At 71.3% G+C, this 111,287-nt stretch carries 103 protein-coding genes, 1 tRNA gene and 6 pseudogenes; 57 read left to right on the top strand and 53 right to left on the bottom strand.

Features of this window, described 5'->3' with window-relative positions; all coding sequences use genetic code 11:
- Positions 1–559 precede the first annotated feature (559 nt).
- Positions 560–1,564, top strand: a complete 1,005-nt coding sequence (locus ACTMTB_RS28950; RefSeq protein ID WP_441149327.1) for an NAD-dependent epimerase/dehydratase family protein — start codon at positions 560–562, stop codon at positions 1,562–1,564.
- Positions 1,565–1,658: 94 nt separating this feature from the next.
- On the opposite strand, the gene ACTMTB_RS28945 is transcribed toward ACTMTB_RS28950, so the two are convergent.
- Positions 1,659–2,633 carry an Acg family FMN-binding oxidoreductase gene (locus ACTMTB_RS28945; protein WP_441149326.1) on the bottom strand — a complete coding sequence of 325 codons (975 nt, stop codon included), beginning with the start codon at positions 2,631–2,633 and terminating at the stop codon, positions 1,659–1,661.
- A gap of 180 nt (positions 2,634–2,813) precedes the next feature.
- Between ACTMTB_RS28945 and ACTMTB_RS28940 the strand changes: the two genes are divergently transcribed.
- Positions 2,814–3,452, top strand: coding sequence for a response regulator (locus ACTMTB_RS28940; protein ID WP_154942955.1), 639 nt, complete (start codon positions 2,814–2,816; stop codon positions 3,450–3,452).
- 60 nt (positions 3,453–3,512) lie between these two features.
- Here the strand turns inward: ACTMTB_RS28940 and ACTMTB_RS28935 are convergent, their stop codons facing one another.
- From ACTMTB_RS28935 to ACTMTB_RS28900, 8 genes are all read right to left on the bottom strand, one after another.
- Positions 3,513–5,186, bottom strand: a complete 1,674-nt coding sequence (locus ACTMTB_RS28935; protein ID WP_441149333.1) for a GAF domain-containing protein — start codon at positions 5,184–5,186, stop codon at positions 3,513–3,515.
- Between the two features lie 96 nt (positions 5,187–5,282).
- Complete coding sequence (locus ACTMTB_RS28930) at positions 5,283–6,293, bottom strand: Acg family FMN-binding oxidoreductase (protein ID WP_441149325.1); 1,011 nt, start codon at positions 6,291–6,293, stop codon at positions 5,283–5,285.
- Between the two features lie 253 nt (positions 6,294–6,546).
- Positions 6,547–7,410, bottom strand: a complete 864-nt coding sequence (locus ACTMTB_RS28925; RefSeq protein ID WP_441149324.1) for a universal stress protein — start codon at positions 7,408–7,410, stop codon at positions 6,547–6,549.
- 31 nt (positions 7,411–7,441) lie between these two features.
- On the bottom strand, positions 7,442–9,844 hold the full coding sequence (locus ACTMTB_RS28920) for a phosphoketolase family protein (protein ID WP_441149323.1): 2,403 nt from the start codon (positions 9,842–9,844) through the stop codon (positions 7,442–7,444).
- 126 nt (positions 9,845–9,970) lie between these two features.
- Complete coding sequence (locus ACTMTB_RS28915) at positions 9,971–10,801, bottom strand: universal stress protein (RefSeq protein ID WP_357617628.1); 831 nt, start codon at positions 10,799–10,801, stop codon at positions 9,971–9,973.
- A 164-nt stretch (positions 10,802–10,965) separates the two neighbouring features.
- Positions 10,966–11,793 carry an oxidoreductase gene (locus ACTMTB_RS28910; RefSeq protein WP_441149322.1) on the bottom strand — a complete coding sequence of 276 codons (828 nt, stop codon included), beginning with the start codon at positions 11,791–11,793 and terminating at the stop codon, positions 10,966–10,968.
- Positions 11,790–12,353, bottom strand: coding sequence for a TetR/AcrR family transcriptional regulator (locus ACTMTB_RS28905; RefSeq protein ID WP_441149321.1), 564 nt, complete (start codon positions 12,351–12,353; stop codon positions 11,790–11,792). Before ACTMTB_RS28905 ends, ACTMTB_RS28910 begins: the two co-directional genes overlap by 4 nt.
- Positions 12,354–12,384: 31 nt before the next feature.
- On the bottom strand, positions 12,385–13,191 hold the full coding sequence (locus ACTMTB_RS28900) for a PP2C family protein-serine/threonine phosphatase (RefSeq protein ID WP_441149320.1): 807 nt from the start codon (positions 13,189–13,191) through the stop codon (positions 12,385–12,387).
- A 137-nt stretch (positions 13,192–13,328) separates the two neighbouring features.
- Here ACTMTB_RS28900 and ACTMTB_RS28895 point away from each other — a divergent pair, with 137 nt between their 5' ends.
- The 10 genes and pseudogenes from ACTMTB_RS28895 to ACTMTB_RS28850 all read left to right on the top strand — a co-directional run bounded on the left by ACTMTB_RS28895 (position 13,329) and on the right by ACTMTB_RS28850 (position 21,595).
- Entirely contained in the window at positions 13,329–13,565 is a 237-nt protein-coding gene (locus tag ACTMTB_RS28895) for a helix-turn-helix domain-containing protein (protein ID WP_441149319.1), read from the top strand.
- Positions 13,565–13,750 (top strand): annotated as a pseudogene (locus ACTMTB_RS28890) (Clp protease N-terminal domain-containing protein); the annotation flags it as partial. The gene ACTMTB_RS28895 and the pseudogene ACTMTB_RS28890, both read left to right, overlap by 1 nt.
- Before the next feature lie 189 nt (positions 13,751–13,939).
- Positions 13,940–14,116: pseudogene (locus ACTMTB_RS28885) on the top strand (Clp protease N-terminal domain-containing protein); the annotation flags it as partial.
- A 240-nt stretch (positions 14,117–14,356) separates the two neighbouring features.
- Positions 14,357–15,364 (top strand): diacylglycerol/lipid kinase family protein, encoded by a 1,008-nt coding sequence (locus ACTMTB_RS28880; RefSeq protein WP_441149318.1) that lies wholly within the window; start codon positions 14,357–14,359, stop codon positions 15,362–15,364.
- Complete coding sequence (locus ACTMTB_RS28875; protein ID WP_441149317.1) at positions 15,357–16,358, top strand: YihY/virulence factor BrkB family protein; 1,002 nt, start codon at positions 15,357–15,359, stop codon at positions 16,356–16,358. The genes ACTMTB_RS28880 and ACTMTB_RS28875 overlap by 8 nt, the downstream gene beginning before the upstream one ends.
- Positions 16,359–16,438: 80 nt before the next feature.
- A complete protein-coding gene (locus ACTMTB_RS28870) occupies positions 16,439–17,929 on the top strand; it encodes a phosphatase PAP2 family protein (protein WP_441149316.1) in 1,491 nt (496 codons plus the stop codon).
- An 11-nt stretch (positions 17,930–17,940) separates the two neighbouring features.
- On the top strand, positions 17,941–18,750 hold the full coding sequence (locus ACTMTB_RS28865; protein ID WP_441149315.1) for an endonuclease/exonuclease/phosphatase family protein: 810 nt from the start codon (positions 17,941–17,943) through the stop codon (positions 18,748–18,750).
- Between the two features lie 234 nt (positions 18,751–18,984).
- Entirely contained in the window at positions 18,985–19,764 is a 780-nt protein-coding gene (locus ACTMTB_RS28860) for a hypothetical protein (RefSeq protein WP_441149314.1), read from the top strand.
- 74 nt (positions 19,765–19,838) lie between these two features.
- Entirely contained in the window at positions 19,839–20,360 is a 522-nt protein-coding gene (locus ACTMTB_RS28855) for a SigE family RNA polymerase sigma factor (RefSeq protein WP_154942969.1), read from the top strand.
- On the top strand, positions 20,357–21,595 hold the full coding sequence (locus ACTMTB_RS28850; protein WP_441149313.1) for a hypothetical protein: 1,239 nt from the start codon (positions 20,357–20,359) through the stop codon (positions 21,593–21,595). The genes ACTMTB_RS28855 and ACTMTB_RS28850 overlap by 4 nt, the downstream gene beginning before the upstream one ends.
- Before the next feature lie 106 nt (positions 21,596–21,701).
- On the opposite strand, the gene ACTMTB_RS28845 is transcribed toward ACTMTB_RS28850, so the two are convergent.
- Complete coding sequence (locus tag ACTMTB_RS28845) at positions 21,702–22,601, bottom strand: alpha/beta fold hydrolase (RefSeq protein WP_441149312.1); 900 nt, start codon at positions 22,599–22,601, stop codon at positions 21,702–21,704.
- Complete coding sequence (locus ACTMTB_RS28840) at positions 22,598–23,560, bottom strand: TIGR03557 family F420-dependent LLM class oxidoreductase (protein ID WP_280836281.1); 963 nt, start codon at positions 23,558–23,560, stop codon at positions 22,598–22,600. The genes ACTMTB_RS28845 and ACTMTB_RS28840 overlap by 4 nt, the downstream gene beginning before the upstream one ends.
- Positions 23,561–24,005: 445 nt before the next feature.
- On the opposite strand from ACTMTB_RS28840, the gene ACTMTB_RS28835 reads away from it, so the two are divergent.
- Positions 24,006–25,352, top strand: a complete 1,347-nt coding sequence (locus tag ACTMTB_RS28835; RefSeq protein WP_441149311.1) for a cellulase family glycosylhydrolase — start codon at positions 24,006–24,008, stop codon at positions 25,350–25,352.
- A 321-nt stretch (positions 25,353–25,673) separates the two neighbouring features.
- On the opposite strand, the gene ACTMTB_RS28830 is transcribed toward ACTMTB_RS28835, so the two are convergent.
- The 9 genes and pseudogenes from ACTMTB_RS28830 to ACTMTB_RS28790 all read right to left on the bottom strand — a co-directional run bounded on the left by ACTMTB_RS28830 (position 25,674) and on the right by ACTMTB_RS28790 (position 35,280).
- The gene (locus ACTMTB_RS28830) at positions 25,674–26,888 is read right to left on the bottom strand and encodes an RNA polymerase sigma factor (protein WP_441149310.1); all 1,215 of its coding nucleotides are present in this window, start codon (positions 26,886–26,888) and stop codon (positions 25,674–25,676) included.
- Positions 26,889–27,027: 139 nt separating this feature from the next.
- Positions 27,028–27,228: pseudogene (locus tag ACTMTB_RS28825) on the bottom strand (YciI family protein); the annotation flags it as partial.
- Positions 27,229–27,417: 189 nt separating this feature from the next.
- Positions 27,418–27,885: an SAM-dependent methyltransferase gene (locus ACTMTB_RS28820; RefSeq protein ID WP_441149309.1), complete on the bottom strand. Its 468-nt coding sequence runs from the start codon at positions 27,883–27,885 to the stop codon at positions 27,418–27,420.
- A 28-nt stretch (positions 27,886–27,913) separates the two neighbouring features.
- Positions 27,914–29,167 carry an RNA polymerase sigma factor gene (locus ACTMTB_RS28815; RefSeq protein WP_441149332.1) on the bottom strand — a complete coding sequence of 418 codons (1,254 nt, stop codon included), beginning with the start codon at positions 29,165–29,167 and terminating at the stop codon, positions 27,914–27,916.
- 3 nt (positions 29,168–29,170) lie between these two features.
- Entirely contained in the window at positions 29,171–29,563 is a 393-nt protein-coding gene (locus ACTMTB_RS28810) for a YciI family protein (RefSeq protein WP_441149331.1), read from the bottom strand.
- A gap of 113 nt (positions 29,564–29,676) precedes the next feature.
- Complete coding sequence (locus tag ACTMTB_RS28805) at positions 29,677–31,893, bottom strand: alpha-galactosidase (protein WP_441149308.1); 2,217 nt, start codon at positions 31,891–31,893, stop codon at positions 29,677–29,679.
- A 172-nt stretch (positions 31,894–32,065) separates the two neighbouring features.
- Positions 32,066–32,977, bottom strand: coding sequence for a carbohydrate ABC transporter permease (locus ACTMTB_RS28800; protein ID WP_280836275.1), 912 nt, complete (start codon positions 32,975–32,977; stop codon positions 32,066–32,068).
- The gene (locus ACTMTB_RS28795; RefSeq protein ID WP_441149307.1) at positions 32,974–33,933 is read right to left on the bottom strand and encodes a carbohydrate ABC transporter permease; all 960 of its coding nucleotides are present in this window, start codon (positions 33,931–33,933) and stop codon (positions 32,974–32,976) included. Before ACTMTB_RS28795 ends, ACTMTB_RS28800 begins: the two co-directional genes overlap by 4 nt.
- A 21-nt stretch (positions 33,934–33,954) precedes the next feature.
- Positions 33,955–35,280 carry an ABC transporter substrate-binding protein gene (locus ACTMTB_RS28790; RefSeq protein WP_280836273.1) on the bottom strand — a complete coding sequence of 442 codons (1,326 nt, stop codon included), beginning with the start codon at positions 35,278–35,280 and terminating at the stop codon, positions 33,955–33,957.
- Between the two features lie 277 nt (positions 35,281–35,557).
- Here ACTMTB_RS28790 and ACTMTB_RS28785 point away from each other — a divergent pair, with 277 nt between their 5' ends.
- From ACTMTB_RS28785 to ACTMTB_RS28775, 3 genes are all read left to right on the top strand, one after another.
- Entirely contained in the window at positions 35,558–37,594 is a 2,037-nt protein-coding gene (locus tag ACTMTB_RS28785; RefSeq protein WP_441149306.1) for a beta-galactosidase, read from the top strand.
- 40 nt (positions 37,595–37,634) lie between these two features.
- Positions 37,635–38,411 (top strand): DeoR/GlpR family DNA-binding transcription regulator, encoded by a 777-nt coding sequence (locus tag ACTMTB_RS28780; protein ID WP_441149305.1) that lies wholly within the window; start codon positions 37,635–37,637, stop codon positions 38,409–38,411.
- Between the two features lie 157 nt (positions 38,412–38,568).
- On the top strand, positions 38,569–39,525 hold the full coding sequence (locus ACTMTB_RS28775) for a sporulation protein (RefSeq protein ID WP_441149304.1): 957 nt from the start codon (positions 38,569–38,571) through the stop codon (positions 39,523–39,525).
- Between the two features lie 68 nt (positions 39,526–39,593).
- Here ACTMTB_RS28775 and ACTMTB_RS28770 read toward each other — a convergent pair whose 3' ends face one another.
- Positions 39,594–39,974, bottom strand: coding sequence for a hypothetical protein (locus ACTMTB_RS28770; protein WP_334574741.1), 381 nt, complete (start codon positions 39,972–39,974; stop codon positions 39,594–39,596).
- Between the two features lie 194 nt (positions 39,975–40,168).
- Positions 40,169–42,202, bottom strand: a complete 2,034-nt coding sequence (locus ACTMTB_RS28765; protein ID WP_441149330.1) for a glycerophosphodiester phosphodiesterase family protein — start codon at positions 42,200–42,202, stop codon at positions 40,169–40,171.
- Between the two features lie 183 nt (positions 42,203–42,385).
- On the opposite strand from ACTMTB_RS28765, the gene ACTMTB_RS28760 reads away from it, so the two are divergent.
- Positions 42,386–42,808, top strand: coding sequence for a hypothetical protein (locus ACTMTB_RS28760; protein ID WP_441149303.1), 423 nt, complete (start codon positions 42,386–42,388; stop codon positions 42,806–42,808).
- Positions 42,809–42,915: 107 nt separating this feature from the next.
- Here the strand turns inward: ACTMTB_RS28760 and ACTMTB_RS28755 are convergent, their stop codons facing one another.
- The 3 genes from ACTMTB_RS28755 to ACTMTB_RS28745 form a co-directional block, all read right to left on the bottom strand.
- On the bottom strand, positions 42,916–45,210 hold the full coding sequence (locus ACTMTB_RS28755) for a HelD family protein (protein WP_441149302.1): 2,295 nt from the start codon (positions 45,208–45,210) through the stop codon (positions 42,916–42,918).
- Positions 45,211–45,645: 435 nt separating this feature from the next.
- The gene (locus tag ACTMTB_RS28750; protein WP_441149301.1) at positions 45,646–47,190 is read right to left on the bottom strand and encodes a tetratricopeptide repeat protein; all 1,545 of its coding nucleotides are present in this window, start codon (positions 47,188–47,190) and stop codon (positions 45,646–45,648) included.
- Between the two features lie 57 nt (positions 47,191–47,247).
- Positions 47,248–47,706 (bottom strand): MarR family winged helix-turn-helix transcriptional regulator, encoded by a 459-nt coding sequence (locus ACTMTB_RS28745; RefSeq protein WP_441149329.1) that lies wholly within the window; start codon positions 47,704–47,706, stop codon positions 47,248–47,250.
- A gap of 50 nt (positions 47,707–47,756) precedes the next feature.
- On the opposite strand from ACTMTB_RS28745, the gene ACTMTB_RS28740 reads away from it, so the two are divergent.
- Together ACTMTB_RS28740 and ACTMTB_RS28735 are read left to right on the top strand one after the other, a co-directional pair.
- Complete coding sequence (locus tag ACTMTB_RS28740; protein ID WP_441149300.1) at positions 47,757–48,278, top strand: VOC family protein; 522 nt, start codon at positions 47,757–47,759, stop codon at positions 48,276–48,278.
- Positions 48,279–48,298: 20 nt separating this feature from the next.
- Positions 48,299–49,201 (top strand): hypothetical protein, encoded by a 903-nt coding sequence (locus ACTMTB_RS28735; protein ID WP_441149299.1) that lies wholly within the window; start codon positions 48,299–48,301, stop codon positions 49,199–49,201.
- Between the two features lie 267 nt (positions 49,202–49,468).
- Here the strand turns inward: ACTMTB_RS28735 and ACTMTB_RS28730 are convergent, their stop codons facing one another.
- Positions 49,469–49,648: a DUF4236 domain-containing protein gene (locus ACTMTB_RS28730; protein WP_334574726.1), complete on the bottom strand. Its 180-nt coding sequence runs from the start codon at positions 49,646–49,648 to the stop codon at positions 49,469–49,471.
- Positions 49,649–49,892: 244 nt separating this feature from the next.
- On the opposite strand from ACTMTB_RS28730, the gene ACTMTB_RS28725 reads away from it, so the two are divergent.
- From ACTMTB_RS28725 to ACTMTB_RS28695, 7 genes are all read left to right on the top strand, one after another.
- Positions 49,893–49,970 carry a putative leader peptide gene (locus ACTMTB_RS28725; RefSeq protein WP_349881247.1) on the top strand — a complete coding sequence of 26 codons (78 nt, stop codon included), beginning with the start codon at positions 49,893–49,895 and terminating at the stop codon, positions 49,968–49,970.
- Between the two features lie 138 nt (positions 49,971–50,108).
- Positions 50,109–51,128, top strand: coding sequence for an ABC transporter substrate-binding protein (locus ACTMTB_RS28720; protein ID WP_441149298.1), 1,020 nt, complete (start codon positions 50,109–50,111; stop codon positions 51,126–51,128).
- Positions 51,125–52,069, top strand: coding sequence for an ABC transporter ATP-binding protein (locus tag ACTMTB_RS28715; protein WP_441149297.1), 945 nt, complete (start codon positions 51,125–51,127; stop codon positions 52,067–52,069). The genes ACTMTB_RS28720 and ACTMTB_RS28715 overlap by 4 nt, the downstream gene beginning before the upstream one ends.
- Positions 52,062–52,925, top strand: coding sequence for an ABC transporter permease (locus ACTMTB_RS28710; protein ID WP_441149296.1), 864 nt, complete (start codon positions 52,062–52,064; stop codon positions 52,923–52,925). Before ACTMTB_RS28715 ends, ACTMTB_RS28710 begins: the two co-directional genes overlap by 8 nt.
- 11 nt (positions 52,926–52,936) lie before the next feature.
- The gene (locus tag ACTMTB_RS28705; protein ID WP_441149295.1) at positions 52,937–54,271 is read left to right on the top strand and encodes an LLM class flavin-dependent oxidoreductase; all 1,335 of its coding nucleotides are present in this window, start codon (positions 52,937–52,939) and stop codon (positions 54,269–54,271) included.
- 55 nt (positions 54,272–54,326) lie between these two features.
- A complete protein-coding gene (locus ACTMTB_RS28700; RefSeq protein ID WP_441149294.1) occupies positions 54,327–54,869 on the top strand; it encodes a flavin reductase family protein in 543 nt (180 codons plus the stop codon).
- On the top strand, positions 54,866–55,480 hold the full coding sequence (locus ACTMTB_RS28695; protein ID WP_441149293.1) for a malonic semialdehyde reductase: 615 nt from the start codon (positions 54,866–54,868) through the stop codon (positions 55,478–55,480). Before ACTMTB_RS28700 ends, ACTMTB_RS28695 begins: the two co-directional genes overlap by 4 nt.
- Before the next feature lie 26 nt (positions 55,481–55,506).
- Here the strand turns inward: ACTMTB_RS28695 and ACTMTB_RS28690 are convergent, their stop codons facing one another.
- The 3 genes from ACTMTB_RS28690 to ACTMTB_RS28680 are packed head-to-tail and all read right to left on the bottom strand — an operon-like array spanning position 55,507 to position 57,393.
- Positions 55,507–56,025, bottom strand: a complete 519-nt coding sequence (locus tag ACTMTB_RS28690; RefSeq protein WP_441149292.1) for a GNAT family N-acetyltransferase — start codon at positions 56,023–56,025, stop codon at positions 55,507–55,509.
- The gene (locus ACTMTB_RS28685; protein WP_154943001.1) at positions 56,025–56,480 is read right to left on the bottom strand and encodes an RrF2 family transcriptional regulator; all 456 of its coding nucleotides are present in this window, start codon (positions 56,478–56,480) and stop codon (positions 56,025–56,027) included. Before ACTMTB_RS28685 ends, ACTMTB_RS28690 begins: the two co-directional genes overlap by 1 nt.
- Positions 56,481–56,502: 22 nt before the next feature.
- Positions 56,503–57,393, bottom strand: a complete 891-nt coding sequence (locus ACTMTB_RS28680; protein ID WP_441149291.1) for a helix-turn-helix transcriptional regulator — start codon at positions 57,391–57,393, stop codon at positions 56,503–56,505.
- A gap of 138 nt (positions 57,394–57,531) precedes the next feature.
- Between ACTMTB_RS28680 and ACTMTB_RS28675 the strand changes: the two genes are divergently transcribed.
- The gene (locus ACTMTB_RS28675; RefSeq protein ID WP_441149290.1) at positions 57,532–58,311 is read left to right on the top strand and encodes an SDR family oxidoreductase; all 780 of its coding nucleotides are present in this window, start codon (positions 57,532–57,534) and stop codon (positions 58,309–58,311) included.
- A 69-nt stretch (positions 58,312–58,380) separates the two neighbouring features.
- On the opposite strand, the gene ACTMTB_RS28670 is transcribed toward ACTMTB_RS28675, so the two are convergent.
- Positions 58,381–58,812 (bottom strand): SsgA family sporulation/cell division regulator, encoded by a 432-nt coding sequence (locus ACTMTB_RS28670; protein WP_007457244.1) that lies wholly within the window; start codon positions 58,810–58,812, stop codon positions 58,381–58,383.
- Between the two features lie 293 nt (positions 58,813–59,105).
- On the opposite strand from ACTMTB_RS28670, the gene ACTMTB_RS28665 reads away from it, so the two are divergent.
- Together ACTMTB_RS28665 and ACTMTB_RS28660 are read left to right on the top strand one after the other, a co-directional pair.
- Positions 59,106–59,741, top strand: coding sequence for a TIGR02611 family protein (locus tag ACTMTB_RS28665; RefSeq protein ID WP_441149289.1), 636 nt, complete (start codon positions 59,106–59,108; stop codon positions 59,739–59,741).
- A gap of 106 nt (positions 59,742–59,847) precedes the next feature.
- A tRNA-Val gene (locus ACTMTB_RS28660) sits at positions 59,848–59,922 on the top strand.
- 57 nt (positions 59,923–59,979) lie between these two features.
- Here ACTMTB_RS28660 and ACTMTB_RS28655 read toward each other — a convergent pair.
- From ACTMTB_RS28655 to ACTMTB_RS28610, 10 genes are all read right to left on the bottom strand, one after another.
- Positions 59,980–61,197, bottom strand: coding sequence for a tyrosine-type recombinase/integrase (locus ACTMTB_RS28655; protein WP_441149288.1), 1,218 nt, complete (start codon positions 61,195–61,197; stop codon positions 59,980–59,982).
- The gene (locus tag ACTMTB_RS28650; RefSeq protein WP_441149287.1) at positions 61,197–61,472 is read right to left on the bottom strand and encodes a helix-turn-helix domain-containing protein; all 276 of its coding nucleotides are present in this window, start codon (positions 61,470–61,472) and stop codon (positions 61,197–61,199) included. The genes ACTMTB_RS28655 and ACTMTB_RS28650 overlap by 1 nt, the downstream gene beginning before the upstream one ends.
- An 11-nt stretch (positions 61,473–61,483) precedes the next feature.
- Positions 61,484–63,220: a replication initiator gene (locus tag ACTMTB_RS28645; protein ID WP_441149286.1), complete on the bottom strand. Its 1,737-nt coding sequence runs from the start codon at positions 63,218–63,220 to the stop codon at positions 61,484–61,486.
- A gap of 226 nt (positions 63,221–63,446) precedes the next feature.
- Positions 63,447–63,887 (bottom strand): hypothetical protein, encoded by a 441-nt coding sequence (locus tag ACTMTB_RS28640; RefSeq protein ID WP_441149285.1) that lies wholly within the window; start codon positions 63,885–63,887, stop codon positions 63,447–63,449.
- A complete protein-coding gene (locus tag ACTMTB_RS28635; protein ID WP_441149284.1) occupies positions 63,884–64,504 on the bottom strand; it encodes a hypothetical protein in 621 nt (206 codons plus the stop codon). Before ACTMTB_RS28635 ends, ACTMTB_RS28640 begins: the two co-directional genes overlap by 4 nt.
- The gene (locus ACTMTB_RS28630; RefSeq protein WP_441149283.1) at positions 64,501–64,689 is read right to left on the bottom strand and encodes a hypothetical protein; all 189 of its coding nucleotides are present in this window, start codon (positions 64,687–64,689) and stop codon (positions 64,501–64,503) included. Before ACTMTB_RS28630 ends, ACTMTB_RS28635 begins: the two co-directional genes overlap by 4 nt.
- 32 nt (positions 64,690–64,721) lie before the next feature.
- Positions 64,722–65,030 carry a spread protein gene (locus ACTMTB_RS28625; protein WP_441149282.1) on the bottom strand — a complete coding sequence of 103 codons (309 nt, stop codon included), beginning with the start codon at positions 65,028–65,030 and terminating at the stop codon, positions 64,722–64,724.
- Positions 65,027–66,673: an FtsK/SpoIIIE domain-containing protein gene (locus ACTMTB_RS28620; protein WP_441149281.1), complete on the bottom strand. Its 1,647-nt coding sequence runs from the start codon at positions 66,671–66,673 to the stop codon at positions 65,027–65,029. The genes ACTMTB_RS28625 and ACTMTB_RS28620 overlap by 4 nt, the downstream gene beginning before the upstream one ends.
- The gene (locus tag ACTMTB_RS28615; RefSeq protein ID WP_441149280.1) at positions 66,673–66,837 is read right to left on the bottom strand and encodes a hypothetical protein; all 165 of its coding nucleotides are present in this window, start codon (positions 66,835–66,837) and stop codon (positions 66,673–66,675) included. The genes ACTMTB_RS28620 and ACTMTB_RS28615 overlap by 1 nt, the downstream gene beginning before the upstream one ends.
- A gap of 93 nt (positions 66,838–66,930) precedes the next feature.
- A complete protein-coding gene (locus ACTMTB_RS28610; protein ID WP_441149279.1) occupies positions 66,931–67,329 on the bottom strand; it encodes a transcriptional regulator in 399 nt (132 codons plus the stop codon).
- Positions 67,330–67,473: 144 nt separating this feature from the next.
- Between ACTMTB_RS28610 and ACTMTB_RS28605 the strand changes: the two genes are divergently transcribed.
- Both ACTMTB_RS28605 and ACTMTB_RS28600 read left to right on the top strand, forming a co-directional pair.
- Entirely contained in the window at positions 67,474–67,839 is a 366-nt protein-coding gene (locus ACTMTB_RS28605) for a GntR family transcriptional regulator (protein WP_441149278.1), read from the top strand.
- Between the two features lie 116 nt (positions 67,840–67,955).
- Positions 67,956–69,464: a peptide deformylase gene (locus ACTMTB_RS28600; protein WP_441149277.1), complete on the top strand. Its 1,509-nt coding sequence runs from the start codon at positions 67,956–67,958 to the stop codon at positions 69,462–69,464.
- 875 nt (positions 69,465–70,339) lie between these two features.
- Here the strand turns inward: ACTMTB_RS28600 and ACTMTB_RS28595 are convergent.
- Complete coding sequence (locus ACTMTB_RS28595; RefSeq protein ID WP_441149276.1) at positions 70,340–72,787, bottom strand: hypothetical protein; 2,448 nt, start codon at positions 72,785–72,787, stop codon at positions 70,340–70,342.
- Positions 72,788–73,796: 1,009 nt separating this feature from the next.
- On the opposite strand from ACTMTB_RS28595, the gene ACTMTB_RS28590 reads away from it, so the two are divergent.
- Complete coding sequence (locus ACTMTB_RS28590; protein WP_441149275.1) at positions 73,797–74,960, top strand: hypothetical protein; 1,164 nt, start codon at positions 73,797–73,799, stop codon at positions 74,958–74,960.
- 22 nt (positions 74,961–74,982) lie between these two features.
- On the opposite strand, the gene ACTMTB_RS28585 is transcribed toward ACTMTB_RS28590, so the two are convergent.
- The 4 genes from ACTMTB_RS28585 to ACTMTB_RS28570 all read right to left on the bottom strand — a co-directional run bounded on the left by ACTMTB_RS28585 (position 74,983) and on the right by ACTMTB_RS28570 (position 79,795).
- Positions 74,983–76,203: a tyrosine-type recombinase/integrase gene (locus tag ACTMTB_RS28585; protein ID WP_441149274.1), complete on the bottom strand. Its 1,221-nt coding sequence runs from the start codon at positions 76,201–76,203 to the stop codon at positions 74,983–74,985.
- The gene (locus tag ACTMTB_RS28580; protein ID WP_346117437.1) at positions 76,203–76,400 is read right to left on the bottom strand and encodes an excisionase family DNA-binding protein; all 198 of its coding nucleotides are present in this window, start codon (positions 76,398–76,400) and stop codon (positions 76,203–76,205) included. Before ACTMTB_RS28580 ends, ACTMTB_RS28585 begins: the two co-directional genes overlap by 1 nt.
- A complete protein-coding gene (locus tag ACTMTB_RS28575; RefSeq protein ID WP_441149273.1) occupies positions 76,397–77,965 on the bottom strand; it encodes a replication initiator in 1,569 nt (522 codons plus the stop codon). The genes ACTMTB_RS28580 and ACTMTB_RS28575 overlap by 4 nt, the downstream gene beginning before the upstream one ends.
- A 1,071-nt stretch (positions 77,966–79,036) precedes the next feature.
- Positions 79,037–79,795 (bottom strand): hypothetical protein, encoded by a 759-nt coding sequence (locus ACTMTB_RS28570; RefSeq protein ID WP_441149272.1) that lies wholly within the window; start codon positions 79,793–79,795, stop codon positions 79,037–79,039.
- Between the two features lie 271 nt (positions 79,796–80,066).
- Here ACTMTB_RS28570 and ACTMTB_RS28565 point away from each other — a divergent pair, with 271 nt between their 5' ends.
- The 8 genes from ACTMTB_RS28565 to ACTMTB_RS28530 all read left to right on the top strand — a co-directional run bounded on the left by ACTMTB_RS28565 (position 80,067) and on the right by ACTMTB_RS28530 (position 85,043).
- Positions 80,067–80,321, top strand: a complete 255-nt coding sequence (locus ACTMTB_RS28565; RefSeq protein ID WP_441149271.1) for a hypothetical protein — start codon at positions 80,067–80,069, stop codon at positions 80,319–80,321.
- Positions 80,322–80,510: 189 nt separating this feature from the next.
- Positions 80,511–80,855: a hypothetical protein gene (locus ACTMTB_RS28560; protein ID WP_441149270.1), complete on the top strand. Its 345-nt coding sequence runs from the start codon at positions 80,511–80,513 to the stop codon at positions 80,853–80,855.
- A 234-nt stretch (positions 80,856–81,089) separates the two neighbouring features.
- Positions 81,090–81,350 carry a hypothetical protein gene (locus ACTMTB_RS28555; RefSeq protein ID WP_441149269.1) on the top strand — a complete coding sequence of 87 codons (261 nt, stop codon included), beginning with the start codon at positions 81,090–81,092 and terminating at the stop codon, positions 81,348–81,350.
- Between the two features lie 215 nt (positions 81,351–81,565).
- On the top strand, positions 81,566–82,150 hold the full coding sequence (locus ACTMTB_RS28550) for a hypothetical protein (protein ID WP_441149268.1): 585 nt from the start codon (positions 81,566–81,568) through the stop codon (positions 82,148–82,150).
- A gap of 412 nt (positions 82,151–82,562) precedes the next feature.
- The gene (locus tag ACTMTB_RS28545; protein WP_441149267.1) at positions 82,563–83,174 is read left to right on the top strand and encodes a hypothetical protein; all 612 of its coding nucleotides are present in this window, start codon (positions 82,563–82,565) and stop codon (positions 83,172–83,174) included.
- Between the two features lie 232 nt (positions 83,175–83,406).
- Positions 83,407–83,802: a hypothetical protein gene (locus ACTMTB_RS28540; RefSeq protein WP_441149266.1), complete on the top strand. Its 396-nt coding sequence runs from the start codon at positions 83,407–83,409 to the stop codon at positions 83,800–83,802.
- Between the two features lie 197 nt (positions 83,803–83,999).
- Positions 84,000–84,428, top strand: a complete 429-nt coding sequence (locus ACTMTB_RS28535; protein WP_441149265.1) for a hypothetical protein — start codon at positions 84,000–84,002, stop codon at positions 84,426–84,428.
- A 327-nt stretch (positions 84,429–84,755) separates the two neighbouring features.
- Positions 84,756–85,043, top strand: a complete 288-nt coding sequence (locus ACTMTB_RS28530) for a hypothetical protein (RefSeq protein ID WP_441149264.1) — start codon at positions 84,756–84,758, stop codon at positions 85,041–85,043.
- Between the two features lie 171 nt (positions 85,044–85,214).
- Here ACTMTB_RS28530 and ACTMTB_RS28525 read toward each other — a convergent pair whose 3' ends face one another.
- Positions 85,215–85,616, bottom strand: a complete 402-nt coding sequence (locus ACTMTB_RS28525; protein ID WP_441149263.1) for a GntR family transcriptional regulator — start codon at positions 85,614–85,616, stop codon at positions 85,215–85,217.
- A 322-nt stretch (positions 85,617–85,938) separates the two neighbouring features.
- Between ACTMTB_RS28525 and ACTMTB_RS28520 the strand changes: the two genes are divergently transcribed.
- Both ACTMTB_RS28520 and ACTMTB_RS28515 read left to right on the top strand, forming a co-directional pair.
- Positions 85,939–86,157 carry a flavin reductase gene (locus ACTMTB_RS28520; protein ID WP_441149262.1) on the top strand — a complete coding sequence of 73 codons (219 nt, stop codon included), beginning with the start codon at positions 85,939–85,941 and terminating at the stop codon, positions 86,155–86,157.
- Entirely contained in the window at positions 86,154–86,327 is a 174-nt protein-coding gene (locus ACTMTB_RS28515) for a hypothetical protein (RefSeq protein WP_441149261.1), read from the top strand. Before ACTMTB_RS28520 ends, ACTMTB_RS28515 begins: the two co-directional genes overlap by 4 nt.
- A 326-nt stretch (positions 86,328–86,653) precedes the next feature.
- Here ACTMTB_RS28515 and ACTMTB_RS28510 read toward each other — a convergent pair whose 3' ends face one another.
- Both ACTMTB_RS28510 and ACTMTB_RS28505 read right to left on the bottom strand, forming a co-directional pair.
- Entirely contained in the window at positions 86,654–87,565 is a 912-nt protein-coding gene (locus ACTMTB_RS28510; protein WP_441149328.1) for an NADP-dependent oxidoreductase, read from the bottom strand.
- Between the two features lie 108 nt (positions 87,566–87,673).
- Positions 87,674–88,648, bottom strand: a pseudogene (locus tag ACTMTB_RS28505) (alkene reductase); the annotation flags it as partial.
- A gap of 125 nt (positions 88,649–88,773) precedes the next feature.
- Here ACTMTB_RS28505 and ACTMTB_RS28500 point away from each other — a divergent pair.
- Positions 88,774–89,280, top strand: a complete 507-nt coding sequence (locus ACTMTB_RS28500; RefSeq protein WP_441149260.1) for a MarR family winged helix-turn-helix transcriptional regulator — start codon at positions 88,774–88,776, stop codon at positions 89,278–89,280.
- Between the two features lie 203 nt (positions 89,281–89,483).
- Here the strand turns inward: ACTMTB_RS28500 and ACTMTB_RS28495 are convergent.
- Positions 89,484–89,771 (bottom strand): annotated as a pseudogene (locus ACTMTB_RS28495) (hypothetical protein); the annotation flags it as partial.
- 57 nt (positions 89,772–89,828) lie between these two features.
- On the opposite strand from ACTMTB_RS28495, the gene ACTMTB_RS28490 reads away from it, so the two are divergent.
- The 4 genes from ACTMTB_RS28490 (at position 89,829) to ACTMTB_RS28475 (ending at position 93,458) form a co-directional block, all read left to right on the top strand.
- Positions 89,829–90,566 carry a phosphotransferase family protein gene (locus ACTMTB_RS28490; protein WP_441149259.1) on the top strand — a complete coding sequence of 246 codons (738 nt, stop codon included), beginning with the start codon at positions 89,829–89,831 and terminating at the stop codon, positions 90,564–90,566.
- Positions 90,464–92,200: an SMI1/KNR4 family protein gene (locus tag ACTMTB_RS28485; RefSeq protein WP_441149258.1), complete on the top strand. Its 1,737-nt coding sequence runs from the start codon at positions 90,464–90,466 to the stop codon at positions 92,198–92,200. The genes ACTMTB_RS28490 and ACTMTB_RS28485 overlap by 103 nt, the downstream gene beginning before the upstream one ends.
- A 204-nt stretch (positions 92,201–92,404) precedes the next feature.
- A complete protein-coding gene (locus tag ACTMTB_RS28480) occupies positions 92,405–92,917 on the top strand; it encodes a tyrosine-type recombinase/integrase (RefSeq protein ID WP_441149257.1) in 513 nt (170 codons plus the stop codon).
- A gap of 109 nt (positions 92,918–93,026) precedes the next feature.
- A complete protein-coding gene (locus ACTMTB_RS28475; RefSeq protein WP_357615585.1) occupies positions 93,027–93,458 on the top strand; it encodes a RidA family protein in 432 nt (143 codons plus the stop codon).
- A 221-nt stretch (positions 93,459–93,679) separates the two neighbouring features.
- Here ACTMTB_RS28475 and ACTMTB_RS28470 read toward each other — a convergent pair whose 3' ends face one another.
- The 3 genes from ACTMTB_RS28470 to ACTMTB_RS28460 all read right to left on the bottom strand — a co-directional run bounded on the left by ACTMTB_RS28470 (position 93,680) and on the right by ACTMTB_RS28460 (position 95,826).
- The gene (locus ACTMTB_RS28470; RefSeq protein ID WP_441149256.1) at positions 93,680–94,114 is read right to left on the bottom strand and encodes an NUDIX domain-containing protein; all 435 of its coding nucleotides are present in this window, start codon (positions 94,112–94,114) and stop codon (positions 93,680–93,682) included.
- 267 nt (positions 94,115–94,381) lie between these two features.
- Positions 94,382–95,353 (bottom strand): SDR family oxidoreductase, encoded by a 972-nt coding sequence (locus ACTMTB_RS28465; RefSeq protein ID WP_441149255.1) that lies wholly within the window; start codon positions 95,351–95,353, stop codon positions 94,382–94,384.
- Between the two features lie 161 nt (positions 95,354–95,514).
- On the bottom strand, positions 95,515–95,826 hold the full coding sequence (locus tag ACTMTB_RS28460) for a hypothetical protein (protein ID WP_441149254.1): 312 nt from the start codon (positions 95,824–95,826) through the stop codon (positions 95,515–95,517).
- 442 nt (positions 95,827–96,268) lie between these two features.
- On the opposite strand from ACTMTB_RS28460, the gene ACTMTB_RS28455 reads away from it, so the two are divergent.
- From ACTMTB_RS28455 to ACTMTB_RS28445, 3 genes are read left to right on the top strand one after another with little or no spacing between them, the layout of a single operon-like run.
- Positions 96,269–97,111, top strand: coding sequence for a HalD/BesD family halogenase (locus tag ACTMTB_RS28455; RefSeq protein WP_441149253.1), 843 nt, complete (start codon positions 96,269–96,271; stop codon positions 97,109–97,111).
- 20 nt (positions 97,112–97,131) lie between these two features.
- Entirely contained in the window at positions 97,132–97,983 is an 852-nt protein-coding gene (locus tag ACTMTB_RS28450) for a hypothetical protein (protein ID WP_441149252.1), read from the top strand.
- A gap of 22 nt (positions 97,984–98,005) precedes the next feature.
- Positions 98,006–99,811: a choline/carnitine O-acyltransferase gene (locus tag ACTMTB_RS28445; RefSeq protein ID WP_441149251.1), complete on the top strand. Its 1,806-nt coding sequence runs from the start codon at positions 98,006–98,008 to the stop codon at positions 99,809–99,811.
- A gap of 6 nt (positions 99,812–99,817) precedes the next feature.
- Here the strand turns inward: ACTMTB_RS28445 and ACTMTB_RS28440 are convergent, their stop codons facing one another.
- A complete protein-coding gene (locus ACTMTB_RS28440; RefSeq protein ID WP_441149250.1) occupies positions 99,818–100,228 on the bottom strand; it encodes an aminoglycoside adenylyltransferase domain-containing protein in 411 nt (136 codons plus the stop codon).
- On the opposite strand from ACTMTB_RS28440, the pseudogene ACTMTB_RS28435 reads away from it, so the two are divergent.
- The 7 genes and pseudogenes from ACTMTB_RS28435 to ACTMTB_RS28405 all read left to right on the top strand — a co-directional run.
- Positions 100,149–100,463: pseudogene (locus ACTMTB_RS28435) on the top strand (transposase); the annotation flags it as partial. The gene ACTMTB_RS28440 and the pseudogene ACTMTB_RS28435 overlap by 80 nt on opposite strands.
- A 413-nt stretch (positions 100,464–100,876) precedes the next feature.
- On the top strand, positions 100,877–101,971 hold the full coding sequence (locus ACTMTB_RS28430; protein ID WP_441149249.1) for a ThiF family adenylyltransferase: 1,095 nt from the start codon (positions 100,877–100,879) through the stop codon (positions 101,969–101,971).
- Positions 101,972–102,000: 29 nt separating this feature from the next.
- Positions 102,001–103,302 carry a hypothetical protein gene (locus ACTMTB_RS28425; RefSeq protein WP_441149248.1) on the top strand — a complete coding sequence of 434 codons (1,302 nt, stop codon included), beginning with the start codon at positions 102,001–102,003 and terminating at the stop codon, positions 103,300–103,302.
- Positions 103,303–103,459: 157 nt separating this feature from the next.
- Complete coding sequence (locus tag ACTMTB_RS28420) at positions 103,460–106,624, top strand: AfsR/SARP family transcriptional regulator (protein ID WP_441149247.1); 3,165 nt, start codon at positions 103,460–103,462, stop codon at positions 106,622–106,624.
- Between the two features lie 688 nt (positions 106,625–107,312).
- The gene (locus tag ACTMTB_RS28415; protein ID WP_441149246.1) at positions 107,313–108,518 is read left to right on the top strand and encodes a cytochrome P450; all 1,206 of its coding nucleotides are present in this window, start codon (positions 107,313–107,315) and stop codon (positions 108,516–108,518) included.
- Between the two features lie 2 nt (positions 108,519–108,520).
- The gene (locus tag ACTMTB_RS28410) at positions 108,521–109,471 is read left to right on the top strand and encodes an alpha/beta fold hydrolase (RefSeq protein ID WP_441149245.1); all 951 of its coding nucleotides are present in this window, start codon (positions 108,521–108,523) and stop codon (positions 109,469–109,471) included.
- 440 nt (positions 109,472–109,911) lie between these two features.
- Complete coding sequence (locus ACTMTB_RS28405; protein WP_441149244.1) at positions 109,912–110,964, top strand: FAD-dependent oxidoreductase; 1,053 nt, start codon at positions 109,912–109,914, stop codon at positions 110,962–110,964.
- The last annotated feature ends 323 nt before the right edge of the window (positions 110,965–111,287 follow it).

Genomic DNA, 111,287 nt, shown 5'->3' with positions numbered 1-111,287 from the left:
GCGGCCCCATGTATCGGGCCGGGCCAGCGGGCTTGCTGCTGCGATCGTCCAGGTGATGTAACGACACCGGCCCGGCCACCATTCCACCGCCAGGGTGCCGCCAGTCACGGGACGACCCGCCACTGGCTGGCCCAGACCCGGACATCCGGGCGCATCCAACCGGACCCGGTAACCGGACATCCGGCGCGCCAAGGCCAACCCGCCGCGCAACATCCGGGCACGCCGATTCGCCCGGGCCGGAGGGCTTCGTCGCCGTCGCGGTTTGCGGTGTGTCGCGGTGACCCGGGCGCCGGAACGCGCGACACGCCGCAAACGGGGCGCGGCCGGACGCCGGGCCGAAGCGCACGGGCGCGGGGCGGCAGCTCCGCTGTCGGGCAGACCTTGGCGGATCGTGGCGACCCACGCGCCGGCACACGTCGCGCGGAGCCGGGCGGCGACCGTCGGAAGGAGCCGATCGCCCAGCGGGTCGGCGGCGGCGGGGCGGGATTCTGCCGTTGGCAGATCCGCTAGCGGTGAACGGGGGGTCGGTCGGGGGCCGGGACCGGACAGGCTGGGACGCATGAGACTGCTGGTGCTGGGTGGAACAGGCTTCGTCGGCGGCGCGACCGTGGCCGAGGCGGTACGCAGAGGCTGGTCGGTGACCGTCTTCAACCGCCGGGTGCACGGTGCGGTGCCGCCGGGCGTACACCGGTTGCGGGGTGACCGGACGGCGCCGGACGGCCTGGCGGCGCTCGCGGGCGGCGAGTGGGACCTGGTGGTGGACACCTGGGACGGTGCGCCGCGGGCGGTGGGGGACGCGGCCCGGGCGTTGGTCGGGTCGGTGCCGCACTACGTCTACGTCTCCAGCGGTTCGGTCTACGCCCACCCGCTGCCTCCGGGGGCCGGGGAGGAGGCGCCCGTGGTGGACGCCGAACCGGACGCGGGTGACGGGGACTACGCGCACAACAAGGCGGGTGGGGAGCGGGCCGTACTGGAGGTGTTCGGGGACGCGGCGTTGCTCGTCCGGGCCGGGCTGATCCTGGGGCCCGGGGAGGACATCGGTCGGCTGCCCTGGTGGTTGGAGCGGGTCGCCCGGGGCGGGGACGTGCTGGCGCCGGGTCCGGAGGACCTGCCGATCCAGTACGTGGACGTGCGGGACCTAGCGGCCTGGATGCTGGACCGGGGCGCGGAGCACGTCGGCGGGGCGTACAACGTGATCAGCCGCAGCGGGCACGCGACGATGGGGGAGCTGTTGGCGGCGGCCGTCGCGGCGACCGGGTCGGACGCGCGGCTGCGCTGGACGGATCCGGAGCGGATCCTCGCGGCCGGGGTGGTGCCCTGGAACGACCTGCCGGTCTGGGTGCCGCGCGGTCACGAGTTCCGCTGGTTGCAGGAGCGGGGCGTGGAGCAGGCGTACGCGTCGGGGCTGACCTGCCGCCCGGTGGCCGAGACGGTCGCCGACACCTGGCGGTGGCTGCGGCAGGTGGGGTCCGTGCCGGCGCGGGCCGGGCGGCCGGCGCGCGCGGCGGTGGGGCTGGACCCGGAGCGGGAGGCGGCCCTGCTCGGCAGTCCCCGCCCAGCCTGACACCGACGCACCCCGGTAGGAGCGACCACGCTGCCGGCCCCGGCGACGGGGGCGGGGCCGGCAGCGACGGGCGGCACGGGTGGCGGGGTACGGCTCAGGCCGACACCACGGGCAGGTCGAGCACGTCGTCCACGCTGCGCCGGGGGGTGGCTGACCCGGGCTGGCCGTAGCCGATCCGCATCACCATCTGGGGCGTGCCGAACCGGCCCAGCGACAACCGCAGCGCCTCGCGCGCCCCCTGCACCTCGATCGGCTGGGACAGCAGGGAGACGCTCAGCCCGGCGTCGGTCGCGGTGAGCAGCACCCGTTGCAGGGCCTGCCCGGCCAGGATCTGGTCGGCGGACGTGTTGCCCGCAGAGCCGAGGACGGCGACCAGCGGCTCCGGTTCGAAGTCCCGGCCGGGAGCCCGGTTGCGGCCGCCGAAGCCGCGCATCGGCAGCAGGTCCTGCGGTTCGCTCTGCGGGCCGCCGGCGGCGGCGGGCACCCCGTCGGGCGCGGGCTCGCGGCGGATCCACTCCGTCCGCTCCCGCCGGTAGTCGGGGTCGCGTTCCAGCACCCGGTGGGCGCTGCGGGCGACCTCGGCGAGGGCGTTGACCGCGCTGGTGCCGATGACCAGTTCCAGCCAGCACTGCTCGGCGCGGGCCGCCTCGCCGAGGCGCCACCGGGCGTCGGCCGGCACCGGGTCCGGCCAGAACGGCGCGCGGTTGCTGAACCGGCGCGGGATCGCCCCTCGCAGGCTGCGGTCGGCGGGGGTGGCGGGCCGGGGCGCGTCCGGGACCAGCCGGGCCAGCACGTCCGGTTCGGTCGGGTACGGCCGCAGCCGCACCGTGGCCGGGGTGCCGGCGACGGCGAGGGCGAGCCGCAGGTTGAACAGGGCCGCTCCGCAGGAGATCCGGGCACCCCAGCCGCTCGGGTCGGTGGCGGGCAGCCGGCGGGCCGGGTCGACCGACAGTTCGATGCCGCCGTCGCGCAGCCGGAACCGCCAGGGCTGGGTGTTGTGCAGGGAAGGTGCCCGGACGGCGTCCGCGGCGGCCGCCCGCAGTTGCGCGACCGTGAAGCCGGTGTCCATGGTGATGCTCCTTCCGTGGCAGGTGGGGCCCCGCTGGTTCACCTCCACGGTGCGTCAGCGGTCGGGAAGCCGGGCAGGGCCGGATGTCCCGTCCGCCCGGGTCCCCCTTCCCGCCGTGCCGCGGCAGGTAGGGGACCTTCGGCCCGTGCGGGGCGCGGCCGGGGCGGGTAGAAACGAGGGATGATCCGGGTGTTCCTCCTCGACGACCACGAGGTCGTCCGTCGTGGCCTTGCCGACCTGCTGCAGAGCAGCGGCGACATCGAAGTGGTCGGTGAGTCCGGCTCCGCGCAGGAGGCGGCCCGCCGCATTCCGGCCCTCCGGCCGGACGTGGCGATCCTCGACGCCCGGCTGCCCGACGGCAACGGCATCGACGTGTGCCGGGACATCCGGGCCGTGGATTCCTCGATCAAGGGTCTGATCCTCACCTCGTACGAGGACGACGAGGCGCTCTTCGCCGCGATCATGGCGGGGGCGGCCGGCTACGTGCTCAAGCAGATTCGCGGCACCGACCTGGTGGACGCGGTGCACCGGGTGGCGGCCGGCCAGTCCCTGCTCGACCCGGCGATCACCACCCGGGTGCTGGAGCGCATCCGCAGCGGCGTCGAGCAGCCCCGCGAGCTCAAGACGCTCACCGAGCAGGAGCGCCGCATCCTGGAGTACGTGGCCGAGGGGCTGACCAACCGGGAGATCGCCGGCAAGATGTTCCTGGCCGAGAAGACGGTGAAGAACTACGTCTCCAGCGTGCTGGCGAAGCTCGGTCTGGAGCGGCGGACCCAGGCGGCGGTGCTCGCCACCCGCCTGCTCGGCAAGACCCACTGAGCGCCCACGCCGCGCCGGGAACGCCTGGCGCTGGGCGCCGTCGCGCCAGGAACGCCCGGGTCAGTCCCGCAGCGGGACGCACCAGAACAGCTCGGTGCCGTGCGGCTGCGCCGGGCGTACCTGGAACTCGCCGCCGTGCCGCTCGGCGCGCTCGCGCAGGTTGACCAGGCCGCCGCGGGCGGCGGCGGGGTCGCAGCCGACGCCGTCGTCGGTGACGGTGAGCGCGACCCGCCCGGCGTCGACCCGGATGGCGACGGCGACCCGGGTGGCCTCGGCGTGCCGGACGGCGTTGGACAGCGCCTCGCGGAGCACGGCCGTGAGGTCGGGGCGGACCGATTCCGGTACGGCGCTGTCGATCGGCCCGGCCAGCTCCACGGCCGGGCGGAAGCCGAGCGACTCGGTGGCCAGGTCGATGGCCTCCCGGATCTCGGTGCGTAGCGCCGCGCTCATCGGGGTGCGCAGCTCGAAGATGGTCCGCCGGATGTCGCGGATGGTGGCGTCGAGGTCGTCGACGGCCGCGTTGATCCGCTTGGCGACCTCCGGCCGGGCGTTCATCGGGGCGGCGCTCTGCAGTTGCAGGCCGGTGGCGAAGAGCCGTTGGATCACCACGTCGTGCAGGTCGCGGGCGATCCGTTCGCGGTCCTCCAGGACCACCAGCAGCTCCCGTTCCTCCTGGCCGCGGGCCCGCTCCATGGCGAGCGCGGCCTGGCCGGCGAAGCTGCTCAGCAGCCGCACGTCGTCGTCGACGGTCCGCGCGGAGTCCGGTCGGTGCGCGATCACCAGCACGCCGTGCAGGGTGTCCGCCGCGGCGAGCGGGGACACCACGGCGGGGCCGGCGACCACCGGCGCCGGCCAGGGCGCGGCCTGGGCGAGGTTGTCCACCAGCTCGTGCCGGTGCTCGGTGACCGGGCCGGCGAAGCTGGTCTCGGCGGCCGGCAGCACCGCGCCGACCAGTTGCCGGTCGGCCCCGTCGGCCGAGTCGACCACCTCGACGGTGAACTGGCCGGCGTCCTCGTCGTAGAGCAGCACCAGGGCCAGCTCCGCCTCGGCGACCTCCCGGGCCCGCCGGGCGACCAGGGCCAGCGCGTCGGTGCGGCGGACCTCGCCGAGCAGCACCGAGGTGATCTCGGCGGTGGCGGCCAGCCAGCGTTCCCGCCGGTGGGCCAGCGCGTAGAGGCGGGCGTTCTCGATCGCGACGCCGGCCGCGGCGGCCAGCGCGACCACGATCTCCTCGTCGTCCTCGGTGAACTCCGACGCGCCCTGCTTCTCGGCCAGGTAGAGGTTGCCGAAGACCTGGTCGCGGATGCGGACCGGCACGCCGAGGAAGCTGTGCATCGGCGGGTGGTGCGGCGGGAAGCCGTACGACTTCGGGTGCTGGGTGATGTCCGGCATCCGGACCGGGCGTGGTTCGTCGATCAGCAGGCCGAGCACGCCGCGCCCGTGCGGCAGGTCGCCGATCTTGGCGTGCAGCTCGTCGCTGATGCCATGGATGATGAAGTCGTGCAGCAGCCGGTCCGGCCCGATCACGCCGAGCGCGCCGTAGCGGGCGCCGACCAGCTCGCAGGCCGACTGCACGATCCGTTGCAGGGTGCTGCGCAGGTCGAGGTCGGAGCCGATGCCCACCACCGCGTCCAGCAGGGCGCGCAGCCGCTCCCGGCTGGTGACCACCTCGCCGACCCGGTCGAGCATCTCCTGGAGCAGCTCGTCGAGGCGTACCCGGGACAGCGGGCTCAGCCCCAGCGAGGGGGCGAGCGGCTCGTTGCGGGGCGTCGGTGTGCTGGCGGCCACGCAGGCGATGCTATCGCCCGCGTCACCGGCGGCACGAGATCGTCAGGTGCGCTGGTCGCGGACCGCCGAGGTGTCGACCACCTGCTCGGTGGGGAGCCGCGGGGTGTGCGGCGGCCCCGCGTGCGCCGGGTCCGCGATCCCCAGCCGCACCACGAGGTACGGGAAGCCGAGCCCGCTGAGCAGCTGGCGCAGCGTCTGCCGGGTGCCGGGCACCTCCACCACGCCGGAGAGCGGCACCACGGACACGCCGAGGCGGGTGGCGGTCAGCCAGAGCGCGGAGAGCGCCTCGCCGGCGCGCAGCCAGCTGTCCGGCTCGTCCTCGTCGCCGTTGAGCAGGCCGTACACGGCGGCCTTGTCGTGGCCGGGGCCGATCGGCAGGGTGCCGGCGCGGCCGAAGTCGCGGCCGGGGACGGTGGTCTGCGGCTGCTGCTCGGGCAGCACCTCCGGCGGTAGTCCCGTGCCGCCGTCAGCCCGGCTGGTCCAGTAGTCCAGTTCCTCGCGCAGCTGCGGGTCCTTCGCCTCGACCGTGCCGGCGTGCGAGGCGGCGGCGGCCAGCTCCATCACCTGGTCGGAGTCGAGGATCTGCAGGTTGGCGCCCTCGGCGGCGACCGCCCGGCTGATCTCACCGATCGCGGCGGTCGGGACCGGCTCGTCGCTGACCGGTCGCCGGTCGGTGTGCCGGATCTGCATGCACTGCACCATGCGCATGGCGTCCGCGTCCGCGCCGGACCGGTCCAGCCCGGTCAGTCGGGCCAGCAGGTCCGGCTGCGCCGGGTCGGGCAGCCGCTCCACCACGGCCGTCCAACCCTCGGCGGCCAGCGCGAGCCGGGCGTGGTGCAGCGCGGCGCCGCAGCTGATCGCCAGCAGGCGTCCCTCCGGGTCGGTGGCGGTCAGCTGACGGTCCCGGACGATCCGTAGTTCCAGGGCGCCGGGTAGCACCAGCCAGCGCCACGGTTGCGTGTTGTGCACCGAGGGGGCGTAGCCGGCGGTCGCGGCGGCCTCCGCGAGCGCGGTGGTCAGCGGGCGGTCCTGTCCCGGCGTCTCGTGGCTCATCGTCACGACCTTTCCGTTTCTCCATCGTGCCCACCACGGCGGTCGCGGTGGTGGGGTCACGGCTCCATCCTTCGTCATGCCCGGATCCGGCGTAGCCCACGCAGGCCCGGCGCCGCCGGCCTCCGGCATCCCGTCGCCGGCCGGCGTGGAGCGACACCGGGATGCGGCGTGTCGCGCTGTCCCGCGCCGGGGAGGCCGCGACACGCCGCAAACGGCGTCGATCACCAGGGCGGCCGGTGCCGGCGCCGGGACCTCAGCGTTCGCGGGCCACCACGACCGGGCAGGACGAGTGCTGGAGCAGCTGCTGGCTGACCGAGCCGAGCAGCATCCCGCGCAGCCCGCCCAGGCCCCGGCTGCCCACCACCACGAGCTGGGCGCTCCGGCTGGCCTCGACCAGGGCGGCGGCCGGGTTGCCGGGCGCCACCTCGATGTCGACGTCGACGTCCGGGAAGGTGTCCCGCCACGGGGCGAGGGACTCCTCGACCGCGGCCCGTTCCCCGGCGACGGTGGCCCGCTCGTCATGGTCCGAGGGCCGCCGCCCGGCCGGCGGTGCGACGACCCGCACCACCCGCAGCGGCACCCTGCGCTGCGCGGCGCTCTCGGCCGCGAAGCCGAGCGCCACCCGGGAGGACTCGGAGCCGTCGACGCCGACCACCACCGGTCCCGCCCCGGCGGCCTGCCCGGCGCGGACCACCACCACCGGACAGTGGGCGTGGGCGGTCACCGCGACGGCGGTCGAGCCGGCGAGCAGGCCGGCGAAGCCGCCGTGCCCGCGACTGCCCAGCACCAGCAGCCCGGCGTCGGCGGAGCGCTCCTGCAACACCAGGGCGGGCGGCCCGTCGTACACCTCGCCGTGCACGGTGGTGCCCGGCCGCTGGGCCACGGCGTCGGCCGCGGCCTTGTGGACCAGCTCCTCGACCTGCCGCCGGGCGGTCTCGTCGGGCCAGATCCCCGGGGCCACCCCGGGGCCGATCCAGCCGGTCACGGTCAGCCACTCGAAGACGTACGCCAGCCGGACCGGCCGGCCGCCGCGCTGCGCCTCGTCCAACGCCCAGTCCAGCGCCAGGCTGGCGTCGGCGGAACCGTCGTAGCCGACCAGGATCTCGTCCCGGCTCACCGCACCCACCTCCCGTCCCCGGCCGACGGGCTCACTGCCCGGTCCGCAGGCCGGGTTCGGTCTCGCGGATCCAGCGCCACTCGGCGACCCGGGGGTCGTCCTCGCCGTACCGGCGGGTGTAGTCGCGGCAGGACTGGCGGGCGTCGACCATCTCCTGTCGCAGGTGGGCGGCGCGCGCGGCGAGCCCGGGCACCCGGTCGATCACGTCGATGACCAGGTGGAAGCGGTCCAGGTCGTTGAGCATCACCATGTCGAACGGGGTGGTGGTGGTGCCCTCCTCCTTGTACCCGCGCACGTGCAGGTTGTCGTGGTTGGTCCGGCGGTAGGTGAGCCGGTGGATCAGCCACGGGTAGCCGTGGTACGCGAAGATGATCTGCTTGTCGCGGGTGAAGATGGTGTCGAACTCGTTGTCCGGCAGGCCGTGCGGGTGCTCCGACGGCGGCTGGAGCCGCATCAGGTCGACCACGTTGACCACCCGCACCTTCAGCTCGGGCAGGTGCTGGCGGAGCAGGCCCGCCGCGGCGAGGGTCTCCAGGGTCGGCACGTCGCCGGCGCAGGCCAGCACCACGTCCGGCTCGCTGCCGTCGTCGGTGCTGGCCCAGTCCCAGATGCCCAGGCCGCGCCGGCAGTGCTGGATCGCCTCGTCCATGCTCAGCCAGTTCGGCGCCGGCTGCTTGCCGGCCACCACCACGTTGATGTAGTGCCGGCTGCGCAGGCAGTGGTCCATGGTGGAGAGCAGCGTGTTGCCGTCCGGCGGCAGGTAGACCCGCACCACCTCGGCCTTCTTGTTGGCCACGTGGTCGATGAAGCCCGGGTCCTGGTGCGAGAAGCCGTTGTGGTCCTGCCGCCACACGTGGCTGGAGAGCAGGTAGTTCAGCGAGGGCAGCGGCTCTCGCCAGGGGATGCCCCGGGTCACCTTGAGCCACTTGGCGTGCTGGTTGACCATCGAGTCGACGATGTGGATGAACGCCTCGTAGCTGGTGAAGATGCCGTGCCGCCCGGTGAGCAGGTAGCCCTCCAGCCAGCCCTGGCACAGGTGCTCGGAGAGCACCTCCATCACCCGGCCGTCGGGGGAGAGGTGGTCGTCGACGTCGGCCGTGTCGGCGACGAACGCCCGGTCGGTGACCTCGAAGGCGGCGCCGAGCCGGTTGGAGGCGACCTCGTCGGGGCCGAAGAGCCGGAAGGTCTGCGGGTTGGCGGCGATCACGTCGCGGACCCACTGGCCGAGCACACCGGTGGCGCCGACGGCCGGTTCGCCCGGCTGCTTGACGTCGACCGCGTACGCGCGGAAGTCCGGCAGCTCCAGGTCGCGCAGCATCCGGCCGCCGTTGGTCACCGGGTTGGCGCTCATCCGGCGGTCACCCTTCGGCGGCAGCGCGGCCAACTCGGCGACCAGGGCGCCGGTGGCGTCGAAGAGTTCCTCCGGCCGGTAGCTGCGCATCCAGCGCTCCAGCTCGGCCAGGGCCTCCGGGCTCTTCCGCACCCCGTCGATGGGCACCTGATGGGAGCGGAAGGTCCCCTCGACCTGCTTGCCCTTGATCTCCCGTGGGCCCGTCCAGCCCTTCGGCGTACGGAGGATGATCATCGGCCAGCGGGGGCGGCGACTGTCGCCGCCGGAGCGGGCCCGGCGCTGGATCTCGGTGATCTCGTCGACCGCCCGGTCCAGGGTGGCGGCGAGGCTCTGGTGCACCGTGGTCGGGTCGTCGCCGGCGACGACGTACGGCTGGTAGCCGTAGCCGTGCATCAGCTCGAGCAGGTCGTCGGTGGGGATCCGGTCCAGCACCGTCGGGCTGGCGATCTTGTAGCCGTTGAGGTGCAGGATGGGCAGCACCGCGCCGTCGCGGGCCGGGTTGAGGAAGACGTTGGACAGCCAGCTCCCGGCCAGGGGCCCGGTCTCCGCCTCGCCGTCGCCGATGACGCAGGCGACCAGCAGGTCGGGATTGTCGAAGGCGGCGCCGTAGGCGTGGCTGAGCGCGTACCCCAGCTCGCCGCCCTCGTGGATCGAACCCGGCACCTCCGCCGCCACGTGGCTCGGGATGCCGCCCGGGAAGGAGAACTGGCGGAACAGCCGGGCCATGCCCGTCTCGTCCCGGCTCACCGCGTGGTAGAGCTCGCTGTACGTGCCCTCCAACCAGGTGTTCGCCACCACCGCCGGCCCGCCGTGGCCAGGGCCGGTGATGAAGATGGCCGACAGGTCACGGTTGACGATGACCCGGTTGAGGTGCGCGTAGAGCAGGTTGAGCCCCGGGCTGGTGCCCCAGTGGCCGAGCAGTCTCGGCTTGACGTGCTCGGGCTTCAACGGCTCGCGGAGCAGCGGGTTGTCGAGCAGGTAGATCTGCCCGACGGTGAGGTAGTTAGCCGCCCGCCAGTAGGCGTCCAGCCGGCGCAGCTCGTCTTCGGTCAGTGGGCTGTGCAGGTCGAGAGCGGTGTCCATGCTGCAATAGCCTCTCGCGCGTCGGGGACTTCTGCAGCCCGAAGGCGGATATCACCCGGGGCCTGTCCAGCTTGACCCGGCCGGGTGCGAGTGGATCAGGGCCGTTGGTCCCGGGACCGGGGGGCGTCACGGCCCGTCCGGTGGCGTGGCGGTCAGGCCGCGGACCACGATGACCGGCGACGGCGCGTGGTAGAGCAGGGTCTGGCTCACCGCGCCCAGCATGCCGCGCCACGGCTCGTCGCCCCGGGCGCCGACCAGCGCCAGTTGGGCCGACCGCGACTGCTCGACGAGGACGCTGCCCGGGTCGCCGCGGACGGTGTGGCACTCCGCCGCGACGCCGGGGTACCGCCGCCCGACCTCGGCCACCGCCTCGATGAGCACGTCGTCGCCGTCGTCGGCCCGTCCCGGCTCGACGACCCGCACCGCGAGCAGCCGGGCCTCCCGGCGGGCGGTGCAGTCGAAGGCGAAGTCGAGTGCGGTCCGTGAACTCGCCGACAAGTCCACCCCGACCAGCACCGGCCCGGCGACGGGTGGCTCGCGGCGGACCACCAGCACCGGGCAGCCGGCGCGGGCGGCGAGCTGCACCGCCGGCGCGTCGGCGGGTACGCAGTCCCCGCACGTGGTCATGCCGCCGTCGCCGACGGCCACCAGGAACGCCGTCTCGGAGCGGCGGATCAGCGCGTCCAGCGGGGGGCCTTCGACGATCTCGCCGCTGACCGACACCGCCGACTCGATCTCGGCGGCGGCCGCGGCGGCCTGGGCGATCATCTCTTCGGCCTCGGCGCGGGGCTCGGCGACCGAGGGCGCCTCGAACGCCGCCTGCCAGTTGAAGGCGTGCAGCAGGACGAGGTCCCGGCGGTGCGCGGCGGCCGCCCGGGTCGCCTCGCGGACGACCTCCATGGCCTGCGGCAACACGCTGATGCCGGCGACCACCGGCGCGCCGGCGGATCCGGTCATCCGGCTCACCTCCCGGGCGCCCCGCACGGTACGGCCACGCCGACCCCACCGACGCTAGTCGCGCCGCCGCCCGGGCGGGCCGGGATCGGCACACCCGGGCGCCGGGCGTCCGGCGTGCCGGTCGGCGCACCGGGCGACGGCGGGTCGGCCGGGCCGGCGGCGGCTCAGCGGAACTGGAGCCGGGCGACCGTGTCGAAGACCCGCGCGCCGAGCAGCCGGCGGGTGTGCACCATCGCCCAGGCGGCGGCGGTGACCAGGTAGCGGGTGCGGGGGCGGCGGGCGGTGACCGCCCGCTCGATCACCCGGGCCGCCGTCTCGGGCGTCGCGGCCAGCATCGGGTTGGCGTAGGACTTGGCCATCGCCGCGTCCACCGAGGCGACCATCGTCCGGTACGGCCCGGCCGGGTCGCCGCCCGCGCCGAGCGACTTCGCGGCCACCGCCCCGAACCCGGTCCGGATCAGGCCGGGCTCGACGACCACCACGTCGATGCCGAACGGCCGCACCTCCTGGCGCAGCGCGTCGGAGATCGCCTCCACCGCGTACTTGCTGGCGTGGTAGTAGCCGCCGCCGGGGAAGACCAGCCGGCCGCCCATCGAGCTGACGTTGACGATCCGGCCCCGGCCGGCCCGGCGCATGCCGGGCAGCACGAGCTGGGTGAGCCGGCTGAGCCCGAAGACGTTGGTCTCGAACTGGGCCCGGACCCGGTCCAGCGGGGCCTGTTCGATCGGCCCGTACTCGCCGTAGCCGGCGTTGTTGACCAGCACGTCGACCTGGCCGTGGGCGGCCTCGACGGCGGCGACGGCGGCCCGCATGGACTCCTCGTCGGTGACGTCGAGGGGGAGCAGGCGGGCGCCGCTGTCGGCGAGGTCGGCGATCGCCTCGACCTTGCGGGCGGTGGCGTAGACGGTGAACTCGGGGCGGCGGGCGAGATGGCGGACGGTGGCGCGGCCGATGCCGGAGGAGGTGCCGGTGATCAGGACGGAGGTGGTCATGCGGGGGCTCCCGGGTGGGTGAGGCCGGCGACGAGGAGCGCGACACCCTCGCGCAGCCGCCGTCGGGGCAGGTCGGGGTCGGTGAGGTCGGCCTCCAGGCCGCGGGTGAGCGCGACCAGCACGTCGGCGACGGCGCGGGCGCGCGGCCCGGCGGCGTCGGCGAGCGCGCCGGCGACCACGTCGGTCAGCTCCCGGGTGTACGCCTCGGCGAGGTCGCCGGTGAGCCGGGTGCTGGTGTCGAGGAGTTCGGCGGCGTGCCGGCTCTCCTGGTGCAGTCGGAGAGTGAGTTCGAGCTTGGCGGCGAGCACGTCGTGCAGCCGCTGTCGCAGGTCGGCGTCGGGCGCGGTGGCCGCTCGGCGGGCCTGGGCGAGGGAGTCGGCGAAGAGCCGTTCGGCCAGTCGTCGGTAGGCGTCGTCCTTGTTGCGGACGTACTGGTAGACGGCGGGGCGGGACATCCCGGCGGTGGCCGCGATGTCGTCCATCGTCGTACGCCGCACGCCGTGCCGGGTGAAGCACTCGTACGCGGCGGCGAGGATCGCCGCCAACCTGTCGCTCGACATGCTGACAATGTTTGCACAGAACGTCAGACCGTCAAAGGTGTTCGCCGTCACCCTCGGTGCCAGGCCGGACCCGGAGCACCACGGCGGTGGCGTTGTCCTCCCCGCCCTCGGCCAGGCTGCTGGTGAGCAGGCTGCGCACCGCCCGCTTCGGGTCGCCGCCGGCGAGGGCCTCCCGCATCCGGTGGTAGTCCACCTGGTCGCTCACCCCGTCGGTGCAGAGCAGCCAGGTGTCGCCGACCCGCAGCGGCACGGCGAGCAGGTCCGCGTCCGGGTTGTCCGGATGGCCGACGTAGCGCAGCAGCTGGTAGCGGGCCCGGCCGGCCTCCGCGGAGCCGGCCCGGTACCAGCCGTGCAGCAGCCCCAGCCAGGCGGCCGTGTGGTCGACCGTCATCAGTTCCAGCACGCCGTCGCGCAGCCGGTACGCCCGCGAGTCGCCGAGCTGGACGAGCCACACCTGCTCGCCGTCCGGCTCGACCAGCAGGGCGGTCAGCGTGCAGCCGGTCAGCTCGGTCAGCCGCGCGCCGGCGGCGCGGACCAGGGAGCGGGCGTCGGCGACCGCCGCGCGCAGCTCGCGCGCTCCGACTGCGGGCCAGTCACCGCGGACCGCCTCGACCAGGGTGGTCATCGTCGTGGTGCCGGCCACCCGGGCGCCCTCGCCGGAGCCCATGCCGTCGACGACGGCGATGAAGGGCAGCGTCGCATCGACGTGCAGCAGGTCGAAGTTGGCCGGGTAGCGGTGGCCGACCACGCTGCCGCCGGCGACCTCCAGGGCGACCCGCCCGGCGGCGAGACGGCAGGTCAGCGGCTCGGGTCGGTCGGACGGAGCGCGGCGGAACATCAGCGGACCGTAGCACCGCGGAAGCCCCTGGTCGGGGCGTCGGCGGTCGTGTCGGGCGGTCGGTCCGCGCGCCGGGTCGGACACCCGTGTTGTCAACGGGGGTTGACAGGGTGGCGCTGTCAACGTAAGTTGACGACATGAGTCAGGCAACGGAACTCGCGGCGGCCGCCGGCAGCACCGACCCCAGGGTCGGGCTCCGGGCGGTGCTCGCCCTGCGCCGGCTCCTCGAACGGCTGGAGGTCGTCCAGGTGGACAACGCCCGTCGACAGGGCTGGTCCTGGCAGGACATCGCCGATGCGCTCGAGGTCAGCCGGCAGGCGGTCCACAAGAAGCACGCCGGGCGACCGGCGGTCCGAGGAACCTGGGAGGCGTGATGTTCGAACGGTTCACCGACCGGGCCCGTGCGGTCGTGCACCGGGCGGTCGACGAGGCGCGGGCCGAGCGGCAGCGGCCGGTCGGCACCGAGCACCTGCTGCTCGGCGTCCTCGCCGACGGCGACGCGCTGGCCAGCCGGGTGCTCACCGAGGCGGGGGTGCGCCCGGAGGACCTGCGCGCCGCCATCGCCCGGCACACCGCGCCCGGCGCCAGCGGTCTCGGCGAGGCGGACGCCGCCGCGCTGCGCGAGATCGGCATCGACCTCACCGCCATCGTCGCCCGGATCGAGGAGTCCTTCGGTCCCGACGCGCTGCGCGAGGCCGCGCCCGCGCCGCGCCGCCGCTGGGGCTTCCGGCGGTACGACGACAGGCGGTTCTCCCCCCGCGCCAAGAAGGTGCTGGAGCTCTCCCTGCGCGAGGCGATCCGGCTGCGCCACCACCACATCGGCACCGAGCACATCCTGCTCGGGCTGCTGCGCGAGGGCGGCGGCCTCGCCGCCGTGGTGCTCACCGAGGCCGGGCTGAACCTCGACGACCTGCGCCGGCGGGTCGAGACGGCGCTGCGGACGGCGGCCTGACCGGTACCCGGTGCCTCGGCTCCCGCTTCGCCGGGGGGTGGATCGTCCCGGCGAAGCGGCCACCCGCGCCCGGTGGGTGACCGAGATGGCCGAGTGCGCGGCCCGCGGTGAGCGGGCCAACCGGTGGCGGGGCTTTTCAAACCTGATTGCGGCCAGTGCAACGTCGCCCCGCGTCGGCTCGCTGACCGGCCCCGCTTGCTGCACACTTGCGCCGTGGATGGTGGAGAGCAGACGCGCCCGGTGACCGCCGACGACGCCCCGCCGCGCTCGGCGGTGGTGGTCAACCCCTCGAAGGTGACCGATCTGGACCAGTTCCGCCGCACGGTGGACGATGCCCTCGCCGCGGCGGGCTGGCCCGAGCCGACCTGGTACGAGACCACGGTCGAGGACCCGGGCAGGGGCCAGACCGAGGCGGCCGTCGCCGCCGGCGCCCAGGTGGTCTTCGCCTGCGGCGGCGACGGCACCGTGATGGCCTGCGTCAGCGGGCTGGTCGGCACCGACGCCGCGCTGGCCGTGCTGCCCCAGGGCACCGGCAACCTGCTCGCCGCCAACCTCGGGCTCTCCAACGACCTGGCCGCCGGCCTGCAGGTCGCCGTGGAGCGCGGGATGCGCCGGCTGGACGTCGGCGCGGTCGAGAACCGGTACTTCGCCGTGATGGCCGGGATGGGCTTCGACGCCCAGATGCTCCGGGACACCTCCGAGACGACCAAGGCGCGCATCGGCTGGCCCGCGTACGTGATGGGTGCCGCGAAGCACCTGCGGGACCGGCCGATGCGAGTCTCGATCCGCATCGACGACCGGCCGCCGCTGCGCCGCCGGGCCCGCTCCGTGCTGGTCGCCAACGTCGGCCGGCTCCAGGGCGGGGTGCGCCTGCTCACCGACGCCGAGCCCGACGACGGCTGGCTCGACGTGGCCGTGCTCACCCCCCGGACGCTCGGCCACTGGCTGGCCATGGGCTGGGCGCTGGTGCGCCGGCGCGGCAGCGTGCCCCGGATGGAGGTCTTCCGGGCCCGCCGGGTGCAGGTCACCAGCAACCGGGCCCAGCCCCGGGAGCTCGACGGCGACCTGATCGAGCCCGGCCGCTCGCTCACCGCCGAGGTCAAGCCGCAGTCGCTCTGGCTCTGCGTGCCGCGCCCAGAGCGCCACCCCGACCTGACGATGGACGCCGAGGCGGCGGCGGAGCGGGGCGAGCGGCTGATCGAGGAGGCGCGCCGTGAGTAGCACCAAGCTCGTCCCCGAGACCCGGCTGATGGCGGAGGACGACCTCTCCGCCGACGACGCCTGGCGCACCCTGCGCCGGCAGGGCGGCTGGTGCCTGCTGCGCGACGCCTTCATCCGGTTCCGCTACGGCGACGGCTTCAGCCACTCCCGGGCGTTCGCCCTGCAGCTCTGCCTCGCCGTGGTGCCGTTCATGATCGCGTTGACCGGTCTGATCAGCGAACTCGGCGTGGAGGAGGGCGGCCAGGTGGTCGCCGACACCGTGCTGGCCCTCACCCCCGGGCAGAGCGAGTCGGTGGTCCGCGAGCTGCTCGGCGACGGTGAGCGCACCGAGCGGGCCGGCGAGCTGGCGCTGACCCTCGGTCTGTTCACCGGCCTGGTGGCGCTGACCACCACGATGGCCCAGATCGAACGCGGCGCCAACCGGATCTACGGCGTGGAGCGGGACCGCCGGGCCCTGGCCAAGTACGTCCGGGCCGCCGTCCTCGCGGTGACCGCCGGCGGGCCGGCGCTGGCCGGCTTCCTGATCCTGGTCGGCGGCGGGGCGATCGGCGACTCCGTGCAGCGGCACTACGAGTGGGGCGCGTTCGCCGACGGCGCCTGGGACGTGATCCGCTGGCCGCTGAGCCTCGGGCTGACCGTGCTCGCCGTGGCGGTGCTCTTCCGGCACTCGCCCCGCCGCAACCAGCCCGGCCTGTCCTGGCTCTTCTTCGGCGCCGGCATCGCCACCGCGCTCTGGTGGCTGGCCAGCCTGCTGCTCGCCGGGTACGTCACGTTCAGCGACGAATTCGGCCAGACCTACGGCGCGCTGACCGGCATGATGGCCCTGCTGCTCTGGGCCAACCTCACCGGCATGGCGCTCTTCGGCGGGCTGGCCTTCGCCGCCCAGTTGGAGGCGATGCGGATCGGGGTGCAGGAGCCGGCCCAGCCGGACCTGTGGGAGCCCGAGGCCGAGCGGGAGGAGCTGCAGGACACCGGTGAGATGACCTCGCTGTAGACCCCCGTTCCGGCACCCCCCGGTGTACGCCGAGCGCGGATCGGGTACAGCGCTCCGCCAGGAGCGAGAGGGAGGCTGCCGTGAGCGCGGTCATCGACGTGTTACGACGACCCCTGGGTCATTTCACCGAGCGGACGCTCGCCGGCCTGGCACTCGTGCTCGGGACCGGCGTCGGGTTCGGGCTGCTGCTGGTGCTGGTTCGGGTCCGCTGGACCCCGCTCTACGACGTCGACCACGGCGTGGCGGCCTGGCTCAACGATCTGGTCGCGCCGCACGGGCCGCTGGTGACCGTGCTCAACGCCCTCACCGACCTCGGCGGCCGGGCGGTGATCATCTGGCTGGTCTCGGTCGCCGTGATCGGGCTGCTGATCCGCCGACAGGGCCGGCTCGCGGTGTTCCTGATCGTGACCGGGCTCGGCGCGCTGATCCTCGACCCGGCGCTCAAGACCCTGGTCGACCGGTTGCGTCCCGAGGTGGAGGTGCCGATTGGCACCTACGCCGGGGACAGCTTCCCCAGCGGCCACGCGTTGGGCTCCTTCGTCGCGTACGGGGCGCTGCTGCTGGTGTTCCTGCCGGCCCTGTCGTTCCGCTGGCGCAAGCCGGCGATCGCCCTGGTCGCTCTGCTCGTCTTCCTCATCGGTCTGACCCGGATCGCGCTCGGCGTGCACTTCGTCTCCGACGTGCTCGGGGCCTGGCTGCTCGGTGCCGCCTGGCTCGGCGTCACCGCGTACGCCTTCCGGCTGTGGCGGCTGGAGCGCGGCCGCCGGGTGCCGGCGCTGACCGAGGGGCTGGAGCCGGAGGCCGCGCACGAGGTCGCCCCCGCCCCCGACGAGGCGCACCTGCTGCCGCACCCTCGGGCCGCCGTCTTCGAGCTGCTGGTCGGCTGGGTGCTGGTGCTCGGCGCGCTCTACGGCTTCGGGATGTTCGTCAGCTACCACGCCGGCGGGACCTTCTTCGCCACCCTGGACACGGAGGTGCCGAGGTGGTTCGCCGAGCACCGGACCCCGGGCCGGGACGAGGTCAGCCACTGGTGGAGCAAGGCCGGCGACACCCACGCCATCCTGCTCATCTCGCTGGTCTTCTGCCCGCTCGTGCTGGCGGTGTGGCGGCGTTGGCGGCCGGTGCTCTTCGTGGCGCTGACCATGTTCGGCGAGTTGAGCCTCTTCCTCGCCTCCGCCGCGGCCGTGGACCGGCCGCGCCCGCCGGTGGAGAACCTCGATGGCCCCATGCCGACCTCATCCTTCCCCTCCGGCCACATCGCGGCGACGATCTGCGTCTGGGTGGCGATCACGCTGATCGTCCTGCCGCGTACCGACCGCTGGTGGCGCTGGCTGTTCGTGGCGCTGGCCGTGATCATGCCGGTCGGGGTGGCCGTGTCCCGGATGTACCGGGGCATGCACCACCCGACGGACTTCATGGGCGCGATCCTGCTCAGCGCGCTCTGGATCGGGCTGCTCTACTGGGTGGTCCGCCCCAACGCCGACGTCTACGAGGGCAACCGGCCGGCCATCGAGTCGGAGCAGGTCGGCGAGCTCGACGACGAGCTGGCCAAGGCCGCCCGGCCGCAGTGACGACGCCGCCCATGCTGCGCGTGATGACCTGGAACATCAGGACCGGCGGTCGGGACCGCAGCGGGCCCGACCGGCGGGACCTCGTGGTCGGGGTGGTCACCGCGCAGCGGCCGGACGTGCTGGCCCTGCAGGAGCTGCGGGGCTTCGACCGGGGTGGGCTGCTCGACGACGTGGCGGGCCGGCTGGGGATGCGTCCGCATCTGGCCCGCTCCTGCTTCGGGCAGCCGGTGGCCGTGCTGGTCCGACCGCCGCTGCGGGTGCTGGCCGCCGGCCGGGTGCGCCGGCCGTTCCACCACGCCGCCGCCTGGGTACGGGTGGACACCGGGCAGGGGCCGTTGACGGTGTTCAGCACCCACCTCAACCCGTACTCCGGGGGCCGGCGACGGATGGAGGCGGACTGGCTGGCGGCCGCCGTGCGAAAGACCGGCGGTCCGCTGGCGCTGCTGGCCGGCGACCTGAACACGCTGGAGCCCACGGCGGAGCACACCGACCGGCTGGCGGGCCTGCCGATGCACTACCGCCGCCGGCACCTGCGCCGCGACGGCCGCACCGTGGACACCCGCGCCGTCGCCCGGCTGGTCGACGCCGGCCTGGTCGACCTCTGGCCGGCCCGCGCCGCCGGCGCGCCCGAGGCGGACGGCCACACCGTGCCGACCCGGCACGGCGGGGGGGAGTTCGCCGGCATGCGACTGGACTACCTGCTCGGCACCGCGCCGTTCGCCGCGCTGACCCGCGAGGTGCTGGTGGTCCGTGGCGGGGACGCCGACCGGGCCTCCGACCACTACCCGGTCGTCGCCGAGTTGGACCTGCGCCCGGCCTGACCGCTGGCCGCCGGGCGTGCGCCACGGCTGATCGACGCTGGTTGCGGCGGGGTCGCGGCATCCCCGCCGCCGGTCACCCCGACACGCCGCAGGTCGTTTCGATCAAGGCCGTCCGGGTCGCCACCCGGCAGGCGCCGGCCGCTGGGGCTGCGCCGCTGAACTCCCGGGTGCAACCCTTCACACCGTCACGGCCATCACCTGGGTGACAGCGCTGACGACGCGGGGGAGCGACCGATGCACGGCAGGACCGACCTCGACCTGGTACGGCCGCTCTTCCGGACGGACTGGCTGCCCGACGGGATGACCCACCGGACGTGCGCCAGCCACCGGGGGGAACGGTCCCTGATCGCCTGGGAGGGCCCGGGGACCGGCCCGATGGCCGGCAGTCGGGTGCTCTCGGTGCGGGTGGGGTCCGCCGTGGACACCTCCGCCACCCACCGCGGTTGGCGGCGCGGCCCGGACGTGTCCGTGCAGGGCCGCACGGCCCAGCTGTACGCCGACCCGGACCACGGACACACCTCGCTGACCTGGCAGCACCGGCCCGGCACCGCGGTGACCGTCCTGGGCACCAATCTGCCCGCCCCGGCGCGGACGCTGCGGCGGATCGCCGACGGTCTGGTCTGGACGGAGGAGCCCGCCCGGGTGCCCTTCCTCGCCGTGGCCCCGGCCGACGGCGCGCGCTGGGAGACGACGGTGGTCGACTGGCGCGACGGCCGGTGGCACCGGGCGCGGTGCGGGTACCGGGTCCTCGGCGCGGCGGGACCGCACGAGGACCTGACCGTCGGCGTGGTGCGGACCGGCACGACGGCCGCCGGACGAACGGTGGACGCGGCGCCGGGGGGCCTCGGGGCGTACCGGGTGGGTGGGCTGGGCGAGGCGTGCGCCGGCGAGGTCGTGGCACTCACCATCCGGGGGCTCGCCGCGATCGGCGGGCCGGACGGCGCCCTCGCCCTCGCCGCCGCCGTGCGGCTGGTCGACCGCCCCGGCGACGAGTCCACCTGGCGGCTTCCGTGAGCCGTGCAACCGTTGCGGGCCCCGCGCCCATCCGTACGGTGAGGACGCCGGCGTCCGGGAACGGGGAGTGGTCGATGCATGCCACGCAACGGCAGGAGTACGTCGAGTTCGTCGAGGCGGCGACACCGAGGCTGCGACGCACGGCGTACCTGCTGACCGGTGACACGCACCGGGCCGACGACGTGGTGCAGCAGACCCTGACCCGCCTCTACGTGAAGTGGGGCCGGGCGCGGGGCGCCGACGACGTCGGCGCGTACGTGCACCGGATGCTGGTCAACGCGTTCCGGCAGGAGCGGCGTTCCCGGTGGTTCGGCGTGCAGCTCTTCGAGCGGGCGCCCGAGCCCGAGTCCCGCGGTGGTTCGTCCGGCCCGGACGAGTCCGTCGTGGACGCGGTTGCGGTGCGGGCCGCGCTGGCGGCGGTGCCGCCCGGCCAGCGGGTGGTGCTGGTGCTGCGCTTCTACGCCGACCTGAGCGTGGAGCAAACCGCCGAGGTGCTCGGCTGTTCGACCGGGAACGTGAAGAGCCAGACGGCGCGAGGGCTGGCCGCGCTGCGCAGGCGGCTGCCGCTGGGCGACGGGACGGAGGTGAACCGATGAACCGGGACGACGAGACGCTGGTCCGGTCCTTGCTGGCCCGGGCGGCGGACGACCTGCCGGCCGGTGGCGTGCCGGCGGAGACGCTACTGGTCGCCGGGCAGCGGGCGGTGCGCCGTCGACGGGGGATCGCCGTGGCCGCCGTCGCGGCGGTCGCCGCCGTCGTGCTGCTGGGATCCGCCACGGTGCTCGGCAGGCCGGGCGCGCTCACCACTCCCGGCGACGGGGACGCGCCGACGCCCGGTCGGAGCGCCGCGACGGCCACCCCGAGCCGTCCCGCCGCGACCCCGAGCCGCTCCACCGCCGCCCCGGGCGGCCCGGTCACGACCCAGGGGGAGGCGCCGGCGGTGGCGCCCGCGCGATTCGACCCGACCCGACGGTCGCTCCGGCTCGGCTGGGTGCCGCCGGGCGCCATCCACCAGGTGAGCCGCACCGGCGTCGCGATCCAGTCGGTGGAGGCGATCGTGCCCGATCCGCTGGTGCCGGGCGGCCCGGTGGAGCCGGGACCGATGATGGGCATCGGCGGGTGGGCCACGGTCCGGATGGGTGCGCGCGGGGTCGACATCTTCTCGCCGCAGCTCGGCTCCGGGCTCACCGGTCAGGTGCCCTCGCTGGAGGCCCCCGGTACGCCGGTCGCGCCGGTGGACGGGCAACCGGCGTATCTGCACACCGACCGGGAGCAGACGCTGCTGTCGTGGCAGTACGCCCCGGGCGGCTGGGTCTCCGTCACCGTCCGGAGCCTGGCGCCGCCGGAGGAGGTCGCGCGTCAGGTCGTGGCCGGGCTGACCTGGCAGGACGAGCGCGTCACCGTGCCGTTCCGGTCGTTCGACGTCCCACCCCGCGCGAAGCTCATCGGCGTCGAGCTGCGCACCTGGGAGGGCAGGTGGCTGAACGCCGACGCGAACTACCTCGTGTCCGGCCCGATCGGGGACGAGGGGAACCGTGGGGACCTGTCGATCGGCATGAGCAACGGGATGTACGACGGGGACGGCAGCGACCTGGGCGGCTCCACGATCTCGGTGGACGGCCGGGTCGGCGCAGCGGTGGACGGGCCGAAGGGCATGGGCGCCTACCGGGTCGCGCAGGTGCCCGGCTGCCGCGACTGCGTCGCCGAGGTCAGCACCGAGTCCTCGGCCGCCCTGAAGGCGGTGGGTGGCCGCTCCGGGGCGCTCCGCCTGGCCGCGACCATCCGCCTGGTCGCCAATCCCACCGATCCGACGACCTGGCGCCCCCTCTGACCAGGTGTGGCAGCGGGCTCGGGAGGCGGGCCTGCGGGGCCGGCTCAGAGGATCACGTTGAGCAGCACCGTCAGCACGACCGAGGCGAGGATCGAGAAGAGGATCATCAGCAGGCAGCCGAGGCCGCCGCCGAGGAATCGGACCTCCGTGTTTCCGATGCGCATGGGTCCACCTTGTCAGGGTCGGGGGCGAGCAGGGCACGGATCGCGTCGGCCACCTGCCGGGGTGCGGTGGTGACCACGTTGTGCGCGGCGCCGGGGACGGTGGCCGCCCGGGCGTGGGGGATCAGCCGGGTCACCTGGGCGCGCCAGGCCGGCGGCACCACGGTGTCCCGGGCGCCGGTGAGCACCAGGGTCGGCGCGGCGAGCCGGACCAGGTCCTCCTCCACGCGGTTGTGAACGGAGTGCGACACGGTGGCGGCGACCCGCCAGGGGCGGGCGTCCCAGACGTCGCGGAGCAGGACGGGGGCCTGCAGCGGCGCCTCCGCCACGGTGTCCAGCAGCCAGCGGCCGACCAGGCCCCGGCGGGACCGGGCGGCCGGGTCGCTGGTCGGGCCGGCCAGCACCAGCGCGCGGACCGCCCGGGGCCGGCGGGCCGCCAGCGCGGCGGCCACCTCCGCGCCGAACGAGTGCCCCACCAGGCAGACCGGCGGCAGCCGGTACGCGGCCAGCCAGGCCGCCAGGAACGCGGCGTGCCGGCCGACGTCGTACGCCCGCCCGGGGCGCGCGGTCAGCCCGAAGCCGGGCAGGTCCGGCACGTACACCGGATGGGTGGCCGAGAGCGCGACGGCCAGCGGGGTGAGGTAGCGGTGGGACACCGCGAGCCCGTGCACCAGCACCACCGGCGGCGCGTCGCTGCCCGGGTTCCGGGAACGACGGGTGTGCGTCCGCAGCCCGTCCACCAGCCGCCACTCGCTGGTGAGGCCGGCGGTCGGGCGGGGTGCGGCCAGGGCGAGCCGCAGCTCGGACGCCCCGAAGCGTCCGGGCGCGGTCAGCCGGAGCCTCACAGCTCGCGCAGCCGGGGGAGCAGTTCCTCCTGCGCCCAGTCCAGGAACATCGGCTGGGTCTCGCCGCCCACCTGCACGATGGCCACGTGGGTGAAGCCCGCGTCGACGAACTGCTTGAACGCCTCGACGTGCCGGTCGACGTCGGGGCCGCAGGAGATGCCCTCGGCGACGTCCTCCTCGCGGACGTACTGGGTGGCGGCGGCGAACGCCTCGGGCCCGGGCAGGTCGGCGTTGACCTTCCAGCCCATGCCGAACCAGCGGAACTGGTCATGCACGAGCTTGCGGCACTCGGCCTCGTCCGGGCCGTAGCAGATGGCCACCTGGCCGTAGCGGGGCTGGCCGGCGCCGCCCGCGTCGTCGTAGAGCTGGATGATCCGGCGGTCGGGTTCGGTGGCGACGATGCCGTCGGCGTACTCGGCGGCGAGCGCGGCCGACGACGGCCCGGAGGCCGCGACGGCCATTCCGACGGGCTGGTCCGGCCGGTCCCACAGGTACGCCTCCGGCACGTCGAAGTGGTTGCCGGAGAAGGTCAGCGTCTCGCCGTTGAGCAGCGGCCGGATGATCTGCAACGCCTCCTCGAACATCTCGTGCCGCTGCTGTACGTGCGGCCAGCCGCCGACCACGTGCTCGTTGAGGTTCTCGCCGGCGCCGAGGCCGAGGGTGAAGCGGCCGTCGGAGAGCGCGCCGACGGTGCTGGCCTTCTGCGCCACGACGGCCGGGTGGTAGCGCAGGATCGGGCAGGTCACGAAGGACATCAGCTCGGCGCGGCTGGTGGCGTGCGCGACCGCGCCGAGCACCGACCAGGCGTACGGGGAGTGGCCCTGGGAGTCCAGCCACGGGTAGTAGTGGTCGGAGATCACCAGCTGGTCGAAGCCGGCCGCCTCCGCCCGTACCGCGTAGTCGACCAGTTGCTTCGGGCCGGCCTGCTCGCACATCAGGGTGTAGCCGACGGTGACCATCCTGGTTTCTCCTTCCGCCCCACGATCGTCACGGGATACCCCGCCCGGTGCCGGTCAACCCCACCTGTCCCGTTCCGGCGCGGCCGTCACCCGTGGCGGTGGTCCCCCGACGTCGGTGCGGCGGCTCCCCGGTGGCGACCCCTTGACGGGAGCGCGAGCCGTGCCTAGGGTCCGGGCTTAACCGGTTCAGAGCCGGTGGCGTCACATCCTTGTGGTGGGGATGACGGCCCCTGTGGCGGCTCGCGGTCGGCGTGGGCCGCCACAGGCGTTCCCGCCGAGCGGGGCGCTTACTTAACCGGTTGCTTTCCCGAACGCATCGTCCTACGCTGATCCCTGCGCACGACCAGGGAGTCGAGCGGCGGCTGCCGGGCTACAGCCGCCACGACCGTCACCAACCACCGCAACCCCGCCAGGGCAACGGGGTCGACACTTCCTGAGGAAAGCCATGAGAAAGCGACTCTCCGTCGCCGGCGCCGTCCTGCTCACCGTCCTCGCCGCCGTCTTCGTGTTCGTCCAGCCGGCCCACGCCGCCGCCGGGTTCTCGGTCGCCAACGGCCGGCTCTACGACGCAGGAGGCACCGAGTTCGTCATGCGCGGCGTCAACCACGCCCACACCTGGTACCCGCAGCAGACCAGCTCCTTCGCCAATGTGAAGGCGCTCGGCGCGAACACCGTCCGGGTGGTGCTGGCCACCGGCGACCGCTGGGCCAAGAACAGCGCCGCCGACGTCGGCAACGTCATCTCGCTCTGCAAGGCCAACCGGCTGATCTGCGTGCTGGAGGTGCACGACACCACCGGCTACGGCGAGCAGAGCGGCGCCATCACCCTCGACCGGGCGGTCGACTACTGGCTGAGCATCGCCGGCGCGCTCAACGGCCAGGAGAAGTACGTCATCGTCAACATCGGCAACGAGCCGTACGGCAACCAGGGCTACGCGACCTGGGCCACCGACAGCGCCAACGCGATCAAGCGGCTGCGCGCCGGCGGCCTCGCGCACACCATCATGGTGGACGCCCCGAACTGGGGGCAGGACTGGTCCTTCACCATGCGGGACAACGCGGCGACGGTGTTCAACGCCGACCCGGCGAAGAACACCGTCTTCTCGATCCACATGTACGGCGTCTTCGACACCGCCGCCGAGATCACCGACTACCTCGGCCGGTTCCGCAGCGCCGGGCTGCCCATCGTGGTTGGCGAGTTCGGCTTCAACCACTCCGACGGCAACCCGGACGAGGACACCATCCTCTCCTACAGTCAGGCCAACCGGATCGGCTGGCTCGGCTGGTCGTGGAGCGGCAACGGCGGCGGGGTCGAGTACCTCGACATGGCCACCAACTTCGACCCGGCCCAGCTGACCAGCTGGGGCCAGCGGATCTTCAACGGCGCCAACGGCATCAAGGCCACCGCCAGGGAGGCCTCGGTCTACTCCGGCAGCACGCCGCCGCCGACGACCCCCACCCCGACCACGCCGCCGCCCACGACGCCCCCGACCGGCGGCTGCACGGCCAGCTACACCATCGTCAACCAGTGGCAGGGCGGCTTCCAGGGTGAGGTCAAGGTGACCGCCGGCTCGGCCGCCATCACCGGCTGGACGACGAAGTGGACCTTCACCGGGGGCCAGACGGTCAGCCAGTCCTGGAACACCGCGCTGAGCAGCTCCGGCGCGGCGTACACCGCCCGCAACGTCGACTACAACGGCCGGCTCGGCGCCGGCGCCAGCACCAGCTTCGGCTTCATCGCCAGCTGGAACGGCACCAACCCGGCACCCGCGGTGACCTGCACCGCGAGCTGAGCCGCGGCGTACCACCGGTGGCCGGGTCCGCACGGACCCGGCCACCTCCCCTGCCGGGTACGCGATGAGCTGAGGTGAGTGTGTACGGCGCCCTCTTTCAGAGAAAGAGTGGCCATTCCGGCTTCCAAGGCCACTCTTTCTCCGAAAGTGCACCCGGCACGCGCGTCCGCGCGCGCTCCCGCCGTCCGCGTTCGGGCATTCGGCCGACGCGATCGTCGCGGGCGCCGGCACGGCGGAGCCGCCGCTGCGACTGGCCGTTGGGGCGACGCGATCGACGGCATCCGGGCCGCGCTCGAATCCCGGCTGGCCGAGTGGGAGAAGTCAGCCCAGCGCGGCCGCCTTGCGCAGCAGCACTGAGCGTTCGCGCTGGTTGGCGCACAGTCGGGCCGCCAGCTCCAGCTCGGCGCGCGCCTCCGGTCGCCGGCCGAGGCGGGCCAGCAGCTCTCCGCGTACGGTCGGAACCAAGTGCGAACCGGGGAGCCGGTCCAAGGCGATCAGCTCGTCCACGATGGCCAGGGCTTGCGCCGGACCCGAGGCCATGGCCACGGCGACGGCCCGATTGAGCTCGACCACCGGCGAGGGCGTGACCCGGCCGAGCGCCTCGTAGAGCACCACGATCCGGTCCCAGTCGGTCGCCTCGACCGAGGGCGCCGACGCGTGGGCGGCGGCGATCGCGGCCTGCAGGCCGTAGGGGCCGAGGCCGCGAGTCGATGCCTTGAGCAGCGCGGCCAGCCCACGGCGAATCGCCGAGAAGTCCCACCGCCGCCGGTCCTGGTCCGCCAGCAGGACCGGCGAACCGTCCGGGCCGGTCCGGGCCGGGAAGCGCGCGGCCGTCAGCTCGCACAACGCCAGCAGGCCGTGCACCTCCGGCTCGTCCGGCTGCAGCGCGGCCAGCGTGCGGGCCAGCCGGATCGCCTCGTACGCGAGGTCGGGGCGCAGCAGCCGGTCGCCCGACGTGGCCGTCGACCCCTCGGTGAAGATCACGTAGAGGACGCTGAGCACGCCGCCCAGCCGGTCCCGGCGCTCGCCGGCCGCCGGCAGCTCGAACGGCACCCCGGCCGCCGCGATCGTCTTCTTGGCCCGGGTGATGCGGGCCTGCACGGTCGGCACAGGCACGAGGAACGCGCGGGCGATCTCCTCGCTGGACAGGCCGCCGACCACGCGCAGGGTCAGCGCCACCCGGGCCTCGGGGGAGAGCACCGGGTGGCAGCTGACGAACATCAGCGCCAGGACGTCGTCGTCGATCTTGTCGGGGTCGATTTCGTCGTCGACCGCCGGGCCGGCCGCCAGCAGGGCGTACCGGTCCTGCAGGGCGGTCCGGCGGCGGATCGCGTCGATCGCCCGCCGCCGGGCCGTGGCCATCAGCCAGCCGGCCGGATTGGCCGGAGCGGCAAGCGGCCACGACACCAGCGCCTCGGCCACCGCCTCCTGGGCCGCGTCCTCGGCCAGAGCGAAGTCGCCGGTGAACCGGGTCAGCGCGGCGACGATCCGCGCCGACTCGATCCGCCAGACGGCCTCGACGTCGGCCGTACCCATCAGATCTGGCCGCTGCTCTCGCGCAAGGCCCCTTCCTTGACGAACTTCCCGTTGTCCTGCGGAACCTCGTCTCCCCGGGCACCCGCCGGATCTCGATCTTGGACCCGGGGACCGACGGGACCCGCTTGGCCCACTCGACCGCCTCCTGTTTCGAGGCGACATCGAGCAGGAAGAAGCCCCCGAACAATTCCTTGGTCTCTCCGTACGGCCCGTCCGTGACCACCGGGGCCTCGTCGCTGAAGTGCACCACGACGCCCTGGCCCGGATCGTCCAGCCCTTCGGCCGCGACGTAAACGCCGGCCTTGGCCGTCTCCTCGATGAACAGGCGGGTCGCGGCCATCATCTCGTCGATGTTGGCCATCATGGCCGCGTTCGTCTCATCGGTGCCCCGCATGATCAGCATGTACTGCGGCATCGCGTTCTCCTCATCCGGCGGGGCCGCCTCTCGGCCCTCGCACCCCCACGTCGAACGAGCGGCCCGCGGATCGACACGGCCTTGGAGAAATCTCTCGCCGCGATCGGAACCACGCTACGGCTGGAAGTACTCCGACATCACGCGGCTGACCCATTCCGGCTGCTTGATGTCGACCGGGAGGAACTCCGCCATCGTCGGCTTCAGATCGATGACCGGGGTGCCCGAGACCGCATCGAGGCCCAGCACCGTCAATTCGCGGCCATGGACGGATTCGATGGCGCAGCACGTTACCCCGATGCGGTTCGGTCTGCGGGGGCCGCGCCCGGCGAATACGCCAACGGGCGGGAGGTCGGAGCGGCCGCGGTAGGGGCGGGGCTCGCGGTAGTCGCCGTGCTCCGGGAACTGGTCGAAGATGAAGAGGACGTCCACGTGCGAGAAGCCCTCCAGACCCTGGAGGCACGCCTCGCCGAAGCGCTCGTCGATGGTGATGGTGCTGCGGACGGCACCCCAGTTGTCCGTGTGCGGGATGTCCGTCCGGTCGTTCCGGACCGTGCCTATCGGAGTGATCTCGAAGCTCGGCATGGCTGGAGGCTATCCGCGCGCCGCCGACCTATTCGCCCACCGACAGCCGGGCCGCCCGCATCCGCAGGTAGTGCTGCTCGGGCAGGCTGGTCGTGCCGCCGGCCGCCGCCCGGTAGTGCGTGACGGCCCGGTCCCGGTCCCCGGCCATCTCGTAGAGGTGGGCCCTCGCCGCGTCGAGCCGGTGGTGCCCGGCCAGCCGGGGGTCGGCGGCGAGGGTGGCGAGCGCGGCGAGGCCGGCCTCCGGACCCTCCACCATGGCGGTCGCCACCGCCCGGTTGAGCGCCACCACCGGATTGCCGGAGAGCCGTTCGAGCACCTGGTAGAGGGCCAGGATCTGCGGCCAGTCGGTGGCCTCGGCGGTCGGCGCCTCGTCGTGCAGCGCGGCGATGGCGGCCTGGAGCTGGTACGGCCCGACCGGCCCCCGGGTCATCGCCCGGGTGACCAACGCGGTGCCCTCGGCGATCGCGCTCGCGTCCCAGTGGGACCGGTCCTGGTCGGCCAGCGAGATCAGCTCGCCGGACGGGCCGGTACGGGCGGCGGCCCGGGCGTCGGTGAGCAGCATCAGCGCGAGCAGCCCGGCGACCTCGCTGTCGTCGGGCAGCAGCGCGTGCATGGCCCGGGTCAGCCGGATCGCCTCCTCCGACAGGTCGACCCGGCGCAGGTCGGGGCCGAGGGTGGCGGTGTGCCCCTCGGTGAAGATCAGGTAGAGCACGTGCAGCACGGCCGCCAGCCGCTCCTGCCGCTCCCGCTGGTCGGGCAGCCGGAACGGCACCCCGGAGTCCCGGATGCGCTGCTTGGCGCGGCTGATCCGCTGGGCCATGGTGGCCTCGGGCACCAGGAACGCCCGGGCGATCTCGGCGGTGCTGAGCCCCCCGACGGCGCGCAGGGTCAGCGCGATCGCGGACGCGGTCGACAGCGTGGGATGGCAGCAGAGAAAGAGCAGCACCAGGGTGTCGTCCCGGTCCGTGGCCAGCGACTCGTCCGCCGCCGGGGCGGCCCCCCGTAGGTCGGGCTCCCGCCGGGCGGCGCGGTCCTCCCGCTCGCGCCGGGCCGTCTCGGCCCGGACCAGCTCGATCATCCGGCGGTACCCGACCTGCACCAGCCAGCCGCGCGGGTTGTCCGGCAGGCCCTCGGCGGGCCACTGGGTGGCCGCGTCGAGCAGCGCCTCCTGGACGGCGTCCTCGGCGGTGGCGAAGTCACCGAAGCGGCGGGCGAGCACGCCGAGGACCTGCGGCGCCAGTTCGCGCAGCAGGTCCTCGACGGTGCGGTTCGTGGTGTCCAGTCGTCACATCTCCTGGGTCGGTGCCGACATCACCGGGTGGACCTCGATCGGCATGTTGAGCGGCCGACCGCCGGGGCCGGGCGCGGTGGAGATGTGCGCGGCGATCTCGACCGCCCGCTGCGGGGTCTCGCAGTCGACGATCCACCAGCCGGCGAGGAACTCCTTGGTCTCGGCGAAGGGCCCCTCGGTGACCACCGGGGCGCCGCCCGCGCCGGCCCGGACGATCCGCGCCTGCTTCGGCCCGCCCAGCCCTTCGCCCTGGACCCACTCGCCGTCGGCGGCGAGCTTGCCGTTCACCTCCCGCATGAACCCGATGTGCGCGGCGATCTCGTCCGGCGTCCAGGTGTCGATCTGGGGGAAGTCGGTTCCGGCGGCGCTGAACTGCATCAGCAGCATGTACTTCACGGCTGGCTCCTCACGTCCGAGCACCGATTCTCGGTGCTTGCACCCGTAGGTAGAAGCCGCCGCCCCGGTTCTCGACATCCGTCCCGAAGATTTTCCGAACTTTCTCAGCCGACCGCGGTGACCTCCAGCAGCAGCGCCTGTTCCGGGTGCAGGGCCGGCAGTTGCACCCCGACCCTGCCCAGCACCGCCCCGCTCAGGGTGACCCCCTTCGGCAGCCAGCCCGGCTCGGTCAGCTGCAGCACCGCCGGCTCCGGCAGGCCCGCCGGCGGGCGGACGGCGTAGCGGCGGGCGGGGTCGAGACCCGGCAGGCGTACCGCTCCGGGCACCTGCGCGGCGGAGGTGGTCAGCCGGGACACCGCGTACACCGCCTGGGAGCCGTCGTGGGCAACCACGCCGTGTGCCTGCACGGCCGGGTCCGGGTGGTCGACCCGGACCACCCGGCCGGAGTGCAGCAGCGGGCGGAGCCGCTTGTGCAGCGCGACCCAGGCGGCCAGCTCGGCGCGCTGCGCGGCGTCGACCGACCCGATGTCCCACTCGATGCCGTGATGGCCGAAGAGCGCGGTGACGGCCCGGAAGCCCAGGTCGTGCACCCGGTGGGTGGTGTGCGAGCGCTCCGGCCCGATGTGGGTGCCGACCAGCTCGGGCGGGAGCAGCAGCCCGGTCCAGCGTTGGATGGCGAGCCGTTCCAGGGCGTCGTTGCAGTCGCTGGCCCAGACCCGGTCGGTGCGGCGCAGGATCTCCAGGTCGACCCGCGCCCCGCCGGAGGAGCAGCTCTCGATCTCCACCCCGGGATGCCGGCGGCGCAGCTCGTCGAGCAGCCGGTAGACCGCCACGGTCTGCGCGTGCACCCCCGGCCGGCCCCGGTGCCCGGCCTCGGTGAGGTCGCGGTTGTGGTCCCACTTCAGGTACGCGATGCCCTCGTGCCCGACCAGCAGCGCGTCCAGCCGGCCGAGCAGGTGCGCGTACGCCTCCGGGTGGGCCAGGTCGAGCACCTGCTGGTGGCGCCACTCGGGCGGCAGCCGACCGGGGGCGGTGAGCACCCAGTCCGGGTGGGCGCGGAACAGGTCGGAGTCGGGATTGAGCATCTCCGGCTCGACCCAGAGCCCGAACTGCATCCCGTGCCGGCGCACGTGGTCGATCAGCGGTTGCAGCCCGTCCGGCCAGACCCCGTCGTCGACGTACCAGTCACCCAGGCCGGCCCGGTCGTGCCGGCGGCCCCGGAACCAGCCGTCGTCGAGCACGAACCGCTCCACGCCCACCTCGGCGGCCCGGTCGGCCAGCGCGGTGAGCCGGGCCAGGTCGTGGTCGAAGTAGACGGCCTCCCAGACGTTCAGGGTGACCGGTCGGGGCGTGCCCGGGTGCTCGGGCCGGGCCCGCAGGTGGCGGTGCAGCACGTCGCTGAGCCCGTCCAGGCCGGCGGCGGAGTGCACCGCGTACAGCAGGGGAGTGGCGTAGTCCTCGCCGGGGGCGAGCACGATCTCACCGGGGGCGAGGAGTTCCCCACCGCCCAGGGTGGACTCGCCGGTGGGCCGGCGCTCGGCGACGGTGAGGTGGTCGCCGCTCCACGCGGTGTGCACCGCCCACACCTCGCCGTGGCCGAAGCCGAAGCCGGGCGTGCCGGCCACCAGCAGCAGCGTGGCGTCGTGCCCGGTCCGCCCGTGCCGGCCCTCCCGCACCCAGGCGCCCATCGGCCACGGGTGCCGCTGCGGCGCGCGTTCCCGACACCAGCGTCCGGTGAGGTCGAGCAGTTCGGTGGCGACCGCCGGGACCGGCAGCACCGGGGTCAGCTCACGCAGCTCGTAGGGGGCGTCGCCGTCGTTGCGCAGCCGGTGCCGCAGCGTCAGCAGGCCATGCGCGTCCAGCGTGATCTCGATGGTCAGCGACAGTGCCGCGCCGGGGTCCGACGCCCGCACGGTCACCCGGGCCGCGCCGGACTCGTCGGGCTTGCTGTCTTCTTCGGATACGACCACCGAATCGCCACCCAGCGCCACGCGGCCCGGGTCGGGGCCACGGTCCGACACGTCGAGCCCGTCGAGGCGGAAGGCGGTCGACCAGTCCCGTCCGTTGCGGTGTCCGGCCAGCCCCGGACGGCCGCTCCAGCCGGCACTGGCTTCGGGCAGCAGGGACAGCACGGTGGGCGCGTCGAAGCTGCTCGGCACGACCGGCGGGACGGTCGCGTCGACCAGGGCGGGCAGGTCGTCGGCGGGCAGCGGGCCCAGGTCGGCGCCCCAGTGCACGACCCGGGGCAGGCCCGGGCCGCGCGCGTCGAGCACCAAACTGGTCCGCGCTCGACGCACGTGGATGACGGTCGGATTCGTCATGGCCGCTCATCTCTCCGTAAGGGGCACGCCGGTGTCCGTCGCTGTCCGTGACGGGACCGGGCGGCCGAATCGCAATGAGCGATATGCCTGTCAGTCATATTTATGCCTGACAGGCATATCGCTCCTCCGAATGTCCAGTGGGCGTGAGCCGGAGGCCCGGCGACCGGCGAGGTCAGCCCTTCGAGGCGCCGAGGGTCAGCCCCCGGACGAACTGCTTCTGGAGCAGGAAGAAGATCACCAACGTGGGGATGGCGACCAGCACCGAGCCGGCCGAGACCAGGTTGTTGTCGGTGAAGAACTCCCCGCGCAGGTTGTTCAGCGAGCTGGTCACCGGGAACTTGTCGCCGCTGCGCATCAGCACGGTGGCCCAGAAGAACTCGTTGTAGATCCAGGTCACCTCCAAAGTGGCCAGCGCCGCCAGGGCCGGCCGGCACAGCGGCATGGTCACCTGCCAGTACTGCCGCCAGACGCTCGCGCCGTCGACCATCGCCGCCTCGTACAGGTCGCGGGGGAGCGCCTTCATGTAGTTGCTCAGCACGAAGACGCAGAAGCCGCACTGGAAGGCGACGTTGACCAGGATCAGCCCCCAGTAGCTGTCGTAGAGCAACTCCGAGTCGCTCATGAACTCCGGCAGCGGCACCTCGGTGAAGAGCCGGAACAGCGGGATCAGCAGCGCCTGCTGGGGCAGCAGGTTGGCCGCGGTGAAGAGTCCGAGCAGGACGATGTTGAGTTTCCAGCTGAACCGGGCGATCACGAACGCCACGCAGGAGGCCAGGAAGAGCGTGAGCAGCACCGCCGGGACGGTGATCCAGACCGAGTTGAGGAAGTGCTTGCCGAACTCGGCGGTCTGCCAGGCGGTGACGTAGTTGTCGAAGGTCCAGCCGCCGAGCGAGGCGTACCCGTTCGCGGCGGTGTAGTCGTACGACCGGAGCGAGCTCAGCACCGCCCAGATGATCGGGAAGAGCCACCCGATCGCCACCGCACCCAGGAACAGGTGCAGGGCCACCCGGGCCGGCCGCAGCGGCGCGCGGCGCTTCGCCGGGGCGTCGGCCGCCGGCTCGCGGGTCATGGTCGACGCGCTCATCGCCGGTCCTCCCTCATCACGGTGGCCAGGTAGATGGTGATGAAGACCAGGGAGACCACCAGCATGATCGTCGCCAGTGCGGAGCCGAAGCCGATCCGGCTGGCCTCGCCCACCACGTTCTGGGTGACCAGCGCGGAGAGCAGTTCCAGTCCGTTGCGGCCCTTGTTGATGACCCAGACCAGGTCGAACGCGCGCAGCGACTCGATCACCGTCACCACCAGCACGATGATGTTGATGGGCCGCATCACCGGGAAGACCACCCGGAAGAAGGTGCTGGTCTCCGAGGCGCCGTCGACGGCGGCGGCCTCGCGCAGCGACGGGTCGACGCCCTTCAGGCCGGCCAGGTAGAGCAGCATGATGTAGCCGACGTGCCGCCAGCCGGCGGCGAACAGCACCGCCCAGATGTTGACGTTCGGGTCGCCGTACCAGTCGGTGTCGCCGCCGAGCACGGCGTTGAGCAGGCCCTGGTCGCGGGAGTAGATGAGCTGCCAGACGAAGCCGATCAGCGCCAGCGAGAGCACCACCGGCAGGTAGAGCGCGGTCTGGTAGAACCGGCTGCCGCGGATCTCCTTGTCCAGCAGCACGGCGAGGAACATCCCGAACGGGGTGGCGACCACGAAGAGCGCCGCCAGCCAGAGCAGGTTGTTCTGCACCGCCGGCACGAACGGCGGGTAGATGTTGACCACGTCGGAGTAGTTGCGACCGCCCACCCACTCGATCTCGCTGAGCGGGCCGATGCCGTCCCAGTCGGTGCCGGAGAGGGCCACGGTGGCCAGCGCCGGCAGCCAGACCAGCGCGACGACGAGCAGCAGCGGTACGAGCACCATCAGCGTGATCACCACGCGGTCGGTGCGGGACAGGAGCCGTAGCCGGCGGCCGCGACCACCCGTGGAGGTGGTGGTCGCGGCCGGCGGCGGCACGGCGTGATCCGCTTGGATCAGGGGCAGGTCGGACACGAGGTCCTCCCCCTCTCGCCGTCAGCTGGTGAAGATCGACTTCTTCTGGTTCTCGATGCTGTTCAGCAGCCCGTCGATGTCCTTCGGGTTCTTGATGAACTGCTGAAGCGCCGGAATGATCACAGTGGAGGCGAAGTCCGGCCGGGTGTCGCGGTCGAGGAACTGGGCGATCTCGGTGGCCGAGCCGACCAGCTCGGCGGCCTTCTTCTGCAGGGCGGTGTAGCCGCTGGTGTCGGCGCCGCCGTTGGCCACCAGGGTGCTCGGGTCGTTCTTCACGGTGATGTCCGCGGCGGCCTTCGAGCCGACGTACTCCAGCAGCTTCTTGGCGTTCGCCTCGGACTTCGGCTTGCGGGCCATCATGTAGCCGTCGATCGGCGCGTCCAGGGCCTTCGCCCCGATCGTCGAGTCGACCTCCGGGAAGGTGAAGAAGTCCAGGTCGTCCTGCTCGTCGTTGCTGAACTGCTGGGCGACGAAGAGGCCGAGCAGGTACATGCCGCTCTTCTTCTGCTGCAACGACTGGGCGGCCTCCTGCCAGGTGCGGCCCAGGCTGTCGGCCTGGTGCAGCGGCAGCAACCCGTTCCAGGCGTCGAAGACCTTCTTCACCTTGTCGGAGGTCCAGGCCTCCTTGCCGGCCATCAGGTCGACGTGGAACTGGTAGCCGTTGATCCGCAGGTTGAGGATGTCGAAGGTGCCCATCGCCGGCCAGCCGTCCTTGTCGGCGAAGGCGATCGGGGTGAGGCCGTCCTTCTTCATCTGCGCGCCGAGGGCGTTGAGGTCGTCGAGCGTCGTGGGCACCTGGTACCCGCGCTGCTGCCAGACCGACTTGCGGTAGAAGACCGCCCACGGGTAGTACGACGACGGCACGAAGTACTGCTTGCCGTCGTCGCCGGTGGAGGCCTTCTTGAACGCGTCGGAGTAGCCGGAGAGCTTGCCCCAGACGTCGCTGAGGTCGCCGGCCAGCCCCTTGGCGGCGAAGAACCGCATCCGGTAGCCGGCGAACCACATGAACACGTCGTCCGGCTTGCCCTGCAGGTAGTTGTTGATGTTCTCCTGGAACGTGTTGTGGTCGACCGTGTTGACCTTCGGCTCGATGCCGGACGCCGTCTGGAAGCCGGCCATCACCTTGGCGATGACCTCCTTCGGCTTCGGGTCCGACTGGTTCGAGCCGATCGACACGGTCTTGCTGTCCGAGCCGGAGTCCGAGTCGGAGCCGCAGCCGGCCAGCAGGCCGGTGCCGAGCAGCGCGCCCGCGCCCGCGCCGGCGAGCAGTGAACGCCGGCCGATGCCGGCGACGGAGGGCGGTACGAGCCGGGCGAGGTACTCGGCTTCGGTACGGGGACGGGACATGGTGCCTCCTGCGGATGAAGAGGTGCGGCGCCCAAGGTGGTCAGTGGTGGAGGTGCCGGCGGGTCCGCGAATGCCAACACAGATTCACCGAGATCCAACATTGGCGAACAAGAACAGCCGGTGGCGCTTGAAGCTACCCCTCCGTGCGGCCGTGTCAAGAGGGCTGCTGGGGATCGATACCGCAGTGTTGACAAGGGATCCCGCTGGTAAACGTTGGAAATGAGTCGATGTTGGAAAGTGTTGACTTGCGCAGTCATCGGGGGCACTCTCTGCACTCATGCGGCAGCACGGCACCTGGCAGGGCGACGGCATCTTCTACGGCGCGGACTACAACCCGGAGCAGTGGCCGGAGGAGGTCTGGGCCGAGGACGTGGCGTTGATGCGCCGCGCCGGCGTCGACCTGGTCTCGGTCGGCATCTTCTCCTGGGCCCTGCTCGAACCGACCCCCGGCCGGTACGAGTTCGGCTGGCTGGACCGGGCCCTCGACGTCCTGCACAACGGCGGCATCCACGTCGACCTGGCCACCGCCACCGCCAGCCCGCCACCGTGGCTGGCCCACCGGCACCCGGAGACGCTGCCCCGTACCGCCGCCGGCACGGTGCTGTGGCCCGGCGGGCGGCAGGCGTACTGCCCCAGCTCGCCGGTCTTCCGGGAGCATTCGCTCGCCCTGGTCGAGGCGATCGCCGGCCGGTACGCCGAGCACCCCGCTGTGGTGATGTGGCACATCTCCAACGAGCTGGGCTGCCACAACGTGCACTGTTACTGCGACGTCAGCGCCGAGGCGTTCCGCCACTGGCTGCGCGAGCGCTACGGCGACCTGGACACCCTCAACGCCGCCTGGGGCACCACCTTCTGGAGCCAGCGGTACGGCGACTGGGCCGAGATCAACCCGCCGCGCAGCGCGCCGACCTTCGCCAACCCCACCCAGCAGCTGGACTTCCTGCGCTTCTCCTCCGACGAGCAGCGGGCCCAGCTGCGCGCCGAGCGGGAGGTGCTCGCCCGGCTGGTCCGGCAGCCGGTCACCACGAACTTCATGATCGGCACCGGGATCAAGTACCTGGACTACCACTCCTGGGCGTCCGACGTGGACGTGGTCTCCAACGACCACTACCTCACCGCCGCCGACCCGCTGTCGCACCTCGGGCTGGCGCTCGCCGCCGACCACACCCGCGGCGTCGCCGGCGGCGACCCGTGGCTGCTGATGGAGCACTCCACCAGCGCGGTCAACTGGCAGCCGCGCAACGTCGCCAAGTCCCCCGGCCAGCTGCGCCGCAACAGCCTCGCGCACGTGGCACGCGGCGCCGACGGGGTGCTGTTCTTCCAGTGGCGGGCCTCCCGCGCCGGGGCGGAGAAGTTCCACTCCGCGCTGGTGCCGCACGCCGGCCCGGACACCAAGGTGTTCCGCGAGGTGTGCCAGCTCGGCGCCGACCTGAAGGCCCTCGCCGAGGTGCGCGGCAGCCGGGTCGACGCCCAGGTGGCGATCCTGTTCGACTGGGAGGCCTGGTGGGGGGCCGAGCTCGACTCGCACCCCAGCGTCGACGTCACCTACGTCGACCGGCTCCAGGCGCTGTACGGCGCGCTCTGGCGAGCCGGCGTCACCACCGACGTGGTGCACCCCTCAGCCGACCTCAGCGGCTACCAGCTGGTCCTCGTGCCGACCCTCTACCTGGTCCGCGACGCCGACGCCGAGGCCCTGCGCCGCTACGTCGACGGCGGCGGCACCGCCCTGGTCACCTACTTCAGCGGCATCGTCGACGAGCACGACCACATCCGCCTCGGCGGGTACCCGGGGGCGTTCCGCGACCTGCTCGGCGTCCGCACCGAGGAGTTCTTCCCGCTGCGCGAGGGCGAGCGGGTACGCCTCGACGACGGTGCCACCGCCGACGTGTGGACCGAGTGGCTGCACCCGGAGGGCGCCGAGGTGCTCGCCTCGTACGCCGACGGGCCGTTGCCCGGCGTCGCCGCCCTCACCCGGCACCGGGTGGGCCGGGGCACCGCCTGGTACGTCGGCACCCGGCTGGACGAGGCGGCCACCGACCGGCTGGTGGCCCGGCTGCTCGCCGAGGCGGGGGCGCGCCCCCCGGTGGCCGCGCCGACCGGCGTCGAGGTGGTCCGCCGCCGCGACGGCGACCGGTCCTGGCTGTTCGTCATCAACCACACCGACGCCGAGGTCCGGCTCGAGGTCACCGGCACCGAGCTGCTCGGCGGCGCACGCTGCGCGGGCGAGCTGCGGGTGCCGGCCGGCGAGGTGACGGTGGTCCGGGAGGGACACGCCGGTCCGGTCCCGCTCGGCGAGCCGACGGCGACGGCCTGACCTGCGTACCGTTTCCCCGTCCGCCCGGTTAGGAGGCTCGATGCTCGCCCAGCAACGGCAGACCGCCATCCTGGAACTGATCCGGCAGCGTGGCGGCGTGCGGGTCAGCCACCTGGTGAGCCGGTTCGGGGTCTCCGACATGACCATCCGGCGGGACCTGGAGGTGCTTGCCGAGCGGGGGCTGATCGACAAGGTGCACGGCGGGGCGACCCTGGCCGGGCCCGGCTCGGCCGAGGAGCCCGGCTTCGCCGCCAAGTCGATCCGCCAGCAGGGGGAGAAGCGGGCCATCGCCGAGCGCGCGGCCGGCATGGTGGAGCCCGGCATGGCGATCGCCCTCTCCGCCGGCACGACCACCGCCGCGCTGGCCACCATGCTCGCCGACGTACGCGGGCTGACCGTGGTGACCAACTCGATCCCGGTCGCCGACGCGCTCTACCAGAACCCGCGCGCCGACCAGACCGTGGTGCTCACCGGCGGCATCCGCACCCCGTCGGACGCGCTCACCGGGCCGGTCGCCGAGGCGGCGATCAGTTCCCTCAACGTCGACCTGCTCTTCCTCGGCGTGCACGGGATGAGCCCGCGGACCGGCTTCACCACGCCCAACCTGCTGGAGGCGGCGGTCAACCGGCGGCTGATCAGCGCCGCCCGGCGACTGGTCGTGCTGGCCGACCACACCAAGTGGGAGACCATCGGCATCGCCACCATCGCCCCGCTGGAGGAGGCCGACGTGCTGATCACCGACGCGAAGCTGCCGCCGGAGGGGCGCCGGCAGGTCGGCGAGCAGGTCGGTGAGCTGGTCGTCGTCGAGGCCGACTGACCGGCGGTCCCGGCCGAGGTGGGTGACCAGCCGGCACGGCGGGGACCGGGACGCCCCGCCGCGCTTCCAGGCACTTCACAGCCGTTCCGGTTACGGTGCCCTGGGTAACAGTCCGCGCTCCACCCCGGAGCGCGTCGTCCGTGCTGTGGGAGTTCCGATGGTCTTCAAGAAGATGCTGAGCGCGCTCGGTGTGGGTGGGCCCAGCGTCGACACGGTCCTGGCCAACCCGAACACGCGGCCGGGCCTGACCCTCGACGGGCAGGTCAATCTCGTCGGCGGCGACGCCCCGGCGAACATCGAGCAGATCACCGTCGGCCTGGTCACCCGGGTGGAGATCGAGAGCGGCGACACCGAGTACGCCGGCATCATGGAGTTCCAGCGGATGGCGGTCAGCGGGCCGTTGCAGCTGGCGCCGAAGCAGCAGCTGTCGATCCCGTTCCAGCTGCCGGTGCCGTGGGAGGCCCCGATCACCGACGTCTACGGCCAGCGCCTGCGTGGGATGACGATGGGTCTGCGTACCGAACTGGCGATCGCCCGGGCGGTCGACAAGAGCGACCTGGACCAGGTCAACATCCATCCGCTGCCGGTGCACGAGCGGATCCTGGAGGCCTTCCAGCGGCTGGGCTTCCGGTTCAAGCACGCCGACCTGGAGCGCGGTCACCTCCGCGGCACCCAGCAGACGCTGCCGTTCTACCAGGAGATCGAGTTCTTCGCCGCGCCGCAGTACGCCCAGGCGGTCACCGAGGTCGAGCTGACCTTCGTGACCAGCCCGCACGGCGTCGAGGTGATCCTCGAGTGCGACAAGCGCGGTGGCTTCCTCAGCGCGGGCCACGACGCGTTCGGCCGGTACACCGTCTCGCACGCCGACGCCGACCGGGTCGACTGGGCGCAGGTCGTCGACGGCTGGCTGCGCGAGACCACCTCCCGCTACGGCAGCCTGCGCGCCGCCGGCTTCGGCGCCCCGCACGGGTACGGCCGCCGAGGTAACGGTATGGGCGGCATGGTCGCCGGGGCGGCCCTCGGCGTCGCCGGTGGCCTGGTCGCCGGGGAGATGATCGAGGACGCCTTCGAGGGTGACTTCGGCGGCGGTGACTTCGGCGGCGACTTCGAGTGAGCCGACGCGACGACGGCCCCCGGGACTCATCCCGGGGGCCGTCGTTCTCACGGCGTTGATCTTGTGGGTCAGTGACGGGCCTTGCGCTCTTCACTGCTGCGGAAGTTGCTGCCGGCCTTGGCCAGGCCCCGGCTGCCCAGATAACCGATGGTCAGCAGGGTGATGAAGAACCAGGCCTGCGGGGCGCGGAAGATGTCCACCCCGACCGAGTTCTTACCGACGAGGAATGACGCGGCCAGTATGCCGATCACGCCGGCGATGTAGACCCAGAACTCCGTCGTACGCAGCGACGGCTTGGTCTCGGTGCCGGGTGCCTGCATTACCTGCTCGCGGCGCCCGTCGCCCATCATCGGCATCGGACGGGTCGGAGCCTCGTTCATCGCCGCCCGGTTGGGCGCGTCCTGCATCGGCCGGTTGATGGGCCTGGTGGATGCAGCCTGCGTGCTCATCTGGTCCTCCTCAGGATTTGATGAGTACCTGCACTCCCTCGCCCCGCTACCGCGTTTCGGCCACGGCACGGTTCGCGTTCATGGCGCGGGCAACCTCCGTCTACCCGACGCCCCCGAGAGGTAACACCGGCTCACCAGCGGATTGCGGCCGCGCCGGTGGCGCCCTGCGGGGAGAGCGCCACCGGCGTGGTACGTCAGCGCAGGCCGTTGCGCACGGCCACCCGGACGAGCAGCTCCGGGTCGTCGGTGATGATGCCGTCCACCCCCAGGTCGATCACCCGCTGCATGACCGCCGGGTCGTTGACGGTGTACGGCACGACCGTGAGCCCGTACCGCCGCTGCAGCTCCGGCACGCGGGGGCCGTGGAAGTAGGCCGGGTCCTCCCGCAGGTACCAGTCGGCCGAGGCGACCGTGCCCTGGGCCGGGTCGTGCACCTGCCAGTTGGCGGAGACCGTCGTGGCGCCGGAGGCGCGGACCAGCTTGCCGAGGTCCTGGTGCTGCCACCAGTCGAGGCCGCCGGTCCACGGGCTCTTGACCGACGGGTCGCCGTGGACGGCGCGCAGCGAGCATTCGTCGGCGAGGGAGGCGCACTCGGCCGGGCCGTACTGCCAGACCAGGGCGACGGTCTCGATGCGCGAATCGAGTCGGTGGGCGTAGCGGATGGTGCGCCAGTCGAACGACTGGATCGTGGTCCGGCGGGTGAAGCCGGCCCGCTGGATCGCGCCGACCAGTTTGCGGGTGAAGCTCGGGTACGGCTCGGTGTCGTCGACCAGCGGGCTGATCTTCGTCTCCACGTTCAGCCGGACGTCGTCGCGGCCGCTGGCGCGCACCAGGGCGAACACCTCGTCGAGGGTGGGAATCCGGGCGCCGGGCGCGGCGACCTGGGCCGGGAACTCCAGCAACGTCCGCGAGCCGCAGTCGACGGTCTTCAGCTGGGCCAGGGTCAGCTCGTGCACGAGCTTGCCGACGTAGGGGAACTGCGGGTCGCCCGGGCGGGCCGGCGCGGTGTCGACGCAGTGCGAGCCGTTGACGGTCCGGTCGTGCAGCACCACCAGGTGCCCGTCGGCGGTGACGCCGGTGTCCAGTTCCAGGGTGGAGATCGCCGGGTGCTCCAGCGCGTGCGCGAAGGCGGGCAGGGTGTTCTCCGGGCGGGTGGCCCGGCCGCCGCGGTGCGCCTGGATGTCGAACGACGAGGCGTGCGTCGCGGGCAGTTGCCGGCCGCGGGTGGCCAGCAGGTCGCGGAGCCGGTCCGGGTAGTCGGTGATGAGGCCGTCGACCCCGTCGTCGAGCAGCTTCGCCATGGTCGGCACGTCGTTGACGGTCCACGGGATCACCTTGATCCCGTGGCGGTGCGCGTGCTCCACCATGTCCTTTGTGACGTACGGCCGGTAGCCGGGGTCGGTGACGGTGCCGTTCTGCGGGAAGCCGTGTACCGGGGAGAACGCGCTCGCGCCGAAGCTGCGCACGGCCCGGATCGGGTCGCCGGCGAAGTCGTCGATGTCCAGGCCGCCGAGCCAGGGCGACGCGCCGGGGCGGCCGACCTGGAGGAAGTCGTAGTTGGTCAGGGCGACCAGGGGCAGCCGCGGCTCGACCTGGCGCATCCGCATCAGCGCGCCCCAGTCGAAGCTCTGGACGGTGACCTGCTTGAGCAGCCCGGCGGCACGGACCTCCCGGGCGGTCACCTGGACGAACTGCTCGCGGGGCGCGGTCTCGGTGGGCGCGCCGGCCTCCACCTTGGTCTCCACGTTGAGCGTCACGTCGTCGGCCCGGTAGCGCTTGACCAGGTCGAAGACCTCCCGCAGCAGGGGCATCCGGGCGCCGGGCACGGCCAGCTGGCCGGGCTTGTCCGGCAGGGTCCGGGAGCCGCAGTCGAGGGTGCGCACCTGGGCCAGGGTGAGGGTGTTGACGTATCTGCCGACGTACGGGAACTCCGGGTCCCCGGGGCGCACCGGGGCGGTGTCCACGCACTTGGCGCCGCTGACCCTGCGGTCGTGGGTCACCACGGCCTGGCCGTCCTCGGTGATCTGCACGTCCAGTTCCAGCGTGTTCACGCCGAGCTGCAGGGCGTTGCCGAACGAGGCGAGGCTGTTCTCCACCCGCAGCCCGAGGCCCCCGCGGTGGGCCTGGAGGTCGAAGGTCCGCTCCGGTCCCGGCCGCGCCTGGGCGGGCGCGGCCAGACCGGATGTCACGGTCGCCACCACCAGGGCGGCGATGGCGGTACGGCGCATTCTGCGCACGCTGTCTCTCCTACGGGGGCGGGCGGTTCCCGCCAACCCGCCGGTCAGCATGGGCAGCGGGAACGGCCGGCAGGCGAGCGGACGGCGGCCGGCCGGTGAACCGGCGCGGACCGGTTTGGTCGCGGCCTGGCCGGGCAGGCAGTGGATTACCGCCAGATCTGCGAGGTGATGGACGTGCGTGACAACGACACGATGCGGGAGTCAACCCGGCTGGCCGAGGAGCGCCTCACCGCCGGCGTCTACGGCGAGGGCGCCCTGGACGAGGTGACCGTGCCGCAGACGGATGTGCTGCGGGTGATCCAGGAGCAGGATCCGGACGATCCGGCCGACGCCCCGGTCGACCCGAACGTGCTGCGCGACGGCGGCCCGACCCGGGGGCAGGGCGCGATCACCACCACCGGCGGCACCGCCGGCCCGGCCAGTGTGCGCCGGTTGGCCCGCCAGCCGGAGCGACACCGCGGCAAGGTCGCCCCGACCACCACCGGCGACGCCACCACGGGCGGCCTGAGCACGCCCGCCGGTGGCTCGACGAGCGACAAGTCCTCGACCGGCTCCCAGGTGGGCAACTTCACCAACGATCGCGCGAACCCCGGCTGACCCGGTCCCGCGACGATCGCGTTGAACAGCGAAGCAGTGGCCTCACCCGCACGGGTGAGGCCACTGCTGTCCACATCGCTCCTCGCCGGCGCAGCCGGGAGCAGGCGTCAGGACGTGGGGCGGAGCACGCCGAGCCGCTGGGTGGCCCGGGTCAGCGCCACGTAGAGGTCGCTGCGCCCGCGCGGGGACTCGGCGACGATGGCGTCCGGGTCGACCACCAGGACGGAGTCGAACTCCAGGCCCTTGGCCTGACCCACGGTCAGCACCACCACCCGGCTCTCCAGCTCCGGCTGCTCGCCGACCGCCGCCTCCGGCAGCGCCTCCACCACCGCGGCCGCCAGCTCGTCGGCCCGGCCCGCCGGCACGATCACCCCGAGCCGCCCGTCGTCCAGCCCGGCGGCCTCCCGGGTGGTCGCCGCCACCAGTTCCCCGGCCAGGCCGGCCGCGTCCACCGCGCGGTCCCACGGCGGTACGCCGCCGGCGCGTACCGAGCGGGGTGGGCGCAGCGCGGGGTCGATCTCGGCGAGCACCTCGGCGGCCACCGCCATGATCTCGGCGGGGGTGCGGTAGCTGACGGTCAGCTCCTCCAGCCGCCAGCGCCGGGCCACGTACGGCTCCAGCGCGTCGGCCCAGGACGGGGTGCCGGCCAGCGCGCCGGTCTGCGCCACGTCACCGACGATGGTCATCGACCGGCTCGGGCAGCGGCGCATCAGCAGCCGCCAGGCCATCGGCGACAGCTCCTGCGCCTCGTCGACGATCACGTGCCCGAAGGCCCAGCTCCGGTCGGCGGCGGCCCGCTGCGCGGTGGTCAGCCGGTCGGCCTCCTCCTGCCGCTCCAGCAGCCGGTCGGCGTCGATCAGGTCGGTGACGCCGAGGATCTCGCCACCGTCGGCCTCGTCCTCGACGTCGATCGAGCGGGAGCCCTTCCAGATCTCCAGCACGCCCTCGGCGTACTCGCGCTGGAAGGAGCGGATCCGCTCGCGGCGGGCCGCAGCGGCCCGCTCGTCCTCCCCGAGCAGCTCGGCGGCCTCGTCCAGCAGCGGCACGTCGGCCGGCGTCCAGCCGCCCGGCTCCCGGTGCAGCAGCGCGCGCTCGGCGTCGGTGAGCATCGGCGCGGCCGCGGCGATCCGGTCGGTCGAGGCGTACAGGTCGGTGAGCAGGCGCTGCGGGGTGAGCACCGGCCACAGCTCGTCGAGCGCGGCCCGGATGCCGGGCTCCTCGCGCAGCTCCCGGCGGATCTCGGCGCGGTCGGCCTCCTCCAGCAGGTTCTCCCCGCCCAGCGGGTCGGCGCCGATCCGCTCGGCGATCTGCGCGGCGAGCGCGTGGACGACCTCGACGTCGAACATGGCGCGGGCCAGGTTGTGCGGGCGGCCGGAGCGGCGGGCCCGGTCGCGGGCCTGGCGGACCATCTCCGGGTCGAGCCGCACCGTGTCCCGCTCGATCTCGATCTCCAGCGGCTCGTCGGGCACCCACTGCCGGTCGCGGACGGCTTCGGCCAGTACCTCGGTCATCACCGTCCGCCCCTTGAGCGCCGCCGTCTCGGCCGGTTCGGCCCGCCGCGCGCTGACGCCGGGGAAGAGGTCGCCGGGGGTACGCAGCAGCACGCCCGTCTCGGCCAACGTGGGCAGCACCTGCGAGATGTAGCGCAGGAAGGTCGCGTTCGGGCCGACCAGCAGCACGCCCCGGCTGGAGAGCTCCCGCCGGTGGGTGTAGAGCAGGTACGCCGCGCGGTGCAGCGCGACGGCGGTCTTGCCGGTGCCGGGGCCGCCCTGCACCACCAGCACGCCCGGCAGGTCGGCCCGGATCACCCGGTCCTGCTCGGCCTGGATGGTCTCCACGATGTCGCGCATCCGCCCGGTCCGGCCGGCGTTGAGCGCGGCGAGCAGGGACGCCTCGCCGGTCAGCTCCTCGTGGGCGGTGGGGGAGACGGTGGCGAGGTCGAGCACCTCGTCGTTGAGCCCGGTCACCTTCCGCTGCCGGGTACGCAGGTGCCGGCGCCGCTTGACGCCCTGCGGATTGGCGGCGGTGGCGAGGTAGAACGGCCGGGCGGCGGGGGCCCGCCAGTCCATCAGCAGCGGGTCGTAGTCGCCGGTGGTGTCGAAGATGCCGATGCGGCCGATGTAGTGCCGGGCCCCGTCGGTGTCGTCGAGCCGGCCGAAGCAGAGCCCGTTCTCCACGGCGGAGAACTGCTCGACCTGGTCGGCGTACATCTGGACCGCGCTGTCGCGCTGGGACCGGGCCTGCAACGTGCCCCCGGTGTTCCGCAGTTCCTCGGTGAGCCGCCGGGCGGCCTGCTCACGCATGTCGTCCAGCCGGCCGTAGAGCAGCGAGACGTACTCCTGCTCGCGGCCGATCTCATCGTCGTGCCGCTGCGCGACGGAACCGTCGGATTGCGTTGACAAGCCGTCTCCTCGTCAATTAAGATGGGTCCAGGAATGGCCGTTGTTGCCATTCCTTTTTTATGGCCGAACTGAGAAAGATACCGCGTCGCGACCCGCCGCACCAAGCATCCCGGCCCCAGACGCCCACGTCACACCTCCCGCCACCCCCTCGCCCGCCCGTCCCTCGACGGCGGCATCCGCGTGGCATCGCGCTGATCCCCGGCCAGCCGTCCGCTGGCGCACTTTCGGGCAAAGAGCACCTCAGCGCGCCGACCCCGCCGGGCCGCCCGCTGGCGCGCTTTCCGGAAAAGAGTGCCCTGACCGCGCTGGTCCCCCCGGACCGCCCGCTCGCGCGCTTTCCGAGAAAGAGTGCCCTCACGGTGCCGGATAACCACGCTTTCTCCGAAAGAGGCCCCGACCGGGCGGGCGGGGGTGGTGGGGGAGGGATGGGTGGGGTCAGCGGCGGCGGGTGCAGGCCTCGGGGGCGCGGGCGACGGTGTCGGTGGACCAGACCACGGCGACGGTGAAGCAGTAGTCGTTGGTGCGGTCCAGGCCGTAGACGACGAAGCTGTTCGTGCCGGCGGGCAACTCCTGGAAGGCGCGCGGGTCCTGCCCGGCGCGGCCGCCGGAGATGACCACCGGCCCCTCCGCGCCCGCCGGGTACTCCCAGTCCAGCGCGATGTTGTCGCGCCGGTCGCGCAGGGTCACCCGGGCCGGTGGGGTGCCAGGCGGGGCGGCGACCCCGGCGCCGGTCGGCGCGGACGACGCGGTGGGGCTCGGCGGGCCGGTCGGCGCGGCGGCGGGCGCCGGCGGATCGTCGCCACCGCCGTCGACCTGGGACACCCCGGCGACCACCGCGACGGTGCCCAGCACCACCACGGTCAGCCCGGCGACCACGGCCGGGGTCGCCCGGCTACGGCGCGGCGGCGGCGCGTGGTGCCGGGGCACCACCACCGGCAGCAGCCGGGACTCCTCCGGGTGGCGCTGACCCACCCGGTGCACCCCGTCGGCCTCCTCGGCGTACCCGTTGGCCAGCCCGACCACGGACGGGGGGACCGGCTCGTGCGCGACCGGCTCCGGCTCGGCGACCGGCTCCGGCGGCCACCAGTCGGCGTACGGGTCGTCGGCCTCCGGGGTGTCGGCGTCCTCGGTGGGCAGCCGCTGGCCGGGCACCGTCGGCGGGTACGCCTGGTCGGTCGCCGCCGGCCCCACCGGCCAGGCGGGCGGCTCGGGCGGCCCCTCGTCGGCCGGGGCGGTGCGGGCGGCCGGCACCACCGGGGCGTCCCGCTCCGGGGGCGGCTCGTCGTCGCAGACGTGGTCCGGGTCGGCGGCCGCCCGGGCCAGGACCGCGACCTGCCGGGCCAGCGGGTCGTCGGCGGGCAGGTGCTGCCGGGCCAGTTCGCGGGCGAGCGCCAGGTTGTCGTGCGCCTCGGTGAACCGGCCGCAGTCGCGCTGCATCGCGCCGAGCCGGGCCAGCATCTTGATGCCGCTGGGGTTGCCGTCGCCGTAGACCTCGCGGTGCAGCTCCCAGGCATCCTGCAGGCGTTCCCGGGCCTGCGCGCACTGACCTCGGGCGTACTCCACGGTGGCCAGGTCGGCGTGCGCGGCGAGCACCCGCAGCGACTCCGGCCCGTCGCGGGCGGTCAGTTCCAGGATCACCTCGGAGTAGAGCCGCGCGGCGCGGGCGTTGCTGCCGACCCGGTGCAGCACGGCGGCCAGCGTCGCTCCCGCCGAGATCGTCCGCTCGTCCGAGCGCCCGTAGAGCCGGGTGGCGGCCGCGTACGCGAAGGCCGCCCAGCCGCGCGCGGAGTGCGGCTCGCCGAGCGCGACCAGCACCCGCGCCTGGAGCCCGGCGGCGTCGGCCAGCTCGGGGGAGGCGTGGTCGGGCCGGGGGTCGACGTCGGTCAGCGCGTCGGCGAGCAGTCGCTGCGCGCCGGCCAGGTCGCCGGCGGACACCAGGTGGTGCGCCTGGAGGGTCAGTTCACCGAAGCCGGAGGGCACGCCCCATCGTGCTCGTCCGGCCACGGGTTGTACAAGCCCCGACGGTGATCGGAGTCGTCAACTGGTCAGGTGGGCGACCAGCGTCTCGCTGATCCGGCGCAACTGGTCGACCTGGGCCGGGCTGAGCGCGTCGAAGAGGTGCCGGCGTACCCCCTCGACGTGGCCGGGCGCGGCGGCGGCGAGCACCGCGAAGCCGTGGTCGGTGAGGACGGCGACCTGGCCGCGCCGGTCGGTCGGGCAGTCCTCGCGCCGGAGCCACCCGGCCGCCTCCAGCCGGGCTGCGGCGTGCGAGAGCCGGCTGCGCGAGGAGCCGGTCAGGTCGGCCAGCTCGCTCATCCGCAGTTGCCGCCGAGGGGCCTCGGAGAGCCGGACCAGGATCTCGTAGTAGGCGTGCGGCATCCCCGCGTCGCGTTGCAGCTCGCGGTCGAGGGTGTCCATCAGCGCCCGGGAGGCGGTCAGGAAGGCCCGCCAGGTGCGCTGCTCGTCGGGGTCCAGCCACCGGGTCATGGCGTCCATCATAGCGGCAATGGTTGAACGCTCAACCAGACCGCGTTAGCGTGGACTGCATGGGAATCCACCGCCTCAACCACGCCGTCCTGTACGTCAGCAACCTCGACCGCAGCGTCGCCTTCTACCGCGACGTGCTGGGCTTCCGGCCGGTGGCGATGACCCCGGACGGGTTCCGTGGCGCCGCGTTTCTCCAGGCGCCCGACTCCGCCAACGACCACGACCTCGGCCTGTTCGAGATCGGCGCGGCGGCCGGCCGCTCGCAGGCCGGGCGGGCCACCGTCGGCCTCTACCACCTGGCCTGGGAGCTGGACACCCTCGACGAGCTGGGCGCCACCGCCGAGCGGCTGGCCGCCGCGGGCGCGCTGGTCGGCACCTCCGACCACGGCACCACCAAGAGCCTCTACGGGCAGGACCCGGACGGCCTGGAGTTCGAGATCGTCTGGATCGTCCCGGCCGACCTGCTCGACGACGAGGCGCTGGCGGCGCGCAAGCGGATCGGCCGGCTGGACCTCGACCGGGAGCGGCGACGCTACGGCGGCCAGACCCGGGGCGGGGTGGGTATCTCCATCCCGGCCTGAGGCCGCCGTACGGTACAACGATGGCCACCGACACCGTCCTGCGTGAACTGCTCGTCCGGCAGCTCGACCACTGGCTGCCGGGGGCGCTGCACCGTTCCCGGCGGGCCACCCTCGCCCTGTCGTACCCCGATCCCGACGCCGCCGAGGCGGCGCTGCGGGTGGTGGCCGAGTTCGCCGACCGGCTGCGCGGGCGGCGGCTCACCGTCCTGGTGCTCGCCGGCGGTGGGCCCGACCTGCCGGCCCGGCTCGGTCCGGTCGAGGCGACGCTGCCGGCCGACGTGGCCGTGCACCTGGTCCCGGGGGACGCGTCCCGACTGCCGGTGGTGCTCAAGGCGGCCGGCGCGGCCGGCGCACCGCTGCTGACCATGGTGGACGCCGCGGCCGCCGAGCCGGCGCTGCTGGCCGCCGCGGCGACCGGTCGCCCGGCCGAGCTGCTGCTCAGCGCCCCCGCGCCGGTGTCGCTGCGGCCGGCCCTGACCGGCGCCGGCTTTGCGCTGGTCACCGAGGTCGAGCTGGTGCCGGCCGACGGGTCGCCGGCCCGGCGGGTGGCGTTCGGCACCGGGCTGGAGAAGAGCCTGGAGGCGTTCAAGGACGCGCTGTGGGAGGTCGACGAGTTCGCCGGGGTGCGCTACCGCGACCCCGCGGACCCGGCGGGCGGGCTGCTCGACATCGCCCTGCACCCCGAGCCGGGGCCGCTGCGCCGCGAGCTGCTGGCCGAGCTGGCCCGCTCCGGCCCGCGTACGGTCACCGAGCTGCGCCGGCACACCCTCACCGCGACCGTCTACCGGGCCGCGGACACCGTGGGCGCGCTCACCAGCCTGCTGCACTCCGGCGCGGTGCGCCGCGACCCGGAGCACGGCCGGCTCGGCGGCGACGTGCTGATCACCGCCGGCCCGGCCGCAGCCGCCCGGTCAACTGCTTGACCAGCACCGACGCGCCGGTGGCCACCACCGGGGATGCTGAACACCAGCTGCCCGCAGACCACCGCCCGGGCGACCTGCCCCTGGGCGCTCACGTCGCCGTAGTCGACGGTGGTCAGGGTGGCCAGCGCGAAGTAGAGCGCGCTGCGGACGCCGCCGCCAGCGGCGGAACGGCGAAGCCGCCGCCCGGGCCGGGGGCCGCGGGTACGGGCCGTCGAACGTCGAGCGGGGTGCCGGTGAATCACCGGCACCCCGCTCGACGTCGGGACGTCACGCCCGGTTCTTGTCCTGTTTCCAGGAGAGCGGCCCCGGCAGGTCGACGCGGTGCGCCTTGGCCTTGGAGTTCCAGGACCAGCGACCGATCTTGATGCTCCACGAGGAGAAGCCGTTCTCGGTGAAGTTCAGGATGATCGGCCCGTACTTCTTGCGCTTACGGAACATCAGACCCATCGTGGGCTCCCTTCGCCGTTCCCTGTCCTGCCCTGCTCTGACGCCACCGAACATGCCCGAACCGACGATTTGCGAAACACCGCCGTGAATCCGCTGTGGATGGTCATCGCAATCTCTACTCAGCAGGTAGGTGTTGCGGGGCGGTAAACGCAGATCAGCAAGGGATGCAACAAAGTCAGCGACGCGCATCTCATGCTGTGGAAGGGCGTTGACCGGGCTCGTGGCGGGCCGGCAGCATGGGCTCATGTCGCAGCGGGACGAGCTTCTTCTCACCGCTCGCGTGCACGTCGACCTGGTCCGGCACGCGAGCGCGCTCTGTTGAGCTGACGCCCACCGCCGTCCGCACCATCCCTTCACCGCCACACCGCACGGCCCGGCCCACGACGGCCCGGCGCCGCGCGCCGGCGTACCCCCGCGCCACCGGGCGCGGTCCTCCTCGTGCTCAGATCAGGAGACGTCCATGTCATCGTTCCGTCGCACCCTCGCCGCCGTCGCGGCCCTGCTCGCCCTGACCAGCGCCACCGCCTGCGGCGGCGACGCCGAGGCGCACGGCCAGACGAAGGAGCTGCGCTACCAAGGCTCGGTCGGCCTGGTCACCCTCCCCGAACTCGCCGCCGACCTCGGCTACCTCGGTGACGTGAAGCTGAAGTGGATCGGCAACGTCACCGGCGGCCCGCAGGACATCCAGGCCACCGCCACCGGGCAGAGCGACTTCGGCGGCGCGTTCAACGGCGCCATCGTCAAGCTCGCCACCGCCAACGCCCCGATCACCGCCGTGGTCAGCTACTACGGCTCGGACGCGCAGACCTTCCAGGGCTACTACGTCCTCGACGACAGCCCGATCCGCACCGCCCGCGACCTGATCGGCAAGAAGGTCGGCATGAACACCCTCGGCGCGCACGCCGAGGCGGTGCTGAAGATCTGGCTGGCCCGCAACGGGCTCAGCCCCGCCGAGATCGCCCAGGTCGAGCTGGTCGCCATCCCGCCGGTGAACTCCGAGCAGTCGCTACGGCAGCGGCAGATCGACGTCGCGGTGCTCGGCGGCGTGATCCGCGACAAGGCGGTCGCCAACGGCGGCGTCCGCACCATCTTCACCGACTACGAACTGCTCGGGGCGTTCAGCGGCGGCTCCTACGTCTTCCGCGACGACTTCCTCAAGCGCAACCCGGACACGGTGAAGACGTTCGTCAGCGGGGTCGGCCGGGCCATCGAGTGGGCCCGCAGCCAGCCCCGGGAGACCGTGGTGGCCCGACTGGAGGCGATCATCGCCAAGCGCGGCCGCAACGAGGACCCGGCGCTGGTGCGCTACTGGAAGAGCAGCGGCGTCGCCGGCAAGGGCGGCGTCATCACCGACCGGGAGTTCACCACCTGGATCGACTGGCTCGCCGACACCGGCGAACTCAAGGGCGACAAGCCGAAGCCCGGCGACATCTACACCAACAGGTACAACTCGTTCGCCTCCGGCGGGGGTGCGGCGTGAGCGACGACAAGGTCCGCTTCGACCGGGTCACCAAGACCTTCGGCGTCCGCGCCGGGCGGCGCGCGTCCGCCGGCGCGGTCACCGCCCTGGACCAGCTCACCCTCGGGGTACGCCCCGGCGAGTTCCTGGTCGTCGTCGGCCCCAGCGGCTGCGGCAAGTCCACCCTGCTCGACCTGCTCGGCGGGCTGTCCAGACCCACCTCCGGGGAGGTGCTGGTCGACGGCCGCCCGGTCACCGGGCCCGGCCTCGACCGGGGCATCGTCTTCCAGCAGTACGCGCTGCTGCCCTGGCGTACCGCCGCCGGCAACGTCGCGTTCGGACTGGAGGCCAAGGGCGTGCCCCGCGCCGAGCGGGCCCAGCTGGTCGCCCACCACCTGGACCTGGTCGGGCTCGGCGGGTTCGCCGAGCGCTACCCGCACGAACTGTCCGGCGGGATGAAGCAGCGGGTGGCGATCGCCCGCAGCCTCGCGTACGACCCGGACATCCTGCTGATGGACGAGCCGTTCGCCGCGCTGGACGCGCAGACCCGCGACTCGTTGCAGGACGAGCTGGTGCGGATCTGGCAGCGCACCGGCAAGACGATCGTGTTCATCACCCACGGCATCGACGAGGCGGTCTACCTCGGCCAGCGGGTCGCCGTGATGACCTCCCGCCCCGGGCGGATCAAGCAGGTCATCGAGATCGGCCTCGGTGACCGGAGCGCCATCGAGGACGTCCGCTCCTCCGACGCCTTCCGGCACCACCGACACGAGATCTGGACGCTGCTGCGCGACGAGGTGCGAGCCGCGCAGTCCGCCGAACGCCCCGCCGTCCGCGCCCCGGGGGCCGGCCGCCCCGCCGGCACCGGAGCCGACGGTGGTCGTACCCCCGCTGTCGCCGATGCCGACGCGGACCGCGCGGCGCCGGCGGCGACCCGAACCGAGGAGGCCCGCGTTGGTTGACATCGCCGAACGACCCACCCGGCTGGCGGTCCCCGCCGCCACGCCCCCGGCGGCGCCGGCCGTCGCCGGGCCCGCGCTGCCCGGTCGGCTGCTCGGCCTCGGCGGGCGGGCGCTGCACCGCAGCGCCGCGCTGCTCGCCCTCGCCGCCCTGTGGGAGACCGCGCCCCGGGTCGGCCTGGTCGACCGGGTCTTCCTGCCGCCGCTGTCGGAGGTGCTGGTGGCCTGGTGGGCGCTGCTGACCAGCGGGCAGCTCGCCGACCACGTCGGGGCCAGCCTCACCCGCTCGCTGACCGGGCTGGGGCTGGCCGTGCTCACCGCCATCCCGCTCGGGCTGCTGATCGGCTGGTACCGGCCGCTCGCCGACCTGCTCAGCCCGCTGCTGGAGGTGTTCCGCAACACCGCCGCGCTGGCGCTGCTGCCGGTCTTCGTGCTGATCCTCGGCCTGGGGGAGACCTCCAAGATCGCCCTGGTGCTCTACGCCTGCTCCTGGCCGATCCTGCTGAACACCATCGCCGGGGTGAAGGGCGTCGACCCGCTGCTGGTGCGCTCCGCCCGCTCGATGGGGCTCAACCACCTGCGGCTGTTCCAGAAGGTGATCCTGCCGGCGGCGGTGCCGACGGTCTTCACCGGCGTCCGGCTGGCCGGGGCGTACTCGATCCTCGTGCTGGTCGCCGCCGAGATGGTCGGCGCGAAGGCCGGGCTCGGCTACCTCGTCAACTACGCCCAGTACAACTTCGCGATCCCGGACATGTACGCCGGGATCATCACCATCTCCGCCATCGGCCTCGTCGTCAACCAGCTCCTCGTCGCCGTCGAACGCCGCTTCTCCACCTGGCGCGTCGACGTCACCGCCTGAGAGGAAACGCCATGTCCCGCACCCTGCACCTGAACGCATTCCTGATGGGCGTCGGCCACCACGAGGCGGCCTGGCGGCACCCGCGCACCGACCCGAGCCGGGTCGGCGACGTCCGGCACTTCCAGGAGCTGGCCCGGATCGCCGAACGCGGCACCCTCGACTCGGTCTTCCTCGCCGACGGGCTGGCCGTCGGGCCGGCCGTACGGCACAACATCCAGGCCGTCTTCGAACCGCTCACCCTGCTCGCCGCGCTGGCCACCGCGACCGACCACATCGGGCTGATCGCCACCGTCTCCACCACCTACAACGAGCCGTTCAACATCGCCCGCAAGTTCGCCTCGCTGGACCACCTCAGCGGCGGCCGGGCCGGCTGGAACATCGTCACCTCCGCGCAGTCCCGCGAGGCGTGGAACTTCAACCTCGACGAGCACCCCGCGCACGCCGACCGGTACCGGCGGGCCGCCGAGTTCGTCGACGTGGCGATCAAGCTCTGGGACAGCTGGGAGGACGACGCCCTCGTCCTGGACGCCGCGGCCGGGGTCTTCGCCGACACCGACCGGGTGCACGAGGTGGGCCACGCCGGCGAGGTGTTCAAGGTCCGCGGCCCGCTGAACACGCCCCGGCCGCCGCAGGGCCGGCCGTTGCTGGTGCAGGCCGGCTCATCTCCCGACGGCATCGCCTTCGCCGCCCGGTACGCCGAGGCGGTCTTCACCGCCCAGCAGACCCTCGCCGACGGCCAGGCCTTCTACGCCGCCCTCAAGCGGGCCACCACCGCCGCCGGCCGCGACCCGGACCTGGTCAAGGTGCTGCCCGGCATCGCCCCGGTGATCGGCGGTACGGAGGCAGAGGCGCAGGCCCTCGCCGCCGAGCTGGAGGCGCTGATCGTCCCCGAGCACGCCCTCGCCCAACTCTCCGGCATGACCGGGATCGATCTCAGCGGGTACCCGCTGGACGGGCCGCTGCCCGACCTGCCCGACGTGACCAGCGTCCAGGCCCACCAGAGCCGCTACCAGCTCGTCGTCGAGCTGGCCCGGCGGGAGCAGCTCACCCTGCGGCAGCTGATCGGCCGGCTCGGCGGCGGGCGCGGGCACCGGGTGGTGGCCGGCACCCCGGAGCAGATCGCCGACCAGATCGAGCTGTGGTTCACCGAGGGCGCCGCCGACGGCTTCAACGTGATGCCGCCGCTGCTGCCCAGCGGGCTGGCCGACTTCGTCGACCACGTGGTGCCGCTGCTGCGGGCCCGGGGGCTGTTCCGGCACGAGTACACCGGTCGGACGCTGCGCGAGCACTATGGGCTGCCCCGCCCGGCCAGCTCGTACGCCACCCGCGAGCTGGTGACGGCGTGAGCGCGAGGAGTGAGCCGGGGTTGCGAGCCCCGCAGTCGCGAGCTGAGGTGGCGGAGTGAGCGCCGACCTGCTGCCGGTGGACCGGGACCTGTTCCGGGGGCTGCTGCGCCGGCAGGCGTCCACCGTCACCGTGGTCACCGCCGTCGCCCGGGGCACCGACCCGGCCTGCCTGGGCGGAATCGGGGCGCCGCTGCGGGCCGGCTTCACCGCCACCTCGTTCACCTCCGTCTCGCTGGACCCGCCCCTGGTCTCGTTCTGCCTCGGCGTAGCCTCGTCGAGCTGGCCGGTGCTGGCCCGCGCCGAACACGTCGCGGTGCACCTGCTCGCCGCCGACCAGTCAGAGGCCGCCCGCATCTTCGCCACCAGCGGGATCGACCGGTTCGCCGCGTACCGGGGGTGGACGCCGGGGCCGTTCGGGGTGCCGCTGCTGGACGGGGTGCTGGGCCGGCTGCTCTGCCGGGTCGTGCACCGGGTGCCGGCCGGCGACCACACCGTCGTCATCGCCGAGCCGCTGACGCTGGCCGCCGGCGCCGACGCCGAGCCGCTGGTCTACCACCGGGGCGGCTACACCAGCACCGCCACGGCGGTGGCGGCGTGACGCGGGCGTCGGTGGCGGCGGATCTGCTGGCGCTGGACCGGGAGGCCCAGGACCTGCTCTTCCGGGCGGCCCGCACGGCGAACACGTTCACCGACGAGCCGGTCACCGACGCCCAGGTCGCCGCCATCCACGACCTGGTCCGGTACGGTCCGACCGCGCTCAACGGGCAGCCGCTGCGGGTGCTGCTGGTGCGCTCCGCCCCGGCGCGCGCCCGGCTGCTGCCGCACGTGTCCGCCGGCAACCGGGCCAAGACGGCCACCGCCCCGCTGGTCGCGGTGCTCGCCGCGGACGTGGACTTCCACCACCGGCTGCCGGAGCTGTTCCCGCACCGGCCGGCGGCGAAGGACTGGCTGGCCGACCGGGCGGAGCGGGTCGCCCAGGCCCGGTTCAACGCCACCCTCCAGGCCGGCTACTTCCTGCTCGGGGTGCGCGCCGCCGGGCTGGCCGCCGGGCCGATGGCCGGCTTCGACGCCGCCGGCGTGCGACGCGAGTTCTTCCCCGACGGCCGGCACGAGGTGCTGCTGCTGGTCAACATCGGCCGCCCGGGCCCGGACGCCTGGCACGACCGGCTGCCCCGGCTGGCCGCCGAGGAGGTGATCCGGACGCTGTGACTCCGAGGGCGCGCGCCGGCGCCGGCTCAGGCGGGCACCGGCGCGCGGTCGACGGCGAGGACCCGGGTCACGCTGCCGTCGTCCTCGGTGACGTCCCGCTGGTGGACGAAGCCGAGCTTGGCCAGCAGCGCCAGGGAGGCCGTGTTGGCCTCGGCGACGGTGGCGTGCACCCGGGTCAGGTCGAGGGTGTCGAAGCCGTACCGGACCAGGGCCCGGGCCAGCTCGGTGCCGAGGCCGGCACCCCAGGCCGGCTTCGCCAGGGCGTACACCACCTCGTGGCCGTCGACCTGGTCGGTGCGCTTGATCTCGGCGTGTCCGACGTACCGGCCGTCGCGGCGCACCGCCCACACGTCGAACAGGTCCTCGGCGTAGACCGTGGTGAACACCCGGCCGAACAGGGCGGCGGCGTCGGCGGGGGTCATCGGGCCGTCGCCCATGTACCGGGCCACCTCGGCGTCGCTGAGCAGGGCGACGAAGTCGTCGGCGTCGGCCGGGCGGTAGGGCTCCAGCAGCAGCCGGTCGGTGCGCAGGGTGGGGGTGGGCATCAGCGGGGCTCCCAGGCGTCGGGCAGAGCGGTCAGCTTTCGGACGTGTGCGGGCAGTCGGCCGCTGACCACCTCGGCGAGGCTGACCTCGTCGAGCACCTGCCGGACGGCGGCCCGCACGGCCACCCAGAGCCGGGGGAGGTTCTCCGCCGAACCCTCGTACCGGGTCTCCTCGGGGCGCAGGCCGCGCACCCCGGCCAGCGGGCCCTCCACGGCGCGCAGGATCGCCCCGACGGTGACCTCGCGGGGCGGCCGGGCCAGCGTGTAGCCGCCCTCCGCGCCGCGCTGGGCCCGCACGATGCCGGCCCGGCGCAGGTCGGCCAGGACGGCCTCCAGGAACTTGCGCGGCATGTCCTGCTCGGTGGCGATCGCCTGGGTGGACAGCAGCGAGGGGTACGCGGTGGCGAGGCTCAGCGCCGCCCGTACCGCGTAGTCGCCGCGCGCGGAGATCTGCACCCCGCCATCATGCCCGGCCGGCTCACTCCGCCGGGTCGGCGGGCCGACGCTGCCGGACGATCCGTCGCAGCGGCTGCTCCCGCGCGGCCCGGAACGCCCCCGGGCTCACCCCGACCTCGCGGGTGAAGAAGCGGCCGAAGTTGGTCGGCTCGGGGAAGCCCAGCCGGCGACCGATCCGGGCCACCGGCTCGTCGGTGGCGGCCAGCAGCCGGCTGGCCTGGAGCGCGACCCGCTCGTCCACCACCTGCTTGGCGCTGCGCCCGGTCACCGCCAGGCAGGCCCGGGTCAGGGTACGCACGGAGCAGCCCAGCTGAGCGGCGTAGTCCTCGACCCGGCGGGTGTGCTGGTAGCCGCGCTCGATCTCCCGGCACAGCCGGTGGAAGGTGGCCAGCTCCGACCGGTGCGGCCCGCCGTCGGCGCCGCCGGGGCGGTCGGTGGGGAGCAGCGCCAGGCGCAGCAGCAGCACGGCCAGCTCGTGGCGGAGCAGCGCCCGGGCGGCCGGGTTGGCGCGGTGCCGGCGACTGTCCACCGCCAACTGGCTGACCTCGTTGATCACCGCGTCCTCGTCCTCGCCGGCGAGCTGGTGGTGGGTCGGCACGGCGTCCGGGTCGACGTCCAGGCCGCGCAGCGTCTCGCCGCGCCAGCGCACCACCGTCGCGTCGAGCTGCGGGGTGCAGCGCAGCACCTGGCCGGGGCTGGCCCGCAGCAGCGTGCCCGGCCGGCAGGGCAGCGGGCGGAAGTCCAGCTCGGCCGTGCCGTGGCCGCCGGTGACCAGGATCAGCAGATCCGCGTCGAGCAGGGTCGGGCGGCGCCACCCGGGCTCGCGGGCGAGGTCACCGAGGTCGAGCAGGTCGATCTCGGGGGTGGGCAGGTCGGGGCGGGTTGCCGGGGAGAGCTGACCGGAAGGGACCATCACCTGCGACGGTAACCGGAGGTGGAGGCAGTCGCATCCCGGCGACGGGACCGCGGTGTCGCGTACGCGGGGTTGTCCCCGGTCGGGGGCCCGGTTACGTTACCGATCGGTAGGTCCACCGACTCGTGAGGGATGGGCATGACGGAGCTGTTCTCGGTCGCCGACAAGACGGTCCTGGTCACCGGCGGCACGCGGGGGATCGGGCTGATGATCGCCCGGGGCTTCGTGCAGGCCGGCGCCCGAGTGATCGTCTCCTCCCGCAAGGCCGACGTCTGCGAGGCGGTGGCCAAGGAGCTCTCCGCCGAGGGGCGGTGCGAGGGCGTGCCGGCCGACCTGAGCCACGACGCGGGGGCCGAGGGGCTCGCCGCAGCCGTGCGGGAGCGCACCGGCGACCGGCTCGACGTGCTGGTCAACAACGCGGGCGCGACCTGGGGCGCGCCGCTGGAGGCGTACCCGGAGAGCGCGTTCGACAAGCTCTGGGCGGTGAACGTCAAGGCGGTCTTCCGGCTCACCACCGCGCTGCTGCCGGCGCTGCGCGCCGCGGCCAGCGCCGACGACCCGGCCCGGGTGATCAACATCGGCTCGGTCGACGGCATCCGGGTGCCGTTCATGGAGGTGTACGCCTACTCGGCCACCAAGGCGGCGGTGCACATGCTGACCCGCAGCCTGGCCCACCAACTGGCCGGTGAGCAGATCACGGTCAACGCGATCGCCCCGGGCCCGTTCGAGAGCAAGATGATGGCGTTCGCCCTGCAGAACCCGGCGTCCCGTTCGGCGATCGAACAGCAGGTGCCGCTGGGCCGGATCGGCCGCCCGGAGGACATGGCGGGCACGGCGATCTACCTGTCGTCGCGCGCCGGGGCGTACCTGACCGGCGCGGTGATTCCCGTCGACGGCGGCCTCACCACGCACGGCTGAGGCGTACCCGTCGCGGGTGAGCCGGAGCCGCGCGGACTCGGCAGATCCACGCGGCTCCGATCGGATGGGTCAGCGGCCGGCGAGCAGCCGGTTCACCGCCGTGTCGACGTCGAGGTGCTCGGCCTCACGGCCGCGCGGGACGACGACGTAGGTCCGCCGCAGGAAGCGCACCAGCACGCTGCGTGGCACCTCGAAGAGCGCGTTGCCGTCGGGTGACGACAGCGCCAGCGCGACGAAGTCGCCGCGCGGGGTGGCCCAGGGCCAGACCCGGACGTCGCCGATGCCGGCCGGTTCGTCGAGACCGGTCACCAGCAGTTCGCGGGCGAAGGACCAACTGACGGCCTCGCCACCGGCGGATTCGGCGTGGAACAGGACATGGACCGCATACGGGTCAGCAGGGTCGTAACGCAGACTGGCACGCACCGGCAAGGCGGTGGCGTCAGGTGCGACGAGCCTTAGCGACGTCTCGACCTCTACGGTCGTCGGTCGGATGACACTCATGGACGTTCTCCCCCCGGCACCGCTGCGGAACGCGCGTGTCCCGCTTTTCCCATACTCAGGTGCTACTCCTGGCTACGCTCCGCCATACGCTGACTTCACCCAGTGGTGGGAAGTGCCTCGGAAGCGCCGCCAGAATGTGAAACTTCTTGTACGATTTCCGGTCTGCCCAGTGCGTGATCCCGCCCGGCGTCGGGTGGCTCAGTCGTCGACTTACTCCGGTAACGTCCAGTGGTCTGCGCAAGTGACGGGCCGGGGCGACACTGGGGGGTGAAATGGTCACGAACCGATCCTCAATGGATGCGGCGACCGCGACCGACTCACCGAAAGTAGGGGTCCGAGCAGCCGAAAGGCGGGGGAACGCGGTGCCGAAGGATCAGCACGACGGGACCGGCCGGCCTGCCGCCGGCGGCCGCTCCGGTCGAGGTCGCGCGCCTGCCCGCGGCGCCGCCTCGCGCCCCGTCCGGGCCGGTGGCGCCGGCCGTCCCACCCGTGGTTCCGGTGGCGCCGGCACCGCCCTTGCTGATCGCCCGCCGACCGGCTTCCGGCAGCGGGTCCGGACCAGTCTCGACCTGATCCGCGCCAACCCCACCGGCCGGGTCGCACTCAAGATCTTCATCGCGATCGCCGGGGCGCTGGTGGTCACCGTCGGCCTCGCCCTGATCCCGCTGCCCGGCCCCGGCTGGCTGATCGTGATCGGCGGCCTCGCCATCTGGGCCGTCGAGTTCCACTGGGCCCGCCGGCTGCTCGCCTTCACCCGACGGCACGTCCATGCCTGGACCCGCTGGGCCACCTCCCGGTCCCTGCCGGTACGCGTCGCCCTCGGATCCGTCGGCCTGATCTTCGTCGCCACGGTGGTGTGGCTCTCGCTCAAGTACAGCCTCGGCATCGACCTGGTGGCCCGGCTGCTGCACTACCTCGCCACGCACTGACCGGGGTTGCGGCACCGGGGTGCGGGGAGCGGGCGGGCCGGGGTGCGGCGCGCGGGACCCGGATTTCCGGTCCGCTCACACGATCAGGTAGAGTCATCGGCGCTGAGGGCGATTAGCTCAGCGGGAGAGCGCTTCGTTCACACCGAAGAGGTCACTGGTTCGATCCCAGTATCGCCCACCATTGAAGTAACGCAGAAGAGCCACCCTCGGAAGAGGGTGGCTCTTGCTGATTCCATCGTCAGTTGTCGTTGGGCGTCAGCGGATCGTCAGCGAACGCGTCGCGGATGCGTTGATCCCGCCCGTCCGACCGATGGGTGTAAAGGTTCAAAGTCGTTGACGGCTTCTCGTGGCCCATCACCGCCTGGACGTCGTTGACCGGGACTCCGCGCGACACCAGCTCCGTCGCGTACGAGTGCCGCAGGTCATGGAAGCGAAGTCCGCCCGGCGCCTTCTTCGCCACGTGCGCGACCGCGTCCCGTTCGGTGGTGAACTCCGCGGTGCGCTTGACGCCTTCCAGATCGACCCAGGCTGCGCGCCACTTGAAGTGGCCCAGGCGGCTCACGTCTCCGAGCAGCCCGGCGCGGACGAGCGATGGCCGCCAGACGCGAGCCCGGAACAGGGTTCGACGCAGCGGACCAGCGGACGAGTTGGTGAACACCTCACCGCGAGGACCGGGCGGGAACGCCTCATGATAAGCGGCCAGCAGGTCGACGGCGAAGTCCGCCACCGGGACGGTACGCCGGCCAGCCCGCGACTTCGGATACGGCTTGATCGTCACTGTGCCGGCCACCTCGACGGCGACCCGGACCACCTCGACCGTCTTCGCGGCCAGGTCGAGCGACTCCCAGCGGAGCCCGGTGCACTCACCCCACCGCAGCCCGGTGCCGCCGGCCAGGGCGACCAGCGCCCGATATCGGTCGGGGACGGCTGGCAGGAGCCGAGCAACCAAATCCGCGCGGGTCAGCACGTGCCCGTCGGTGTCCTTCTTCCGCCGTGACGGCACCTTGACGCCCTCGCACGGATCGGCGCCGATGAGCCGATCACGAACCGCGGCGCGGAGGACGGCTGACAGCAGCCGGTAGCACTCGGCCACGGTGGCAGGGGATCGGCGGGTGCCGAGGTCCGTCACCCAGTGCTGAACGGCGAGGTGATCGATGCGGGACAGGGGCACGTCCGACCAGCGCGGCAGGACGTGGGTTCGCAGGATCGAGGCGTCCCGCGCCCTTGTGGTCAGCTCGTCGTTGCGGGACTCGCGCCACCGTTCCGCGTACTTCCCGAACAGCAGGCGGCCGGCGTGCGGGTCGACGTACCCGCCACGGGCGATGGCGGTTTCCGTCTCGGCCAGGAAGGCCGCCGCCTGCCGTCGAGTCGGGAAGGTCTTGGCCTTCTGCCGGCCGCTCGCGTCACGCCAGTTGGCGCGGAAGGTGCCCGCAGGCGTCTTGACGATGTGTCCCATCAGGCCCAGCTCTCCGGGCCGTCGGCCTGGTCGGTGGCCTCATTGAGCCAGTCGTGAAATCGCTTCTTGGGGATGACCCACCGTCCGCCGAGCTTGCGGGCGGGTATCTCGCCCTCGCGGACCAGGGCGTAGGTACTGCCCAGAGAGAGGGAGAGCAGCCGGGCGACCTCGCGGACGGAGTAGACGGCCCGGCTGTCGCCGCTGCGCAGGAGCCGGCCGGACAGGTCGGGACCGGTGGGCGGGCGAGTGGCGGTGGGGATGGTGGCGCGTTCCATGGTTCCTCCGGTCAGGACGTGGGGCGGTCGACGGTGCTGTGGACGGTGGTGGCAGCGCGGTCTCTCGCGGCGAGGATCGCGGCCTTCCACTGGGCGCGTTGGGACAGCGCCCGTAGGAGTCGGTGTTGCAGGGGTGGGATGTCGGGGTCGTCTGGGCGCGCGAGTTCCCAGGCGTAGGTGGGCGCGGCGTCCTGGTCGACGGGGTCGGTGTCGTCGGCGCCGGTGGTGACGCCGAGGAGGTTGCGGACCCAGGCGCGGGCGTCGGCGCGGTGGTCGGCGAGGGTTTTGCCGGACCAGTCGCGGGAGACGAGGATGCGTCGGCCGCCGATGCCGAGGGTGGCGCGTTGGTGGACCTTGCCCTTGCAGCGCCCTGCTTGCAGGCGCCCGTGGGCCTTCTTCGGCTGGACGCCGTAGAGCAACCAGTTGGCGCACCGCTCGTTGCACGGCGTGACCCGGAGCTGTTGCCAGAGCCGGTCGAGGTGGTCGCGCTGCCGGTCGGTCTCCGTCTTGTGGCAGTCGGCCGCGCTCTTGGTGATGTACTTCGTGATGTAGCCGATGGTCCGGTTGGCGTGGACGGTGCCGGGGGTGACGCCTTCGGCGTGGACCTGGGTGCCGAAGCGGACGACGTGCGCGGGCTGCGCGTCGGGGTCGGTGTCGATGAGGTCCAGGGCGTCAGGCCACGAAGTCAGCGGTTCGCGGGTGTCGGGGTCGACCCACTCGGCGCGGTCGCCGTCCCAGACCGGGGGCCGGTCGAGGGTGTAGACGGGTTCGTCGGCGGGGGGCCACCAGACTTGGTGGTAGGTGGCGGCGGCGACCTGGCGCAGCACTGCTCGGGGGATGGTGCCGCGGATGGCGAAGTGTGCGTGTGGGGCGAGGCGGCGTTGGGGCTCGACGCAGCCGGCGTACTGGACGTTCCAGCCGACGCAGCGGCGCAGGTTCTGCCAGAACCGGTCGAGCAGCCGGGCGAAGTGCACCGCGTCCCAGGCGGCCCGGCGGTAGTCGTAGGTGTCGGGGTCGACGGGGGTGCCGTCGGGCAGGACCCGGCCGTAGGAGTCGAGGGTGAGCGACAGCCACATGGACGGCCGGTGCTCGGTGCCGTCCGGCGCGGTGTAGACCTTCCCGAGGGTGCGCGGCTCGACTTTCTTGCGGGGCAGGTCCGGGGCGTCCTGGCGGCGGCGGGTGGACCGCTTGCGGCGCCCGCCGTGCTCGCCTTCCTCCCCGTAGTCATGGGGTGGGGCGACCTGACCGCGCAGGCCCTCGGCGGCGATGGCTTCTTCGACTTCGGTGATGGCTTGGTCGATGGCGGGGAGCTGGTCGAACTGGGCGGCGCGTTGGGCGTCGTCGCGGGCGAATTCCAGGTGCGCCCGTAGCAGGATCAGCTCTCGTTGCGCGTCGGTGGCCGGGTTGGGGCCGGGGGCGGGTTCGTCGGTGCGGTGCCAGCCCTCGCGGATCTGCGTCTGCCGAAGCCGCCGAGCACGCTGGGCGCAGGGCGGGCATTTGTCTTCCCGGGTCGACCCGCAGGGCAGGTCGATGACCTCGGTCTGGCCGGTGTGCAGGTCGGTGCGGCGCAGGGTGACCGGGCGCAGGCAGACGCCGTACTCGGCGGCCATCTCCTTCAGCACCTGGCGGGACATGGGCAGCGCCATGCGGGCAGCGCGAGAGCCAGCCGCCGGCGCATCGACGGTGCCCGGGACGACGACGGGCGGGGCGGTGTCGGGGGTGAGGCCGGGCAAGGTGGGTGCGGTCAACGGGTCACCTCCGGAAGGTCGAACAGCGCGGGTTGGGTCGGGGCGAGCGGGGTGGAGCGGGACGGGCCGACGCGGCTGGCCCAGCGGTGCGCCGCGGCTTCATGTCGTGGACAGGCGACCTCGGCGCGGTAGCGGCCGGTGCCGGGACGGCCGGCTTCGATGAGGGCGGTGGCCCACCCACGGCATCGGGCGCAGTAGGCGGGCCGACCGGTTGGCATGGCGGCGGTCAGTGGTTGCAGCCCGAGCAGTGCAGCCCCGTGCACCCGCCCTTGCCTCGAAGCAGCAGGGCGAGGACGACGAGGACCAGGACCACCCCGGCGATGAGCGGGGCGGCCGAGCGGACCGCGTCGACCAGTTGCACGGCGAGGTAGCCCACCGCGGCTACAGCAACTACGGCCGGAACGGTGGCGACGGCGATGACGTGGCCGCGACGGAGCCGCCGTACCGGAGCCGGGGCCGGGGCGGAGGTGTCGAGGAACCGGACGGTGACCGTCACGCGGTCGGTGCCGGGGATCTGGCGAGGGTGGGTCATCGACAGCAGTCGGCCGGAGTCGCGGACCAGGGCGACGGTCGCGGCGACCTCGGCGGGGGTGCCGACGACCCGGCGGGCCAGGACGTTCAAGCGGTGGCGGCTGGGGGTTTGGCGGGCGAGCTTGGTGCGGGTCATCGGATCACCTCCGAGGCGAGAACCTGACCATTGCGGGGGGTCTGAACGGCGGACGAGATGAGCGCCGAGCGCACCGGAGCCGGCGTCGAGACCGGTGCCAGGGTCGGGGGGATGTAGACCGTGGCGGGCGGGGCCTGGACCGGGGCCGGATCGGTGGGCAGGTCGGCCGGGTCCAGGTCGACGGGCTCAGCGACCGGGGCCGGGGCTGGCTTTACCGGGGCGGGGCCGCCGGTGAGGACGAGCTTGGAGAGGGCTAGGAACGCCAGCGCGGGCACCGAGGACAGCAGCCGGGAGGAAAAGCTGTCGTTGGCTACCGCGATCTGGGCGGCCAGCGACAGCGCCACCGCCGCGACGAGGATCGACAGCGGGTAGAGCACCGGGGCATGCGGGTCACGGCGGCGGCGGCGCCGAATCACCAACAGTGCCGCGGCGGGGGTCAGTTCAGAGATGACCGCGTTGGACCAGCCGAACCACTCCCCGGTCCCGGCCGGGGCGTGGACCATCGTCCAGTCCTTGACGTGGGTGAACGACGCGGCACCGGCCATCCCGCCGACGGCCAGGAGGATGACGACCAGGGCGACCGCCTCCCATCGGTCACCGTTGCGGAGGCGGCTCATGCGGCCCACCCCCACATCTCGGCGTCGTCGGCGGCGAGCTGGGCGTGGCGGATGAGGGCGGCGTCGAGGATGGCGTCGACGTTGGCGTCGGGGGCGCAGTAGGGGCAGGTCTGGTCGGGGTCGGTGTGGTCAAGGTCGAGGCAGATGCGGCGGATCGGGCGCAGGGTGAGTCGACGGGCAGCCATCACGGGACTCCTCGTTGCGGGTCGGGGCAGCGTCAGCGGGTGGTGGGAGTGATGTGCACGCGAATCCACTCCGGCGGCTCACCGGTGGAGGCGACGGCTTCGGAGAGGCAGCGCCACAGCGCCCACGCCTCCGAGGGCGTGAGGTACATGCGGCGGCGGCCCGCGCCGACGGCGACGTAGAGGTCGGCGTCGGGGGTGACCCGGACGGTGACCGGGACGGATGCCTTGTCGACGTGCGGGGCGCGCAGCCGGTAGAACTGGCGGGGTTCGGGGGTGTCGTCGGGCTGGTCGGCGTAGGGCATCGGGACCGGGGCCGACTCGGGCAGCTCGTGGGCGGTCATCGGGGGTCACCTCCGTCCGGGGTGGTGTCGAGGTTCAGGGCGTTGAGCAGCGACGGCGGCAGCAACGGCGCGGCGCGCTTCGACGGGGTGGGTCGGTAGGTGTGCCGGCCGTCGCCGCTGGTCCGGGCGGGCTTGTGTTGAGCCGGCACCACGACCGGTTCGGGCTGCGTGTCGGCCGGGGCGGGGAACGTCGCGGCCATCTCGCGAATCAGGTCGTCGGAGATGAAGGAGAAGCGCACCCGCGCCGGCTCGGGCTGCCCGTCCAACAGGACGTAGGCGACGCCCTTGCCCGACAAGGGGATCTGATCGGCCAGTGCTCCCCGGTCGCGGGCGCCGTCACCGAGGAGCAGGTCGACGTGGCCCCGTTCGGTCAGGCCGAGGGCGATGCGGGTGGGGAACAGGTCGCGGACGGAGACGACTTCCTTGCGGGGGTCCTGGGTGGCGGCGACCACCAGGACGCCGAGCCCGGCACCCTGGGACAGCAGCAGCCCGAGGGACTGTGCGATGCGATTGCGGATCTCGTTGTCGGGCAGGTAGGCCAGCAGGGCGGCGATCTCGTCGATGACGACGACGATCAGCGGCTCATCCACCGTTGGCGTGTGCACTCGGGCCTTGCCTCGCAGGATCTGCTGACGGGCCCGCATCCGGGCGACGGCATCGTCCAGGAGGTCAGCCATGCGCGACCAGTCGTCATCGACGTAGCGGGAAAACAGCGACCGGCCGATGGCCAGTTCCATGCCGCCCTTGGGGTCGATGGCCCAGACCCGCACCAGGCCGGAGCGGATGCCGGCGGCGAGGGAGCGGATGAGCGACCAGATCACCGAGCCCTTGCCCATCCGCGTGGCCCCACCGATCAGCACGTGAGTAGCCAGGAGGCGCAGGCAGTACACGGCCAAGTCCTCCCGCAGCCCCAGCGGCAGTGCGGCGAAGTCCGGCCGGGTCGGCACAGGCAGCGGAGCGACGATCCGGGTCAGCGGGTCGCGGCGAATGAACACCAGCCAGACGTGACGCGGGCGGTCACGGAAGCGGACCCGGTCGACCAGTCGCAGCAGCCACGCGAGGCGACCCGAGCGCAACGGGGGTGCCTGGCGGCGACCAGAGAAGACGCGGCAGTGGCGGGTGCCGAACGAGTAGGCCAGGTCCCGCGCGGCCTTGTGATAGACCTCTGGGTTCTGCCCGCGAGGCATCCGAAGGACCAGCTCGTCGGTGGCGTAGGTACAGCGCACCGACAGCAGCGTGGGGACCTTCTCCCCGCCGTCGTACTTCTTCACCAGCCCGCACAGGCTCATGACCTCGTGCCACTGACGTCGATACACCCACAGCCGTCGCCAGCAGGAGACGGCGCGCAGGACGACCAGGCGGTGGAACGACTCGCGTCCCCGCCACCACCAGACACCGCCCGAGACAGCGGCGACGATGAGGACCAGGAGGTGAGCCCACCAGCCGTGATCCCGGTAGGCGTCGACGGCGAGCAGGACCAGGGCGACGACAGGCCAGGCCCGCCAGTGCCGCACCGCAGCGACACTCAGCCGGGCCACCAGAACCGCGAGGCGAGCCAGCAGGAACACCGCGGTGAACGTCCAGACCAGCGGCCAAGGGGCGGTGACCTGGAACCGGCGGAAGTTCACCCGCGGGGCGCGCATCACGCCACCGCCTTGCGGGAGTGCTGCTCGGTCCACGCCTCGGCGCAGACCTTGTGCACCGGCTTACCGGCGGGACTGCGGCAGATCGCCGGCTTCCCGCAGATCACGCAGGGAACGGACTCGCCGGCACCACCACCGCGCGTCCAGTCCAGAACAGTTGACATGATGGACCTGCCCTTCCAGGCCGAGAGGATTTGGATCGGGCAGCGGGGCGGCCGGCTTCCTAGGGCATGGGCCGCCCCGCGCACCACGTGAGATCAGGCAGCCGCCTTCCGCGACTCGGCCAGGGTCTTCGGCGCGACCATTCCGGACGCCCGGAACGAGTACGCCAGCCGGCCGTTGCTGCCCACGTACGGGGTTACGTTCAAGCCCTCGAACTCCACCGGCTGGAACGGACCCACCGGCGGTACCGGCTGCACGTCTGACAGGATCTTGATCGACACCTCACGCGACCGCGATCCGAGCTCCGGGTCCATGTCCATTACCCGGCACTGCCACACCCGCTGACCCGTCAGCTTGTCCTTCGACGGCGTCCGCTGCCGGGTCGCCTCATTGAAGTCCTGCGCCTCCGCGATCGAGTCCGGCACGTACACGCACCCGTGCGGGAACACCGCCTCGAACGGAACCGTGAACCGCGTACCACCCCTGAGGGCCATCGCTACCTCCTGTTGTTGATGTGTCTTCGACGGCGGTGACCGTCTGAACTGGTGATGACTGTACTAGGGCGACCTAGATCAGTCTAGGCTCAACCATTGATCGACCTTGCGGGAGTTCTAGGTCGCTCTGGGTAAGCTGTCCGCGTGGGACAGGTGAACCCGAACGACCCGCGGCCTCCGTACGTGCAGATCGCGGATGACCTGCGGCGCGCGGTGCAGAACGGCGAGTACGAGCCGGGCGCGAAGCTGCCGTCCGGCCGGGAGCTGGCGAAGCAGTACGGGGTCGCGCTGATGACCGTCACCAATGCGATCGGCTTGCTCCGCGATGAGGGGCTGGTTGAGTCCTGGCAGGGGCGGGGAGTCTTCGTCGCGGACCAGCGGCGGTCGGCGCCAGACGTGTCCAGTCGCCTGGCTGAGCTTGCGGACGTTGTCGAAAAGCAGAGCGCGGACCTGGCGGACCTACAGGCCCGGGTTGCTGCGTTGGAGGGCTCTCGCCGTACCAAGCGTTGAGCATCGCTTGCTGTCTTTGGCATGTAGCCATGACAGCCGGTGAGAACCGGTTGCCGACAGGGTGACCAGCGATCAACCGCCGTTCATTCCATTCACAGCGCTACGGAGGACCGTCGGTGAATCAGGACCGGGAGCAGCTGTCGGAGGAGCACGCCGCGTTCGTCGCGGAACTGCGCCACTGGCGCGAGGTCGCCGGCTATTCGCAGAAGGCTCTCGCGGGACTGGTCGGCTACACCCCGTCGTACGTCAGCAAAGTCGAGAGCGGCACTATCGTTCCGAGCCGGGACTTCGCGGAGAGCGCCGACCGGGGATTGAAGGCGGGGCAGGCGCTCATCCGACGCTGGCGCGAGCTACACGCCACGACGCAGGCTCACCCGACGCCCACCCAGCGCCGACCCGAGGCGGTTGTGCCCGATCCCCAGACTGCGCCGGGCACCGCCTTGGTCGTGGAGCACGAGCACGCCGAACTCACCCTGGCTGACGGCGTGTATCGCACACGAGTGAGGCGGTTGCTGCGCAACGTCGGCAGCGAGCCGGTCACCCGGTACCTGGTACGCATCGCTGTTGATCGCCATCCCGGGGACCCAGAGCGGTCGAACCACCTGTACCGAAACGACCCGCTCACCTGGGCGGAGGTCAACCTGACCGCGCGGTGCGCCGGCGAGTCGATGGCCTGGACGATCATGCATGATCGGGACGCCTTCAAAGAGGTCTGGTTGCAGTTCGAGAACCAGGACGGTCGCTTCCCCCTGTATCCGGGCGAGGAACGATGGATCGAGTACGTCTACACCGTCTCGGCGCACAAGTGGGGCCCGTGGTGGCAGCGCGCCATCCGACTGCCCACTCGACGGCTGAGCCTGTCTCTGACCCTTCCGGCAGCCCTCGACCCTGTCGTGTGGGGTACGGAAACGTCGATGACCGCTGAGCCGTCCGCCTTCCGTACGCCGATCACGAGGGAGAGCGACGGGGAGAACGTCACGTTCACCTGGGCAACGACCGAGCCGCCTCTGCACACGCGGTTCCGCATTGCGTGGCGTTTCAAGGCAGCAACCGCGAAGGAGGACCAGGTGGACACGCTCACTCCGAGCGATCAGATGCAGCGGGTCGGGATCGTGCAGGAGGGCGACCCCATCCTCACCACCGAGGCCCGCCGTTTCGACCTACCCGCCGAGTCGGAGGATGCCCGGCGGGTCATCGCGCAGTTGTCCACAATGATGGAGCAGGCCGCGCAGGTGCACGAGTTCGCCAAGGGCATGGGCATCGCTGCGCCGCAGATTGGCATCAGCCGAAACGCCAGTCTCGTGCGGACCCCCGACGGTCAGATCATCACGCTGCTCAACGCCAGGGTGATCGCAGAGACCGCCGACACGGACGAGCAGTACGAGGGATGCCTGAGCTTCTTCGACGTCCGAGGAATGGTGCCCAGGCCCCACGGCATCGAGGTCGAGCACCAGGACATCGACGGCACCACTCGGATCACCGCCTTCACCGGGGGAGTCGCCCGGTTGGTTCAGCACGAGATCGACCACGTGTACGGCATCCTCTACCGCGCCAAGATGCGCGACGGCGTGTCTCCCATCCCCGTGTCGCAGTACAAGGGCACCGGTAAGCCCTGGTCCCAGTAAGGGCGAGGGCCGGGGGAGAGGTTGGAGTCGGCGGTCGAAGCGGCGTAGAGCGCGCAGGCCAAAGACGCGCCCGGGCAATGGAAGGACGCCGTATCGGGCTTGCGGATCGGTCAGCCACCTTGTGCCGAGCGTGCGCCGATGCGGTGCCAGGCTTGCGTGGTCGCTGCGGACGGAAGTTGTCGGGCGGCAGGTTGTTGTCGTGCTGGCCGCGGTCGGCTCGGAGCTGCCTGTGATCTGTTGCCGAATTGGCCTGTACTAGATCAAGGCGCTCCGCGCGGCGCGGGCCGGGGCGCGGCAAGCGGCTCCTTCGGAGCCGCCGCCCCGGCGCCACAGCGCCGGGGCGGAAAGTCAGCCGGACCGAAACCCACGCCCCGCCCCGCGCGTCACCCCTGGCCAGCAGAGTGCCCCGGTGACGAGTCCCGGAGATGACCGGGACCAGGACGACAACGTCTCCCTTCCGTCTCTTCCCGTCTCGTGACGTCTCACCGCGGCCCGGTCTGCGGTTCGGTCGGGTGAGTTGCCGAACGAAATCCGTCGGCCGGTCACGGGTCCGAGGTGGGGGAAGAGGTGAAGGTGAGGAGGGGGCGGAGGGTGGGCCGGGGTTGGGGGTTAGAACTGCCTCCGGCGGGGGCCAGACGACTCCAGGATGGAGTTGCCGAAGGCTTCCGGTCGTGGGTGGTGGGGGTGGGATGCCATCCCACCAGCCGCCGACCCAGGCAAGCCGAGCAGACCAGGGCCAGGGCGACAAGGTCGTACGTCCGGTAGGGCGCTCCACCTTGTCCCCCTGGCCCTGGCCCGCTCCACGGTGTGTGGGTCGGCGGCAGACGGGATGGAACCTCAAGTGGCTTGTGCCGCTGAGCTTAAATCAAACGAACTCACGTGCTGACATGTCCAAGGTCCCGGCGCTGACTCGGCATGTTCGGCCGGATTGAAGCAGCGACGGCCGCCGCCGACGGCAGGCGAACCGGATAGTCTTGCCACATTTTGGTGTAGGGCGACTCAATTTCGTACTTGAATCTCAGAACTTCCGTGGGCTCAGCAAAGCGAGCCGACAGCATGACGTGTTGAGACGAGTGCAGAGAGGGCAGGCCGATCCACGCGAAGCGGGAGGGCCTAAAGAACACAATCTCCTGTCCGGTAGCGTCCGCCAAAACATAGGTCGCCCTATTCGCCTCGTCCGTCTCGTTGCGAACGCGGCGGTAAACTTGTCGACTATAGCCGCCGTCCTGAATGAGTAGCACGGCATCCCTGACTGCCTCCAGACTTCGGCGGAGTCTTTCAATGTCGACTGGGCTCCGCCGAGCATGGAACCAGTCATTTCGCGCGTCACTGACTTCCGCGCTGACAAGGACCCTGCTGATGTTCCGCAACTGCCTGACGATTACTTGGCGACTTTCTGGCAGCAAATCAAGGAATGGAATGGTGTGAAGGAAGACGAATTCCTGAAGATCCTGCTGCTTCAGCCACCGTGGCAAGTCTGTTGCTGGCCGGAGGTATTCTTTCGCCTTCGCTTCGGCCGAAGCGAGCAGGTCGGCCAGGATTTGAAAACCGCGCGAGACCGTGTAGAGAGTGAGCTTCCCCTCGAAGGAAAGATCGTGTTCCTTCTCCTCGCCCCCTGATTCAGCCCCGGCGGACCTGAGACGTTCGAGCGCCTCAGCCTCGCTAGGGCCGAGCTGTTCACCCACTCCGGGCCGGTATACGAAGGGTCTGGTACTCGCGAAGTGGTCGTGGGTAAGGGCCCATGTCGTGTACAACAAGGCATCTTTGAGGAGGTCTTCAAGCTTGACGAAGAAGCTAGCTGCATATCGCCGAATGTTTTCAGCATCAGTAGCGCTTGGATTGATCGGGCTCTGCCGGGTCACCTGACCCATCTTTTCATGGAGAGTCCAGAAGTCTCGATGCGGGTCAAGCAAGTCCTCCACAGGAAACCCTAGCTTCCAGAGAACGGCATTCACCCGGTCCTCATCGCTGACTAGAACTTGCTCAGGAAGTGCAAGCTTCGATGCGGCAACAATGAAGTTGCTTTTCCGTGCCAGGAGAAGTGACTTTACCGCCTCTCTGGGACTGCGCCGCTGTAGATATTGTTCTATCCTCGCTTCAACGGTTGGGGCTTCTTCACCTCTTAGCTGCCACTCCAGCTCATCTCGGTCGCTCTCTTGGTCAAGCCGATACATTTGGCTAACCAATCGTCGCAATCTCAGTGGTGCGAGAGAGAACTCAGACGATGACAAGCGAACACCAAACCGACCAAGCTCGGGCTGAAGGTCATACCAGCCTGAGCCGGCCGTCGCATTTATTACTGGTTTCCGAACCTGACCTAGGGGAACGAGAATTGTTCCATCGCCAACAAGCGTATCCAAGCCATTGGCGATGGCCTGATCCGAAGCCATCAGCATTAGATGCAAAAGTTGGGCAGGACCAAGCGCAGAGACCATAGTCGGGGCAGGACCGGGACGAATCCCTACCCTCGCGGCGACCTCCCGCACCTGATTCTTCGTCTTGTCTAGGAGCCAGGCCGTGAGGGCTCTCATTTCGTCTAGGGTTAGCGCATCGCCCAGCAGGTACGCGACTGGATCGCCCTTTAGGTCATTCCAGGGCCCTGACGAAGCGGTGATATTGAAGCGCCGCAAATAGCCATTCCAATCACTGGCTTGACCCTCTTTCAGGAGGATCTTCTCCGCTTGGTCGCGCGCCTCATTTATCGGTGCATTCTCGTCCGTGGAGAACGTCCGCGTGTGTTCAACGTTGCACTTAATGTCCGAGCAGTGGAACGGTATTTCGTCGACTGGAGCAATGGACCGCCGATGGGGTGTCTGAAGAAGCCCGAAGGGTCCCGTTACCAACCGACCAACTTGAAATACGCCCTGCGGCGTTCCCTCCAGAACTTCAAAGGTCTCCTTGCTACTTAGCAGCGTTCGACTCTCTCCGAAGGGGAAACTTAGAAGTCTGTCATAGAGCAGCCGGCCGTACGTGAAGGGAAACCTGATTGTTGTGTCTCTGATTTGCTCGCTGACAATCTCTATCAGTGCTTGCGTATCGGTCTGGACCGGATCAACAAGCAGTTCATTGCTGAGCATGTTAAGGAGGCACATGAAGCGAGACTCGGGGTATCTAACCCCCTTGCTCCGAAAAGCCTGCGCCATCTGCTCGCCAGTCTCAGTCAAGTGCAGCGTTTCATGCATCTCCTTTGAGACCCGGTAGGTCCGGCGAATTTTGCATTCAACCAGGATCAGTTGAACGTCGAGCAGATCTGCAAGGGATTCTCTGAAATCTTCTCCGGGATACATCTCGGCGAGTTCGTCTGCAGTCTTCGGCTCAGGCATCTAACCATAATAGACGGAGGAGGGCGCGCGCGGTATAGATGATTGGTGTTGCGATATGTCCACGTAGACATATCGGGATACCCAACCGTTGGTTGGCCGATCTTTGTCATCGAGGGCCTCGTTGACTTGGATCTTGGACGGGTGCGGCCACAGCATGCGGGTGGGCCCGGCCGGTTGTTCTCTGATCTTGGGCTTCCAGGTTGTCGCCGAGTTCCGCGACTTCTGTCGTCAGCCGCTGCCGTTCTTCTGGGTCCGCCGCAGGTGATCGAAGCAGGGAGAAGGCATCGACGTGACCGTCATCAGCTTGTACAACGTGAGGGCGGACGATGCGGCGGCCAGCCTCAACGGCGCCGGTTGGCAGCGGTTGGCAGGCGGTGCGCCTCACGTGCCTCGGGACGAAGACCCCAGCCGAGAGCCGAGCCAGCGCGACGCCAACCAAGCGCAGGACGAGCGCCAAGCGGCACGGTAGGCCAGCAGGCCCAGGGCAAGGCCAGAGAGCTTGACGTGGTCGAGAGGGGAGCGCTCCTAACGCGCGGGCGGCCACGAGGCTGACGTGGGGCAGCGAGTTCCGCGAGGCAAGATCGGGTTCTTGCCAGGTTCCTCTCGAAGCTCGTGGACCGCCGGATCGGGCTGGAACGGCCGAAGCCCGGAACGGCCCGGACCGCTGCGTCAGCAATAAGTCAGCAAGAGGCTTGGCGTCATATAGCAATGGGTGACCTCCGACGGTGGCCGTGACACCCGCGACGAGACCGGACGGCATCGGCTGAAGCACGACCGCAGGCGAAGTCGACATTCACACCGAAGAGGTCACTGGTTCGATCCCAGTATCGCCCACGCAGGTCAAAGGCCACTTCCCGGCTTCGGGAGGTGGCCTTTCTGCTGTCGTACAGCAGCTAAGTACAGCAACGGTCAGCGGGGAGTGGCGACCCAACCGGTCGCGGGCACGCGGGTTGACACGGCTGACGGTGATCGATCCCGGGCGTCAGTCCGCGATGCTACTTTGCCGGCCGTGAATGACTACCTGCGCGCCGTCGACTGGGAATCGCTGCAAGGTCCGTACGGACCGGCCACGGACGTGCCAAGGCTGTTGCAGACGCTTCGATTTCACGACCCGGCCGCGCGGGGCGAGGCGGAGGAGCAGCTCGAAGACCATCTCCAGCATCAAGGCTTGGTGGAGGAGCCGGCTGCCGCCGCAGTGCCGTATCTGATCGATCTGCTTGCCGACGAGGAGGCATCGGATCGGCTGGTGGCCTACCGCCTCCTGCGGACGATTCTGGATTGCGTCGAGCTGTACGAATCGCCGAGGCCGGCGTCCGACGTTGCGACTCTGGGCGAACTCGCATCGCAGCGCTCGGACTGGTGGTTGTCCAGGTCGCCGGAGTGGCGCAGGCATGGGGGGTACCAGCCCTCGGTCACCAATGCGTGCCACGCCGCAGCGTATGAGGCGGTGCGGGCTGGTGTCCCCACGTACCTGCAGGTCCTACAGGATCCCGACCCGCACCTTCGTCTCGGGATGGCGTACCTGCTCGCCGCCTTCCCGCAGGAGTGGGCAACCATGTCACCCGTTCTGGCCCAACGGCTTTCAGTAGAGACGGACCCTGCCGTAGCCACGGAGATGTGCATCGCGGCCGGACTCGCCGGCCAACCCTCCGACGGCGCCATCGTGGATGCGGTACGCCAATGGCGTGGCAACTCCGACCGGCTTCTCCACCGGGCGGCGCTGATCGGACTGGTGCGGATCCTCCCGGCACCCGACACGGCGCTTCTGGCCGAACTCAGCGACTGCCTGATGGAGCCGGTTCAGGATTGGGAGTCGCAGGCCGGCGCGATGGCCAATGCCGTCGCCTCGGCCCTCGGCGGTCTCACCGCGAACTCGGTGCCACAGCTCGCTGGACTGCTGCTGGAGCGGATGCGGGTTCCAGACCCGCACCGGCATGACTTCCTGGCACTGCGGCTATTGCTCGGCCTGGCCTTTCCCGGCGGTCCGCTTCGGGACGGCACCGCATTCGATGATCTCTCACCTTTGCAGCAGGAGGTTGTTCGGGTCGTCATTGGTGCCAGTCTGCTGAGGCAGGGCGCGATGATGCCGCGAGCCATCGGAGAGTGCAATCTCCCCTATACAGAGGAAGCTCTCGCGACCTGGTGCGCCGGACAGCCTCACAGCGCGACCTGACCGTAGCGAACGGTTGGCAGCATCACCCGTCGAGGACATCCCCGAGGCGCTTGAGCGCTTCGCGCGTGGCCTTGGACGATACGTGCGTGTAGATCTCCATCGTCACGGAGAAGCGGGCGTGGCGGAGGACCTGCATGGCGACCCTGGGGTGGACGTCGAGGTCGGCGAGGAGTGTGGCGCAGGTACGCCGCGCGTCGTGGACGGTGATCGGCGTGACCTTCGCCTTTTCGCACCTGGCCTGCCAGGAGCGTTGCAAGTTGCGCGGTTCGATGGGCGTGCCATAGCGGGTGGCGAATACGAGGTCGGTGTCGTGCCATGCCTTGCCGGCGGCTGCTCGCGCCTCGTCGCGTTGTTCACACCGCAGCTTGAGCGCTGTCAGACAGATGTCGGGCAGAGGGAGGGTGGCGTCGGACGCCTGAGTCTTGGTGTCGCGGTGCAGGAGCTGCCCGCGCACGCGTTGCAGTTGGCGGCCGACGGTCAGCTCTCCGGCGTCGAGGTCGACGTCAGCCCAGGTGAGCCCGAGCGCCTCTCCCTTGCGTAGGCCGGTGACGAGGACCAAGGCGTAGGCGGCGTAGAGCGGATCCTCGTCGGCGCGGGCGGACTCCAGGAACTTGCGGGCCTCGTCACCTGACCACGACTTGCCCCGGCGGCGGCGAACCGTGGCCAGCGTGACCGACGCCGCCGGGTTCTTGGAGATGAGGTCTTCGGCCTGGGCGTGGGTGAGGGCGGCCCGCAGCGCGGCCCGGATGTCGCTGACCGTGCGCGTCGACGGGACGGCCTGGCAGCAGCGGCCGACCGCGCAGCAGCGCCGCTTGTCCTCGCGACGGGAGGCGTCCTTGCCCTGGGCGCAGCACTGGCAGGTCCGGGCAACCTGGTTGATCCACGTCTGCACGTCCCGCGACTGGAGCCGGTCGAGCCGCTTGGCCCCGAGGCCGGGGGAGATGTAGCGGCGGACGAACGTCTCATAGGTGGCGTAGGTCAGGGGTGCCCGGTTGGGCTGGATGATCTCGGTCAGCCACCAGGTGAGGAAACTGCCGACCGTCGGGACGTTGGTCGCCACCGGTCCCTGTTTCGCCTGCTGGTGCAGCTTGATCCACTTGTCGTGGACGGCCTCGCGGGTCTTGCCGTAGACGTACTTGCGGTTGCGTTTGCCGTCGGGCTTGGTGACCCAGACGTAGGCGGCGAAGCCGTTGCGGTAGGGGAAGATGGAGCCTTCGCCGTTGGCTCGTGTGCGTCCGGGCATCAGGCGGCCTCCTGGCGTTCGACCTGTTCGCGGATGTAGTCGTCGACCCATTCGGGGAGGATGCGGCGGTACTTGCCGTCCTTGATGGAGCGCAGTTCGCCGGTGGCGATCTTCATCTTGACCTTGGAGATGCCGAAGCCGAGCAGGACGGCGACCTCGGCGGGGGAGTACCAGCGTGGGGTGAGGTCTGGGCTCATGCGGCGGCTCCGGTGAGCCAGGCTTCGTGGGCGAGTTCTTCGCGGCCGATGCGTCTGCGCTCTCGTCGCTGCCGGGCGGCGGTGTTGGCGAGCAAGGCGTCGCCTTCGGTGAGCCAGCCGGCCCCGATGTAGGTGAGGGTGCCGACGGTGATCGTGTCGGCGGGGCCGTCGTCCTCGGTGCGGCGGTAGGTGGCGCGGGTGTCGCGGAGCAGGCCGAAGGTGACGGAGTAGCGGCGGGCCTTGGTGAGGAAGTGGCCGCCGAAGCCGAGCATGTGGGCCCAGCGGCGGAGCCCGGCGTAGGCATTGGATTTGGTGTCAAGGCTGCCTTGACGGCCGTCGGCGGTTGCGGCGCCGCTGGTCGTGGGGTCGTGGGTGGGGCGGCCGAGTCGCCAGCAGGCGTCGATGAGGCGGGCGAGGTGGTGGCCTTCGGGGTCGGCGTAGTCGTAGATGGTGGTGGGCGTGAGTCGGGTGAAGGAGTGGCCGGTGGCTTCGGTCGCTTTGGTGGCGTACTTGGCGAGGTAGGCGGCCACCTTGCCATCGGTCAGCTCGCCGCTGGCAGTGTTGATGCGTCGGACGTCGACCTGCTCACCCCAGGCGACCACCCAGCCCTGCGGCCGGTCGGGGTGTGAGGGCGCGCTGACGGTGATCCGGGAGGCAGCGACATCGACCGCTTCCTCCAGGTCGTCGATGGTGATGCCGGCGGGCGGCGGCACGAGGGCGTCCGGGTCGTCGGGATCGATGCCGTCGAGGCGCAGCAGGACGTGGAAGTGGACGGCGGCACGGCGCTGCATCTCGGCGACCTTGCCGTGGGACACCCGAACCGGCGGCACCCAGCGGACCTTGCCGGAGCCGGTGACGACCCGGACGAGGGGTATGCCGCGTCGGCGGCAGAGGGCGGCGAGGTGGCGTTCGATGGCCTGCTTGGTACGCCGCCACAGCTCGCTGGCGAAGTAGTTCCAGACGACCTGGTGGGCGTGGTCGTAGCAGTCCAGGCACAACGGCTGCCCGAGCCGCGGATCGTCGGCGTCGTGGCGGGCAAAGCACACCGCGGGCTGCCCGTGCGGGCAGCTCCCGACCTCGCGGCGAGCGTGGCAGGGCGCGGGGCGGCAGCCGCAGCGCTGCCGGGTGGCGCAGGTGTGGTGCGGGACGTGTCGGCGGTGGACCGCGCCGAAGGAGGGGGCGGTGAAGGTGGCGAAGACGACCGGGTGCCGGCCGACCGAGGCGGGGACGCCCTTGCCGCCGGTCAGGCCGCAGCGCACCACTTGGTAGGCGTCTCCGGCGTAGACCCAGGCGCAGTCGGGGCAGTGCGATTCGCGGCGGTTGCCGCAGGCCTTGTAGAGCGCCTGGTCGGGCAACTCGTCCGTGTGCTGCTCGTCCAGGATCCTGCCGCTGTCGCGGTCGACAGCAGCGATGGTGCCAGCGAGACGGATCGGGCGGGAGCAGCCGCCGGCTGGGGCGGTGTGCTCCAACCAGCCGGAGAACTCCGGCATGGCGGCGCGGTGCAGGGCTTGGGCGTCACGGCCGGCGGCGACGGCGGGCCGGTACAGGTCGAGCGGGGTGGACATGGCTTCCTCCTCAACAGGTGGCAGGGACGGGAGACGAAGCACCACCAGCCGTGGACGTCTGTCCGCTGGTGGTGTTCGTCGTGTCTCCTGGCACCGCCGGAAGGGCGGCTGACGCCGGAGGGCGGAATCGTGGTGGTGCCACTTCCCGCCGATCGGTCGTGTCCTTTCGCGCTCGTGGACCTGATGAGTAGAGCCGGCACGGGTGGGGAGCCTGGGATGTCGGCAGCCGGCGGGGTGCCGCAGGCTGCCCGACCCGTGGAGGTAAGCGAATCCGGGCCATCGTGTACGGCAGAAGGCCGTGCTGGGCCGCTCAGCGGATTCAGGGAACCGGCACGGCGGCCGGTGTGATCGAGAGCCGGCGGGACGTGGCCCGCATCAGCGGCAGGAAGGCCGACCGGCATCTCCGACGTCGAGTCCAGCGATTCGGCAGGAAGGCCGCGCTGGCGTGCTCGACGAGCGCCAGAGTAGCACCGGGTGCCGACACGTCAACCCGCCGTGATCCCCGGAGCCGAGGCGGGCCGGCCGGCTGCCGGCGGTGTGGGAGGACTTTCTGTACGTCTATCAAGGCGGCCCTTGACGGGCCGCACGCGCCGCCGCCTGGGCGCGCGTCCGTCGCTCCGCTGACGCTCCGACTCCGGCCTCGCAACACGCCCGGCGGCTGGCGCGGAAGCGAGAAGCCCGAGGGGCCCGCTGCCCCCGCCGCCGCAGAACGACAGGTCGTCGACCGGTGGTGTGATGGACCGGCAGCCGGCCAGGCCGCGCGGCCACGAGCCCGCGCGGCGTAGGGGAGCGCACGCCGGCCGCGTCGGCGAGCTGGCGGCGGTCGCGGGTTGCGATTACTGCGCCTCCGGCGGGGGCGCTCCGGCTCCAGGATGGCCGGGGCACCGCCGGCGGGTCACTGTCCGTGGGTGGTTGCGGTGGGAACCATCCCGCCTGCCGTCGACCCGGGCGAGCCGAGCAGACCACCGCCTGACCCGCCAGCGCCCGTACGAGCCGTCAAGGTCCGCTTGACGTGGCGGGCCAGGCGGCCGCCCGCTCCCCAGAAGGGCGGGTCGACGGCAGACGGGATGGCTAGGTGGCTACGCCCTCGGAAGAGGCATTGCCTTCGCTTACCTTAGAAGCTTTCTCGGATGAATCAACTGCAGCACTTTCCGCGCCCTCTACAATCGCCTCCAATTTGCGAAGTTGCCCCTCGCGCAACTTTGAATGCGATTGCTTCATTTCTTTGTGACTTGACTCCATTTCGTCCTGGAATTGCAAGATCTCAGCCCTGACGGACGGGATGCCTTGCAACTTATCATTGAGCTGCTCAAGGACCTGTCGGCCTTGGGTGGTTTGTAATCCGCCAGCCTCCTCAAGGCGGTACCGGAGAGATCTGAGCAGAATCTCAGCCTTATCTAGGCGCTCAAGGTTCTTGCGGACTCTCTGGCGCTGCCGACGACCCTTGAGACGCAGCCACAGAATTTGAAATGTACTTGAAGGAGATGCGAGAAATCGGAGAAGGTGGGCTACAACCCGAGCATTTGACCGCACCAACAGTTCTAGCGCCGGATTAATCAGCAGTGCCGAAACCCCAAGAGACACGGCGAACGAGATAAGTGACGTCCAGCCTTCATCTACCGGCTTCCCGGCAAGGGCATCGAAACACTTAGGAATCGCAATGGCATAAAGGAATAAAGGAGCAGCCCAGATGGCCCCTTGGATGCTTTTGAAGACACGCCGCTCACCCTGGACCCATTTTTGAGAAATCGACCGAGCCTCGACGACGATGGCCAGCGCCAGGACGGGCATAGTCTGGGCGCCCGTAGTCCAAAAGTCCGTTTCAACCAAGATTCCTCCGATGCCTCAACAGAGGATAGAAGGCCGGCGCAAACGAAGGCGGTGGCGTCCTGACCACGTCGTGACTGCACACCACGAGTTTGGGCTGCCGTCCCTCCTCGACGTGCCCGTTGCGCGCCCGGTAGCCGAGTCAATAAGGGGGACGACGTCCCAGCGCCAAACCCTCAGCCGCCGTGTGACGGCGACTGACCTGGTGGGCGACGGACGAGTCGACCTGTACGCCGGATTCTGGTCTGGACGAGCGACTGGCTACCGTCTGGGCATGCCCGAGGACCGTTTTGCGATCGAGCTAAGCCACGACCAGGCGCTGGTGCTATCAGACTGGCTCGACCGCGTCATAGGGACGGAAGGGTTCGATCGCCTGGTCGACGACCCTGCCGTCTGGTCTGCGTTGTACAGCATCAGCGGTCCCTTGGAGACCTCGCTGCCTGAGCTGTTCATGCCGGACTACAAGGCGCGGTTGGAAGCCGCTCGCGAACGCCTCCAGGGGAGCGAGCGGCCCATGACGGGTGAGTGACAACCTGGGTGACGACGGGAGCGGACGCGGCTGCACGAGTCAGGACGACTACGGACTGCTTCCGCAGGTCAGTCATGCTGCCAGCGCAGGTCACAGGAGCAGGCTGGTTCTTTGACACCGAAGGCGTCAGGGCCTAAGTGGTTGGCACCGGGGCAGCCCGCAGTCTCCGCGTAGGCGAGGATTGCTGCCATGGCTGACGTTCCGAGTGCGTCTCGCTGCTCGATCCAGCATCGTTGGGGAAGCGGCGAGGAGGCTTCTTCGGTTGACCAGCTTGGGGTTCTGCTTGAGGAGCTAGAGGCCGACGACGCGGAGCACCCTGACGTGTGGATCAGCGATAACGAGGCTGGCTACAGCGTGTCGGCGTTCGCGGGAAGCCGAGGGCTTGTGATCTGGGAGGATCACGACGAAGTCCGCGGCCCGCTGCACATGGATGGCTACTCGCGGCCCCAAATGCTGGACCTGTTCCGGATGGTTCTGCAGGGGCGAGTGGCCGAGGTCGATTCGCTGCCCTGGTTGCCGGGATACGGAAACTGACCGACGGTGACGATGAGAGCCCGCACCGAAGCGGTCGCCGTGCCCGATGCGTGCCCGATGCAGCGGTCAACACCGGCCCACAGCGGCACCCCGGCAGCCGCAAGCTGAACGCTCCGTGCTCACTCGCCAGGCAGCGCGACTACCGACGGTGCGGATCAACCCGATTCCCAAGCTGACCGTCCCACGTGGGGGAACGGATACCGGTCTAGGCCCTACACCACTACGGTCTATGACGTGGAGGAGGACACCACGGGCATAGCCTGGCGGGCTCGCATACGAGCTGCGGGCTCGATTGAGCGCGACCGTGAAGCGCTCGCGCGCCTGGTTGACGAGGACCAGGACCCGGCCGAGATGTGCTACTACGAGGCGGTCAGCGATCCAGACGCGCGGGCGATGAATCGGGCGCAGCGTTCCTACGCCGGCCAGTACGAGCGCAGGCTTCGGCGTTTCGACCACCGACGTAGGCACCCCAAGAGCCCGGAGCTGGGTGACTAACCGAGTGACGATCGGTGAGCACCATCGCCGGACAACCATGGACGCCAGCGGACCATCTCCGCAGTCACTCGCTCCTATTGACGCTGGCACAGGCAACCCGGGAGTTCCTTCGGGAGGAAGAAGTCTGGCTTTCCTGTGCACGAGGCCGACGATGAGCCGTTTCGGCTGCTGCGCGCGCCTGCGCGCCCCGCTGCTCGGCCACCTACCATGACCCGGTGCATGAGAAGGCGATCGGGTTCGGCTACAAGCTTCAGTGGCTCGCGGTGCGTGGTCAGCATGCGGATGCTGTCGCCGGGGCGCTGAACCTCAACGCTCTCACCGCTGCCACATGGCTGGATGCGGTCGCGGCCGCGTACGACGGCCACTGGCTACTGACGCCGTCGCTCGACGGTTGGACGCTCGCCGCCTCGCGGGAGGTGCCCGCCCCGGAGGACGAGCGATTCGTCGACTGGCTCGCCGGACTGAGCCGCCTGCTCGGTGAGGTGCAGTACTTCGGCACCCATCGAGTCGTCGGCTACCAATGTTGGGGGCGCGCCAGGAGCGGCGTCGTGGAGCGGGCGTTCGCGTACCTCGGCGAGCGAGGTGAGGTCCTGTTCGACGTGGGAGAGGCCACGGCCGAGGAGCGGGAGGTTAGGGCGGAGACCGCCGACGACGAGGACGAGCCGTGGAGCGACGAGGACGGAAGCTGGCCGCGGCCGGACGAGGAGACGGTGATGGCGCTGGCCGCGCGATGGAGCGTCGACCCCAGCAGCCTGCACGGCATTCCGGTGCCCGGGCACCCGTGGATTGCCTCGGCGTAACCGAAGGGGCGGGCACATATGGGCCACAAGATAGCGTGAAACGACACTGTCGTGAGTGACCAACTGGGTGACGACGGACGCGAGCAAGGCTGGACGTCCATGGACGCCGATGGACCGTTCGACCAGCTCAGCCCCGCTGCTCTCGCAGCTCATCGGCAGCTGATAGTTCTTTCACACCGAACGAGTCGCGAGCCCTAACAGCGGCATCTTGCCGAGTTCCGCTCTTGAGTCGTCAAGGCGGCCAGCAAGGCGCCGCCGCGCCGGCCCGGCCCCGGCCTGCTGGCGACCTCCGGCCGGCATCGGCCGGGCCGCCCGGCCACGCTGACGGACGATGATGTGGCTCAGAGTCGTTGACGAAATCGGGGACCGCAGCGCGGATGATCTCGGTCTGGTCTCGTGTTGAATGCGGGCCATGTCGCTGACCATCGGACCCGCGTTCACGATCCCCGGCTATACCACCATGGCACCGCCCGATTACGACAGCGAGTGCGACGCAACGGTGTACGCGGCAGATGACGTGGTGGGATACCCCGCCTTCTGGTTGCACTACCTGTCGGGACCGCTGGGTGCCTACCCGGAGTCGGAGGCCGCCTTCGAGGTGCAGGCCGCTGATTACCACGCGATGTGTGGCGTCCTCGACGACCCGGAGCGCTGGCCGGTCGCCTCGGTGCGGCTCGACGGAGAAGTGTGGCTACGGATCGTGTACCGCAACGTCGAGGATGAGGCGGGGCTCGACTTTGTGGAGGAGCGGCCGGGCTGGCCAGCAGAGGTGGTCACCTCGGTCGAGGGCCACGGGTTCACGTCCGCGATGACCTGGGCGGAGCTGCTCGCCGCCGCGGCGCTGCCGGATGAGCGGCTGACCTGGGCGCAGCGGCTCATCCTGATGCTGCCGATGCTGGGTCCGCAGGAACTGTCCGGGGACGCCGAGGAGGCTATGCACAGGGCACTGGACGGAATCGGTGCAACAAGCCGGTCGGCCCTGGCAGCGGCCCTGCTCGACGCACTGGACTGGCGAACTCACTAGTTGGAACCTAAAGACCTCGGGGCTCCGCCCCGACCCCCGGCGTGCCTGGTCCGTGCCCGATGAAGGGGTGAACAGGGGCCAACAGCGGCCTCCAGCATGCCCGGCACCCGCAGCGCTGGCGCTCGTCGTGGGTAGCCACGCAGCTACTCGCTGCGCGGATCATGTCATTCCCAAGCTGATGCGCGGCACCTTCCAACCTGACGGGGGGGGGGTGAGGTCGACGAAGCCGCTTATGGCCAAGGAGCATGTAACGGTGAGTTTTGATCTTGTGGTCCTGTCGGTCGAGCCTGCCGCTACGGCAGACGATGTGCGGCAGATGGCCGATCACTGCAGGGGCATGGAACACCGAGACGGTGAGCTTGACCAGCGGATCGTCTCCTTCTATGAGGAACTGCGTGCGCGCTTCCCGGATCATCCGCCGTACGACCCGGAGTCGCCCTGGATGTCGGCACCTCTCGGTGTCGGCATCGACCACGTGAGCATGAACATCAGCTACTCACCGCGGGGCGGCGAGGCGGTAGACGCCGTTCTGGACCTGGCGGAGCGGTACGGCCTGGTCATCTACGACCCTCAGGGTGACGAGGTCACCGGTTTGGGTGGGGACTACGAGGTCCCGGTGACCGGGTGACTAACTGAGTGACGACCGGGACCGACGTCGGCGGACAACCGTGGACGCCGGAGGACCGTTCTCGCAGCTCACCTGTCGCGGGGGAGCAGGTCGGGCGGTTGTGTTGGTTGCCTGGGGGTCAAGCAGTCGGTAGTGCTGGCTAGCGGTCGGGCGCAGTCGTCCAGACGGCAGGCCCTGTCTGTCCCTAGGATCGGATCATGCCCGTGCCGATAGTTGAGCTGATCGCCTACAGCGAGGGACACCTCGACGACAGGGACGTTAGCCGTTTCCTGCAGGCCTACGAGAGCGCTTGCGGCAGGCTGAGCTGGGTTGGCGAGAGCACGGCAGCGTTCGACGAGGTCGGCCCGGATGGCACGCGCCAGATCGGACTCACGCACGCTTTTCTAGCGCCGGGACCATGGGTGACGCCTGCAATGGAGCAGCGGCTCTTCGCCGAGGTCCGGTGGCTGGTGGCGTGGCTGGAGGAGATCTCAGGCGACCTGGGACTGGTGTTTGCGCTTCGCTACGACGACCGCGACATCGGTTGGATACGCAGGGGCGTCACCGACGACGCCATCAGCGAAGGGCTGATCGCCGTTTGGGAGCGCGACTTGGAGCGCCTGGAACGCGACTCGCCGAGGCGCTAAGTAGGCCGTCGACTGGTGCGGTCAGGGCTGGTTCGAGGAACGTTGGCACCCCCGCCCACCACGTGGCGTGGCTGTCGACAGCAACGGTGACAGCAACGAAGCGGCACGAGGACAGTCGCCGACTGCCGGGCGCGGACAGTAGCCCGAGGTCGCGGATGCGGACGGACCCCGCCAGACGAAGCGCTCAGAACTTACAAACGAGGGGTCGGACCTATCGCGTGCCGCCGTGCGTGGACGATGAGGACCAAGTGGGCTCTCACCATTTGAGCAGCTCAAGCTGGGGCTATGGCTCGAAGACTGCGAGGATCGGGATCCTAGGCTACAGACATGGCGGACTGGGCGGACTGGAGCGAGGACGAGTATGTCCAGTACCTGGACGACGAGCGCCGACGCTTTGCGTGGGTGATGCAGCGTTACGGGGGTCTCAACGCAACCCAGGCCGAGGCCGCGACCGTGCAGCGGTACCCCTTCGAGGCGAGCGATGCACCGTACCGAGGACTCGTCTTCCATGACGAAGCATGGCACTGGGCGATACTGAAGATCTACGGGGAGAGGTACTGGATCCAGCGCCCGGAACTTGTTGAACCGCCGGCTGAGTACAGAGCGCTTGACTGAACGTCATCGCACCGCCCGCGCCGGCCCCTGGCTGGGCGGCACTTCGGCCGAGCAGCCATCGGAGCAGCCAAGCCACCGAACAGCAGCGGACGCCGGCAAACTTGAGGCGCAGGTCCAAGAGGACCAGGACCGCGACGATCAGCAGGCCGCGACCCACTCGCAATGCGTAGGTCAGCGGCCGATGCGGATGCGGTCGGCGGCGTACGTCTCGCGGGAGCCGTCGGCGCGGAAGATCACGATGACTGGGACGCCCTCGCCAATTTCCAGCTCGCGTCGCTCCGCCGGGGTAGGCATCCGGGCGGAGGCCGTGTCGCCCTTGAGCAGGGTCACCGTTTCGGTCGGCTCCAGGGCGCGAACGAACGTGCCGCGCGGCGGTTCCACGATCACGAGCCCTTCCGACCGGAGTAACGCTATCGCCTGTCGGACGCTTGTGCGGCTCAGCCCGTACTCCTGAGCTAGCCGGAGCTCGCTCGGCAGCGATGCGCCGGGCGCGAGGTCGCCAGAGGTGATCCGGTCTCGCAGGAGGTCTGCGAGCTGCCGGAACACGGCGCGGTCTGCGCTCGGGTCGATCACGGCTGTGACGCTACGTGTCCAACAGCTCTACATCTTATTGTATCTACAGTCCTACGTCGTTACGGTGACGTCAGGGCAGCCCGGGAGTCAGATCCGGACCGGATGCTTGCCATCGACTTCATGCTTCAGGGGGCCTAGTGCCACGTGTCTCGTACGACGAGTACCTGTTCGCCGTCGCCTTGACCTTGGCCCGACGGCACCGGCCGGTCTGGTCATGGCGGCATTGGCGGCGCATCTGCCGCTGCGGCGCGAACCTGCCCTGCAGAAACCGTCACCGCATTCCGATCAACCGCGGCCACTGGCCCAGCCAGGACGGCCTGTGATGACCATTCATCATCCGATCAAGCCGGCCTGGACGTGCGGCGGCTGCGCGGGGGAGTGGCCCTGCCAGACCCGGCGCCGGGAGCTCCGAGCCGAGTACGGCCACGCCCCGGTATCACTGGCCCTCTACCTGGCCGCCCAGCTCGTCGACGCCGCCCAGGATCTGGCCCACGTCCCCGCCGGCCACCTGCACCACCGCTTCCTTGGCTGGACCCGATGAGCATCCTTCGGACCGGTGACGAGAAGTTCCACTACAGCGACGGCTCCCACCGATGGATCCCACCGGACCCGGACTACGACCAGGAGGTCTGGGACGAGCAGGTCCGCCAGCACAAGCATGGCCACCTCAAGAACGAGCGCCCGAAGGTCCGCATCCTGCGCCTCGTGTGATGCCAGCAGTACAGCAGCGAAGTACAGCAACCGTGCCAGCCAAACCGAGCCGACAAGAGCCTCAGCAGGCCGTCTGACCTCGCATCAAGCCCGAACCGGCCGCCTCGCCGAGAGTTCACACCGAAGAGGTCACTGGTGCGATCCCAGTATCGCCCACCATAGATATACGTAGGTAGGAAGCCCGTCACCGGTTCGGCCGGTAACGGGCTTCCGCGCTGTTGCCCCCTAAATTGGGAGCGGATTGGGAATATGGGCCTCGGATGCGCGGAACTCGCCCGGTTAGGCGGCATCCTCCCGTATGGACGAACAGCGGCGTCCGTAACGGATCAGGGAACCAGGACCACCTTGCCGCCGGCGTGGCCGCCGTCGCTGAGCTGGTGTGCCTCGGCGGCCTGAGAGAACGTGTAGACCGCCGCGACGTTCGTGCTCACCTCGCCTCGAACCAGCTGGTCGGCGAAGGCGGCGAGATCGCTGGCGGAGCGCTGGTCCGGGCCGGTGGCGAAGGCGACACCGAGGCGGTGCGCGTCGGGGTCGGCGAGGGTGATGATGCGGTCGGTGCCGCCGCGTAGCTCGATCGAGTCGGGCAGGGCGTCCTTGCCGGCGGTGTCGAGCACCGCGTCGACGCCGTTGGGGGCGAGGGCGCGTACCCGGTCGACCAGGCCCGGGCCGTAGACGGTCGGGACGGCGCCGAGGGCGCGTACGCGATCCTGGTTCTTCTCGCTGGCGGTGCCGATCACCGTGGCTCCGCGGGAGATGGCGATCTGCACGGCGACCTGGCCCACGGCACCGCTCGCGCCGTGCACGAGCAGGGTCTCCCCGGGCGTGACCTTGAGCTGGTGGAGCACGCGATTGGTGGTCTCGACCGCTACCGGCAGGGTCACCGCCGCGGGGAAGTCCAGGCCGTGGGGGAGCCGGGCGTACGTGGCGGCGAGGGCGTACTCGGCGTACGAGCCGGTCGGCGCGTCGGCCCAGCCGAAAACGCGGTCGCCAACGGCGACATCGGTCACGCCGTCGCCGAGCGCGTCCACCACCCCGGCCAGTTCGATGCCGAGTACGGCAGGCAGCGGGGTCGGGAAGAGCGCCTCCATCGCGCCGCTGCGGATCTTGCCGTCGAGGGGGTTGACCCCGGCGGCGCGGACCTGGACCCGAATCTGGCCCGGCCCTGGCGCCGGCAGCGGCACCTCGGCGATGTGCAGCACGTCGGGGCCGCCGAACGTGTCGAGTGTGATGGCCTTCATCGCTGTCTCCTTGTCGTCGGTGAGAGTGGGGTAGTCGGTGTAGCCGCGGTGGTCGCCGCCGTAGGCCCTGCCGTAGTCGGGGACGTTGAAGGGACCGCCGGTGCTGAGCCGGTCGGGCAGGTCCGGGTTGGCCAGGAAGAGTGCGCCGAAGGAGACCAGGTCGGCGGCGCCGGTCTCGACGAGCTTGAGCGCCTCCGGCCCGGTGTACGCGCCGGGTGTGTACGGGTTGAGGATCAGCGGACCATTCCACCGCCGGCGCAGGTGGCCGGTGAACTCCGTGTCCGGTCCCTCGGCGACGTGCAGGTAGGCGAGGCCGAGCCGGTCGAGCGCGCCGAGCAGCGCCACGTACGTCTCCCGGTGCCCCTCCTCGACGATGTCGTTGTAGGGGTTGGCGGGGGAGATGCGCAGCCCGACTCGGTCGGCGCCGATCGCGTCGGCGACGGCCTGCGCAACCTCGACAGTGAGCCGGATGCGTCCGGCGACGCTGCCGCCCCACTCGTCGTCGCGCTGGTTGGCGTTGGTGGAGAGGAACTGGTGCGGCAGGTACCCGTTGGCGCCGTGCAACTCCACCCCGTCAAAGCCGGCGGCGACGGCGTTGCGGGCCGCTGCGGCGAAGGCGTCGATGGTCTGCGCGATGCCGGCGCGGTCCAGCGGCCGCGGGGTGACGAACTCCTTCAAGCCGTCTCGGGTGAACACCGTGCCGGCCGCCTTCACCGGCGACGGGCCGACCGGCGTCAGCTCCTGCTCGTAGACGCTGGGGTGGCCGATTCGGCCGGTGTGCATGAGCTGCGCGAAGATCAGCCCGCCGCGATCGTGCACCGCCGTGGTCACCGGCCGCCAGGCCGCGACCTGCTCGGCGGTGTGCAGCCCCGGGGTGTCCGGGTAGCCCTGCCCGACCGCCGACGGCTGGATGCCCTCGGTGATGATCAGCCCCGCGCCAGCGCGCTGGGCGTAGTAGGTCGCCATCAGCTCCGTCGGGCTGGTTCCGGGCCCGTACGCCCGACTGCGGGTCATCGGGGCCATCACCACCCGGCTGCCGGCCGTGTGGCGGCCGATGGTGACTGGTTCGAATGCTCTGGACATGTGGCAACTCCCGTCGACGTCAGATTAGCTGTCCTAGACAGGTAAATGCTCGGTACAGCCGAAATATTTCTTGTAGCAGCAGGTGACTGCTGCCACATCTGACCCGAACAGCTAATCTGGTAGGCATGAGCGCAGAGGACGTGCCGGTCGAGCGGCAGCCGCCCGGCGTCGCGGCGGGCGGGCCGATCAGCCACGCGATCTTCCGGCTGGCCCGCACCCACCGAATGCTCGCCGGCCAACTGCTCCGCGATGTCGGGCTCCACCCCGGCCAGGAACTGCTGATGAAGCGACTGTGGGAGTCGGGGCCGCAGCGCCAGACCGACCTCGCCGACGAGTTCGACACCGACTCGGCCAGCATGACCCGCACCGTGCAGCGCCTCGAACGGGCCGGCTACGTACGCCGCGTCCCCGACCCCGACGACCGCCGCGCCACCCGCGTCGAACCCACCCCGGCCAGCCTCGTCCTCCGCAAGCAGGTGGAACGCATCTGGGAAGACCTCGAACGCCGTACGGTCGGCGACATGACCCCGGCTGAACAGCGTGAAGCGCTCCGGGTCATGCACCAACTCGAGGACAACCTCACGGCGCACGAACCGAACCACGAGCGCGGCGCCGGCCGTCAGCGAGGTTGAGTCGTCAGGGCCAGCGACGTGCCACGGCGCGGACAGCAACATCATGTCCGTTGCCAGGTCGGACTGCTGGTACTGGTCTGCAGGGCAGCCGGTCCCCGCGCCCGGCTGCCTGACGCGGGGACCGGTGGTCGGTGGCCTGCGGCCGGGACTGCTCCACCTGCACGTGGCCGTGGCCAGCAGCCGGGCGGCGGTTGCCGACCACCTCAGCTTCCCCGCCAAGACGTTGGCGCGCCACGGCCGCTCATGCGGCTGGCACCGACTTCCGCACCAACCAGCACTTCACGCTTAAGAGATCGTTTCAGTTTGAGTTCGGCGCGGCGCTCGTGGCGGATGCGGAGTCGTTTGAAGGCGTGCAGCCAGGCGAAGCTGCGTTCAGCGACCCAGCGCCGTTGGCCGAGTCCGGAGCCGTGGTCGGTGCCGCGGCGGGCGATGACCGGGGTGATCCCACGGGCGCGGACGAGGCGCCGGTACTTGTCGTGGTCGTAGCCGCGGTAGTCGCGCGCAATAGACCGGTGACGTCGGTGGTCATCTCCGCGACACTGGCCGACGTGGAAGAGGTCGAGGTCGTCGTCGCCCATCACGAGCGCGCGACCCTGCGCGTCGGTGACGTGTTCCTGAAGATCGACGCTGATCAGAGTCGCGCCGATGCCGAGGTCGAGGCGATGGCTATGGCGCCGATCCCTACTCCGGAGATCCTGTGGCGGAAGCCGCCCGTGCTCGCGCTCGCCGCCCTTTCCGGGAGGGCGCTCGGCCGCCTCGGCGAGCCGTCGACCGCGTCTTCGGCGGCGTGGGCTGCGGCCGGTGCCGCCGCACGGATGCTGCACGACGCGCCGTTGCCGCCCTGGCCCGGTCGCCGCCTCGACGAGTTGGCGTCGCGCCTCGACGGTGAGTGCCACTGGCTCGTCACGAACGACGTCCTTCCCGCTGACCTGGTCACGTGCAACCGCCGGGTTGCCGAGGCTGCGCTTCGGCCGTGGACTCCGGTGTTCATGCACGGCGACCTGCAGATCGCCCATGTGTTCGTCGACGACGACGAGATCACCGGCGTGCTCGACTGGTCGGAGGCGGGCCAGGGCGATGCCCTGTACGACCTCGCCATCTTGACGCTCGGGCATGAGGAGCACCTCGGCGACGTCCTCGCCGGCTACGGCACCGACGTCGACCTCGACGTCATCCGCGCGTGGTGGTCGTTGCGAAGCCTGCTGGCGATCCGCTGGCTGGTAGAACACGGCTTCGACCCGGCCGCGCCAGGCTGCGAGGTCGACGTGCTGAAATCCCGGCTGTGAGGCTGCACGAGCCCGCCTGCCACGAGTGCCGTTCGCGATCTGCGCATGTTGTGGTGCCGTCCGATCATGCCGAGAACAGTGCGTCGCTATCTTGTTCGTGGATCATGGGGAGGGAATCGGCGATGGTGGATCTGCAGGGGCTGGTGGGAGAGATGGCGTCGGCGTTGGCCGGCACCGGCGTGGCGGTCCTGCAAGGGTGTCACCGCCCCGGGGCCGGCAGCTCGCTGCACACGTTCGATGCCGCAGGGCGGTCGACGTTCGCAAACACCGGGTTCACCATGCACGACCTGCTCCGCCGGGTGGACGAGGTGCTGCGCCCGGACGGGGAGGACCGCCCAATCGTCGTCGAACTTGCTCGCGACGGGGCCGGACGCGCCGAGCTGCGGTACACCTTCGACCTGCCCACAGTGGCGCCGGTGCGGCTGGTGCTCGACCCCGACTACCGACACCCCAACCACCCGGTCTCGCCGATGCCGGCGCCGCCCGGTGTCGCGGTCACCGACCGGCCCACCGACCCGGAGGTCCTCGCCACCATCCGCGCCCTCGTCGCGGACTTCGTGACCGAGTACATGCGGAAGACGGGGCGCACGCCTGACCTCGGCGCCGGGCATTCGGAAGAGGACATCCGCGCCGCCGAGGCGGCCATGGGCCTGCGGCTGCCCGAGGACCTTCGGGCCCTGTACCGCACCGTGTCCAACGATGAGGAGTGCGGGCTGCTCGGCGCGGGAGCACTGCTGCCGTTGAAGGCCGTGGTGGCGGAGCACTTGGACGGCGGGTCCGGAGCCGCCCTGGGTTCCGATGATCTGTTCGCGGTGTTCCCGGTCGTCTACGAGGCGCACCCGCCAGGCCGAGTGCGGCGGGTGTCCCGCAACGACTGGTGGGTGAAGGTCGGCACCGACTGGGGCGGCAACTACTGCATGGTTGACCTCGATCCCGGGCCGGAAGGAACCTCTGGGCAGATCATCCAGTACGGCAGGGACTTCTACGGGCCGGCGGGGTATGTCGCCGAGTCCGTGACGGCGGCGCTGCACGACGTGCTCGGGGCGCTGCGGGACGACGCTACTCCGCGGCGCGCCTCGGCCCATCCGCAGTACAGCCACTCAGAGCGGGTGGGCGAGCGGCGGACCGCCGACGTCGTCGCCGGACTCGACGTGCAGGAGCTCTACCTCAACGAAGGGGCAGCCCTCCATCTGGCGGAACTCGCGCCGCTCCGCCGCCTGCGCAGCGTCTCGATCAACCGTGCGACAGCGGTCACGGCGGCCGTGTCGCCCGGCGTGCCGGTCGAGTGGCTGTCGATCGACGCCGCCGAGATCGACCTACCGCCGCTCGGCGGGCATCCGACCCTGTGGGGACTGAAGCTCGCCACCCGCGTCCCGGTCACGATCGGGGCGCTGGCCAGCCTGCCGGCCCTCGCCCACCTCGACCTGTCCGGGGCCAACGTGAGCGACCTGCACCGGATCGCGGACCTGCCCGGCCTCCGGGTGCTGGAACTCAACCTGGCCCAGTGGCGGGAACTGCGCGAGCACGGTCCGCTGCCGGCTGGGCTGGCGGCCGCGGCACTGAACGGGTTCGCCCGGCTGGAGGAAGCCGACCAGTGGGCCGACTGGCTGCGAGGAGCCGCCGGGCAGCGGTGAGCGGGCGGGGCCGGCAGCGAGTGCTGGACGGCAAGCGTACGTCCGACCACCACGGATGGGCCACGAACCAGGGTCGCGACGCGGTGTACCGACTCGCGGCCCTGCGAAGGTCGTCGTCGCCGCTGGTCGGGCGTTGGCAGCCCAGCGGGTGAGGCACAGCCGAGCATGCCGATGGTCGGATGCCTAGCCACTACAGAACACTGCGTGCTTGAAACCTTGCCCGGACTACCCTCATTGGCCGGTTTGCGGATCTTCGAGGCCTGCGGGTCGAATATCGCCGACCTAGGCGAGGAGCACGGCCACCGGGTACTACGCGTGCGTGGCAAAGGTGGCAAGGTCGTGCTCGCCCCGCTTCCACCCGCGGTGGCCCGAGCCCTCGACCGGGCCGTTGACGACCGCGCCAGCGGGCCGATCCTGCGCCACACCCTCGGCGTGCGGATGGACCGGCACGCCGCCACCCGCCGGCTCAAGCACCGGACCCAGGCCGCAGGGATCCGGATGCCGAGGATGCATCCCCACATGCTGCGCCACACGTTCGTGACGACCATGCTCGGCGCCGGTGTCAGCCTGCGCGACGTGCAGATCGCCGCCCGCCACGCCGCCCCGCCATGCGCTACGACCGAGCCCGCAAGAACCTCGACCGGCACCCCAACTACATCCTGGCCGCGTACATGGCCTCCGGGACATAGCCAGCCGCTCGCGGCTTTGCCGAGTTGAGTGCGTTACGCGGATGAACCAGTCGGGGTGGCAGCGTCAGTGGAGCCGACGGGCGGTCAAGGCACCGCGGGCGCCCAGCGCGGTCGCTGCTCTGCGATGCTCTTGTACCGTGACTTCTTTTCGCCGCTTGGTGACTTCAGGTTCACCGCTGGAACCGGAGATCGGCTTCTCACGCGCCGTGCGGATAGGGCCGTACGTATCCGTGGCCGGCACCGCGCCGATCGCGGATGACGGTGCCACAGCCGGTCCGGGAGATGTGTACGCGCAATCCGTGCGTTGCCTGGACATCGCCGAGCAAGCGCTGCGCGAGGCCGGTGCAACGCTGGCAGATGTCATCAGAACCAGGGTCATGCTTGTTGACATCGCCCGTTGGCGAGATGCGGCGCGCGCACATGGCGAACGGTTCTCTCAGGTACGACCGGCCTGCACCTTCGTAGAAGTATCGCGTTTCATCGATCCAGAGTGGTTGGTGGAGTTCGAGGTCGACGCCGTCGTGGCAACAACCGACCCGAGAGACTCCGTTACTCACGAAGGACCGTGAGGCGGTCGTGCGGATCCGTGTCTCGAATCGTGCCGCGCCAGTATCCTGATCTGCCGCGATCAGCGCGCGGAGGTGTCGCAGATCAGCTGGCGGACGAGTGTTGCGCATCGGTCGACGGAGGACACCGGACGCAGCGCGCGTGTCTAGTCCTACCACCTGCTTGACGAATCCGTCCCAGCACATGCACGACAGTCGGCCTTGGTTCCTCGGTCGTCCTGGTGTCAGTCGGTGACGTCTGAGTGCCTGCGGGCGCACTCAGGCTCAGGCAGAGAACGAAGCAATGCCGCCAAGTCGCCGAACAGCAGGGGAAGGCCGCCCAGCTCGCTGATCCCGACCCATGCGATGTCGTCATGCTCGTCAAGTTCACGGTTGGTGGGAGAGCCGACCCAGTCTCCAATTTGCCAGACGCCCACGTGAACGGCGTCCTCACCACTGCCGGCATGCCAGTCGCCCAACCGTGAAGCGGACTCCGCCACAATGTGAACACCGAGCTCCTCGCGCATCTCACGCGCGAGGGCTTGTAGTTCCGACTCACCCGCTTCGACATGCCCCCCGGGCAGATCCCAGAGATCTGGGTATGCCCGGCGGGTCGGGCTGCGGTGTACTAGCAGGACCGCGCCGTTTTCAACGAGTGCGCCTGTGACGACGACATGCATGACGGGATTAGAGCACAGGGATAGGACAAGCTCGCTCCAGCCAAAGGGGACACCCAGACGTCCGGATCTGCCGCTGTCCTGGAGCCCCGCCCGAGCAGCTACAGCCGCCAGAAACTCGCCTGGCGTTGTGCCGGTGATCGTCGACGAGGTGGCGCGGCCGGAGGCGGTGGTGTGCGCCCCGCGGGTCGATGTTCTCGATCAGCTATGTTGCCGGCGTGGATATCCAGGTGCTGGAGGGTGCGCTCAGCTCGGGAGCGTTCCAGCCGCTCATCGCCGCCATCGGCGGGCACCCGCCACAGCGGCCGTCGTAAGGAGGGCGGCCGCGACCAGGCGTCGCGTCGCCGTACGCCGGCGACCACCCCAGCCGCCGTCGACTGAACCGGCGCCGGGCGCGGGTGAGAAAACATTGCCGGAGGTCGCCGGGGCAGGCTCGTCGCGCGACAGATGCGCCTTGTCGACCTGCCGGGCCAGCATGCGTTCGATCAGCCCGGGCGTCAGCTTCGATTGCATCACCATCATCCGCCCTGCCGGCCCGACGATGACCTCTCGCCGTGGGCTGCGGACCAGGTTGACGATGGTACGGGCGACGCGCTCCGGCGGGTACACCGGCGGCATCGCGAGCGCCTTGCGACCGGTGTAGTTGGCCCCGTGCTGGAACAGCGGGGTGTCGATGGTCGCCGGTAGGACGGCGCAGACGTGCACCCCGCGCGGCCCGGTCAGCCGCAGTTCCTGCCGAAGGCTGGCGCTCAGCGCCCGGATCGCGAACTTGGCCATGACGTACGCGTGGGTGTAGGGCTGTGACACCACCCCGACGATCGACGAGACGTTCACCAGCACGCCCTGCCCCTGCTCACGCAGGTACGGCAGCGCGGTGCGTGCCCCGTGCGCGTATCCCATGACGTTCACGTCCAGCACCCGCCGGATGTCCTGCAGCGGCGTCTCCTCGAATGGGCCGAAGACGGTAACCGCGGCGTTGTTGACCCACACGTCGATGCGGCCGAACCGCTCCGCCGCCCGCCGGCCCAGCGCTTCCACCGCGACCGGATCCGTGACGTCGGTCGGTACGACCAACGCCTGAGCGCCCCGCTGCGCGCACTCAGCCGCGACCTCCGCCAGGGCCTCCTCGCGCCGCGCGGCGAGCACCACCGCCGCGCCCTTGTCGGCGAAGGCCAGGGCGGTGGCCCGTCCGATCCCGCTTGAAGCTCCAGTGATCACGACGACCGCATCCCGGACCCGCATGACAACCCCCTCATGTCCCAGCCCTCACCGTAGGACATATGCCCGTGATACTGGGCAAAACGGTGGCGGGTATGACTCGAAGAGTCCAGGCGTCGGGGGACGAGATGTGCTCCGACCGTCTGCCGTGAAGCAGTGGCGCGAAGGGATCCTGCTCCAGAAGCTCATGCTGCCCGGAGCCAGCGGGCGTGGATGTCCTGGTAGCGGAGCGCGTCGACGGCGGCGGGATCATCGAGAAGTTCGACCAGTAGGGCGCCGTTCGGGAGCCGGCGCGACTGGGCCGCGACCTCGGGCAGCGGTGCCGGCGGCAGGTGACGATTCGGGCCCAGATAGGTCCACCAGCCCAGCTCAGCGGGCCAACCACCGGCCGGGTGAATGTTGTCATGGATGCCGAGATTCCACACCTGCTCGCACGACCACTCGTCGAGGACTCGGCCGACGTCAGCGTTCAGCCGCTCGGCGACGTCAAGCCACAAGCCAGTCAGGCGACCCAGCGGATGGGGCACCACTCGCGTAGCCGCGCACGCACCCGGCGTGATCACCCACAGTGGTCTCGATCCCCAATGAGAGTCTCCGGCCAGTGCCCTGACCTCCTGTCGACGACCCGTCGCGATTGCGGTACCCCTGTTCCTGCCCGGCGAGCCGGCCTGGGCCGGAGAGACGGTGCTCAGCACGACGTTCCGGGTCCTGTTCGGACGCCGCCCGTAGCGCCTCGGCCGCATGCCGGGACGCGCCATGAACGCCGGCCGGCCCCGGGGCGGCACCCGGGCGGACTACCGGTAGTTGGGCTGGTCCAGCGGGCCGCGCCCCGGCCGCGGCGCTGTGAACAATGTAACCAACATGGGGTAGACGCCGGTGAATCTTGTTAAGATTCCGCATTTCTTCATGCCGCCACCATTGAAGAAGGGATCCGTCGAAATGCATATCGTGGACACCGCGCGCTATCCACTGGCCGAGCCGGGAAGCGACGCATGGGAACGCGTCGTTTCCCGAACGCGCGCCGAACTGCGCGAACTCGGGTGCAGCGTGCTGCCGGAGTTCATTCTGCCGAGCAGCTGGGAGGCGCTGCGGCGGGAAGGCGCCGGGGTCGCCCCGCTGGCGTACTACGACGTTGAGGAGACCAACGTCTACAACATCGCGTTCGACGACGACCTGCCGGCCGAGCACCCGGGCCGCATCGTCATGCAGCGCGGCAACGCGTTCGTCCCGCGCGACCGTATTCCCACCGACAGTGTCATCCACCGGCTCTACATGGACCCGTCGTTCGTGCGCTTCGTCGCCGCCTGCTTCGAACTCCCGGAGCTGCACGAGCTCGCCGACCCGCTGTCCGGCCTGGTGCTCAACGTCGTGCAGCCCGGCATGGAGCACCCGTGGCACTTCGACACCAACGAGTTCACCGTCAGCATGCTGACCCAGGAGCCGGAGGAGGGCGGCGTCTTCGAGTACTGCCCGAACATCCGTTCGGCGGGCGCGGAGAACTTCGGCGCGGTCCGTTCGGTGCTCACCGGCGCCGACCGCTCGCCGGTGCGGGCCCTGACCCTGCGCCCCGGTGACCTCCAGCTGTTCAAGGGCCGGTACGCGCTGCACCGGGTGAGCCCGGTGCGCGGCGCCACCGCCCGGCACTCAGCGATCTTCGCCTACTCCGAACGCCCCGGCGTGATGGGCAGCGTCGCCCGTACGCGGCAGCTGTTCGGCCGGGTCCTGCCCGCGCACCGCGACGCCGAGCGCAATGCCGTGCGAGTCGACCAGTTGCTGGACTAGTAATCGCGAGGAGCCGCCCCGTGCGTTTCGACCGGACCGGAAAAGTTTCCCTCGACGGCATCTACACGCAACCCGATCCCCGCGCCTATTTCACCACCCTGCGTGAGCTTGACTATTACATTCCCCAACTCGCCAAGCCCTATTTTCAGCAATTCATCGGGCAGTACCGCCAATCGCGGCAGGTGGCCGTCCCGACCGTCGTCGACGTCGGCTGCTCCTACGGCGTCAACGCGGCGTTGCTGCGCTGCGACGCCACCATGGACGACCTGTACGACCGCTACGCCGGCGCCGAGTGCACCCGGCAAGCGCTGCTGGAGCGCGATCGTGAGCTGGTCCGGGCGCACCGGTCCCCGGCCCGGTTCGTGGGGCTGGACGTGTCCCGGCCGGCGCTGGGGTACGCATCGGCGGCCGGGTTCCTCGACGACGCCGTGCAGGCCGACCTGGAGGCGCGTGAACCCACGGCGCGGCAGCGCGCCCTGTTCGCCGGTGCCGACATCGTGATCTCCACCGGATGCCTCGGCTACGTCACCGGCCGGACGCTCGTGCGCGTGGTCGGCTCCCGCCGGGACCGGCTGCCGTGGATGGCGCATTTCGCGCTGCGGATGTTCCCGTTCGAACCGATCGCCGACAGCCTCGCGACCCTCGGTTACGACACGGTGCGGGTGGACCGGACGTTCCGGCAGCGCCGTTTCGCGTCCGACCGGGAACAGCGCCAGGTGCTGGAGACGATGTCCGCCGCCGGCGTTGATCCGGAGGGTCTGGAGAGCGACGGCTGGTTGTACGCTCAGCTCTACGTTTCCCGGCCCATCGGCACTCGCGACCCCTTGACCTTTGATGTTGACCAGTCACTGACCCAGAAGGCCGCCCGATGAGTAGCGAATCCCAGGAGACCGAGTGAGCACGTTCGAGAACGAGGACACGCTGCCGCGGGTGCCGTTGCCCGCGCTGGAGGACACCTGCGCCCGGTTCCTCGAGTGGTCTGCGCCGCTGCTGACGGAGGAAGAGTTCGCCGACACCGAGGCCGCGGTGCAGGAGTTCGGGCGGGCGGACGGTCCGGGGCCGAAGCTGCACGCCGATCTGGTGCGGTACAACGCGGATCCGGCCACGCACAGCTGGTTGGACACGTTCTGGCCGGCGCGCTATCTCGGTCGCCGGGACCGGATCGCGTTGAACGCCAACTTCTTCTTCCTGTTCCGCGACACGCCGTTGCGCGGCCTCGCCGAGCCGCAGGTGGAGCGCGCGGCGAGGCTCATCGCCGCCGCCGTGAACTACAAGACCCAGCTCGACGACGAGCGCCTCCCGCCGATCGTGACGCGCGGGCAGCCGTTGTCGATGGAGCAGAACAAGTTCCTGTTCTCGACCACCCGCATCCCCGGGCCGGTGCAGGACACCGTCCGAGCGCCGTACAGCGACGAGATGCCGGGCCCGTCGGCGGCGCGGCACATCGTGGTGTTCCAGCGCGGCAACGCGTTCCGGATGGACGTGGTCGGTCCGGACGGGCGCCCGTACTCCCTCGACGACCTGGCGGCCGGCCTGCGTGAGGTGCAGAAGGCCGGTGCCGCGCGAGCCGCGACGGCCACCGCGGCCGGTCATCTCACCACGATGGCCCGGGCCGAGTGGGCGGCGGCCAGGGGCCGGCTGGCGGCACTGGATCCCGGTAACGCCGCGGCGCTGGACACCATCGAGACGGCGCTGTTCTGCGTGTGCCTCGAGGACCTGACGCCGGCCGACGACCTGGCGGCCTGCGACCAGTTGCTGCACGGCGACAGCGGCAACCGGTGGTTCGACAAGGCGGTGTCGGTCATCGTGTTCGCCGACGGCACGGCCGGCATCAACGTCGAGCACTGCGGGCTCGACGGCACCACCATCCTCAGCTTCGTCGACACGATGCTTGCCGGGTCGCCCGAGGAGCACGCCGCGCAGTCGGGTGCGGCGGCGCAGGGGGTGCCGGCGATCGATCCGGTCACGTTCGTGCTCGACGACGCGCTGCGGGCCGACATCGCCGCCGCGGCACGGTCGTTCGCCCAGTACGGCGCGGACACCGCCACCGTGACCCTGTCCTTCGACGAGTTCGGGGTGGACGAGGTCAAGCGGCTGCGGATGTCGCCGGACGCGTTCGTGCAGATGGCATACCAGCTCGCGCACAAGCGGGCCAAGGGCTTCATCGGCGCCACGTACGAATCCATCGCCACCCGCCAGTACCTGCGGGGGCGGACCGAGGCGATGCGCGTCGTCAGTCCCGAGGTGCTGCGGTTCGTGTCCACGATGGACGATCTCGCCGCGTCCCCCGGAGAGCGGCGGGCGGCGTTCCGGGCCGCGGCCGACAAGCATGTCGAACGGGCGAAGCAGTGCCAGGCCGGTGCGGCACCGGAGCAGCACCTGTGGAAGCTGCAGCTGATCCAGAAGCGGCGTGGGGCGGCGCTCGGCGTGCCCGAGCCGTCCCGGCTGTACGAGACGCCGGGGTGGCTCAAGATGCGCGACGACTACCTGAGCACCAGCTCGGCGCCGTCGACCAGCATCCGCTACTTCGGGTTCGGGGCCACCAGCAGTCGCTGCATCGGGATCGCGTACGTGCTGCTCCCGGACCGGTTCAACCTGTACCTCAGCACCCCGCGCCCGGTCGCCGGCATGATGTACGCGTTTGCCGACCGGCTCCGCGAAGCGTTGCGTGAGCTGCGCGACCTGCTCGACGAGCGGTAGCCCGGGTCACGGGTCCGCCGCCGGCCGCTCGATCTCCGCGACCTGGTGCTCGGCGTGGCGGCGGACCCGGTCCCGCAGTGCGTCCCAGGTCTCGGCGGCGAGCCCGCGATAGATCGCCCGGGCGTCGTCGGCCAGCACCCAGCGGTGCGCGGCTGGCAGGCGGTCGAGGACGAAGCCGGTCGCGGCGTCCTTGGACCGGATCCCGCCCGTCGCCAGGGTGGTCCGGATCCGGGCCAACGTCAGGATCACGCTGCGGGTGTCCAGCAACGCACGGTCAGGGACTGGGACGAAGGGTGTAACTCCTATCAAGGAGCAGCATCTGATGTCTGGCGGATCGATGGCGGCCGTGGATACTGCCGCGGTGGCGAAGAGCGGGCCGGGACAGCCGGCGGAGGGTGTGGACGCGAACTTGGTCACCCGGCTGGTGGAGCAGGCCCGGGTGGCGGGTCTGCAGTGGACCGGCGATGGCGGTCTGTTGCAGCAGCTGACGAAGCGGGTCCTGGAGTCGGCGCTTGAGGGTGAGATCACTGATCACCTCAGCTATGACAAGGGCGATCCGGCGGGTAAGAACGGCGGGAACTCCCGCAACGGTGTGCGGTCCAAGACCGTGCTGACCGATGTCGGCCCGGTCGAGGTCGACCTGCCGCGGGAGCACCGATCTCGAGAGCGGTTCACAACCCCGCTGATCGACGATTGATGATCGACTTGTGATCGAACGGTGACGTCGGCCGACAGGGTGAGCTCACCGTCCGGGATGACCGGAAGGCGATGCGACCCGAGGAGGCAGACCATGGAGAAGGCGAAGGTCGAGCAGACCGGCAAGAAGAAGCTCACCCTGAAGGTTCGCAAGCTGGAGAAGCTGGAGACCACGGCCGTCCGCGACGCGGTCGGCGGCTGACCCTGCCGGGAAACTTCGGTCGCCACCACCGCGGGGGGTGGCGACCGAAGTACTTCCGGTCATCGGGTGCGCCCGATAGGCCGAGCCTTCTGGTCAGGCCGCCACAGTGGCGGCGGCCCTACTTAAGCCACCGTCCTGCGGCGAGCATTGTGAGGTAGCGGATGCGCATGCTCCGGCCACGCGTCAAGGAAGTCCACGAGCCGTACACCCTGCCGGGAAACCGGCTTCTCGTCGGGCTGATGCAATATGGCGTCGCCGCCGAAATCCAGGACGACGAGGAGGGCAGCGTCGCCCGACTGTTGACGCTGCTCGACGGCACCAGGACGCTGGCTGAGGTTGTTGCCGACCTCGCCGTCACCCACCCGGAACTCTCCGAGGAGAGCGTCCGTGAGGTGATGGACCAGCTGATCGAGCAGGGGTTCATCGAGGACGCGGCCGCGCCGCTGCCGGAGGGGTTCACGCCGGACGACGCCGCCCGATACGATCGGGCACGACACTTCTACTCCTGGATCGACACAACGCCGCGGGAGTCGCCCTACGAGGTCCAGGCGCGAATCGGGCGGGCCCGGGTCGGGCTGCTCGGCCTCGGCGGCACCGGTACCGCGGTGGCCGCCGGACTCGTCGCCAGTGGCGTCGGCAGCCTCCACTGCGTCGACTTCGACGTCGTTGACGAGCCGAACCTGACCCGCCAGCTGCTCTACACCGAGAGCGACATCGGCCAGCCGAAGGTGAAGGTTGCGGTCGACCGGCTGCGGGCGATGAACTCCCGCGTGGAGGTGACCGGCGCGGAGTGCCAGGTGCGCTCCGCCGAGGACGTCGTCCCGCTGATGGCCGGCTGCGACGCCTTCGTGCTCTGCGCCGACAAGCCCGTACGGCACATCCAAAGCTGGACCAACGAGGCCGCGCTACGGACCCGTACTCCCTGGTTCATGGCGCTCTACACCGGCCCGATGGCCGTCATCGGCTCGTTCCTACCGTACCGGACCGGTTGCTACACCTGCCTCTGCCGCCGGCAGAACGAGCACGAGTTCTACACCGACGGAAGGTCGCTGATCGGTCAGCCCCGGCCCAACGCCGTCATCGCGGCGAGCGCCAACGTCACCGGGCACCTGTGCGCGCTGGAGGTCCTTTACCACCTCGGCGGGCTCCCGCAGCAGGTCGCCGGACGTGTCTTCCACCACAACGTCGCTCGCTGGGACCACCAGTACTTCGTGGACGTGCAGCGCGACCCTGGCTGTCCCTCCTGCGCGGGCGCGACCTGAGGCCCGGAGCCGAGGACGAGGAGACGACCGTGGGGGAGATCGCTCCGGCGGCGGTGGAGACTGTGGCGACGCCGGAGAGCGTCGTCCGGTTCCATCCGCTGCGGATCCGGCCGTCCGACGACGACCCCGACACCGTCGTCGTCGGACGGCCGGAGGTCGGTGCGTTCGTGGAGCTGCCAGCGATCGGCGCCCGGGCCATCGAGGTGCTCGGCGCGCAGCTGTCCATCGGCACGGTCGAGCGCCGGCTCGCCGCCGAGCACGACATCGACGTCGACCTCGTCGACCTCGTGGCTGTGCTCGCCGAGGCGGGCCTCGTCGCCGAGGTCGACAGCCGGCCGGTCGCCGATCCGCACGGACGGCTCCGGCCGCACCTGCCCCGGCTGCGGGCCCAGCACGTGCGCTGGCTGTTCGGTCCCGCCGCAACACTGGGCTACCTGGCGCTGATCGCGGCGACTCTGGTCACCATCGTTCGGCGGCCCGATCTGCTGCCGTCATACCGCGACTTTTTCTGGACCGACTACGTCGGCCTGGCCGTGCTCGGAAACACCGTGCTGTTCTCGATCTCCGTGACGTGTCACGAGCTGAGCCACCTGGTCGCCGCCCGCTCGCTGGGGGCGCCGGCCCGGATCCGGTTCGCGACCCGGCTGCACCACTTGGCACTGGAGACGGACGTGACCGCGATTTGGTCCGTGCCGCGCCGGTACCGGTACCGCGTCTACCTCAGCGGTCTGCTCTGGGACCTCGCCGTCGTCTGCGGCGCGCTGCTGCTGATCGCGTACGCCGCGCCACACCCACGGGTCAGGGGGCTCCTGGCCGCCCTCGTGGTCGTGGTCGCCATGTCGATGGCTCTGCAACTGCACGTCTACATGCGTACCGACCTCTACTTCGTCCTCCTCGACCTGCTGCACTGCCGCAACCTGTTCCACGACGGCCTCGCGTACGCCCGGTATCTGCTGTGCCGGTGCGGTCACGCTCTGCTGCCCGGCCGGATCGCGGCCCTGGCCACCGACCCGAGCGCGGATCTGCCCCCGCACGAGCGCCGCGCAGTCCGGATCTACTCGGTGGCGGTCGTGCTCGGCAGCACAGTCGCGCTGGCGAGCTTCGTTGGATTCGGCCTCCCGATCCTCCTGCACGGTGCGTTCCAGGCCGGCTCGGCGGTGGTCGCCGGTACGACGGGCGGGAGTCTGCTCGCCGCCGTGGACGGCGTCCTCGTCCTCGCCGTCGAAGGCACATTGCAGGCGATCTTCCTGGTCACGCTCTACCGCCGGCATGCCCAGCGACGCGGTACCTCCCCCGATGTCACGCCCAACGAGCCGGTGCCGACCGGCTGACGCGTCCGGCGGGCTGACCGGGCGGCCGACCGCCGCCGCACCCCCAACCGCGTTGCCGATTTCGCCCCCTCGCCTACTGTCGATCGGAGAAGCGGCGTCCGCCATCCACGGATCGCGGCGCCCGGATCGGCGCTCGGGGGGCGAGGACGTGCCAGCGGTGAGGTTCCGTCTGCTCGGTCCGGTCGAGGTCCGGGTCGCCGGCCGGGCGGTGCGGACGGGAGGCCCACGCAGTCAGGCCATGCTGGCCGCGCTGTTGCTGAAAGCCAACCGGCTCGTACCGGTCTCCCGCCTGGTGGACGCCGCCTGGGGCGACCACCCCCCGGCGAGCGCCGAGGTCCAGGTCCGCAACCGGGTCGCCACCGCGCGGCGGGCGATGCGGGAGGCGGGACTGACCGACGACGTCATCGACACCCAGGGCTCCGGATATCTGCTACGCGTCGCCGACGATCAGCTCGATCTGGACGTCTTCGAGGCGCTGGTCCGGCAAGCCGACCAGGACGCGCCGGAGGCGGCGGTGACCAGCCTGCGACAGGCGCTGGCTTTGTGGCAGGGTCCGGCACTGGACGGCCTGCGTACGCCGGCGTTGGCGGCGGCAGCCCAACGCCTCGACGAGCGCCGGATGACGGTGGTCGAGCGATGCCTGGACCTCGAGCTCGGCCTCGGCCGCTACGACGAGGTGATCGGCAGTCTGCTGGAGCTGGTCGAGGCGTACCCGTGGCGCGAGCCGCTGGTGGGCCGGCTCATGCGCGCACTGTACCTGGCAAACCGGCAGGGCGAGGCCCTGGACCGCTTCGACCAGCTGCGCCGCCGGCTGGTCGAGGAACTCGGGGTCGACCCGACGCCGGAACTCGTCCGCCTGCGCGACCTCATCCTGCGCAACGATCCCAGTATCCAGCCCGGCCCCGACGTCGACCCCAAAACCCCGGCCGACGCCGGGCCGGGCCCGGACGACGGGCCGCACGGCCGGGACGCGAGACCCGACGCCGTACAGCAGCCAGCGCTCACCACGGCGGACGCTGGTGCCGACGGCGCCGGGACGGCGACCCGTGAGCCGGCCGCGGACGAACCGCCGCGCACGCCACTCCGGATGCTGCCCGCCGAGCTCACCGACTTCGTCGGCCGGCAGTCGGAGGTGGCGGCCGTCCTCGGTCGGTTGCCGGGGCGGCCTAAGGTCGCCGTGGTGGCCATCAGCGGCCTGCCCGGCGTGGGCAAGACGTCGCTGGCCGTCCGGATCGCACACCAGCTCGGCACGACTTTCCCGGGCGCGCAGCTGTACGTCGACCTGAGCGGGCACGACCAGCCCCTGTCCCCGGACGTGGTGCTCGGACGGCTCCTCCGGGCGCTCGGGGTGCCGGGCAACGACGTGCCGGCGGAACTGGACGAACGGGCCGCGCTCTTCCGGGCGGCGGTGGCCGACCGCCCCAGCCTGGTACTGCTGGACAACGCGGCGAGCGCCGCGCAGGTACGCCCGCTGCTGCCCGGGATCGACGCGGTCGTCCTGGTCACCAGCCGGCGCGCGCTCGTCGACCTCGACGGCGCCTACCAGCTGCGGCTGAACCCGCTGCCGGAAGCCGAGGCGCTGCGGCTGCTCGCCGGCATTGTCGGCCCGGAGCGGATCGCCGCCGAACCCGATTCCGCGTCGGCCATCGTGCGCCACTGCGGGCTGCTGCCGCTGGCCGTACGGATCGTCGGCGCGCGGCTCGCTGTGCGGGACCTGCTGACCCTGCGGCAGGCGGCGATCCAGCTCGACGAGCTCTCGCACCGGCTCGACCACCTCACCCGCGCCGACCGCAGCGTCCGGGCGGCGTTCCAGTCGGCGTACGCCGCCCTGGACGAGCCGGCCCGCCGGATGCTGCGCCGGCTCGCCGTGCTGGACCTCGACGACGCCCCGCCGTGGCTGCTCGCCGTGCTCCTCGACGACGAGGCAGCCGCCCCGGCCGCGGCGACCGCTCTGATCGAGGCCAACCTGTTCGAAGTGAACGGCCCCGACGAGCTGGGCGAGCCGCGGTACCGGATCCACGACCTGGTGCGCGCCTTCGCCAGGGAATGCGCCGCGAAGGAGGAATCGCCGGACGAGGGGGTGGGCCTGCTGCGGCGTGTCTTCGCCGCCTGGCTGACCCTGACCGAACAGGCCCGCGTGGAGCTCAGCCAGGAGACGCAGGCCCGGATCGTTGCGGACCTATCGCGCTCGCCGGCGGTCACGGACGTTCACCTGCGGGACCCGGGAGCCTGGTTCGGCGCCGAACGGGTCGCGTTGCTCGCCACCATCGACCAGGCCGTCGCCACGCCCGGGCTGGAGGACTACGCCTGGGCGCTGGCCTGGCACTGCGACTACTACCTCCACCTGGACGCTCGCCTCGACGAACTGACCCGAGTGACCGAGACGGGACTGGCAGCGGCCGAGCGCCGGGGGCATCTGGAAGGCATAGCCCGGCTGCGACTGTGTGTCGCCTTCGCCACCCTGCTCCGAGACGATCTGCACGGTGCTCTCCGGCACGTCCAAGCCGCCGACGAGGCCAGCAGAGCATTGGCGGAGCCCTGGTTGCGCGCGGAGATCGCCGGGGTGGAGCACCAGGTACACGACGCCATGGGAAACAGTGGCCAGGCCCGCGCCGCCCTCCTCCGATCCATCGAGCTCTACCTGGCGGTCGGCGACCGGACCGCAACCGGGATGAAACTCGCCAGGCTCGGCGCGCTTCAGCTGCAGGAGGGCGAACCGGCCGCCGGCGCGACACTGGCCCGCGGCGTCGCGATGCTCCGCGCCGCCGCCGCGACCCGGCCCCTTGCGCTCGGCCTACGCGGCCTGGCTAACTGGTACGCCCACCAGGGCGAGGTGGACCAGGCGCGGGCGACCTACCTGGAGGGTCTGGAACTGGTCCGGCAGCATCGCGACCGGTTGGGCGAAACGACCCTGCTCAGCGACCTGGCCGCGATGCTGGCCGGCCAGGGACGGCTCACCGAGGCGGCCGGCTATGCCGCTGCCGCGCTGGAGCGGGCCCAGGAGACGAAGGTGGCCTCGTACCTCGCCTACGCCCGGTACGTGCAGGGCCGATTGAGCCTGATGGCCGACGAGCCGGAGCAGGCGCGGATCCGGATCGAGCCGGTCGTCGACCACCTGAAGGCCAATCCGCCGTTGCAGGTCGCCGCCCTGATGGACCTGGCCCGGGCCGATGAGCGGCTCGGTCAGATCGAGGCTGCCCGGGGCGTCTGGCAGCGCGCACTCGCGGTCGCAGGCCGGATCGGCGCTTCGGTCCTGGTCCGTGAGATCACCGACCGGCTCGCCGAGCTGGAGTCCGGCCCGCCGAACAGGCAGCCGAGTTGACGGCGCCGAGGCGCGGTGCACCTGATGAGGCTGCCCCGCCCGCGAGGGTGTCACGACCGGGGGCTGTTGGTGTGGAGGGCCGCTGGGAGTCAGGCCGGCACTGCTCGGCGCTTGGCCCGTCCCCCTGGCACCCGGGTTGATCAGCGGTCAGGATCGGCACGGGTAGTAGGCCCGGCCTTGCAGGTGGGTGCGGATTAGGTGCAGGTTGTCGAAGTGGTCACCGCGCCCCGAGTGCTCGCCAGGACTCGACCAGGGCCAGCGTTTTGACCTGCGGGTGATGCGAATGAGCGGGTCGGCGTGACCTCCCGGAGAAGACCGAAGTGGTCAGGTTCGCAGCTCCCCGTCTGGCTGGTGCCGACCGTCGTCTCCAGCCCTAGGAGGGCGGCCAAGGGGATCTTGGTTTCTTCGACGCGTAACCCTGGATTTTGTTGCAGTGGCGTCGGCGCGCGTCCCCTATTTCAAGACTCGGATCCCACATGCAGCGCCGTGACCAGGGCCTTTAGCGTGGTGACCTCTTCGGCGGATCTGAAGGCGTCAGCGTCCTTAAGTCGCGCTGGTCGGCATGCGACATGACGACGGTGACACATCGTGGGACGTTGATTACAAGGGGTGTCGCGCAGGGGGACTGTGCGGCTACCGTGACCACGGCATCGATTCATGTACCTAGATCATTCGGTCAGGAGTGACGATGACGACGATCCCCGCCGTGGACCTTCCGTTCCTCGACATCACCGCGCCGGACTTTCGGTTCGACTCTCCCGCGGTCGCTGCGGCACGCGAGGCGAACTGGTGTGCCATGACGCCGATGGGACTCATCGTGCTGCGCCACGCCGAGATGCACCAACTGCTCCGCGACCCGCGGCTGGCGCAGAGCGGCGAGCGCTACCTGGAGCTGATGGGCATTTCCGACGGACCGCTGTACGACTGGTTCGTGCCGATGATCCTGCACCAGCGCGGCGCCGACCATCTGCGCCTGCGGCGACTGGTCAGCAAGGCGTTCTCGCCACGGATGATCGAGGGCCTGCGGCCGTTCATGCGTGACACCGCGACGAGTCTGACCGCGGCGATCGCCGAGCGGGGCGAGTGCGAGTTCATGGCAGATTTCGCCGACCCGATGCCGGTGCGGGTGATGTGCGCGCTGCTCGGCGTCCCACCGACCGATTACGAGTTGTTCCGCCGCTGGTCGACCGATGTCGGACTGGTCTACAGCTTCACCCTGCCGCAGCTGCGTACGCGGGTGGAGGAGGCCGTCGTGGGGCTGCGTGCGTACGTCGACTCACTGATCGAGCAGCGCCGCGCCGAGCCGCGGGACGACCTCCTGTCGGCGCTCATCGCCGCCGAGGAAGGCGGGGACCGGCTCAGCACTGAAGAACTGCGCAACCTCGCCCTGACCCTCGTGTTCGCCGCGCACGACACCACCCGTAACCAGCTCGGTCAGGCGCTGGCGACCTTCAGTGAGCACCCCGACCAGTGGCGGCTGCTTGCGAACCGCCCGGAGCTCGCGCCACAGGCCGTGGAGGAGGTCATGCGATGGGCGCCGGCGGTACCGACGATCTTCCGGTTCCCCGTCGAGGACCTCGACGTGCACGGTGTCCACGTCCCAGCGGGCACCTTCCTGCTGCTCGGCACGCACGCCGCCAGCCGGGACCCGCTCGCCGTCGACGACGGTGACCGTTTCGACATCACCATCCACCGGCAAGTGCCGCACCTGACCTTCGGCGGTGGACCGCACTACTGCATCGGCGCACCGACCGCCCGCGTCGAGATGGCCGAGTCGCTGATCGCGCTCAGCAGTCAACTGGCGCCGCCGTCGATAGCCGGCCCCGTCACCTGGCGCCCGCCCACCGCCATCCATGGACCCGAGAGCCTGCCGCTCCGGTTCGGGGGGCGTTGAGCATGCACCGCGCCTGGATCGTCGGCGGCACGGCCGTCGCGCTGCTCGGTGCCGCGACCATCGGGGCGGCACGGGCGGCGGTCGCCAGGATCGAACGCAACCCGGACCCCTTGCCGTATGACCGGCTTGCTCGCGAGCCGCAGGGCGAGGAGGTGCTCGTCCCGCGTCCGGACGGAACGGTGCTGCGCGCGATCGTGGCCGGGGACGGCCCGCCGGTGGTGCTCGCCCACGGATATGGGGCCTCGCTGCTGGAGTGGAACGTGGTGTGGGACAACCTGGTCGCCCGCGGTCACCGCGTCATCGCCTTCGACCAGCGCGGCCACGAGCGCTCGACGCTCGGTTCCGCCGGTACCGGCTCGAAACTCATGGCGGCGGACTACGCCGCCATTCTGGAGCACTTCGACGTGCGTGACGGCGTGCTGGTCGGCCACTCCATGGGCGGGTTCATCGCGATCCGTGCAGTGCTCGACCACCCCGAGCTGGCCCGACGCCTGTGCGGCCTGGTGCTGTTCGCTACCTGGGCGGGCCGCATCCTCGACCAGGCACCGCAGAATCGGCTGCAGATTCCGCTGCTGGAAACCGGTCTTCTGCAGCGGCTCGCCCGCACTCGTGCCGGTGGTGTGCTGTTCGGAGCCGCGCAGTGCGGCACCCGGCCGTCGCCGGCCATGATCTCCGTGTTTCGGGACGTCTTCGTCCGTCAGAGCCACCAGCCGCTCATTCCGATCGTGCGGGCCTTCAGCCGAGAGGACCGTTACCCCCGGCTGAGCGAGATCACCGTACCGACCGTTGTCGTGGTGGGCTCGGCGGACCGCTCGACGCCCCCGAGCCACTCACACCGGCTCGCCGCCGGCGTGCCCGGAGCGCGGCTGGTGACCGTGCCCGATGCCGGACACCTGCTCAACTGGGAGGCGCCCGATGTCCTCGTCGAGGTCATCTCATCACTCCAGCAGTAAGCACCCACGCGGCCGACCGGACCCGTGATCCTAATGGTGAAGGACTACCGGCGCGCGTCCTGTCGTACCTGGTCAGCCCGCGGCTCCAGGGAGGTGCGGACCTTACGATTGCTCTGGCGGCCGCACGTGCGGAGCCTGGCGTTCTCCAGCAGCGAGGTTGTCGCGCCAGTAGCGGTAGACCAGGCCGGGTACCACCTCAACCGCCCCTGCTGCACGAGGCAGGTAAGAAGATCACCGCCGGCCGGTGCGTCGACGTCGAAGGCAACGATCACTGGTGGTTCTTCACCGACGTGCCGACGCACTAGAAAGGTGGGCCGACGCGTAGAGCCCGACAACCAGCGGTGACAGCAATAGGGGCCGGGTTGGGCGGTCACCTTCGGGCGGTGTGAGATCGATCGCCCGTGGGAAGGCCCGGGCGAGCCCGAGATGTTGTCCGACACATGCCGGATACGGATGTGGTGGTTGTCGGGGCCGGGCAGGCGGGGCTGGCCAGTGCGTACCACCTGCGCTCCTCCGGTCTTGACTCCGCTGTCCTGGACGCCGACGCGGCGCCCGGCGGGGCCTGGCAGCACCGGTGGCCGACGCTGCGCATGGCGACCGTGCACGGCATCTTCGACCTGCCCGGGATGCACTTCACGCCTCCGCTGCCGGACGAACCGGCCGCCGAGGCGGTGCCGGCCTACTTCGCGACCTACGAGAGTGAATTTGGCATCGACGTGCAGCGGCCGGTCGCCGTCACGGCCGTCCGGAACGCCGGCGACGGAGGACTCCTCGTCGAAACCGACAAGGGCACCTGGACCACCCGGGCATTGATCAACGCGACGGGAACGTGGACGAGGCCCTTCGTGCCGTACTACCCGGGACAGGAAACGTTCCACGGGCGGCAGCTGCACACGGCCCACTACCGGGGACCGGCGGAATTCGCCGGGAAGCGGGTGGTTGTCGTCGGGGGCGGAACCTCGGCCGTGCAGCTCCTGGTCGAGATCGCCGACGTCGCGGCGACGACCACCTGGGTCACCCGCCGCCCGCCGGTGTTTCGGGACGGGCCGTTCACGCCGGCCTACGGACGCGAGGTGGTCGCCAAGGTGGAGGCACGCGTACGAGCCGGCCTGCCCCCGGGAAGCATCGCCAGCGCGACCGAGCTGGCGTGGACACCGCAGTTGCTCGAAGCTCGGGAACGCGGCCTCCTCCGACGCCGGCCGATGTTCGACCGGATCGTCCCCGACGGCGTCCAGTGGCGCGACGGCACGGCACAGCACGTCGACGTCATCCTCTGGTGCACCGGCTTCCGGCCGGCGCTCGACCACCTGGCCCCGCTGCGGCTGCGCGGGCCCCGCGGCGGCATCGTCGTGGACGGCACCCGGGTGGTCGCCGATCCCCGGATCCACCTGGTCGGCTACGGGCCGTCTGCGAGCACGGTCGGCGCGAACCGGGCCGGGCGGGCAGCGGTCCGCGAGCTGCGCGCGCTTCTGGCGGCGCCCGCCCCCGCCTGACCGGGCGACGGTGGATCTGTCTGTGGTGAGGGTCGACGTCCGCCGAGGCGCCGCAGGGTCGCCTCGGCGGTGACTTGCTCGGCTTGGACCTATCTACCGACTGACCATGGCGGGGTCGGTGCCGTACCTCCGCCTTGCGCTGCTTGTTAAGGTGCCGACTTCGGGTGCACTCGACTCGACGGTCTCCGACGCACGCTCGGCCGATGAGCGGATGCTCACCCCGCCGACTGTGTCGACGGACCCAGACGGCTATCCGAACCGGTCAGCGAGCTTCGTCAGCTTGGTGACGTACGCCGGCCAGTCATAGTCGTGGGGGATGTTGC

It is taken from the genome of Micromonospora sp. L32 (assembly GCF_052068055.1).
Taxonomy (GTDB): domain Bacteria; phylum Actinomycetota; class Actinomycetes; order Mycobacteriales; family Micromonosporaceae; genus Micromonospora; species Micromonospora purpureochromogenes.
The sequence above is the reverse complement of the archived record's forward strand: the minus strand, read 5'-3'. Positions and strand labels throughout refer to the sequence as shown.

Excerpts from the sequence above, each read along its gene's own strand:
- ACTMTB_RS28630 (WP_441149283.1), bottom strand. The coding sequence starts at position 64,689 with ATGGCTGCCCGTCGACTCACCCTGCGCCCGATCCGCCGCATCTGCCTC.
- ACTMTB_RS28900 (WP_441149320.1), bottom strand. The coding sequence starts at position 13,191 with ATGTTCCGCCGCGCTCCGTCCGACCGACCCGAGCCGCTGACCTGCCGT.
- ACTMTB_RS28690 (WP_441149292.1), bottom strand. The coding sequence starts at position 56,025 with ATGCCCACCCCCACCCTGCGCACCGACCGGCTGCTGCTGGAGCCCTAC.
- ACTMTB_RS28945 (WP_441149326.1), bottom strand. The coding sequence starts at position 2,633 with ATGGACACCGGCTTCACGGTCGCGCAACTGCGGGCGGCCGCCGCGGAC.
- ACTMTB_RS28530 (WP_441149264.1), top strand. The coding sequence starts at position 84,756 with ATGGCGGACTGGGCGGACTGGAGCGAGGACGAGTATGTCCAGTACCTG.
- ACTMTB_RS28670 (WP_007457244.1), bottom strand. The coding sequence starts at position 58,812 with ATGAGTGTCATCCGACCGACGACCGTAGAGGTCGAGACGTCGCTAAGG.
- ACTMTB_RS28625 (WP_441149282.1), bottom strand. The coding sequence starts at position 65,030 with ATGACCGCCCACGAGCTGCCCGAGTCGGCCCCGGTCCCGATGCCCTAC.
- ACTMTB_RS28470 (WP_441149256.1), bottom strand. The coding sequence starts at position 94,114 with ATGCATGTCGTCGTCACAGGCGCACTCGTTGAAAACGGCGCGGTCCTG.
- ACTMTB_RS28725 (WP_349881247.1), top strand. The coding sequence starts at position 49,893 with ATGTCGCAGCGGGACGAGCTTCTTCTCACCGCTCGCGTGCACGTCGAC.
- ACTMTB_RS28580 (WP_346117437.1), bottom strand. The coding sequence starts at position 76,400 with ATGAGCCCAGACCTCACCCCACGCTGGTACTCCCCCGCCGAGGTCGCC.
- ACTMTB_RS28595 (WP_441149276.1), bottom strand. The coding sequence starts at position 72,787 with ATGCCTGAGCCGAAGACTGCAGACGAACTCGCCGAGATGTATCCCGGA.
- ACTMTB_RS28705 (WP_441149295.1), top strand. The coding sequence starts at position 52,937 with ATGTCCCGCACCCTGCACCTGAACGCATTCCTGATGGGCGTCGGCCAC.
- ACTMTB_RS28615 (WP_441149280.1), bottom strand. The coding sequence starts at position 66,837 with ATGTCAACTGTTCTGGACTGGACGCGCGGTGGTGGTGCCGGCGAGTCC.
- ACTMTB_RS28655 (WP_441149288.1), bottom strand. The coding sequence starts at position 61,197 with ATGGGACACATCGTCAAGACGCCTGCGGGCACCTTCCGCGCCAACTGG.
- ACTMTB_RS28780 (WP_441149305.1), top strand. The coding sequence starts at position 37,635 with ATGCTCGCCCAGCAACGGCAGACCGCCATCCTGGAACTGATCCGGCAG.
- ACTMTB_RS28465 (WP_441149255.1), bottom strand. The coding sequence starts at position 95,353 with ATGCGGGTCCGGGATGCGGTCGTCGTGATCACTGGAGCTTCAAGCGGG.
- ACTMTB_RS28765 (WP_441149330.1), bottom strand. The coding sequence starts at position 42,202 with ATGCGCCGTACCGCCATCGCCGCCCTGGTGGTGGCGACCGTGACATCC.
- ACTMTB_RS28430 (WP_441149249.1), top strand. The coding sequence starts at position 100,877 with ATGCTCCGGCCACGCGTCAAGGAAGTCCACGAGCCGTACACCCTGCCG.
- ACTMTB_RS28730 (WP_334574726.1), bottom strand. The coding sequence starts at position 49,648 with ATGGGTCTGATGTTCCGTAAGCGCAAGAAGTACGGGCCGATCATCCTG.
- ACTMTB_RS28805 (WP_441149308.1), bottom strand. The coding sequence starts at position 31,893 with ATGACGAATCCGACCGTCATCCACGTGCGTCGAGCGCGGACCAGTTTG.
- ACTMTB_RS28775 (WP_441149304.1), top strand. The coding sequence starts at position 38,569 with ATGGTCTTCAAGAAGATGCTGAGCGCGCTCGGTGTGGGTGGGCCCAGC.
- ACTMTB_RS28840 (WP_280836281.1), bottom strand. The coding sequence starts at position 23,560 with ATGGTCACCGTCGGCTACACCCTGATGTGCGAGCAGGCCGGCCCGAAG.
- ACTMTB_RS28800 (WP_280836275.1), bottom strand. The coding sequence starts at position 32,977 with ATGAGCGCGTCGACCATGACCCGCGAGCCGGCGGCCGACGCCCCGGCG.
- ACTMTB_RS28745 (WP_441149329.1), bottom strand. The coding sequence starts at position 47,706 with ATGGACGCCATGACCCGGTGGCTGGACCCCGACGAGCAGCGCACCTGG.
- ACTMTB_RS28510 (WP_441149328.1), bottom strand. The coding sequence starts at position 87,565 with ATGAAGGCCATCACACTCGACACGTTCGGCGGCCCCGACGTGCTGCAC.
- ACTMTB_RS28930 (WP_441149325.1), bottom strand. The coding sequence starts at position 6,293 with ATGAGCCACGAGACGCCGGGACAGGACCGCCCGCTGACCACCGCGCTC.
- ACTMTB_RS28635 (WP_441149284.1), bottom strand. The coding sequence starts at position 64,504 with ATGAGCCGCCTCCGCAACGGTGACCGATGGGAGGCGGTCGCCCTGGTC.
- ACTMTB_RS28810 (WP_441149331.1), bottom strand. The coding sequence starts at position 29,563 with ATGCTGCTGATGCAGTTCAGCGCCGCCGGAACCGACTTCCCCCAGATC.
- ACTMTB_RS28650 (WP_441149287.1), bottom strand. The coding sequence starts at position 61,472 with ATGGAACGCGCCACCATCCCCACCGCCACTCGCCCGCCCACCGGTCCC.
- ACTMTB_RS28680 (WP_441149291.1), bottom strand. The coding sequence starts at position 57,393 with ATGGTCCCTTCCGGTCAGCTCTCCCCGGCAACCCGCCCCGACCTGCCC.
- ACTMTB_RS28895 (WP_441149319.1), top strand. The coding sequence starts at position 13,329 with ATGAGTCAGGCAACGGAACTCGCGGCGGCCGCCGGCAGCACCGACCCC.
- ACTMTB_RS28515 (WP_441149261.1), top strand. The coding sequence starts at position 86,154 with ATGAGCATCCTTCGGACCGGTGACGAGAAGTTCCACTACAGCGACGGC.
- ACTMTB_RS28560 (WP_441149270.1), top strand. The coding sequence starts at position 80,511 with ATGGCTGACGTTCCGAGTGCGTCTCGCTGCTCGATCCAGCATCGTTGG.
- ACTMTB_RS28455 (WP_441149253.1), top strand. The coding sequence starts at position 96,269 with ATGCATATCGTGGACACCGCGCGCTATCCACTGGCCGAGCCGGGAAGC.
- ACTMTB_RS28785 (WP_441149306.1), top strand. The coding sequence starts at position 35,558 with ATGCGGCAGCACGGCACCTGGCAGGGCGACGGCATCTTCTACGGCGCG.
- ACTMTB_RS28830 (WP_441149310.1), bottom strand. The coding sequence starts at position 26,888 with ATGGGTACGGCCGACGTCGAGGCCGTCTGGCGGATCGAGTCGGCGCGG.
- ACTMTB_RS28905 (WP_441149321.1), bottom strand. The coding sequence starts at position 12,353 with ATGTCGAGCGACAGGTTGGCGGCGATCCTCGCCGCCGCGTACGAGTGC.
- ACTMTB_RS28640 (WP_441149285.1), bottom strand. The coding sequence starts at position 63,887 with ATGACCCGCACCAAGCTCGCCCGCCAAACCCCCAGCCGCCACCGCTTG.
- ACTMTB_RS28940 (WP_154942955.1), top strand. The coding sequence starts at position 2,814 with ATGATCCGGGTGTTCCTCCTCGACGACCACGAGGTCGTCCGTCGTGGC.
- ACTMTB_RS28535 (WP_441149265.1), top strand. The coding sequence starts at position 84,000 with ATGCCCGTGCCGATAGTTGAGCTGATCGCCTACAGCGAGGGACACCTC.
- ACTMTB_RS28610 (WP_441149279.1), bottom strand. The coding sequence starts at position 67,329 with ATGGCCCTCAGGGGTGGTACGCGGTTCACGGTTCCGTTCGAGGCGGTG.
- ACTMTB_RS28410 (WP_441149245.1), top strand. The coding sequence starts at position 108,521 with ATGCACCGCGCCTGGATCGTCGGCGGCACGGCCGTCGCGCTGCTCGGT.
- ACTMTB_RS28720 (WP_441149298.1), top strand. The coding sequence starts at position 50,109 with ATGTCATCGTTCCGTCGCACCCTCGCCGCCGTCGCGGCCCTGCTCGCC.
- ACTMTB_RS28545 (WP_441149267.1), top strand. The coding sequence starts at position 82,563 with ATGTCGCTGACCATCGGACCCGCGTTCACGATCCCCGGCTATACCACC.
- ACTMTB_RS28665 (WP_441149289.1), top strand. The coding sequence starts at position 59,106 with ATGGATGCGGCGACCGCGACCGACTCACCGAAAGTAGGGGTCCGAGCA.
- ACTMTB_RS28910 (WP_441149322.1), bottom strand. The coding sequence starts at position 11,793 with ATGACCACCTCCGTCCTGATCACCGGCACCTCCTCCGGCATCGGCCGC.
- ACTMTB_RS28950 (WP_441149327.1), top strand. The coding sequence starts at position 560 with ATGAGACTGCTGGTGCTGGGTGGAACAGGCTTCGTCGGCGGCGCGACC.
- ACTMTB_RS28620 (WP_441149281.1), bottom strand. The coding sequence starts at position 66,673 with ATGCGCGCCCCGCGGGTGAACTTCCGCCGGTTCCAGGTCACCGCCCCT.
- ACTMTB_RS28850 (WP_441149313.1), top strand. The coding sequence starts at position 20,357 with ATGAACCGGGACGACGAGACGCTGGTCCGGTCCTTGCTGGCCCGGGCG.
- ACTMTB_RS28520 (WP_441149262.1), top strand. The coding sequence starts at position 85,939 with ATGACCATTCATCATCCGATCAAGCCGGCCTGGACGTGCGGCGGCTGC.
- ACTMTB_RS28405 (WP_441149244.1), top strand. The coding sequence starts at position 109,912 with ATGCCGGATACGGATGTGGTGGTTGTCGGGGCCGGGCAGGCGGGGCTG.
- ACTMTB_RS28415 (WP_441149246.1), top strand. The coding sequence starts at position 107,313 with ATGACGACGATCCCCGCCGTGGACCTTCCGTTCCTCGACATCACCGCG.
- ACTMTB_RS28770 (WP_334574741.1), bottom strand. The coding sequence starts at position 39,974 with ATGAGCACGCAGGCTGCATCCACCAGGCCCATCAACCGGCCGATGCAG.
- ACTMTB_RS28585 (WP_441149274.1), bottom strand. The coding sequence starts at position 76,203 with ATGCCCGGACGCACACGAGCCAACGGCGAAGGCTCCATCTTCCCCTAC.
- ACTMTB_RS28865 (WP_441149315.1), top strand. The coding sequence starts at position 17,941 with ATGCTGCGCGTGATGACCTGGAACATCAGGACCGGCGGTCGGGACCGC.
- ACTMTB_RS28920 (WP_441149323.1), bottom strand. The coding sequence starts at position 9,844 with ATGGACACCGCTCTCGACCTGCACAGCCCACTGACCGAAGACGAGCTG.
- ACTMTB_RS28675 (WP_441149290.1), top strand. The coding sequence starts at position 57,532 with ATGACGGAGCTGTTCTCGGTCGCCGACAAGACGGTCCTGGTCACCGGC.
- ACTMTB_RS28740 (WP_441149300.1), top strand. The coding sequence starts at position 47,757 with ATGGGAATCCACCGCCTCAACCACGCCGTCCTGTACGTCAGCAACCTC.
- ACTMTB_RS28575 (WP_441149273.1), bottom strand. The coding sequence starts at position 77,965 with ATGTCCACCCCGCTCGACCTGTACCGGCCCGCCGTCGCCGCCGGCCGT.
- ACTMTB_RS28540 (WP_441149266.1), top strand. The coding sequence starts at position 83,407 with ATGGCCAAGGAGCATGTAACGGTGAGTTTTGATCTTGTGGTCCTGTCG.
- ACTMTB_RS28835 (WP_441149311.1), top strand. The coding sequence starts at position 24,006 with ATGAGAAAGCGACTCTCCGTCGCCGGCGCCGTCCTGCTCACCGTCCTC.
- ACTMTB_RS28735 (WP_441149299.1), top strand. The coding sequence starts at position 48,299 with ATGGCCACCGACACCGTCCTGCGTGAACTGCTCGTCCGGCAGCTCGAC.
- ACTMTB_RS28855 (WP_154942969.1), top strand. The coding sequence starts at position 19,839 with ATGCATGCCACGCAACGGCAGGAGTACGTCGAGTTCGTCGAGGCGGCG.
- ACTMTB_RS28915 (WP_357617628.1), bottom strand. The coding sequence starts at position 10,801 with ATGACCGGATCCGCCGGCGCGCCGGTGGTCGCCGGCATCAGCGTGTTG.
- ACTMTB_RS28790 (WP_280836273.1), bottom strand. The coding sequence starts at position 35,280 with ATGTCCCGTCCCCGTACCGAAGCCGAGTACCTCGCCCGGCTCGTACCG.
- ACTMTB_RS28565 (WP_441149271.1), top strand. The coding sequence starts at position 80,067 with ATGCCCGAGGACCGTTTTGCGATCGAGCTAAGCCACGACCAGGCGCTG.
- ACTMTB_RS28500 (WP_441149260.1), top strand. The coding sequence starts at position 88,774 with ATGAGCGCAGAGGACGTGCCGGTCGAGCGGCAGCCGCCCGGCGTCGCG.
- ACTMTB_RS28820 (WP_441149309.1), bottom strand. The coding sequence starts at position 27,885 with ATGCCGAGCTTCGAGATCACTCCGATAGGCACGGTCCGGAACGACCGG.
- ACTMTB_RS28860 (WP_441149314.1), top strand. The coding sequence starts at position 18,985 with ATGCACGGCAGGACCGACCTCGACCTGGTACGGCCGCTCTTCCGGACG.